Below are 112,977 nucleotides of genomic sequence, written 5' to 3'. Positions count from 1 at the left end.
CGATGGCGCGCACCATGATGCCGTCGTCCAGGAACATCACGTGCATCTGCGGGCGGTCCTTGTTGGCCTGCGCCTTGGCCAGGATGTCCGACGAGGTGCCCGGCACCACCACCACCTTCGCGCCGTACAGCTTCTCGAAGGCCGGGAACACGTACTGCGTGTACGCCTTCTCCATGGTGCCGCCGTTCATGCCGATGTAGAGCGTCTTGGTCTGTGCGCTGGCCATGCCGGCCGCCGCGAGCAAGGACGCCGCCGCCGCCCCGAGCAGGGTCCGGCGAAGGGAGAAGGTCTTCTGGGTACGGGACATGGTGGGTGCCTTTCAGGGGAGGGTGGGGACGGAAGCGGGGGTGGGAGTGGGAGTGGAGAGGGCTTGTTCTTCATCCGCTGCTTCTCCCTCTTCTTCGGGGAAGGAGCGGTCGACCGCGAACGCATCGATGGGTGTGCTGCTGTGGCCGTCGCGCACCAGCTCGGCCAGCACCTCGCCAGCAGCCGGGCCGATCTGGAAGCCCGCGCCCGAGAAACCGAAGCCATGGAAGAGGCCGGGCGTCGTGCGGCTGGGCCCGAGCACCGGCTGGCGGTCGGGCATGTTGCCTTCGGTGCCGCTCCAGGTGCGGATGAAATGCGCATGGCGCAGCGCGGGCAGCAACTCGATGGCCTGCACGGCGAGCGTGGCGATGGCGTCGCGATCGACGCGGGCGCGATCGGCGTCGAGCGCATAGCCCCGGCCGCCGCCGAGCACGAGGTTGCCGCGCGCCACCTGCCGGCCGTAGATGCCGCCGCCCTCGACGCCCAGGCTCCAGTCCATGAAGTGCGGCAACGGCTCGGTCACCACCATCACGGGGTGGCTCGCGCGCAGCGGCACCGCCTCGCCGAATTGGGCGGCGAAAGGCGCGGCCCATGCGCCCGCGCAATTCAGCAGCACTGGCGCATGCACTTCGAGCGCGTTGCCCGAGCGCAGCATGAACATCGCGCCGTCGTGCGCCACTTCGTCGACCGCGTGGCGCTCGAAGATCTGCGCGCCCGCGCGTTGCGCCGCAAGCGCGAAGGCGGGCGACACCAGCCGCGGGTTGGCCTGCCCGTCTTCCACGCACAGCGAGCCGCCGACCGCGCGCGGGCCGAGCCACGGGCAGCGCTCGCGCAGGCGCGCGGCGGAGATCAGCTCCAGCCCGAGGTCGAAATCCAGGCTCTGCGCGCGGTAGCGCTCGAGCGAGGCCATGTCCGATTCGCTGCGCGCGATCTTGAAATGGCCCGAGCGCAGGTACTCGCCGTCGGTGCCGATCAGCGAGGGCAAGCGCCCCCATATCTGGTGTGCGCGCTGCGCGAGCGGCAGCTGGCTCATCGGCCGCCCCTGGCGCCGCACGCCGCCGAAATTCACGCCGCTGGAGCGCGAGCCGCAGAGGTCGCGCTCCAGCAGCGCGACGCCGATGCCCATCTGCCGGAGCGCCAGCGCGGCCGACGAACCGACGATGCCGCCACCGACGATGGCCACGTCGGTGCGCAGGGTCCTGATCGCGCTCATGCGCCGGCTCCTTCGGCAGAGGCGTGCGAGACGAGGTGGATCGGAATCGGCTTGATCGGCGCCTGCCCGCGCAGCCGGCCCACTTGCTGCAGCGGCTGGCCCGTCGCGTGCGCGAGGATTTCTGCTGCCGCCACGCCGCACATGCGCCCCTGGCAGCGGCCCATGCCGACGCGGGACAGCGCCTTCAGGCGGTTCATCTCGTCGGCGCCGTTGGCGGCGACGGTCTGGCGCAGCGTGCCGGCGGTGACGTTCTCGCAGCGGCAGACGACGAGATCGTCGGGTGCGTTCGCGGCCCAGTCGCTCGGCAGCGGAAAGGCGCGCTCCAGTCCGCGCCTGAAACCCGTGAGCGCTTCGAGCTTGCGTTCGAGCGCTGTGGCACGCGTGGCATCGACGGCCACGCCGCGGTCCGCGAGCAGCGCGAGCGCGGCGCGTTCGCCGGCCCACTCGGCCGCATCGGCGCCCATGATGCCGGCGCCATCGCCCGCGAGGTACACGCCGTCGACGCTGGCGCGGCCCGCTGCATCGCGCACCGGCAGGTGGGCGCGGTGCATCGGCGCGAATTCGAAGCAGCAGCCGAGCAGGTCGGCCAGTTGCGTCTCGGAGCGCAGCGCGTAGCCGAAGCCGACGGCGTCGCAGTCGAGCGTGCGCTCCGCGCGGCCGTCGTGCCACGCGACGCCGGTGACGCGGCGCGCTTCGGCATCGCCGATCACGCGCAGCGGACGCACGCCGCCGTGCAGCGGCACGCCGTGCGCGCGCAGCCACGCAACGAAGTACACGCCTTTCGCGAACACGGCGGGTTGGCGCAGCATCGCGGGCGTCGCGGCGATCTGGTCGGCGAGCCGCGCGGTGTCGAGCACCGCCGCGACCTTCGCGCCGGCCTTCGCATACTGGTACGCCACGAGGTACAGCAACGGCCCCGTGCCCATGAACACCACGCGCTCGCCGATGGCGCAGCCCTGGAACTTGAGTGCCACCTGCGCGCCGCCGAGCGTGTAGACGCCGGGCAATGTCCACCCCGGCATGGGCAGCACGCGGTCGGTCGCGCCGGTCGCGACGATCAGCGCGCCGTGCGGCACGCGCGTCGTGGTGCGCGTCGGGTTGTGCAGCACGTCGAGCACGCCGGCTTGCGCGTTCCACACGAGGCTGTCGGGGCGGTAGTCGATGCGATCGCGCAGTGCGTCGAAGGCGGCGTGAACCGCATTCGCGCGCGATGCCTCGAAGCCGTAGAGCGTGGCCGCCGTGCGCTGGACGAAGTTGGTGGGCGGGCGGCGATAGATCTGTCCGCCGGCGCGCGCGGCCTCGTCGATCACGAGGGGGCGCAGGCCGTGCGCGACCAGCGCCTCTGCAGCACGCACGCCCGCCGGCCCGGCGCCGACGATCACGGGTTGGAGCTCGGCATCCGTCATGCGCCGCTCCGCCCGGTGACCAGCGCCATGCCCGGCGCGATGAAGGTGGAGCAGGCGCGCAGGCGCTCGCCTTCGGCGGTGGCGATCCAGCAGTCCTGGCAGGCGCCCATCATGCAGAAGCCGGCGCGCGGCGTGTCGCTGAATTCGTTGCGGCGAAGTTGACCGGCCTGCGTGAGCACCGCCGTGAGCACCGTGTCGCCGGCGAGTGCCGAAGCGGGCGCGCCATCGAGCGTGAAAGCCACGGCGGCACGGCCGGTCTCGGCCACGCGGTGCAGCAATGCGTGGTGTGCAGAGGAGGAGGAGGACGCCATCTACTTGCGCCCCACCAGCACGCGGTCCAGCCCGTAGAGCCGGTCCAGGATCACCATCGCGATGGCGGTCACCGCCACCATCAGCGCCGAGACCGCCGCCATCAGCGGATCGATCGATTCGGTCGCATACATGTACATGCGCACCGGCAGCGTCACCGTGCTGGGCGAGGTGACGAAGATCGACATCGTCACTTCGTCGAAGCTGTTGATGAAGGCCAGCATCCAGCCGCCCGTGACGCCCGGCAGGATCATCGGCAGCGTGATGCGCCGGAACACCGTGGCCTGGCTCGCGCCGAGCGAGAGCGCGGCCTGCTCGGCGCTGCGGTCGAAGCCTACGAGCGCGGCCACCACGAGGCGCAGCGTGTAGGGCGTGACGATGAGCGCATGCGCCATCACCAACCAGCCGAAGCTGCCCGTGCCGCCCACCAGCGCGAACAGGCGCAGCAGCGCCACGCCCAGCACCAGGTGCGGAACGATCAGCGGCGAGAGGAAGAGGGCGTTGAGAAAGTCGCGCCCCGGAAACTCATAGCGCGTGATCGCCATGCCGGCCGGCACCGCGAGCAGCGTGGCGATGGTGGCCGAGGCCAGCGCGAGCCACAAGCTGTTCCAGAACGACTGCATGAAGTCCGGATGCGCGAACACCGCGGCGAACCAGCGCAGCGAGAAGCTGGTGGTCGGAATGGTCAGCGTGTTCTCGGGCGTGAACGCGACGATGCACACCACCAGCAGCGGCGCCAGCATGAAGGTGATGACGAGCGCGTTGAACGCGAGGGCGAAGGGGCCGTTCTTGCTCATCGCTTCAGCCCAGCGCTTTCTTGTAGCGGCCTTCTACGAGGCGGTTGTAGCTCAGCATGACGATGAGGTTGGCGGCGAGCAGCGTGAGCGCGATGGCGGCGCCGAGCGGCCAATTCAGCTCGCTCAGGTACTCGTCGTAGACCACCGTCGCGACCATCTTCAACCGGCGACCGCCGAGCAGCCCTGGGATCGCGAACGAACTCGCGGCCAGGCCGAACACGATCAGGCTGCCCGAGAGAATGCCGGGCATCACCTGCGGCAGCACGATGCGGCGCAGCGTGGTGAACGGCGAGGCCTTGAGCGAGAGCGCGGCGTTCTCCACACCCGGGTCCAGCTTCTGCAGCGATGTCCACACCGGGATCACCATGAACGGCAGCATCACGTGGACCAGCGCCACGATCACCGCGATCTCGGTGTAGAGCATCTTCACCGGCCCGATGCCCACGAGGCCCAGCAGCGAATTGACCGCGCCCTCGGGCCCGAGCAGCATGCTCCAGCCGAAGGCGCGCACCACCACCGACACCAGCAGCGGCGCGAGTACCACCAGCAAGAGGATCGAGCGCCACGGGTTGCGCATGCGGCTGAGCACATAGGCCTCGGGCGCGCCGATGACCACGCAGATCAACGTGACCAGCGCCGAGATCCAGAAGGTGCGCCAGAAGATGCCGTGGTAGTACGAGTCGGTGAACACCTGCGCGTAGTGCGCGAGCGTGAATTCGCCCGCCTTCGGCCCGGTGGCCGGGTCGTACACGTTGAAAGACAGCACCGCGGTGAGCAGCAGCGGCACCAGCAGCAGCGCGGTGAACAGCAGCAGGGCGGGCCCCGAGAGCCACCACGGCGCGGCCTTGTTCTTGATGCCGCTCATGCCGCGACCGCCTCCTCGGCCGGCAGCAGGCGCGTGCAGTGCGCCGGCCAGTCGATGCCGACCGCGTTGCCTTCGTCCAGCGCATCGCGGCCGTCATTGGGGCTGAGCACCATCAGGTCGCCGGCGGGCGTGGCGATGCGGTAGAGCCACTGGCTGCCGAGGAAGAAACGCTCCTGCACCGTGCCGTCGAGCCGGCCGCGGCCGGCCGTGACCAGCTGGAGCTTTTCGGGCCGCACGCTCATGAGCACCGCGGCGCCGGCCTTGAAGCCGTCTTCGTCGACCCGCACCGCGAGCGGACCGACCTCGACGTTGCAGCTGCCGGTGCTGCAGGTGGTGACGCGCCCGTTCAGCAGGTTCGCCTTGCCCACGAAGGTGGAGATGAAGCGCGTGCTCGGGTGCTCGTACACGCGGTGCGGATGGTCGATCTGCGTGGCGCAGCCGCCTTCCATCACCACCACGCGGTCGCTGATCGACATGGCCTCGCTCTGGTCGTGGGTGACCATCACCGTGGTGGTGCCGACCTTGCGCTGGATCTGGCGCAGCTCGAACTGCATTTCCTCGCGCAGCTTGGCGTCCAGGTTGGAGAGCGGCTCATCGAGCAGCAGCACCGGCGGCTCGATCACCAGCGCGCGGGCGAGCGCCACGCGCTGCCGCTGGCCGCCCGAGAGTTCGCGCGGGTAGCGCGTGGCGTGCGGCTCCAGATGCACCAGCGCGAGCGCCTGCTTCACCCGTTCGGCGCGCTCGGCCTTGGGCATCTTGCGCATTTCGAGGCCGAAGCTCACGTTGTCGGCCACCGTCATGTGCGGAAAGAGCGCGTAGCTCTGGAACACGATCCCCAGGCCCCGCGTGTTGGCCTTGGCGTTCGTGATGTCCTTGCCCGCGAGATCGATGCGGCCGCTGCTGACGGCCTCGAAGCCCGCGATCATCTGCAGCGTCGTCGTCTTGCCGCAGCCCGAGGGGCCGAGCAGCGAGACGAATTCGCCCTTTTCGACGGTGAGGTTCATGGCCGACACCGCGCGGGTGCTGCCGTAGAACTTGGTCACGTCGGTAAGCCGTAGGAATGACATGGAAGCGCCTTTCGTGGGGGCAGGAAGATGGCGTGCGACACCTTGGTGCAGGCCATGGACCGCTGAGTACTTTCAATTCACTCTATTGCAACGATTGCGCCAGAACGCCTCGGGTATTCCATTAATCAGAATCTTTCTCTGATTTATTCCATTCATTGGAATATCAATCCTAAAATCGCCTCAGAAAATTCCACAGGAGCAAGGTATGGAAACCCCTTCGGAGGCCGCTTCGGCATCGACCGCATCCAGCGGCGGTGTGCCGCGCGTCTTTTCGGTGATCCGCGCGCTCGGCGCGGTGCAGGCCGAAGGTGGCCGCGTGACCCAGATCGCACGGTCCGTGGGCTTGACGCAAGCCACCACGCACCGTTTGCTGCAGGCGCTGATGGCCGAGGGCATGGTCGAGCAGGACGAGCGCACCAAGCTCTACCGCCTGGGCATCGATTTCTTCGCGCTCGCAGCCAACGCCGGCAACCCCGGCGACCTGCGCGCGATCTGCCGGCCGGTGCTGCTGCGCCTGTGCGCGAGCCTGGGCGACAGCATCTTCCTTTTGGTGCGCAGCGGCTTCGACGCGGTGTGCCTGGACCGCAGCGAAGGGCCGTTTCCCATTCGCTCGTTCACCGGCGACATCGGCGGGCGCATCGCGCTGGGCGTGGGGCAGGGCGCGCTGGCGATCCTGGCCTTCCTGCCGGAAGCCGAGCGCGAAGAGGTGATTCGCTTCAATCTCTCGCGCGTGCGCGAGTACGGCGTGTACGACGAGGTTTATCTGCGCACCGAGATCGAGCGCGTGCGGCAGGCCGGCTACGCGGGGCGCAACACCGGGCTGCTCGAAGGCATGGCGGGCGTGGCGGTGCCGATCCTCGATCGCGAAGGGCGCGCGGTGGCCGCGCTGAGCGTGGGCACGATCGCCGACCGGCTCAATGCGGACCGCATGCCGACGGTGGTCGAACTGCTCAAGCGCGAGGCGGCGGCCATCGGGCCGAAGATCAATCCGTTCGATGCGACGCTGAGACGGCCGGCGCAGAGTCTTGCGGGGTCGCCGGCGGGGCAGCGCATCAGCCTGCCCGACGCGCCCAAGCCCACGTAGGCCGGCCGCGCCAGAGGGCGCAGTTCATTCCCCAAACGCATCAAGTCCTTCCTTTTTTTCACTAGGCAACCCAGCGGGATTCGCAGATATTGGCCGGGTTTCCCGCCCCTCTCGGTTGCCTTTCTTCTTCCTCCTTTCCGGAGCGCGCCCATGCCTGAAGCCCAAGCCCCCCAATCCCTCCCCACCGAAGTCGAACAGCTGCTGCAGCGCCTGGGCGTGCCCCGCACCGCCCATACCGGCGGCGAGCTGACGGTGCGCTCGCCGGTCAGCGGCGAGGTGATCGCACAGGTGCCGCAGACCACGGCCGTGGAGGCCACCGGTGCCATCGGCCGCGCGCATGAAGCCTTCAAGGCCTGGCGCAACGTGCCGGCGCCGCGCCGCGGCGAACTGGTGCGGCTGCTCGGCGAAGAGCTGCGCGCCGCCAAGCGCGACCTGGGCCGCCTCGTCACGCTGGAGGCGGGCAAGATTCCGTCCGAGGGCGCGGGCGAGGTGCAGGAAATGATCGACATCTGCGATTTCGCGGTCGGCCTCTCGCGCCAGCTCTACGGCCTCACGCTGGCCACCGAGCGCGCCGAGCACCGGATGATGGAAACGTGGCATCCGCTGGGCGTGTGCGGCGTGATCTCGGCCTTCAATTTTCCCGTGGCCGTGTGGTCGTGGAACGCGGCGCTCGCGCTGGTGTGCGGCGACTCGGTGGTGTGGAAGCCGTCCGAAAAAACACCGCTGACCGCGCTGGCCGTGCATGCCATCGCGCAGCGCGCCATCGAACGTTTCGGCGACGCACCCGAAGGCCTGCTCGGCTTGCTGCTCGGCCAGCGCGACATCGGCGAAGTGCTGGTGGACGACCACCGCGTGCCGATCCTCTCGGCCACCGGCTCCACGGCGATGGGCCGGCAGGTCGGGCCGAAGCTGGCTGCGCGCTTTGCCCGCGCGATCCTCGAACTGGGCGGCAACAACGCGGCCATCGTCACGTCCTCGGCCGACCTGGACCTCACGCTGCGCGGCATCGCGTTCTCGGCCATGGGCACGGCCGGCCAGCGCTGCACGACGCTGCGGCGCCTGTTCGTGCACGACAGCGTGTACGACCAGCTGGTGCCCAAGCTCGCGAAGGTCTACGGCAACGTGCAGGTGGGCGATCCGCGCGAGGCCGGCACGCTGGTCGGTCCGCTGATCGACCGCGCGGCCTTCGACGGCATGCAGAAGGCCTTGGGCGAAAGCCGCGAGCTCGGCGCCAAGGTGCATGGCGGCCAACGCGTCGACGGCATCGGCACGCAGGACGCCTACTACGTGCGCCCCGCGCTGGTAGAGCTGAAGTCGCACGACGGCCCGGTGCTGCGCGAGACCTTCGCGCCCATCCTCTATGTGGTGCGCTACAGCACGCTGGACGAGGCCATCGAATGGCACAACGCGGTGGGCGCGGGGCTGTCGTCGTCGATCTTCACGCTCAACGTGCGCGAAGCCGAGCGCTTCATGTCCAGCGCCGGTTCGGACTGCGGCATCGCCAACGTCAACATCGGCCCGAGCGGCGCTGAAATCGGCGGCGCCTTCGGTGGCGAGAAGGAAACCGGCGGCGGGCGCGAAGCGGGCTCGGACAGCTGGAAGGCATACATGCGCCGCGCGACCAACACCATCAATTACTCGACGGCATTGCCCCTCGCCCAGGGCGTGACCTTCGACATCGGAGATTGAGGCTCGCCCCCAGGCTCCGCGCACTTCGTGTCGCTTCTCCAACCCCCTACCGGGGGCGACATCTGCAGCCCGGCGAAGCCGGTTCCGCGATGCCCCACGAAAAATCATGCCGCGCCGGCAGGGCGTGCCGCGCCCTTTCAAAGAAAAACTACCAGGAGACAGAGAAGATGAAAAAGCAACTGAAGACCCTCGCCACCGCAGCGCTGCTCGCGCTCGCATTCGGCAGCGCCACCGCGCAGCAGGCCCCCGCGGGCGGCACGCTCGACAAGATCAAGACGAGCGGCAAGGTCGTGCTCGGCGTGCGCGAAGCCTCGCCGCCCATGGCCTACATGCTGGGCGCGGGCGAGAAGTACGTGGGCTACCACGTCGAACTCTGCGAGCGCGTGCTCAAGGACATCACGCCCAACGCCAAGCTCGAATACATGGCGGTGACCGCGCAGAACACCATCCCGCTGGTGCAGAACGGCACGCTGGACATCGGCTGCGGCCCCACCACCAACAACACCGCGCGCCAGCAGCAGGTGGCCTTCGCGCTCACCACGTATGTGAGCGAAGTGCGCATGGCGACCAAGGTCGATTCGGGCATCGCCACGCTGGACCAGCTCGCGGGCCGCAACGTGTCGGCATCGACCGGCACCACCGCCGTGCAACTCTTGCGCAAGCGCGAGCGCGCGCAGAACGTCTCGTACAACACGATGCTCGGCAAGGACCACCTGGAGAGCTTCCTCCTCATGGAGTCGGGCCGCGCCGATGCCTTCGTGCTCGACGACAACCTGCTCGCCGGCATCATCGCGAACTCCAAGAACCCGGCGGCCTACCGCATCGTGGGCGATGCGCTGGGCTCGGAGCCGATCGCGCTCCTGTTCCGCAAGGACGACCCGGCCTTCAAGACCGCGGTGGACGAGTCGCTGCGCAAGCTCATGAAGAGCGGCGAGCTCGAGAAGATCTACACCAAGTGGTTCGTGGCCGCGATTCCGCCGAAGAACACCAGCCTCAACCTGCCGATGAGCCCCGCGCTCAAGCAGCTCCTGCTCGAACCCAACGACAAGCCATTGGAAGCCTACGCGAAGTGACAGACGCCGCCGTGTTCTCGCCGGCGCAACGTGTGCGCGCCCTCAACGTCTCGGAGATCCTGCGCATCACTGACCATGCGCAGGCGCTCAAGCGCGCCGGCCGGCCGGTGATCGTGCTGGGCGCGGGCGAGCCCGACTTCGACACGCCCGAGAACATCCGGCATGCGGCCTCGCAGGCCATTGCGCGCGGCGACACGCGCTACACGGTGCTCGACGGCAGCCCGGCGATGAAGGCGGCGGTGCAGCTGAAGTTCAAGCGCGACAACGCGCTCGATTTCGCGCTCGATGAAATCAGCGTGAGCGCGGGCGCCAAGCAGGTGATCTTCAACGCGCTGATGGCGAGCCTGAATCCGGGCGACGAAGTGATCCTGCCCGCGCCGTACTGGACTTCGTATGCGGACATCGTGCAGATCTGCGGCGGCGTGCCGGTGTCGGTGGCGTGCGGCGAGGACAACGGCTTTCGCCTGACCGCGGCGCAGCTGCAAGCGGCCATCACGCCGCGCACGCGCTGGCTCTTTTTGAACTCGCCGTCGAACCCGAGCGGCGCGGCCTACAGCGCCGCGCAACTCAAGCCGATCACCGACGTGCTGCTCGATCACCCGGGCGTCTGGGTGCTGGCGGACGACATCTACGAACACATCCTCTACGACGGCCTGGCCTTCGCGACACCGGTGGCCGTCGAGCCGCAGCTGCGCGCGCGCACGCTCACGGTGAACGGTGTGTCCAAGGCCTATGCGATGACCGGCTGGCGCGTCGGCTACGGCGTGGGGCCGCGCGCGCTGATCGCCGCGATGGCCGTGGTGCAGAGCCAATCGACCTCGTGCCCGTCGTCGGTGAGCCAGGCCGCCGCGATCGAGGCGCTCACCGGACCGCAGGGCATCGTGGCCGAGCGCTGCGCTTCGTTTCAACAGCGCCGCGACTTCGTCGTGGCCGCGCTCAACCGCACGCCGGGCCTGCATTGCCGCGTGCCCGAGGGTGCCTTCTACACATTCGCGAGCTGCGCCGGCGTGCTCGGCAAGCGCACTGCCGCCGGCGCGCTGCTGCAGACCGACAGCGACTTCTGCCGCTACCTGCTGCAGGACTTCGACGTGGCGGTGGTGCCGGGCAGCGTGTTCGGGCTCGCACCGTACTTCCGCATCTCGTATGCGACGTCGATGGCGCAGCTCCAGGAGGCGTGCGCGCGCATCGCCGCCGCCTGCGCCGCGCTCTCCTGAACATCTTCATTCCACGGGAACCCTCATGACTTCCTCCCGCACCGGCGGCCAGATCCTGGTCGACCAGCTCATCACCCACGGCGTCAAGCAGCTCTTCTGCGTGCCCGGCGAAAGCTTCCTGGCCGTGCTCGACGCGCTGCACGATGCATCGATCGACGTGACGGTGTGCCGGCAGGAGGGCGGCGCCACGATGATGGCGGAGGCGCAGGGCAAGCTCACGGGCAAGCCCGGCATCTGCTTCGTCACGCGCGGTCCGGGCGCGACCAACGCGGCGGCGGGCGTGCACATCGCGCACCAGGACTCGACGCCGCTCCTGCTGTTCGTCGGCCAGGTCGCGCGCGATGCGCTGGGCCGCGAGGCCTTCCAGGAGCTGGACTACGGCGCGGTCTTCGGCACGATGGCCAAGTGGGTGGTGCAGATCGACGACCCGGCGCGCGTGCCCGAGCTGGTGTCGCGCGCTTTCCATGTCGCGACCTCGGGGCGGCCCGGTCCGGTGGTGATCGCGCTGCCCGAAGACATGCTGACCGAAGCCGCCGTGGTGGCCGATGCGCTGCCGTATGCAGTGACCGAAACCCATCCAGGCGCGGCGCAACTCGCAGAGCTGCAGCAGCGTTTGTCGCAAGCGCAGCGGCCCGTGGTCATTCTTGGTGGCAGCCGCTGGTCGGAAGCCGCGACGCAGCAGTTCGCAAAGTTCGCCGAGGCGTATTCGCTGCCCGTGTACTGCTCGTTCCGCCGCCAGATGCTGATGTCCGCCGAGCACCCCTGCTATGCGGGCGACCTGGGGCTCGGCGCGAACCCGCGCATGCTGGAGCGCATCCGCAATGCGGACCTCGTGCTGCTGGTGGGCGGACGTTTGTCGGAAGTGCCGTCGCAAGGCTACGAGCTGTTCGCGATCCCGCAGCCCAAGCAGGCGCTGGTGCATGTGCACGCCGATGCCGACGAGCTCGGCAAGCTCTATCGCCCGGCGCAGGGCATCCACGCGACGCCGCAGGCGTTTGCCGAAGCAGTGTCCACGCTGCGCCCGGCGTCCCCGCCCGCCTGGCAGGCCGAGACCCAGACCGCGCACGAAGAGTTCCTGCGCTGGAGCGACCCGGCTCCCATCCGCATCCCCGGCCCGCTGCAGATGGGCGAGGTCATGCAGCACCTGCGCGAGGTGCTGCCGGCCGACACCATCTTCTGCAACGGCGCGGGCAACTTCGCGACCTGGGTGCACCGCTTCTGGCCATTCCGCGCATTCGCGAGCCAGCTCGCGCCGACCAGCGGATCGATGGGCTACGGCCTGCCGGCCGGCGTCGGCGCCAAGCGGCTGTGGCCGGAGCGCGAGGTGGTCGTGTTCGCGGGCGACGGCGACTTCATGATGCATGGCCAGGAATTCGCGACCGCCGTGCAGTACGGCCTGCCGATCCTCGTGGTGCTGCTCGACAACGGCATGTACGGCACGATCCGCATGCACCAGGAGAAGCACTACCCCGGCCGCATCAGTGCCACGCAGTTGAAGAACCCCGACTTCCGCGGCTATGCCGAGGTGTTCGGCGGGCACGGCGAGCGCGTGACCACGACGGACGAGTTCGGCCCCGCACTCGCGCGTGCACGGGCCAGCGGCAAGCCGGCGATCCTGCACTGCCTGCTGGACCCCGAGGCGATCACGCCGGCCAGCACGCTGCAGTCGATCCGCAAGGCCGCGCTGGCGGCGAACTGAAGCATTGCTCAGAGCGGTCGTTATCGGCCGCTCATTGGCAGCGCCCACCAGTGCGCAGGGCATCGGGTGCTCCCCGCAGCGAAATCAAGGGGGAGGCCGCAGGCCGGAGGACATTCGCGGAGGGGAGCACCCGGTGCCCTGCGCACCCGTCCTGAACGCGACCTCAAAGCGTCAGCGCAATCCACCCACGTAGCGAGGCGGCGGCGAAGGCGGCGTCCCGTCGGGTTGCCGCGCCGCCAGCCGCGCAGCGCGCGCCAGCGGCTCCATCGCCTGCTCGAGCCGCGTCGCCAGCTGGTCGAGTTCCTCGTCCTGGGTCTCGGCGGCATGCAGGCGCGTCATGCGCACGATCTCCGCGGCGTACTCGGCATTGGTGGCCATCCATTCGGTGTCGGTCACGCGCCCGTGCTTTCGCCGCAAAGCCACGTGAAGACGGGCTGCAAGCGCGATGCGTTCGCTTTCGGACATGGATGGCATGGCGTCTCCCTCGGTGGTCAGGCTCCCAGGTGTTCACGATGCTGAGCAAGATCGAGGCCCAGCTGTTCGCTTTCGGGATCGACGCGCAATCCGACCAGCACGTGCACCAGGAACAGCACGATCGCCGTTCCCGCCGCGCTGTAGATCGCCACGCTGCCCACGGCGATGGCCTGCGTCAGCACATTGCCCGTCGCGCCCGAGATGCGTGCATCGGCGAACACGCCCGTGAGCAGCGCGCCCACGATGCCGCCGATGCCGTGCACGCCGAACACGTCCAGCGAATCGTCCGCGCCGAGCATGTGCTTCAGGCCCGTGGCGCCCCAGTAGCAGGCCAGGCCGGCGATGGCGCCGATGGCCAGCGCCGAGAGCGGCGTGACGAAACCCGCAGCAGGCGTGATCGCCACCAGCCCGGCCACCAGGCCCGAGCAGAGCCCCAGCAAAGAGGGGCTGCGGCGCACGATCCACTCGCCGATCATCCAGCTCATCGCACCGGCGGCCGCCGCGATGTGCGTGACCAGCATCGCGAGGCCCGCGCGCCCATCGGCCGCTACCGCAGAGCCCGCATTGAAGCCGAACCAGCCCACCCACAGGAGGCCCGCGCCCATCATCGTCATTGCCAGGCTGTAGGGCTCGAAGGCCTCGCGCCCGTAGCCCTTGCGCGGGCCGAGCGCATAGGCGCACACCAGCCCCGCGATGCCCGCGTTGACGTGCACCACCGAGCCGCCCGCGAAGTCGAGCGCCCCCATCTGCGCGAGCCAGCCGCCCGGCTCCCACACCCAGTGCGCGATGGGCGCATAGACCAGCACGCTCCACAGCAGCGCGAACCACAGCACGGCCGAGAAGCGCATGCGCTCGACGAAGGCGCCCAGCACCAGCGCGGTGGTGATGATCGCGAAGGTGAGCTGGAACATCGCGTAGACCGATTCGGGCACGTTCGGCGCGACGTGGCTCACCGCGACCTGCCCGGCCTCCTTCAGGTACTCGAAGCCCGAGAACCAGAAGCGCCCGGTGCCCCCGAGCCAGGGCCAGCCGGCGGTGAAGGCCAGCGAATAGCCCAGCGCGAACCAGGTGAGCGAGACCGCCGCGGCGATCGCCACGACGGCCGCCATGGTGGCCAGCACGTTCTTGCGCCGCACCATGCCGGCATAGAAGAGCGCGATGCCGGGCAGCGTCATGAGCAGCACCAGCGCGGTCGACGTCATCATCCAGGCGGTGTCGGCCGCGTTGATGGAGGCTTGCGGGACCAAGGCCATGGCAGTGCGCTTCTTCGAGTTGTCGGATGTGGCGCTACGTGCACGAGTCGTGCCACATCGTTAACTACCAGAAACACTTTGGTTTGCGAATCGGCTGTCCGTAGTAAGGCAAAGCGGGTAATTCCCAATGCACTGGTGCGGTGCAGCACATAAAGTCTGCGCACTCGCGAACGGGCCCTGCTCGTGCTGCCGAGGGTCCGAGGAGACAACTTCCCCTTCAAAAAGAAAAATCCTTCAAGGCATCCGCACGAGATGCCAGCTTGAACTTGAAAGGCGCCGCTGGTCGGCGCCTTTTTTATGCCTGCGCGACGGGCGTCGGCAGATCTTTTTTACCCAATCGAATCCCCGGGTTGCCCGCGTGCTGCGGTCCTTTGAAGCTATCTTTTCAGTAGCGTCTTGGGTGAGGTAATCCCGCCGTGGAATGCGGGTGGCGATGGGCGGCTCGCCGCTCGCGGAATTTGTCGATTCGATCGTCGCGCAGGCGGCTCGATCCTGGTGCCGGGGCCGTTTGCCGTCTTTCCGGGCGCACCACCAGCGGCGCTGCCGGGCACCAACAAGAGTGCGTCGATATGGGGCGCGCCCATCGCCGCGGCGTTGCTGAAATGAACAAGCCCCTGCGCTTTCGTGCAGGGGCTTGTTCCGGGAGCGCCGGGGCCGGGCTTACTCTTCGACGAAGGCCTCTTCGCGCTTGGCCTTGATCGACGGCAGCAGCACGATGCACAAGAGCGCCGCCGCAGCCACCAGCAGCCCGGCCGACAGCGGCCGCGTGACGAACACGCTCCAAGCGCCGCGCGACAGCAGCAGCGCGCGCCGGAGGTTCTCTTCCATCATCGGCCCGAGGATGAAGCCCAGCAGCAGCGGGGCCGGCTCGGTCTTGAGCTTGAGGAACAGGTACCCGATGAAGCCGAAGATCGCCACCATCCACACGTCGAAGGTGTTGTTGTTGGTCGAGTACACCCCGATCGCGCAGAACAGCACGATGGCGGGGAACAGGAACTTGTAGGGCACCGTCAGGAGCTTGATCCACATGCCGATCAGCGGCAGGTTCAGGATGATCAGCATCGCGTTGCCGATCCACATCGAGGCGATCAGGCCCCAGAAGAGCTCGGGGTTGCTGGTCATCACCTGCGGGCCGGGCTGGATGTTGTGGATGGTCATCGCGCCCACCATCAGCGCCATCACGGCGTTGGGCGGGATGCCCAGCGTCAGGAGCGGGATGAAGGAGGTCTGCGCGCCGGCGTTGTTGGCCGACTCCGGCGATGCCACGCCGCGGATGTTGCCCTTGCCGAAGGGCACTTCGCCGGGGCGCATCTTGATCTTCTTCTCCAGCGCATAGGCCGCGAAGGCCGCCAGCAGCGCGCCGCCACCGGGCAGGATGCCCAGGGCAGAGCCGAGCGCCGTGCCGCGCAGCACCGCGGGCGTCATGCGCTTGAAGTCGTCCTTCGTGGGCCACAGGCCCTTGACCTTGTGCGTGAACACTTCGCGCTCGTCGTCGGGCTGCGAGAGGTTGCCGATGATTTCGCCGTAGCCGAACACGCCCATGGCGATCACCACGAAGCCGATGCCATCGGTGAGCTCGGGGATGTCGAAGCTGAAGCGCGCGACGCCCGAATTGACGTCGGTGCCCACGATGCCCAGCAGCAGGCCCAGCACGATCATCGCCACCGCCTTCAGGAGCGATCCCGAAGCCAGCACCACGGCGCCGATCAAGCCCAGGGTCATCAGCGAGAAGTACTCGGCCGGGCCGAACTTGAAGGCCAATTCGGTCAGCGGCGGCGCGAAGGCGGCCAGGATCAGCGTGCCGACGCAGCCCGCGAAGAACGAGCCCAGGCCCGCAGCCGCGAGCGCTGGGCCTGCGCGGCCCTGCCTTGCCATCTGGTAGCCGTCGATGCAGGTGACCACCGAGGACGACTCCCCGGGCAGGTTCACCAGGATGGCGGTGGTCGAGCCGCCGTACTGCGCGCCGTAATAGATACCGGCCAGCATGATCAGCGCCGACACGGGCGGCAGCGCATAGGTGGCGGGCAGCAGCATCGCGATGGTCGCGACCGGGCCGATGCCCGGCAGCACGCCGATCAGCGTGCCCAGGATGCAGCCCAGGAGGCAATACAACAGATTGGTGAAGGTAAAGGCAACGCCGAAACCGATGGAAAGGTTGTGGATCAGGTCCATGGTGCGTGCTCCTCAGCCCGAGATGAAAGTGGGCCAGACCTGGATCTGGAGCTTGAGCGCCCAGATGAAGGCCACATAGCTGCCGGCCGCCAGGATGGTGGAGAGCACCAGCACGTCGCGCAGCTTGAACTGCGTGCCTGCCAGGCTGGAGATGATCGTGAGCGCGTAGATCGCGATGATCATCCCCATCGCCGGCAGGCCGATGCTCGGCAGGCCCCCGAGGAGGATGCCGAACGCGAGGTTGGCGCCGAGCACGAAGGCCAGCGGCCTCCAGGCCCATTTGCCGATCTTGTCGCCGTCGGTGGTCTCCACCACCATGGCCTGGAACATGATGACCACCCCCAGGATGGCCAGCAGGATGCCCAGCATGAGCGGGAAGTAACCGGGGCCCATGCGCGCGCCGTTGCCGACGGTGTAGGTGGTGGCGCCTATCGCGAAGGCGCCCCCCACGGTGGTGAACATGACCCCTGAAAAGAAGTCCGCCTGACTCTTGATCTTCATTGCCTCGACCCTCTGTTTTGGAGAGGTGAGGGTCGTCGTGCGCGGCTGACCGTTGGCTGACCGCTCCGGTAAGGACAAATGCTTAGGCCAGGATTAGGGTTCTCCCCGGAGCAACGTTTTTTTGCCTGTGAAGGTGGTCCCTCGGTGTTCCTGGAACAGAGGAAAAAGAAGGGCCGGAAACGAAAAAAGCTCCCGAAGGAGCTTTTCATTCATTCAGGGAGCCGAGGCTCCCCGAGTGTGGATGAGGGCTTAGTAGCCGCCGCGACCACCGCCGCCGCCGCCGTAACCGCCGCCGCCACCGCCGCTACGGCCACCGCCGCCGCCGCCGTAACCGCCGCCGCCGCCACCACCACCGTAGCCGCCGCCACCACCAGCGCCGCCGCCGTAGCCGCCACCACCGCCGGTGCGGGGAGGACGTGCTTCCATCGGACGGGCTTCGTTCACCGTCAGGGCGCGGCCCTGGAGCGAATGGCCGTTCATGGCTTCGATGGCTGCGAGTGCTTCAGCATCCGAACCCATTTCGACGAAGCCGAAGCCCTTCGAACGGCCGGTGTCGCGTTCCATCATGACCTTGGCGCTGACGATCGAGCCGAACTCGCCGAAAGCTTGTTCCAGGTCGTTGTCACGCACGGAGTAGGCGAGGTTGCCTACGTAGAGTTTCTTGCCCATGGAGGGACTCCTAATTCAAACCAACAAAACAAAGCGATGGAGTCCCAGAATCACAACAAACAAGTGCGCTGTGGCGCGAAACTGACCGATCACCGAATTACGTGCACGGGAGACAAGCTCACAGACACGTGGACCGAATTATCCCGATCCTTGGCAAAAAAGCGTGGGAAATCGTGTGTTATTGAGAAACATCCCGGCGCGACGGGCGGTTTCGCAACGGTTTCAGGAGGTCCGAGAGCCCGTTGTGGTCTATTTCATGCATCAAATGGAGCAGCCGGCCGATTTCTCCCGAGGGAAAACCCTCGCGTGCGAACCAGGTCAGGTAATTTCCGGGCAAATCGGCGATCAGCGTGCCCTTGTGTTTGCCAAAAGGCATCTCCAGGGTGACGAGGCGCTGCAGGTCTTCAGGTTTCATGGGTTGCTTTCAGCCTCCGGCGCGCTTGACGGTATGGCCCTGCTTCACGAGGGCCGCGATCACCAGTTCGCGGTGATCGCCCTGGATCTCGATGATCCCGTCCTTCACCGTGCCGCCCGAGCCGCAGGCCGTTTTCAGCTGCTTGCCCACCGCCGCGAGCGCCGCGGCGTCCAGGGCGATGCCCTTGATGACCGTCACGCCCTTGCCTTTGCGGCCCTTGGTCTCGTGCGATACACGCACAATGCCGTCAGTGGCCGGCGCGCGCGCCTTCAGTTCCTTGCAGCGGCATTGCGCCATCGGCGCACGGCAATCGGGGCACATGCGGCCGCCCGCCTCGGTGGAATACACCAGCGCGCTGGCCTGATTGCTTTTCGTCGTCGCCATTCGATCCATCTCTTCTCTGTCCGGGTTTCTCTCTCTGTCTGCTCACATGCCATTCGACTCACTGGGCCTGGCCCCCGCGCTCGTGCGGGCTGCCGCCGAAAGCGGCTATGCCGCGCCGACCGCCATCCAGGCCGCGGCCATCCCCGCGATTTTGCAGGGCCGCGACGTGCGGGGCTCGGCGCAGACCGGCTCCGGCAAGACCGCCGCATTCTCCCTGCCGCTGCTGCAGCGCCTGGCCGCCGAGCCCGCCCAGTCGCCGCGCCGCGTTCGCGCCTTGGTGCTCGTGCCCACGCGCGAACTCGCAGCCCAGGTCGGCGAGACCATGCGCAGCCTCGCGCAGCACCTGCCCGAACGCCTGAAGATCGCCATCGCCTTCGGCGGCGTCTCGATCAACCCGCAGATGATGAGCCTGCGCGGCGGCGCCGACATCGTCGTCGCCACGCCCGGCCGGCTGATCGACCTGGTCGAGCACAACGCGCTCAAGCTGGGCGCGGTCTCGATGCTGGTGCTCGACGAGGCCGACCGCCTGTTCGACCTCGGCTTTGCCGAAGAACTCGGCCGCATCCTCGCGCTGCTGCCTGCACAACGCCAGAACCTGCTCTTCTCGGCCACCTTCCCGCCGGCGATCCAGTCGCTGGCCGATGGCATGCTGCGCGACCCCGCGGTCATCGACGTGCAGGGCGAGCCGGGCACCGAGCCGAACATCGTGCAGCGCGTGATCGAGGTCGATGCGAACCGCCGCACACAGCTCTTGCGCCACCTTCTGAAAGAGAACGAATGGGAGCGCGTGCTGGTGTTCGTCGCCACCCAGCATTCGGCACAGACCGTGGCCGAGAAGCTCTACAAGAACGGTGTCTACGCGGTGCCCTTCCACGGCGACATCGCGCAGGGCACGCGTACCGGCATCCTCGCGCAGTTCAAGGAGAGCCGATGGGACGTGGTGATCGCCACCGACCTGGCGGCGCGCGGCATCGACATCGCGCAACTGCCCGTGGTCATCAACTACGACCTGCCGCGCTCGCCCACCGACTACATCCACCGCATCGGCCGCACCGGCCGCGCGGGCGAAAGCGGCCTGGCGATCAGCTTCGTGAGCGCGTCGACCGAGGCGCACTTCCGCGTGATCGAAAAGCGCCAGGGCCTGAGCCTGCCGCGCGAGCGCATCGAAGGGTTCGAGCCGACCGAGGTGGCCGTGCCGCTGGTCGATGCATCGGGCACCGGCGGCATCAAGGGCAAGCGGCCGAGCAAGAAGGACAAGCTGCGCGCCGCGGCGCAGCAGGGCAAGGGCGAGGCCGGCGAGGAGCGCTGAAGCTAGCTGTTGTGAAACGACGCCGGCGGATGCTTCGCCAGCTCGCACAGCAGCAGCGTCCACGCCCGCGCACCTTGCTGGATCGACGCCAGTCTGAAAAACTCGTTCGGCGCATGCACGTCTTCATCGGGCAGGTTGAAGCCGAACATCAGCGTGTCGATGCCCAGCATCTCCTTGAAGATCGAGGTGATCGGCACGCTCGCGCCGAGCCGCACGTGGATGGCCTGGCGGCCGGTTTCGCGTTCGAGCACGGCCTCGGCGGCGCGCACCAGCGGATGGTCGGGAGCCAGGGTCGATGCGGGCGAGCCGTCGTTCATCGCCACCACGTCCAGCGCACAGCCTGCGGGGCACTGCGCCTGCAGATGGCGCAGCACCGCGCGGATGATCGAAGCCGGGTCCTGCCCCGCGACCACGCGCGTCGTGAGCTTGGCCGTCGCCTCGCAAGGCACGATGGTCTTGCCGCCGTCGCCGGTGTAGCCGCCCCACAGCCCGTTGACATCGAGGGCCGGGCGCAGCGTGACGCGCTCGCGCGCGGTGTACCCGGGCTCGCCGTGCGCGCTGCCGCCGACGTCTGAAAAGAACGCCGCCTCGTCATAGGGAAACGCCGCGGTGTCGGCGCGCTGTCTCGCACCGGGTGGCATCGCGCCCTCGCAGAAGCCTTCCACCGCCACGCTGCCGTCGGCGTGGTGCAGCGATGCGACCAGCCGCGCCATCTCGTGCAGCGCATTGCGCACGCTGCCGCCGTAGCGGCCCGAATGCAGGTCCTTGCCGGCTGTCCGCAGGCGCACTTCGAGTTGCGCGTTGCCGCGCGCACCGGTGTTGATCGTCGGCACGCTGGCGCTCGCGCGGCCGCCGTCGGCCGACAGCACCGCATCGGCCTGCAGCAGGTCGCGATGGCGCTGGACGAGCGTTCTGAGCGACGGGCTGCCCGTCTCCTCTTCGCCTTCGAGGAACACCTTGATGTTGACGGGGCATCCGCCCTGCACCGCGAGGAAGGCGGCGACCACTTCGAGCGCGATGGTCGTGGAGCCCTTCACGTCCGAGGTGCCGCGCCCGTAGAGCCGGCCATCCACCTCCGTCGGTTCGAAGGGCGGCGTGCGCCACTGGTCGATGGGGTCGGCGGGCTGCACGTCGTAGTGGCCGTAGACCATCAGCGTGGGCTTGCCCGGTGCACCGCGCCATTCGCCATACACGGCGGGCTCGCCGCCGCCGTCCAGCAGGCGCACGTCGGCAAGGCCGATCTGCTGCAGCCTCTGGACCAGGAAGCTGCGCGCCTCATGCATGTTCGCTGCGAACGACGCGTCCGCGCTGACGCTCGGAATGCGCAGGAAGCGCTTGAGCCACGCCACGACGTCTTCCTGGCGGGATGCGAGGTGATCGATGACAGTCTGTGATTCGTTCATGGGATGCCGTCGTGTCTCGTCTCAGTACTGCGCGGGGAACACGTCCGGTCCCCACAGCGTGTCGCACCTGTGCGTGTGCTCGAACGCGTTGCTCGATGTCTTGATCGCGGGGTAGGTGAAATCGATCAGGGCGCGGTCGGCCGCTCCCATGAAGCGCGGCCAGCGCGTCGCGATGTTGCGGCCGTCGCCGTTCGGATCGCCGTTCTTCGCGAAGTTGAGCAGGTATGTGAGCATCTGCGCCGCAAGCGCTTTTCGCTGCGAGGTCGTGTCCGCATCGGGCGTCGTGCCCGCCTGGTCGAAGTAGGGATAGGTGCCGAGCGTGTCGGTCGTGCCGGTCAGGTAGAAGCTGTCCATGCCGTGCGCGGTGCCGTAGTAGAAGGACGCCGCGTTCGCGGGAAACGACAGCTGCGGATCGGTCAGCTCCCAGCCGTACACCGGCACCCACGCCGACAGCGCATCGCGGCGCGCGCTGTTGCCGCAGGCGTACATCGCATCGCCGATGGCCCGCGCCACGCCTTGCGCGGGCACCGCGTAGTTGGAGATCGGATACGCCGCTTCGATCGCGCGGGTGTCGAAGCCGGCCGGTGCCAGCCCGCGCAGGTAGAACGGATAGACCGCTGCGTCCAGCTTGGTGTCCACGAAGAGCGTGCCCTCGTCGTAGACGCCCCCGATCATCACCGGCACCTGGTTGAAGTTGCCGGTGAGGAACGCGCGCGAGGGCACCTGCGTGAGGACCTGCGCGTCGACCGTGGGCCGCCACTTCAGTCCGCCCTGCGCGAGCAGCGCCGAGACCGGCAGCGCGCGCAGGCAGGCGACCAGGTCGGCCGCGTTGCCGCATCCCCAGTTCGCCACGGCGGTATCGCCCACGGCGAGCGCGTTTTCCATGCTCGGGTTCGAATACTCCGCGCCGCCGCCGCTTTGCATCACGGCCCGGTGGAACAGCCCCTTGGCCTTGGGCGACTGCAGCAGCGAGAAGCTCTGCGTCGCGCCCGCCGAAGTGCCCCAGAGCGTGACGCTGCCGGCATCGCCGCCGAAGGCCGCGATGTTCCGCTGCACCCAGCCGAGCGCGGCAAGCTGGTCCATCACCGCGAAGTTGCCCAGGCTGCCGTCCTTGTTCGCGGCGCGCAGCGCCTTGTTCGCGAGATAGCCGAGCGCGCCGAGCCGGTAGTTGAAGCTCACGACCACCACGCCCTGCTTCGCAAGCGGGCTAGGGCCCATGGCGCCCGAGCCGAGCGTGAAGGCGCCGCCGTGGATGTAGAAGACCACCGGCAGCCTGTCGCCGGGCTTGGCGCCCGCGGGCTTCCACACGTTCAGGTAGAGGCAGTCTTCGGACGACGAAGGCTCCGCGCCGGGCGCCTGCGCGCAGGCACTGCCGAACGCGGTGGCCTTCAGCGTGTCGGCGTGCGCCACCGGCGCCTGCGGCGGCGCCCACCGCAATGCGCCCACCGGCGGCTGCGCGTACGGAATGCCGAGGAAGGAGACGACATCGGCCGCGGCATTGCCCGCGACCTTGCCTTCGGTCGTCGTCGCGATGGCGGGGTCCGGCGCCGAGGGCGGCGGCGCTGCGGGCGCGGGGCCTGCGGCCGCGGGGCCTGCGGCCGGCGGCGGCAACGGCGTGAAGCCCGGACCACCGCCACCACCGCCGCCGCAGGCGGACAGCGACAGGGCGATGAGCAGGGCGAGGCAATGTTTCGTCGATGGCGTTGTCATGGATGCACCTCTTGTCGGGATCGGATGGCGGTTCACTGCGACTCGTAGCCGATGGACTTGACGAGTTCGCGGTAGCGGGCGGCTTCGGCCGCGTAGAACTTCTCTCCCGCTTCGAGGCTCATCGGCTCGAACACGGTCTTGGCCTGCGACTCGAGCTGCGCACGCGCATGGGGATTCCTGAGCGAAGCGGCAATGGCCGCGTTGAGCTTTTCGGCGATCGGCCGCGGCGTGCCCTTGCGGACCATGTACGAGGTCCAGATGCCGAAGTCGAAGCCCTTCATCGTCTCGCTGTCGGCGCTCGACTGCACGGCCTCGAACGGCGGTGGCAGGTTGTTCTTGCCGGACAGCGCGCCGACGACCCGCAGCCGGCCCTGCCGCGCGTAGTCCGCGTAGAAGGCCTGGTAGGGCATGAAGGCGAAATCGATCTGCCCGCCGAGCAGGTCCTGCAGCAGCGGCGCGCCGCCCTTGTAGGGCACATGCGTCGCCGGGGCGCCGATGCGCCTGGAAAACAGCTCGCCCAGCAGGTGGTACAGCGTGCCGGGGCCCGTCGAACCATAGGTGAGCGGCGCCTCCTTGCGCGAACGCGCGAGCTCGACCAGTTCGTCCAGCGAATGAACCGGCAGCTTGCTGCTGACCACCACCACCAGCGGCGAGGTGGCCACCGGTGCGATCCACTGGAAGTCTTCCGGCTTGTACCGGACGGCCTTGTTGACCAGCCCCGAGAGGATCAGCTCGCTGGGCGAGCCCTGGAACAGGAAGTGGCCGTCGGCCGGCGCCGCCAGCACCTTGCCGGCGGCGATCGCACCGCTTGCGCCGCCGAGGTTTTCCACGATCACCTGTCCGCCGAGCTCCTTGCCGATCAGGTCGTTGAGCGCCCGTGCGGTGAAGTCGCTGGCCGCGCCCGCGGGGTAGGGGACCATCATCGAAATCACCTTCGACGGGTAGGGCGCCTCTGCCATCGCGGCCGTGCAGCAGCCGAAGAAAACCGCCCCTGCAAAGCCTGCACAGAGCCATTGACCGAATCGATTCATGGGATGTCCTGGGTCCAAAGTAGTACGCGATGGATGCTAGGAATCAGGGTTTCATCTGTCCAATGCATTGTTTTTGTAATTACCATGAGGTCAGCTCATGAATCTTCAACAACTCGACCATCTGCTGGCACTCGCCGAAACCGGCTCGTTCAGCCGCGCATCCGAGAAGGTGCACCTCACGCAGCCGGCGCTCAGCCGCAGCATCCAGATGCTCGAACAGGAGCTGGGCATGCAGCTGGTCGACCGCGTCGGCAAGCGCAACGAGCTCACGCCCTTCGGCGCGATGGTGCTGGCGCGTGCCAAGCGCATCTCGGCGGAGGCGCATGAACTCAAGCGCGCCGCGGCGCTGCTCGCCGAGGGGCAGGCCGGTTCGGTGCGGCTGGGTTTCGGCGCGGCGCCGAGCGCGTTGTTCTCGGCGCCGCTCCTGATCCACATGCTGCGCAACCACCCGCGCGTGGGCGTGCAGTTGCACGGCGGCGGGCCGGAGCTTCAACTCGCCGCGCTGCGCGCGCGGGCCATCGACGCCGTGGTGCTCACCTACCGCGCCGTGTCGCCGAGGGAAGACCTGCACATCGACGTGCTGCCGACGATGCGCTCGGGCTTCGTCTGCCGGCGCGGGCATCCGTTGCTGCAGCAGGGGGCATCGGCGGTGCGCTTCGGCGACCTCACGCGGTATCCGGTGATCTCGACGATGGTGAGCGACGACGTGGCGCGCCTGCTCGTCGAGCGCTACGGCAGCGAGGCGAGCCCGCAGCGATGGCTGCATGTGTCGTCGGAAGAAATCGGCGCGCTGATCGAGGCCGTGCGCAACACCGATGCGATCTTCCTCGGCGTGCTCGCGGCCACGCGTGCATTGCTCGACAGCGGCGAGCTGGTGGAGCTGAAGGTCGATCCGGCCGCGGGCCTGAACGCCCAGTTCGCCTTCGTCACGCTCGAAGGCCGGACCGAAGCACCGGCACTGCAGCTCGTGCGTTCGTTCTGCGTCGATCTCGCACGGGCCGAGTCGGAGGCAGCCCGCGGCTAGCGGCTCACTCCGTCGCGTAGTCCACCTGGTGCCGCGCGACCCGCAGGTCGCCCAACTCTTCGCGGACCCGCAGGTGCGCGGGGTGCGTGGCATAGCCGTCCAGCGATGCCTGGCTGTCGAACTCGCTGTAGAGCACCACGTCGCAGGCGTAGGCGATGCGGCTCGAATCCAGGCCCACCTCCAGGTGCAGCAGCCCGGGGATCTGGCCGCGCAGCGATTCGAACTTGCGCTTGAGCAACTGCGAGGCCTCTGCCTTTTCTTCGGGCGATTCGCCGCGCAGGTCCCACATCACGATGTGCTTGAACATGGAATGGCGCTCGATCACTCGGCAGGCGGAAAGCCGGCCTTCTGCGGCCACAGGTTCGTGAAGGGCAGCACCGAGCTCGATGCGTAGACGCCGGCGCGCGTGAAGGGCTCGTCGGCCTGCCATTCCTCTGCCGCTTCGCGGCCCGCGAAGTCGATGGCCAGCAGGCTGCCGATCATGGTCTTCCCATCGTCGGACAGCAGCGGCCCGGCGAAGGCCATGCGGTCGGCCACCAAGGCCAGGTAGGCCTTGTGCGCGGGGCGGATCGTGTTGCGAAGCGCGGCGGAATCGGGCTTGTCGAGGAGGTGGAAAACAAAGATCACGGCGGCTCCGGCTTCATGCGGTGAAGGGGCGCCGCAAAGCGGCCCCCGGCGTGCGGCGATGGTAAGCACGCGCCGCACGAAAGGCCATGCCTTGCGCGCCTCGCCGATGGAGAACAGTTTTCCGCTGGAGGAAAGACGAGCGCTGCCGCGGGAACTGCGAGAACCGCGAGGACTGCGAGTACCTCTACAACCAGCCCAGCTGCCGCGCCGCCAGCTCCTTCATGATTTCCTCGGCGCCGCCGCCGATCATCATCACCTTGACCTCGCGGTAGATGCGTTCGCTCACGGTGCCGCGCATGAAGCCCATGCCGCCGAGGATCTGCACCGCCTGGTCGGCGCAGAACTGCAGGGTCTGCGTCGCGTGGTTCTTGAGCATGCAGACCTGCGCCACCCATTCGGGTGCGTTGATGCGGCCCGCCGCCTCGTGCGCGTCGCCTTCGGCGGACACGGCTTCGAGCCACGCCTCGGTGGACGCGATGCGCATCCGCATGTCCACCAGCTTGTGCCGCACCGCCTGGTGTTCGATGAGCGCCGCGCCGAAGGTCCTGCGCTCGCGCGACCAGGCCAGCGCCTCGTCCAGGCACGCCTGTGCGAAGCCGAGCGCGCCGGCCGCCAGGCCGATGCGCTCGCCGTTGAAGTTGCCCATGACCATGCGGAAGCCCGCGCCTTCGTTCCCCAGGAGGTAGCGCGCCGGCACGCGCACGTCGGCGAAGTGCAGCGCCGCGGTGTCCGAACACCACCAGCCCATCTTCGTGAGGCGCGTGCGCGTGAGGCCGATCGCATCGCCGGGCACCAGCAGCATCGAGATGCCGCCCGCGCCGCGTCCTTCGCCGGTGCGCACGGCCACCGTGATCCAGTCGGCGCGCATGCCGGAGGTGATGAAGGTCTTCTCGCCGTTCAGCACGTAGTGATCGCCGTCGCGCCTTGCTGTCGTGCGCAGTGCCGCGACGTCGGAGCCGCCGCCGGGTTCGGTGATCGCGAGCGCTGCGATCTTCTCGCCGCGCAGCACGCAGGGAACGACCTCGTTGCGCACGGCGTCGCTCGCGTGCAGCACCACGGGCGGCAGGCCGATGTTGTGCGAGAACAGGCTGGCGAGCACGCCGCCGCTTTGGCCGTGGCGCGCGAGCGCGATCCATGCGGGGAGCTTCAACGCATATGAGGCCGGCGTGCCGCCCAATGCTTCGGGATAGCCCAGGCCCAGCAGCCCGAGTTCCGCGGCGCGTGTGTAGAGCGCGCGCGGAAACTCGCCCGCGTCGTCCCAGGCCTGGACATGCGGCGCGATCTCGCTCTCGGCAAAGCGCCGCACCGTGTCGGCGAGCGCCGCGCGGTCGGCTTGCAGTTCGGCGTCCATGCGTGTGTCAGCCGCGCGGCGGCCGCTTGGCGATGCCCATGGTCTTGGCGAGGATGCCCAGCATCACTTCGTCCGCACCGCCGCCGATCGAGCCCAGGCGCCCATCGCGGTACAGGCGCGAGACGCGGTTCTCCAGCGTGAAGCCCATGCCGCCCCAGAACTGCAGGCACGTGTCGGACACCTGCCGCGTGAGCCGCCCGGTCTTCAGCTTGGCCATCGACGCGAGTTCGAGCACGTCCTCGCCCTGCACATGCAGGTCGCAGGCGCGGTAGGTGAGGGCGCGCAGCGCTTCGACTTCGGTCTTCAATTCGGCCAGCTTGAACTGCACCCATTGCTGGTCGGCCAGCGTGCCGCCGAACATGTGGCGCTGCTGCGCCCATTCGATGGTCTGCGCGATGCAGTCTTCCATCGGTTCGAGCGAACTGGCCGCGGCCCAGAGGCGCTCTTCCTGGAACTGCTGCATCTGGTAGATGAAGCCCTGGCCCTCCTCGCCGATGCGGTAGCGCTGCGGCACGCGCACGTTGTCGAAATAGATGAGCCCGGTGTCGCTGGAGTTCATGCCGATCTTGCGGATCTTCTTTGCCTTCTCGATGCCGGGGCTGTCCATCGGCACCATGACCAGCGACTTGTTGCGGTGCACGGGGCCGTCGCTGGTGTTGACCAGCATGCACATCCAGTCGGCCTGCAGGCTGTTGGTGATCCACATCTTCTGCCCGCTGATGAGGTAGTCGTCGCCGTCCTTGCGCGCGTGGCTCTTCAGGCCCGCCACGTCGCTGCCGGCGCCGGGCTCGCTCACGCCGATGCAGCCGACCATGTCGCCCGCGATGGCGGGCGCAAGGAACTCGCGGCGCAGCTCGTCGCTGCCGAAGCGCGCGAGCGCGGGGGTGCACATGTCGGTCTGCACGCCGATGGCCATCGGCACGCCGCCGCAGCTCACGTGGCCGAGCGCCTCGGCCATGGCCATCGCATACGAGTAGTCCAGGCCGCCACCGCCGAAGGCCTCGGGCTTGTTCAGGCCGAGCAGCCCGAGGTTGCCGAGCTTCTTGAAGACCTCGTGCGCGGGAAAGATCTCGGCTTCTTCCCATTCGTCGACGCGCGGATTGATTTCCTCGTCGATGAAGCGGCGCAGCGTCTTCTGGATCTCGAGGTGTTCGTGGGTGTACTGCATGTCACTGGTCTCCGGTCAGTCGTTCGTTTCTTTGTCCTGGAACACGCGCGGCGTCTGTGCGAGATGAAAGCCGTCGAAGGGCCGCACCGCGGGGCGCTGCTGCGCCGCTGCATCGGGCAGCGCCATCGGCCAGCCCATGCGTACCTGCGGCCGCGCGCCGTCCACGCGCAGCACGCTGCCGCTGATGAAGCTCGCCGCGGGGCTCAGCAAAAAGGCGATGGCCGCGGAGGTCTCGGCCTCGTTGCCGAAGCGGCCCGCGGGCACGGTCTTGCGCATGGCGCGCAGCATGTCGCCGGCCTCGGGCGGGTAGTGGTCCATGCCGCTCGATGCGATGTAGCCCGGTGCCACGGCGTTCACGCGCACGCCGCTCGCGGCCCATTCGAGGGCGGCGGTCTCGGTGAAGCTCACCATGCCCGCGCGCGCCGCGCCGCTGTGGCCCATGTTGGGCATCGAGCCCCACATGTCGGCCACGATGTTGACGATGGCGCCACCGTTCGCCTGCATGCTCTGCACGAAGCATTCGCGCGCGACGAGAAAGCCGCCGGTGAGGTTGGTGTGGATCACCGCCTCCCAGCCCTTGGCCGAGATGGCGGCGAGCGGCGTGATGTATTGGCCGCCGGCGTTGTTGACGAGGCCGTCGATGCGCCCGTGTGCCGCGACGACCTCGGCGATCGCGGCACGCACGGCTTCTTCTTGCCGGATGTCGAAGGCCTGCGTGCCGGCCTTGCCGCCGGCCGTGGCGATCTCGGCCTGCACCTGCTGCAGCTTCTCGGTATTGCGGCCGACGAGCACGACGTGCGCGCCGAGCGATGCGAGTTCGTGCGCGGTGCAGCGGCCGATGCCCGAGCCGCCACCCGTGACGACGATCACCTGCCCATCGAACAGGCCGGGCGAGAACACGGAGCGGTAGCGGGAGGGGGCGTTCATGCGAATGGCTTTCGGAAAATCGGGAAGAGCGTGGCGGGCCGCGTCATGCGTCGGCAATCTCCGCCACGACGTGGCGCGCGGCCACCTGCGCGCCCACCGCGACGTGCAGTGCGGCCACGCGGCCGGCGCGCGGTGCGCAATGCACGTGTTCCATCTTCATCGCTTCGAGCGTGACGAGGGGCTGGCCGGCGGCGACCGTGTCGCCCTCGGCCGCCAGCAGTGCGATGACGCGGCCATTCATCGAGGCGCGCAGCAGGCCGTCGCCGCTCGTGGCGCCGACTCGGGGTACTGCCACGTGCGTGAGATCTTCGAGTTCGAAAGCCTGGCCGCGGAAGTGAATCCACAGGTGATTGGCGGATTCGCGCACTGACATGGCCTGCTCGGAAACACCGTCGCATGAGAAGCGCACGATGCCGTCGCCGGGCAGCGCAAGCAGTTCGATCCGCTCGGGCGCGGTGGCATCGAGTGCGACATCGAAACGACCCCCGCCCCGCGGCGTCACACGGGCCGCGTGCACCATGCCGTTGAGCGAGAAGCGCAGGGCGTTGGGCAGCGTGTGCGCGAGCGGCGAGGGCCAGCCGCGTTCGCCGAGTTGAAGCAGCAGCGCGGCCAGCAATGCGGCGTGGCCTTGCGTGGCGGCGTCCGGCGCAAGCAGTGTATCGGCATGCTCGGCGATGAACGCCGTCGTCGCCGCGCCTTCGGCAAACACCGGGTGCGACAGCGCGCGCTGCAGAAACTGCTGGTTGGTCGCGATGCCGAGCGCCACGGTGTCCTGCAGGCCTGCAACCAGACGCTGCCTCGCTTCGTCGCGGGTGCGGCCATGCGACACGAGCTTGGCGATCATCGAATCGTAGAACGTCGGCACTGCTGCGCCATCGCGCAATGCGTGCTCGGTGCGCAGCGCCGGCGACGGCCGCCATGCAGCCAGCGTGCCGCTTTGCGGCATGAAGCCCTGCTGCGGGTCTTCGGCACACAGGCGCACTTCGATCGCGTGACCGCGCATGTGCACGTCCTGCTGCGTGAGCGGCAGTGGTTCGCCGGCCGCTACGCGCAACTGAAGCTCGACCAGGTCGAGCCCCGTCACCGCCTCGGTCACGGGGTGCTCCACCTGCAGCCGCGTGTTCATTTCCATGAACCAGTACCGACCCTCTGCATCGAGCAGGAATTCGAGCGTGCCCGCACCTTCGTAAGCGATCGCCTTCGCCGCCGCGACGGCGGTCGCGCCCATGCGTTCGCGCAACTCGGCGGACACGGCCGGCGAGGGCGACTCCTCGATCACCTTCTGGTGCCGCCGCTGCACCGAGCAGTCGCGCTCGCCGAGGTGGATGGCGTTGCCGTGCCGGTCGGCGAACACCTGGATCTCGATGTGGCGCGGCGCGACGATGGCGCGCTCCAGGATCACGGTCGCGTCGCCGAAAGCGTTGAGCGCCTCGGACTGCGCGCTCTGCAGCAAATCGGCAAAGGCTGCAGCCGAAGGCACGAGCCGCATGCCGCGCCCGCCACCGCCTGCGGTCGCCTTGATCATCACGGGCCAGCCGATGCGCGCGGCTTCGGCCGCGAGCGTGGCCGCGCCCTGGTCTTCGCCCTGGTAGCCGGGAATGCACGGCACGCCCGCGGCCTGCATCAGCCGCTTGGCGCCGGCCTTGTCGCCCATCGCGCGAATGGCTTCGGGCGAGGGGCCGATGAAGACCAGGCCCGCATCGCGGCAAGCCTCTGCGAACCCGGCGTTCTCGGCGAGAAAACCGTAGCCCGGATGCACGGCCTGCGCGCCGCTCGAACGCGCGGCGTCGATGATCGCGGCGATGTTCAGGTAGCTCTGCGCGGGCAGCGATTCGCCGATCCACATGGCCTGGTCGGCTTGCCGCACGTGCTCCGCATCGGCGTCGGCGCTCGAATACACGGCCACCGTGCGATAGCCCATGGCGCGTGCGGTGCGCATCACGCGGACCGCGATTTCTCCGCGGTTGGCGACGAGGATCTTGTGGAAGCGACTCATGGCCGTGCCACCGAGAACTGCATCGCCTGCGGCGTGCGCGCATCGGCATCGCGGCAAATGGACAGCACTTCGGCCAGCACCGCGCGCGTGTCGCGCGGGTCGATCACACCGTCGTCCAGCAGCATCGCGCTGGTGGTGAACACGCTCATCTGCCGGTCGAAGCGCTCGACGATCTGCTGCTGCATCGCGTCGATCTTCGCGTGGTCGACTTCGCCCTTGCGCGCCATGCCGGCCTCCATCACGATGGCCATGGTCCTGGCTGCCTGCTCGCCGCCCATCACCGCGGTGCGCGCGTTGGGCCACGAGAAGCAGAAGCGCGGTGCGAAGCCGCGGCCGCACATGCCGTAGTTGCCCGCGCCGTAGGAGGCGCCGCAGTACAGCGTGATCTGCGGCACGGTCGCGTTGGTCACGGCCTGGATCATCTTGGCGCCGTGCTTGATGATGCCGGCCTCCTCGTGCGCGCGGCCCACCATGTAGCCCGTGATGTTCTGCAGGTAGACGATGGGCGTGCGCGACTGGCAGCAGGCCTGGATGAAGTGCGTGGCCTTGGTCGCGCCGTCGGAATCGATGGGGCCGTTGTTGGTGACGATGCCCACCGCATGCCCTTCGAGCCGGATGTGGCCGCAGACGGTGGCGCTGCCGTAGTGCGCGCTGAATTCGAGGAACTCGGAGCCGTCGGCGATGCGTGCGATGACTTCGCGCATGTCCACCGGCCGCCGGCCGTCGCTGGGCATGATGCCCAGCAGGTCCTCGGCGTCGTAGCGCGGCGGCGCGAAGGCGCGCGGTGCTTCGTCGCGGGGCCAGTCGATGCCGCCGAGGATCGCGCGCGCGATGCGGATGGCGTCGCGGTCGTCTTCGGCCAGGTAGTCGCCCAGGCCCGAGATGTGGGTGTGCATCACGGCGCCGCCCAGTTCTTCCTCGGTCGCGATCTCGCCGGTGGCGGCTTTCAGCAGGGGCGGTCCGGCGAGGAAGGCGCGCGTGCGGTCGCGCACCATCACGATGTAGTCCGACAGGCCCGTCTGGTAGGCGCCGCCCGCGGTCGAGGAGCCGTGCGTCACGGTCACCACCGGCAGCCCCGCGGCCGAGAGGCGCGCGAGGTTGCGAAAGATGCTGCCGCCGCGCACGAAGTCCTGCACGCGGTACTGCATGAGGTTGGCGCCGGCGCTTTCGACCAGCTGCACGTAGGGCAGCTTGTTCTCCAGCGCGATCTCCTGCACGCGCAGCTGCTTGTCCAGGCCCATGGGCTGCAGCGCGCCGGCATCGATGCCGGAATCGGAGGCGCTCACCATGCAGCGCACGCCCGCGACCTGGCCGATGCCGGAGATCAGGCCGCCGCCGGGCACGCTCCTGGAGAGATCGGGGTTGTCATGGCCCAGCCCCGCGAGCGAGGCCAGCGGAAGAAAGGGCGCACCGGTGTCCAGCAACAGCGCGATGCGTTCGCGCGGCAGCAGCTGGCCGCGTTTGGCGAATCGCTCGGCCGAGGCGCCCGAGGCGGCCGCGGCGCGGGCCTCGTGCGCGCGGACCTGGTCCAGCAGCGCGAGCATGCCGGTGCGGTTGGCCTGGAAGGTGTCGCTGGCCGATGGCAGCCGGGATTCGATGACGGGCATGGGGTCTGTGCAGGTCGCTGGTTTTTCGCTCTGCACAGACTGTAGGGGGCGGGCTTTCCGCCCGCTTGCGCCAACTAGCTGGTGCGGGCGCGATGCGGCGCCGTGGGGGCATCCAGGCTGCTGCCGGTGACCACCCAGTAGATGAAGATCAGCACCGCGCCGGCCGTGCCGAAAACCGACAGGCCCATGTAGCTGCCACCGATGGCGAGCGCGTCGGTCGGCGCCGCGGCCGTGCAGATCATGCTGGCGGCGCTCATGCCCACGTAGTGCATCGTGCAGACGGCCACGCCCATCACCGCGGCGGCGGCGATCTGGTGGCTGAGCTTGCGCAGGTTGAACGCCAGCCACAGGGCGGCCGCGGCGGCGGTGATGGCGATCACCACCGACAGCGCGACGGTGCCCAGGTCGAACTCCATCGAGGCGCGCATGTTCATCGCGAACATGCCCATGTAGTGCATCACGCACACGCCGAGCCCGGCCAGGAGGCTGCCGGCCAGCCAGCCGGGCTTGCTGAACTTGCTCCGGCCGCCGGCCAGGTAGAGGGCGATGCCGGAGATCAGGATGGCCGCCACCAGCGACACGATCGTCAGCGGCATGTTGTACGAGATGCCCACCGGGAGCCGGTAGGCCAGCATGCCGATGAAATGCATCGACCAGATGCCGATGCCGCCCAGCGCCACCGCGGCGCAGGCCACGACGGCCAGGTTGGGCTTGCCGTCCGCGCCGACCATGCGCCCCGCGCAGATCAACGCCACCAGCGATCCCGCGAACGAGATGAGGAATGAAAGCGCCACCAGCCCCAAGGAGTACTCGGGCGACAGCAACTGGCCTACGACGAGGGGAGTCATGCGTTTTTTCCTTTCAGAGAAACGCCCGGCAACCCTCGAAAACCGGATGTGATCGGGGCACCTTGCGGCGTCCCGGCCAGTTTGTAATATTTGTTTTTAAAAGTAAATCGAAATCTGTACTTATCGTTACCCTACCTTACAGGGCGAATTCGATATATCGCATTGTTGCGGTCGGCGCTCACGTAAACGGTGCCGTCGCGGCCCACGGCCACGCCCGTGACCACGTAGGGCGGCGGCAGGCCGGGCCCGGGCGCGAGACCGATCGGCAGGTTGTCGGCGATGGTGCGGCGGGTTCCGCTGGCCGGATCGATCTCCACCAGCCGCCGCGCCGCGCTCTCGGCCACGACGAAAGTGCCCCACGGCGTTTGCGCCACGCCCTCGGGCAGCGCGAGGCCCTCGACGATGGTGCGCAGCGGCGCGCTGGCGTCCAGCGGAATGCGCAGCAGCTTGCCGGCGGCCTCGGTGACGTAGAGCGCACCGTCCTGGCCGATGACCATCTGCACCGGGCCATTCAGGCCGCTAGCAAGCACTGACTTTTCTGCAAACTTCGGCCCGCTGGCGCGCGTGATGCTGCCGGTGGCGAGCTCGGCGTAGATCACGCTGCCGTCGGGCATCGGGATCGCGTCGAACGGGGCCTTCAGGCCGTGGATGGTTTCCACGGTCTTGAGCGTCTGCCGGTCGACCAGCTGGACCGTGCCGGTGAACCACGAGGCCAGCGCGAAGAGTCGGGGCGACAGGCCGACCGAGAAGGGATAGTCGAGCTCGGGCTCCCGCTGCATGCGGAACACGTCGCGCACTTCGCCGGTGCGCACATCCACCCGCCGGAAGCCGAAGACGTCGGCCACCCAGAGGTCGTTGCCGTCGATCTTCAGGCCCGCGGGCACCGCCACCTTGCCGCTGGTGAGGGTGCGCAGGTCGCCGGTGGCGGGGTTGAAGGCCTGCACCTCGTTGTTCGCCATGTTCGACACGTAGATCGTGCCGTCCGGCGCGATGGCCAAGTTGTCGAGCGAGGGCCGGAGCTGCTTGGCGACGGTCTTGTGACCGGTCGCCAACTCCACCCGCACCAGTTCGCCGCTGCGCGCATCGACCACCCAGAGGTTGCCCTTGCCGTCCAGATTGGCCGCGGCCGGGATCTTGAAGCCGTCCGCGATCACGGTCATGTGGCCGTTCGCCGGATCGATCTTCACGACCTGGCCCTTGAACCACAGCGGCCCGTAGAGCATGCCGTCGGGCCCGACCTCGAAGCCGTTGAAGCCGCCCATGTCCTTCTTGATGAGCCGCGGCGGCTTCTGGCCGGTGCGGTCGATTTCCCAGAGTGCATCGCCCAGGAACACCTGCGAGGCGTAGAGCTTGCCGCTCTGGCGGTCGAAGTCGAGCGAGTTCAGGCCGGGCAGGTCCTTGGCGAGCACGCGCATCGGCGCGGCGTCGCTCTCGCGGTAGCGCAGCACGCCCATGAGGTAGTTGGTCCAGGCCAGTTCGCCCTGTGGACCGACCGCGATGTCGTCGGCCTGGCCTTCGGGGGCGTCGATCAGCACCTTGGCCGCGCCGGTGGTGCGGTCGACCTCCCACAGCGTGTTGCCGAGCACCGAGCCCGCGAGCAGCCGGCCCTTGGCATCGATGGCCAGGCCGTGCACGCCCGAGAACGACGACGGCGGCACCAGCGCCTCGGGCGCGGCCCAAGAGGCCGGCCGGGTGGTGAGGGGCGGAAGCGCCGCTGCGGGTGCCGGCGAGGGCGCAGGCACGGGCGTGGGCGCAGGCGGTGCGACCGTGCTGCAGGCACCCAGCAGGGCGAGCGTGGCGATCAGCGCGGCTGCGGCGCGGAACGGGCGACGGGGCATGTCTTCTTCTCCTTCTTGTGAATGCGCGCGCAGTCTAGAAGGAGGAAGGGGTGGCGGCGCGGTCTTTCCCGGGACATGCGGACTTTTGTCCGCTGCGGATTACCCGCGCAGCAACTGGGTGACGGTGTGGATCAGGAGACCCACGAGCCCCCCCACCAGCGTGCCGTTGATGCGGATGAACTGCAGGTCGCGCCCGATGTGGCGTTCGAGCTCATTGGTCATCTCCTGGGCGTTCCACTCGCCCACGCGCTCCTCGATGTAGCGGCGGATGTCCTCGCGGTAGCGCTCGATGGCCAGCGGCGCGGCGGCCTCGATCTGTTCGTTGATCCAGTGGCGGATGGCCTCGTCGGCCTGCAGCCGCGTACCCAGCGCGCCGGCCATCGACGCGATGCGCTGGCGGATCGTCGAATCGCTGCGGCGCAGGTCGCCGTCCAGCCACGCGAGCAGTTCGCCCCAGAGCCCGTGCAGGTAGTCGCCCAGCGCCGGATGCGCCATCAGCTCGGCGCGGATCTGCTCGCCGCGCTGCTGGAACTCGGGGTCGAGTTTCAGCCGCACCACGAAGTCGTCGACGAAGTGGTCGAAGCGCTTGCGCATCGGGTGGTCCGGCTCGGCCGCGAGCTCGCCGATGGTGTGCGCGACCGCCGCGACGATCTTGCGCGTGGCGAGCTTGGCCGCCACCTGGTCCAGGCCCACGTAGCGCAGCGTCTTGATCTCGCGCGCGATCGCTTCGGTGATGTGCGCCTGCACCTCGTCGCCTTCCAGGAGACCCGCCACCTGCTGCAGCACGTCGTCCAGCAGCGCCTGGTGGCGGCCGCCCGCGGTGAGCGCATCGAGCGCCTGGCCGGTCAGGCGCGAGAGGTCGATCTTGGCGAGACCCGCCGCGGCGGCGCGGCCCATGAAGTCGCGCACCCGGTCGTCGTCGAAGGCGGTGAGCCCGTAGCGCGTGGCCGCCACGCCCCATTCGCCCAGCTTCTGGCCGCTCGCCGGCCGCGCGAGCCAGTCGGCGATGCGGCTTGCGGTGTCGAACTCGCGCAGCTTGGCGAGCACCTGTTCGGTGCTCAGGAAGTTGTTGCAGATGAAGCCCGCGAGCTTGGCGCCGATGCGGTCCTTGTTGCTCGGGATGATCGCGGTGTGCGGAATCGGCAGGCCCAGCGGATGGCGGAACAGCGCCACCACCGCGAACCAGTCGGCAATCGCGCCGACCATCGCGGCCTCGGCGAAAGCGGCCACGTAGCCCCAGGCCGGATGCTGCGCATGCAGCGCACTGGCCACCGCATAGAGCAGTGCCGCCGCGCACAGCAGGCCGAGCGCGACGCGCTTCATGCGCTGCAGCGCGATGCTGCTCTGGTCTTCAGCCAATGGTGTGCGAAGTGGCGAGGCGCTCCATGAACAGCTCGCAGCGCGCGAGTTGTTCGAGGCTCACGAACTCGTCGGGCTGGTGCGCCTGCTCGATGCTGCCGGGGCCGCACACCACCGTGGGGATGCCGGCGTTCTTGAACAGGCCCGCTTCGGTGCCGAAGGCCACCAAGGTGGTGCGGTCCTCGCCCGCCAGGCGCTGCGCGAGCAGCGTGACCGGATCGCCGGCCGCGCCGAGGAAGCTGGGGATCTCGCAGATGGTTTCGAACCTGAAGCCCGCATCGGGCGCCACCTTCTTCATCGCGGGCTCGATGCTCGCGGCATAGGCCAGCACGTCGGACTGCATGCGCTTGGCGTCGGCCGTGGGCAGGTCGCGGAATTCGTAGCGGAACTCCGCGTCGCGCGGCACCACGTTGTCGGCGATGCCGCCGTGGAACTGGCCCACGCTCGCGGTGCTGAAGGGCACGTCGAAGCCTTCGTAGTGGGGCTCGCTGCGCTCGAAGTCCTCTGCCATGTCGCGCACCTTGCCGATCACGCGCGCGGCCATCTCGATGGCATTGACCGACTTGGGCGTGAGCGACGAATGCGCTTCCTTGCCGCGCACGCAGCACTTGTAGCGGTACACGCCCTTGTGGGCGATGGCCGGCACCATGCTGGTGGGCTCGCCCACGATGCAGGCGAGCGGCTTGATGCCTGCGTCGCGCATGTCGGTGATGAGTTCCTTCACGCCGAAGCAGCCGATTTCTTCCTCGTAGCTGAAGGCGAAGTGCACCGCGAAGGGCGAGTCGCTTTCAAGAAACCGCCTGGCGTTGGAGAGCGCGATGGCAATGAAGCTCTTCATGTCGGCCGAGCCGCGGCCGTAGAGGCGTTCGTTCTGCACGGTGGCGGAGAGCGGGTCGACGCTCCAGTCCTGCCCGTCCCAGGGCACCGTATCGGTGTGCCCCGAAATGATCACGCCGGCCGGCTTGCCTTCGCCCAGCGTGGCGAACAGGTTCGCTTTGGTGCGCTCGGCGTTGTAGGTGATGCGGCTCTTCACGCCGAGGGCGGCGAGATGGCTTTGCGCGAGGTCGATCAGCTGCAGGTTGCTGTTCTCGCTGACGGTGTTCATGCGCACCAGCGACTGGGCCAGCGCGAGGCTTTGGGGGGAAAGCGTATGGGGCATGCAACAGATTGTCCAAGAAGTCGATGCCCCGCGTCCGCGGTTGCTCCGACTGTCATGCGGAGCGGGTACCCTGCGCCTCTTTTGGATGGAAAAAAAGACCATGCGCACTCTTCAGATCGCCCTCACCGCGACCGCCGCCCTGTGCGTTGCGGCCTGCAGCAACACCGGCCCGGCCGCCCCCTCCAACAAGCTGCTGACGCTGGACGGCAACCCGCCGCTGGTCATCGCGCACCGCGGTGCATCGGGCTATCTGCCCGAGGAAACGCTGGAGGCCTACACGCGCGCCATCGAGCTCGGCGCCGACGTGATCGAGATGGACCTGGTCTCCACCAAGGACGGCGTGCTCATCGCCCGCCACGACCCCAACCTGGCCATCAGCACCGACGTGGCCAAACACGCCCGCTTCGCCTCGCGCAAGAAGACCATCAAGGTCGACGGTGAAACCCAGACCGGCTGGTTCAGCAACGACTTCACGCTGGCCGAGATCAAGACGCTGGGCGGCATCTCGACCGATGCCGAGCGCGCGCAGGAATACAACGGCAAGTTCAAGATCCCGACCTTCCAGGAGATCATCGATTTCGCCAAGGCCAAGTCCAAGGAAACCGGCCGCACCATCGCGATCTATCCCGAGTCGAAGAACCCGACCTACTTCCGCGAGCTCGGCCTGCCGCTGGAAGACAAGATGATCGCCGCCATCACGGCCGCCGGCTGGAACAGCAAGACCGCGCCCATCTACGTGCAGTCCTTCGAGCCCGGCAGCCTGAAGTACATGAAAAGCAAGGGCCTGAACACGAAGATCATCCAGCTGATCGACGGCGACAGTGTCGACCTGAAGACCGGCATCGTGACCTTCGCCGTGCCGAGCGATCGCCCCTACGACTGGACCAAGGCCGGCGACAAGCGCAACTTCGACGCCATGGTCACGCCCGCGGGCCTGGCCGAGATCAAGACCTACGCCGACGGCATCGGCCCGTGGAAGCGCTACATCGTGAGCATCAAGGGCAGCATCGGCCCCGATGGCAAGCCCATCGACGTGAACAAGGACGGCAAGATCAACGACGCCGACGCCACCTCGGTCTCGCCCACCACGCTGATCGCCGACGCGCACAAGGCGGGCCTGTTCGTGCACCCCTTCACCTTCCGCAACGAGTCGCGCCGCCTGGCGGCCGACTACAACAAGGACGGCAAGAACGAGTACGCGATCTATTACAAGCTCGGCGTGGACGGCGTGTTCACCGACTTCACCGACACGGCGCTGGCCGCGCGCGCCGATTATCTGAAGAGCCTCGGCCGCTGAGGGTTTGCCCGGCACGGTCTTTGCGGCGCATTCCGCAAAGCCTAGACTGTGTCCTATGAAACTCATCGATTCGCTCGTCACGCAGGCGGCCGGCATCGCCGCCGTCCGGCGTGACCTCCACGCCCACCCTGAACTCTGCTTCCAGGAAGTCCGCACCGCCGACGTGGTGGCAGGCAAGCTCACCGAATGGGGCATTCCCATCCACCGGGGCCTGGGCACCACCGGCGTCGTGGGCATCGTCAAGAACGGCACCAGCAACCGCGCCGTGGGCCTTCGCGCCGACATGGACGCACTGCCCGTCACCGAGCTCAACACCTTCGAACACGCCAGCAAGCACCACGGCAAGATGCACGCCTGCGGCCACGACGGCCACACCGCGATGCTGCTCGCAGCCGCCCAGCACCTGTCCAAGAACCGCAATTTCGACGGCACCGTCTACCTGATCTTCCAGCCGGCCGAAGAGGGCGGCGGCGGCGCCCGCGAAATGATCAAGGAAGGGCTGTTCGAGCAGTTCCCCATGGACGCCGTCTTCGGCATGCACAACTGGCCCGGCATGAAGGCCGGCCAGTTCGCCGTGAGCCCCGGCCCGGTGATGGCCTCGGGCAACAAGTTCCACGTCAACGTGATCGGCAAGGGCGGCCACGCCGCGCTCCCGCAGACGGGCATCGACCCGGTGCCGATCGCCTGCGAGATCGTGCAGGCCTTCCAGACCATCCTCACCCGCAAGATGAAGCCGACCGATTCGGCCGTGATCTCGGTCACCACCATCCATGCGGGCGAAACCAACAACGTGATTCCCGACAACTGCGAGCTGTCGGGCACGGTGCGCACCTTCTCGCTCGAGGTGCTCGACATGATCGAGGCCAAGATGAAGCAGGTCGCCGAGCACATCTGCGCCGCGCACGACGCCACCTGCGACTTCCGCTTCGATCGCTACTACCCGCCCACCGTCAACACCGAGGCCGAAGCCAACTTCGCGCGCGGCGTGATGGGCGGCATCGTCGGCCCCGAGAACGTGTTGAAGCAGGAGGCCGCCATGACTTCGGAAGACTTCGCCTTCATGCTGCAGGCCAAGCCCGGCGCCTACGCCTTCATCGGCAACGGCGACGGCGCGCACCGCGACGTGCACCACGGCGAAGGCCCGTGCACGCTGCACAACGCGAGCTACGACTTCAACGACGACCTGATCCCGCTGGGCGCCACCTGCTGGGTGCAGATCGCCGAGCAGTTCCTGAACAAGCCCGGCGGCAACGTCTCATGATCGGCATCGGCGAGGCCTTTTCGCCGCGCTATGCCCAGGCGCGCCAGAAATTCCTGCAAGGCTGTGTGAGCGCGGGCCTCACCGTGCAGCCGCATGCGCATCCGCTCAAGGGCCGCGACGGCGAAGACCTCTCGATGGACGTGGCGCTCGACGGCGATGCGAACGCCGAGCGCCTGCTGGTCGTCTCCAGCGCCTGCCACGGCGTCGAGGGCCATTGCGGCAGCGGCGTGCAGGTGTTTGCGCTGCACGATGCCGAGTGGCGCGACAAGGCCAAGGCGCAGGGCGTGGCGGTGCTCTACGTGCATGCGCTCAACCCGCACGGTTTTTCGTACGGCCGGCGCGTGACGCACGAGAACGTCGACCTGAACCGCAACTTCATCGATTTCTCGCAGCCGGCACCGGTCAACGAGCCCTACGCCAAGCTGCACCCGCTGCTGCTGCCCGACACCTGGCCGCCCACGCCCGAGAACCAGGCGGCCGTTGAGAAGTGGATCGAGAAACACGGCGCCACCGCCTACCAGGCGGCCGTCACCAGCGGCCAGTACCAGTTCGACGACGGCCTCTTCTTCGGCGGCAAGGCGCCCACCTGGAGCAACAAGACCATCCGCGGCGTGTTGCGCCGCCATGCGGGCAGCGCCAGGCGCATCGCCTGGATCGACCTGCACACGGGGCTCGGCCCGAACGGTCTCGGCGAGCGCATCTATGCAGGCAAGGACGACAAGGTCGCCTATGCCCGCGCGAACGCCTGGTGGGGCACGCCGGCGGCGCCCGTCACCTCGATCTACGACGGGTCATCGACTTCGGCGCTGCTGCGCGGGCTGATGTGGGACTCGGTGTACGAAGAATGCCCGCAGGCCGAATACACCGGCATCGCGCTCGAATACGGCACGCTGCCGATCCTGGAAGTGACCGGTGCCCTGCGCGCCGACCACTGGCTGCACAAGCACCCGGACGCGCCGGCCGACCTGGCCGATGGCATCCGTGCGCGGATGGTCGAGGCGTTCTATACGGACACCGATGCCTGGCGCGGGCAGATCGTCAGCCAGGCGCGGCAGGCGATGTTCCAGGCCGTGGACGGGCTGAGCGGCTGAAGCGGCTGTCCAGGGCAACGATCGCGCCGACGGGGTGCCTTGCTCCGCGAATGTCCCCCGGCCTGCGGCCTCCTCCTTTATTTCGCTGCGCAAGGCACCCCATCGGCGCGATCGTTTCAGCGCGGTGGCTGATCGCCCGGTGCCCTGCGCACGCGCCCTGAACAAGAGCGCCCAAAACTAGGTCCGGACCCGTCCGTCGCCCGTCAGCATCGACAACTCGACGAACTTCGACCCCACGTGGTTCTTCGCCGAGAACGACACCTCGAAGCCCCCGAACTGCTGTCGGTCGATGCTCTCCAGCCCTGCGACCAGGCTGTCGCGCGTGATCTTGCCCGACGCCTTGCGCAGCCCCTCGGTCAGCACCTTCGCGGCGAGATAGCCCTCCATGCTCGAGAAGTTCGCGCTGGCTCCGCCGCCGGCCTTGCGCACCGCATCGACGAATTCGCGCGTGATCGCGTTGGCAGGGTTATAGGGCGAGGGCACCACCTGCGTCACCATCACGCCCGCGGCTTCCTTGCCGAGTTCGTCCGCCAGCGCCTGGGTGCCGACGAAGGACAGGTTGATGAACGTGCCGCCGTAGCTCGCCTTGCGCGCCTCGCGGATGAACGCCGCGCAGGCCTTGTACGCGCCCACCTGCACCACCGCGTCGGGCCGCGCGCCCACGATGGCCTTCACCGCCTGCGCCACGTCGGCCGAATTGCGCTCCACCGTGGCCATGGCGACCGGCTTGAGGTCCAGCTGCGACAGCGCCAGCGTCACGCCGTCCAGGCCGGCCTTGCCGTAGGCGTCGTTCTGGTAGAAGACCGCGATCTTCTTCAGGCCCAGGTGGGTGAGCTGCTTGACCATCAGCGCCGTCTCGTCGTTGTACGAGGCGCGCAGGTGGAACACGTTCTTGTGGAAAGGCTCCCGCAGCGACATCGCCCCCGTGAACGGCGCGATGAACGGCACCTTGTCCTTCACCGCCAGCGGCAGCGCGGCCAGGCTGGTCGGCGTGCCGATGTAGCCGAAGAGGGCGAACACCTCCTCCTCGATCAGTTTTTGCGTGTTGGCGGCGCAGCGGTCGGGCTCGTAGCCATCGTCCAGGTTCTTGATCACCACGTTGCGGCGGCCGGGCTGCGCGTTGTAGGAGTCCAGGAACACCTTGGCGCCCTGATGGAACTGGATGCCCAGCTGCGCGGCCGGGCCGGTGAAAGGCGCGGACTGGCCCAGCACCAGGGGCGCTTCGGTCTGCGCCTGCGCGATCCGGAAGCTACCCAGCGTGGCGGCGGCGCCGACGGTCAAAGAAAAATGCCTGCGATTCACCATTGTGAAATTCCCCCTCTGCGCCCGCTGCGCGTTTTCCCGCACTCAAATTAGACTTGCCCGATGCCCCACGCACCGGACTCCCTGGAAGCAACGACTTCCGCTCCACCGACCACCCCGACCACCACCGTGCTGGGCGCCTGCCCGCACGATTGCCCCGACACCTGCGCGCTGGTCACCACCGTCCGCGACGGCGTGGCCGTGAAGCTGCAGGGCAATGCCGCCCATTCGCACACCGGCGGCGTGCTCTGCACCAAGGTGTCGCGCTACATCGAACGCAACGACCATGCCGAACGGCTGGTGCAGCCCATGAAGCGCGTCGGCCCCAAGGGCAGCGGCCAGTTCGAGCCGGTGTCGTGGGAAGCCGCACTGGACGACATCGCCGCCCATCTTCGGTCATTGCGGGGCGATCCGGAAACAATTCTCCCCTACAGTTATGCGGGCACCATGGGCCTGGTGCAGGGCGAGTCGATGGACCGGCGCTTCTTTCACAAGCTGGGCGCGTCGCTGCTGGATCGCACCATCTGCTCGATGGCCGGCGGCGAGGCGATGGTCCACACGCTCGGCGGCAAGGTCGGCATGCGGATCGAGTTCTTCGCCGAGGCCAAGCTGATCCTCATCTGGGGCAGCAACTCGATTGCCAGCAACCTGCATTTCTGGCGCCACGCCCAGGCGGCCAAGCGCGCGGGCGCGCGGCTGGTGTGCATCGACCCGCGCAAGACCGAGACCGCGGACAAGTGCGACGAGCACATCGCGCTCCTGCCCGGCACCGACGCGGCGCTGGCCCTGGCGCTGATGCACGAGCTGATCGTGCATGACTGGCTCGACCACGACTACATCGCCAACCACACGCTGGGCTGGGAGCAATTGCGCGAGCGCGCGCTGCAATGGCCGCCCTCGCGCGCGGCCGAAGTCTGCGGCATCCCCGAAGCGCAGATCGTGGCGCTGGCCGAGGCCTACGGCACCACGAAGCCCGCGGCCATCCGCCTGAACTACGGCATGCAGCGCGTGCGCGGCGGCGGCAACGCGGCCCGCGCGGTCGCCTGCCTGCCGGCGCTCGTGGGCGCGTGGCGCGACCGGGCCGGCGGGGTGCTGCTGAGCAGTTCGGGCCACTTTCCGGTCGATCGCGCCGCGCTGCAGCGCCCCGACCTGCTCGAAGGCCGCCGGCCGCGCACCATCAACATGAGCACCATCGGCGATGCGCTGCTCGACGAAGCCAGGCCGGTGAAGGCCATCGTGGTCTACAACAGCAACCCCGTGGCGGTGGCGCCCGATTCGGCCAAGGTGGTCGCGGGCTTCGCGCGCGAAGACCTCTTCACCGTGGTGCTGGAGCAGTTCCGCACCGACACCGCCGACTACGCCGACTACCTCCTGCCCGCCACCACGCAGCTGGAGCACTGGGACATCCACTGCAGCTACGGCCACACCGACGTGCTGCTGAACCGCCCCGCGGTCGCGCCGCGCGGCGAGGCCCGCAGCAACGCCTGGGTGTTCCGTGAGTTGGCGCGCCGCATGGGCTTCGAGGAGCCCTGCTTCTCGGAAGACGACCAGGCGCTGTGCCGTACCGCCTTCGCCGAGAACGCCATCGACTACGCACAGATGCTGACCCAGGGCTTCACGACCGTGAAGCTGCCCGAGGCACCTTTTGCCGAAGGCAAATTCCCCACGCCTTCGGGCCGCTGCGAATTCTTCAGCTCGCGCCTGCAGGCCATGGGCATGGACGGCCTGCCCGACCACGTGCCCAACTGGGAGCCGGCCGGCAGCTCGAGCGAATTCCCGCTCGCGATGATCTCGCCGCCCGCGCGCAATTTCCTGAACTCGACGTTCGTCAACGTGACCAGCCTGCGCGCCATCGAGGTCGAGCCGCTGCTGGAAATCCACGCGGCCGACGCCGCCGCGCGCGGCATCGAGGACGGCGCGATGGTGCGCGTGTTCAACCAGCGCGGCGAGCACCGCTGCCGCGCCGAGGTCTCGCGCCGCGCGCGCCAGGGCGTGGTGCATGGCATGGGCATCTGGTGGCGCAAGTTCGGCGGCGACGGCACCAACGTCAACCAGCTCACGAGCCAGCGGCTGACCGACATCGGCCGCGGCCCCACCTTCTACGACTGCCTCGTCGAAGTCGAACGCTTGTGAGGGCGCTCCCGGTACTGACACTGGCCGGCGCCCTGTGCCTCACGGGCTGCGCGGACCTGGGCTACTACTGGCAATCCGCCAGGGGCCACATCGGCATCATGCAGGCCGCCAAGCCCGTGCCCGAATGGCTCGCGGACCCGGCCACCTCGGCGCCGCTGAAGGCCAAGCTCGAACTCACCCAGCGCATCCGCCGCTTCGCCTCGGCCGAGCTCGGCCTGCCCGACAACGCCAGCTACAAGTCGTACGCCGACCTGCACCGCCCCGCGGCCGTGTGGAACGTGGTGGCCGCGCCGCCGTATTCGCTCACGCTCAAGAGCTGGTGCTTCCCGGTGGCCGGCTGCGTGGGCTACCGCGGCTACTACAGCGAGGACGCGGCCAAGGCTGAAGCCGAGGCGCAGCGCGCGCTCGACCTCGAAGTGGCCGTGTACCCCGTGCCCGCGTACTCCACGCTCGGCTGGATGAACTGGGCCGGCGGCGATCCACTGCTCTCCACCTTCATCGGCTATCCCGAGGGCGAACTCGCGCGCATCGTTTTCCATGAACTCGCGCACCAGGTGCTGTACGTGCCGGGCGACACGGTGTTCAACGAGTCGTATGCCACCGCGGTCGAGCGCATCGGCGGCGGGATGTGGCTGCAGAGCGAAGCCGGCGAGACCGCGCGCCGCGAGTACGCGCAGTTCGACGGCCAGCGCCAGGAATTCCGCGCGCTCGCCCTCAACACGCGCCGCGCGCTCACGCAGGTGTACGAGTCGCCCGAGGCCAAGGCCAAGGACTGGCCCGCGGTCGAGGCGATGAAGAAGGCCGCGATGGCCGACTTCCGCGCGCGCTATGCCGAGCTGAAGAAAGGCTGGCCCGGCCCGCGCCAGGGCGCCTACGATGGCTGGGTGGCGCGCGCCAACAACGCGGCCTTCGGTGCGCAGGGTGCCTACGACGACCTGGTGCCGGCTTTCGAGGCGCTGTTCGCGCACGAGGGCCGCGACTGGCCGCGCTTCTACACTGAGGTCCGGCGCATCGCCGCGCTGCCGACCATGGAAGAACGCCGGAGTGCCTTGCAGGCCGCCACGGGCATCCTGCAAACCCATTCCAGCGACAACAACAACGGAGATCACGGTGCCTGACATCCATATCGAGAGAAACCACACGCTGGGCATTGCCGGCGCCCGCGAAGTCGCGCGCCAATGGGTGCAGCAGGTCGAAGAGGACTACGGCCTGGAGTGCACCTACACCGAAGGCAAGACCTGCGACGTCGCGCAGTTCAGCCGCCCCGGCATCGGCGGCACGGTCGAGGTGACCGCCGATACCTTCAAGCTCGAAGCCACGCTGGGCTTTTTGTTCAGCAGCTTCAGCGAGCAGATCGAGCAGAAGATCTCGCGCAACCTCGATGCGCTGCTCGATTCTCCGAACGGCGGCACGCGCTTCGCCTGAACCCGGGGCGGCTCACACGATCGTGTAGCCCCCGTCGACCGGCAGCGCCACGCCGCTGACCATCGACGCACCATCGGACAGCAGGAAGAGGATCGGTGAGACCACCTCCTGGACCTCTGCAAACCGTCCCATCGGAATGTTCCTCAAGGCCGCTGCGCTCTTGGCCGGATCGGCCCAGGCCGCTTCGGCCATCGGCGTGAGCGTGACGGTGGGGTTCACGCTGTTCACGCGAATGCCGTGCGGCCCGAATTCGAGGCACAACGAGCGCGTGATCGCGTCCATCGCGGCCTTCGATGCGCAGTAGCAAAGATGCGCATCGAGCGCGACCAGCGCGGCCTGGCTCGACACGTTGACGATGCTGCCGCGCAGGCCGGCCGCGATCATCGCCTTGCCGCAGCGCGAAGCGACCAGCGCCGCGGCGCGCGCGTTGACGGCCATCACGGCATCGAAGCTCTCGGCCTGCAGGTCGAGCGCGGATTCGAGCAACGCGATGCCGGCGCAGTTCACCACCAGGTCGAACGCTGGCAGTGGTGCGAGCGCGCGTTCCAACGCAGTTGCGTCGCCTACGTCGATCATGAGCGGCGTGCAGCCGGCCTCTGCCTGCAGTGCATCGAGCGCCGCCGCGTTGCGCCCGACGGCCGTCACCGACGCGCCCGATTGCGCGAGCCGCACCGCCACCGCGCGGCCGATGCCGCTGCTTGCGCCGGTCACGAATGCGCGCCGGCCGGAGAAGTCGAAGGAGGTCGTCATGTCAGTCGGTGCATCGCGTCGCGCAATGCGGGGTAGAGGGATTTGTAGATGTCGAAACGCTCGCGATACACCGCCTGCGCCGCGGGCTCGGGCCGCGCGCGTTCCACCAGCGTGACCCAGCCGCGCTCCGCCGTCGCCGCATCGACCAGCCCCGCGCCGAGCGCCGCGAGCATCGCCGCACCGAGGGCGGCCTCGACCTCTTCCTGGATGGTGAACACCGGGTAGCCCGTGATGTCCGCGACGATCTGCATCCAGAGGTCCGAATGCGCAGCGCCGCCGACCACGATGAGGCGGTCGTCCAGCGGCTGGCCGCTTTGCCGGCCGGCCTCGATGTTGTGCTGCAGCGCGAAGCTCACGCCTTCGAGCACCGCGCGGTAGAGGTGCGCGCGGCTGTGCGCGAGCGAGAGGCCGATGAACGCGCCTTTGGCCTGGGCGTCCCAGATGGGGCTGCGCTCGCCCATCAGGTAGGGCAGGAAGACCAGGCCCTCGGCGCCGGGCGGCACGTCGACGGCGTTGCGCTCGATCAGCGCATGCGCGTCTTCGCCGGTGCGCGCGGCCTCGGCCACTTCGGCCTGGCAGAAGGTGTCGCGAAACCAGGTGATGGCCGCGCCCGCGGTGATCGCGCCGCCGAACACATAGCTTCGGTCCGCGCCGCGGTAGACGTGCGGCATCGTGATGAGCTGGTGGCGCGCGTCCACCGTCGGGCTCACGAAGCCCCAGCACATGCTGGTGCCGATCATCGCGACGTGGTCGCCGCTGCCGGTGACGCCCGCGCAGAACGTGGCCACCGCCGCATCGACGCCGCCAGCCATCAGCGGCATGCCCTCGGCGAGGCCGAGCTTCGCGGCCCATTCGGCACCAAGGCCGCCGACCACGTCGCTCGATTCGACCAGGCGCGGCGGCATCATGCGCGCCGGAATGCCCAGCATGCCGAGCGCTTCGAACGACCAGCGGCGCTGCGCCGCGTCGTACACGCCGCCGATGTTGCCGGCCGAGCTGTGATCGACCGCGAGCTCGCCGGTCAGCCGCCAGTTGATGTAGCTGTTGGGCGGCAGGAACCAGCGCGTCTTCGCCCACACCTCGGGCAGGTGCTCGCGAATCCACAGCATCTTGGTGAAGCCGTAGTAGCTGTCCACGCCGTTGCCGGTGATCGCCTGCAGCCGCGCCACGTCGACCGTCGCGTTCACCGCATCGACCTCGGCGGTGGCGCGGCGGTCCATCCAGATGAGGCACGGGTGCAGCGGCTGCATGGCCTCGTCGACCGGGATGCCTGCACCGCCGTAGAGGCTGCTCACGCACATCGCGGCGATGTCCGCGGGCGCGATGCCGCTCTTGGCCACGCAGGCGCGCACGCTCTCGCACACCGCATCGAACCACACCGTGCAATCCTGCTGCGCCCACAGCGGTTTCGGCGTCTCGGGCTGGTATGCCACGCTGCTGTGCGCATGCACCTTGCCGTCGATGCCGACCAGCAGGCACTTGGTGCTCTGCGTGCCGATGTCGACGCCGATGACGTACTTCATGACGCCGCGTTCCGCGACGGGGGCTGCGGCCTGAGCAGCACCTTGATCGAGTCGAGCGAGTTGGCCAGCGCGAACGCGCACTCCCATTCGGTGAGCGGAAAGTCGTGCGTCACGATGCCCTTGGAGGTGACGAGCCCGCGCGCCAGCAGGTCGATCGCGATCGGGTAGCAGTACGGCCCCAGGTGCGCGCCGCGCACGTCGAGCTCCTTGCGGTCGCCGATGATCGACCAGTCCGCGCTCGTCTCCGATCCGAACACGCTGAACTCGACGAAGCGGCCGAGCTTGCGGATCATCTCCAGCCCCTGTGTCACGCCGATGGGCGCGCCGGTGGTCTCGATGTACACGTCGCAGCCGTAGCCCTCGGTCAGGCCCTTGACGATGGCATCGGCGTTCTCGGTCTTCGGGTTGATCGTCACGTCCGCGCCGAACTGCTTGGCAAGCGCGAGGCGCTCGGGCACGAGGTCGATCACGACGAGCTTCTTCGGTGTTTTCAGGCGCGCAGCCTGCACCATCATCAGGCCCAGCGGGCCGGCGCCCGCGATCACCACCACATCATCGAACTGGATGTCGCCGCGGTTCACCGTGTGGATCGCGCACGAGAGCGGCTCGATGATGGCCGCGTCTTCCAGCGAGATGCCGTCGGGGATCTTGTGCACGCGCGAGGTCGGCGGCAGCCGCATGTAGTCGGCCATGCCGCCATCGGCCACGATGCGCTGGAAGCCGAAGATGTTGTGCACCTCGCACATCCAGTATTTGCCGGAGGTGCAGAAGCGGCACTTGCCGCAGGGCACGATCTGCTCGGCGATCACGCGATCGCCTTTCTCCACGCCGAAGTGTTCGGCCGCGCCTTCGCCGAGCGCCTCGACGTAGCCGAAGAATTCATGGCCCGGAATCACGGGCGCCTTCACCCACGAGGGCTGGCCGTCGCCGCCCCAGAACATCTTCGCACCCGAGTGGCACTTGCAGTCGGAGGCGCAGATGCCGCAGGCGGCGATGGAGATCAGCAGTTCGTTCCGGCCGATGACGGGCATGGCGACAGTTTCGAGCCGGTAGTCCTTCGGGCCGTGGCACACGACGGCCTGCATGGCGGCGAGTTCACCGATGGCGCCCGATGCGCCGGGCTGGAGCTTTTGATAAGACATGGGTTCCTTGTGGTCAGAGAGGGTGTTGGGTTTGGTTTTGGTTTCTCTCCCTCCCCCTCTGGGGGAGGGCAGGGGGTGGGGGCAAGCGGCGTATCCACTGGGCACGCTCTGCCTGCCCCCATCCCAGCCTTCCCCCAGAGGGGGAAGGAGCGATGCAAGGCGTCAGCGTTTGGCTTCGCGGCTGATGAAGATCGCAAGGAGCACGATGCCGCCCTTGATGATCAATTGCAGATACGGCGACACGCCGATCATGTTGAGACCGTTGTTCAGCACGCCGAGCAGCAGCGCACCGACCAGCGTGCCGACGATCGCGCCGCGACCGCCGGCGATGGACGTGCCGCCCATCACCACCGCCGCGATCGCATCGAGCTCGAAGCCCACGCCCACGCCGGGTTGCCCGCTCGTGACGCGCGCCGCCTGCACGATGCCTGCGATGGCTGCAGTAAGACCGCTCAGCGCATAGACGAGCAGCTTGTAGCGCGACACGCGCACGCCGGACAGGCGCGTCGCTTCTTCATTGCCGCCGATGGCATACACGTAGCGGCCGAACGGCGCCATGTTCAGCAACACGTACGCCACGAGATACGTCGCCAGCATGATGAGGATCGGCACCTTGATCCCGGCCAGGACGCCACCGCCGAGGAAGGCGAACGAATCGGGCAAGCCGTCGATCGGATAGCCGCCCGTGTAGATCAGCGCAATGCCGCGCGCGATGCCCATGGTGGCCAGCGTCACGATGATCGGCGGCATGCGCAGGTACGCCACGCAGTAGCCGTTGAAGAGGCCGATCACCACGCCCACCGCGAGCCCGAGCGGCACGGCGAGCATCGGCGGCAGCCCGAACTGCACCATCATCCCCGAGGCCAGCGTGCCCGACAGCGCCACCACCGCGCCCACCGAGAGGTCGATGCCGCCGGTGAGGATCGCCGCCGTCATGCCCACCGCGATGATCGCGTTGATCGACGACTGCAGCGCGATGTTCTGCAGGTTGCTCCAGGAAAGAAAGTTGTCGGTCGCCACGATCATGAAGACCGAGATCGCGATCAGCCCGACCAGCGGCAGGAAGGCCGTCGAGCGGCGCAGCTGGGTGAAGAATCCGCCCGTGGGAACCGGCGGCGTGGGATGGCTGGCGGTGGCATTCATTGCGAACCCCCTGTGGTTGCGTGGCGCATGATGTCGCCCGAGTTGATGGAGTCGCCCTCCAGCGTCGCCACGATGGTGCCGCCCGAGAACACGGCGACGCGGTCGCACATGCCGACGATCTCGGGCAGCTCGCTCGAAATCATCACGATGGCTTTGCCCTGGCGCGTGAGTTCGCGCATCAGGCCGTAGATCTCGGCCTTGGCGCCCACGTCGATGCCGCGCGTGGGCTCGTCGAAGATCAGCACCTCGCTCGCATGCCCGAGCCAGCGCGCGATCACCACCTTCTGCTGGTTGCCGCCCGAGAGCGTGGCCACGCGCGTCTCGATGCTGGGCGCCTTCACGCCGACCCGCCTGGCGAGTTCGCCGGCCGAGTGCTTTTCCGATTTCTGGCTCACGAGCCCTGCGCGCTTGTGCTTGCCCAGGTTGTTCATCGAGATGTTGAAGCGGATCGTGAAGTCGGTGATCAGCCCCTCGACCTTGCGGCTCTCGGGCAGGAGGCCGATGCCGTTCGCGAGCGCCTCGGTCGGGTCGTTCAGGCGCACGGGCTTGCCGTTGCGCAGCACGGTCTTGCGGTGCACGCGGTCGGCGCCCATCATCCCGAGCGCGAGCTCGGTGCGGCCCGAGCCCACGAGTCCCGCGAAGCCGAGGATCTCGCCTTCGTGCAACTCGAAGCTGTTGACCGGGCCGCCCTTGGCCAACTGGATCTCGGGCACTTCGAGCACCTTGCGTCCGCGCGGCGCGGGCTGCGGCTTCGGCGGAAAGTTGTGCTCGATCTTGCGGCCCACCATCATCTCGACCAGCGCATCCACGTCGGTCGCGCCCACGTCGGCATGCCCGGCATTGGCGCCATCGCGCAGCACGCTGATGCGGTCGCACACCTCGAAGATCTCGTCCAGGTGGTGCGAGATGAAGATCATCGCCACGCCCTTCGCACGCAGCTCGCGCATGATCCTGAAGAGGTGCCCGGCCTCGTTCGGCGTGAGCGTGGCGGTCGGCTCGTCGAGCACCAGCAAGCGCGCCTTCAGCGACAGCGCCTTGCCGATCTCCACGAACTGCTGCTGCGCCACCGAGAGCCGGCAGATCGGCACGCCGAGGTCGATCTGCACGCCCAGCTCGTCGAAGAGCTGTTGCGCCGAGCGCTTCATCGCCGCCTTGTCCATCAGCCCGAGGCGGTTCTTCAGGTAGCGGCCGAGGAAGATGTTTTCCACCGCGTTCAGGTACGGAATGAGGCTGAACTCCTGGAAGATGATGCCGATGCCCGCCGCGATCGCGTCGCTGTAGCCCGCGAACTGGCGCTCGCTGCCGTCGATGAAGATGCGGCCCTCGTCGGCCTGGTAGATACCGCCCAGGATCTTCATCAGCGTCGACTTGCCCGCGCCGTTCTCGCCGAGCAGCGCGTGCACCTCGCCCTTGCGGATCGAGAGATCGATGCCCGAGAGTGCCTTCACGCCCGGAAAGCGCTTGGACACGCCTTCCAGCCGGAGCATTTCGTCGCCTTCTGCGGAGGTCATGACCTGGTCCGGTTACCAGGTGAAGGTCTTCGCGCCCTCGGCGTCGATCAGCTTCACGTCGACCGGCACGGCGGCGGGCACGTTGGCGCCCCACTTCTTGGCGAGCGCGATGCCGATGGCCAGGCGGATCTGGTCGCGCGGGTACTGCGCGGTGGTGGCGATGAATTTCGATCCCTGCTTCTGCATCGCCTTGATGGCTTCGGGCGCGCCGTCCACGCTGGTGAGCTTCACGTCCTTGCCGCTGGCGTCGATGGCCGCGAGCGCGCCCATCGAGCCGCCGTCGTTCACGCTGAAGATGCCCTTCAGGTTCTTGTTGGCCTGCAGAATGTTCTCGGTCACGGTGAGCGCGGTGGCGCGCTCCTGCTTGCCGTTCTGCGTGCTCACCACCTTGATGCCGGGGTACTTGGCGAGCGCTTCGCGGCAGCCCTTCACGCGCTCCAGGATCGGCACGACCGGAATGCCGTCCAGGATCGCCACGTCGCCTTTTTCGCCGATGCTCTTGGCGAGGTACTCGCAGGCCAGGCGGCCGGCGTCGGTGTTCTTGGAGCCGACGAAGGAGTCGACCGGGCCCTGTGCATTCGCATCGACCGCCACCACGACGAGCCCCGCCTTCTTGGCCGAGCGCACCGCCGACTGCACGCCGGCCGAGTCGGTCGGGTTCAGCAGCAGGATGTCGACCTTCTTCTGGATCATGTCTTCCACGTCGCCGATCTGCTTGGCCACGTCGTGCCGCGCGTCGGTGGTGACCACGGTCGCGCCGATGGTGGCGGCGGCCTCTTCGAGCGCCTGCTTCATCGTCACGAAGTAGGGGTTGTTCAGTTCCTGGAAGGTCATGCCGATGCGCAGCGGCTGCTTGGGCGCCTGCGCCTGTGCAGCGGTGGCGCCGCAGGCGAGGGCGGCGGTGAGGGCAGTGGCTTTGAGAAGGTTCTTCATGGTTGCGGTCTCCTTGGGTGTTGGACTGACTGACTGACTGGCTGGCAAGAAACGCGGACAAAGGCGTGCCCCACGCGGCGCCCGGTGCGCCGCGCCGGTAACGACGCGGGGAACGAAAAGCGAACGCCGGCTACGGCGCGCTGGCGGCACGCGAGGCCGCGGCCTGCATGCGATGGAAGTTGCGGAACTTGGTCGGCGGCATGCGCTTGTGCAAGAGGAACTGCCGGTTGAAGTTCGAGACGTTGTTGAAGCCCACGTCCATGCAGACGTCCAGCACCGGCTTCTCGCTGCTGGTGAGCAGCTCGCAGGCGCGGCTGATGCGCAGCCGGTTCACATAGCGCACGAACGACTGGCCCGTGTGCTTGCGGAACGACCGCGAGAACGCGCTCGGGCTCTGGCCCACCAGCTCGGCCAGCATGGGTTCGCGCAGCTCGTCGCCGAGGTTGGCTGCGATGTGCGCGAGCACGTTGTTGATGGCGTGCGACATGAAGGCCTTCGGGTCGGGCTTGAACGCGGGGCTCGCCAGGCGCTGCCGGTCGCTGCTGTCGACCAGCAGTTCGAGCAGCGAGAGCAGCAGGATCACGCGGCGCAGCCCGCGCGCTTCGAGCAGCGACTCCATGATCGGCTTGGCCGCGATGGCGGTCTCGGCAGAGAACAGGAGGCCCGAGCCCGATTCGGCCAGGAGCGGCGCGATGCGCCCGAACTCGGGGAAGGCCGCGCCCATGTTCCTCGCGAGCTCGGCCGGAAACTGGATCACGATGCCGCGCCGCTCCACGCTCTGGCCCGCGGGCACGTCGCTGATCCAATTGTGCGGCAGGTCGGGGCCCATCAGCACCAGGTTGCCGGGCTCGAAGTGGCCGACGTGGTCGCCGACGAAGTACACGCCCCGCGTCTCCACGATCAGCTGGATCTCGTACTCGGGATGGAAGTGCCAGCGCACCGTGCGATACGGATAGCCGTGCGCCCAGGCGGTGAACGATTCGTCCCCGCGGACTTCGACGATTTCCAGATCAGGCTGCATGTGCGGGTCCTATTCCTTTGTCTCTTGTTGTGGTTGGCGGCATGCGACAACGTGGGGCGGACTTTACGAATCGCCCAGGACGTCAACAACCAGAGATAGGGTCCGAAGTTGATACTTTTTTAACCTTCGCGCAAGCCGGTGGGCAAGGGCATTGCATTGCAGCAAAGGCGTTTCTCCTCGGGGGAGAGGGGCGATTGGCGGGCGATTGCTGCACCGCAGAACCGACCCGAATTGCCGTGTCAAGAATTCATAGGTGTTTTCCCGCCCCGCAAGGCGCATGCCGCGGCACGGCACACTCTGGCGCCATGACGAACACCGCTTCTTCCCATGCCACGCCAACCGCCGCGGGACCGCTGGCCGGCCTCAAGGTCATCGAGCTCGGACAACTGATTGCCGGCCCTTTTGCCGCGCGCACGCTGGCCGATTTCGGCGCGGAGGTGGTGAAGATCGAGCCGCCCGGTGCGGGCGATCCGCTGCGCACCTGGCGGCTGCTCAAGGACGGCACTTCGGTCTGGTGGCAGGTGCAGTCGCGCAACAAGCGCTCGCTGGCGCTGGACCTGCGCGAGCCCGAGGCGCAGGCCATCGTGCGGCAGCTCGCGGCCGAGGCCGACGTGCTCATCGAGAACTTCCGCCCCGGCGCGATGGAGGGCTGGGGCCTCGGCCCCGATGAATTGCTGGCCGCCAACCCGGGCCTGGTGATGCTGCGCATCAGCGGCTACGGCCAGACCGGCCCCTACCGCGACCGCCCGGGCTTCGGCGTGGTGGCCGAGGCAATGGGCGGGCTGCGCCACCTCACCGGCGAGCCCGGCCGTGTGCCGGTGCGCGTGGGCGTGTCGATCGGCGACACGCTGGCCTCATTGCACGGCGTGATCGGCGTGCTGATGGCGATGCAGCACCGCCATGCGACGGTGAGCGCCGAATTCCCGAAAGGCAGGGGTCAGGTGATCGACGTGGCGCTCTACGAGGCGGTCTTCAACTGCATGGAGAGTCTCTTGCCCGAATACGGCGCGTTCGGTGCGGTGCGGGAGGCGGCGGGCAGTGCGCTGCCCGGCATTGCGCCGACCAATGCCTACCGCTGCGCGGACGGCGGCTACGCGATCGTGGCGGGCAATGGCGACAGCATCTTTCGCCGGTTGATGGCGTGCATCGGCCGGCCGGACCTCGCGGCCGATCCGGCGCTGGTGGGCAACGCGGGGCGCGTGGCGCAGGTCGAAATGCTCGATGCCGCCATCGGCGACTGGGCGGCCGCGCGCACCGTGGACGAGGTGCTCGCCGCACTCGATGCCGCCCACGTGCCGGCCGGCCGCATCTACACCATCGCCGACATCGCGGCCGACCCGCACTACGCCGCGCGCGGCATGCTGCAGCAGGTGCAAATGCCCGACGGCAGCGCGCTCGCGGTGCCCGGCTTCGTGCCCAAGCTCTCGCTCACGCCGGCGAGCCACCGGCACAACGCGCCGGCGCTGGGGGCGGACACGGATGCGGTGCTGAGGGAGATCGGCCTGAGCGCCGAGCAGATCGCCGCGCTGCATGCGCGCGGAATCGTGGGTTGAAAAGGCAAATCCGTTCGCGCTGAGCTTGTCGAAGCGTCGCGCAAGGCTTCGACAAGCTCGGCCCGAACGGTTCCTGGCGCGGGCTCAGGCGCGCAGCGATTCGATGAGGTCGATGTACTTCTGCTTGGCCTCGTCGGCGCTCGCGCCCTTTTGGGCGGTCCATGCATCCCACTTGGCACGCGCGACGATGTCGCTGAAACTGGGCTTCTTGGCCGTGTTGTCGCCTTCGGTGGCCTGCTTGAAGAGGCCGTAGATTTTCAGCAGCGTCGGGTTGTCGGGGCGATCGGCCAAGAGCTTGGAGTTGGCCTGGGCGGCTTCGAATTGGGCGTTGAGGTCGGACATGGCGGGTGGGGAGAAGATGAGTCGAAACGGCCATCTTAATAACCGCGAGCGCAAGGGACATTCATGAAGAAGACATCCGCACCCTGGTGTGCCGCGCTGCTGCAGGTCCTGCTGCAACTCCTGCTGCTGGCCGCCACGGGCGCCCATGGCGCGTTGCGCGAGGAGCAGCTCGACGTGCCGGTGCAGGTCAGCGACATCTACGGCAAGCGGGTCGAGCAGTCCATCCGGGTGACGGTCTTCTCGGACGACGCGAACCCGGTGCCTGCCCCGCTGATCGTCCTCAACCACGGCCGGGCGGCAGAGGCTGCGGAGCGCGCGGCCATGGGGCGCGCGCGCTATTCGGTGGCGTCGCGCTTCTTCGTGGCGCAGGGCTTCGTCGTCGCCGTGCCGACCCGCATCGGCTACGGCGTGACCGGCGGCGACGACGTCGAAGCCAGCGGCCAGTGCGGCGCGAGGCGCTACGGGCCGGCCTACGAGGCGGGGCTGGCGCAGACGCTGCGGGTGCTGCAGCTGATGCGCGCGCGGCCCGATGTCGATCCGGCGCGCGCGGTCATCGTCGGGCAGTCGTTCGGCGGAACCATCGCCATCGCGGCGGCCGCCCAGAATCCTGCGGGCGTGGTGGCGGCCATCAACTTCGCGGGCGGCGGTGGCGGCAATCCGAAGACCCAGCCGCAGCGCCCGTGTTCGCCGCAGGCCATGGAGCGCCTGTTCGGCCAGTACGGCAAGACGGCGCACATGCCCACGCTGTGGATCTACACCGAGAACGACCAGTACTTCGGGCCCAACTATCCGCAGGAGTGGTTCAAGGCCTTCAGGGATGCGGGGGGCAAGGGCGAATTCACGCAGTTCCCGCCATACGGCGAGGACGGGCATGCGCTGTTCTCGCGCTATCCCGAGGTGTGGCAGCCGCGGGTGCGGGCTTTCCTGGACCAGGTCGGATTGATTCGCCAGCGGCGGTGACGCGCAACGGTCAGTCCGCCAGCCCCGCCCGCGCCAGTTCCACGTCCAGCCGCTCCCGCGCATCCGCCGGCTTCAGCGCCGCGGCCTTTTCGTAGAGCTGGGTGGCTTCGCCCATGCGCGAATCGCCGTGCAGCATCAGGAGGGCGCGGGCGTATTCCATCATTCCCGCGGCCGACTGCGGATGCAGCTCGAGGCCGCGCTCGAACAGCTCCACCGAGGTCTCGGCGCGCACGCCGTAGGTCATGCGCCCGACCAGCGCGCCCACCTTGTCGATCACCTCGGCGTGGAACGCGGCCAGCGCGAGGTGCGCGTCGGCATGCGCCGGCTGCAGCGCGATCACATGCTCCAGCGCCCCCTTGAGCTTGCTGCCCAAACCCTGCGCCAGCGCCCGCGCCACGCTGATGCCCTGGCTGTAGCGGCCCAGCGCGTAGGCCTGCCAGTAGAGGGCCTGGCAGTTGTCGGGCTCGGCGGCGGCCTGCGCGCCGGCGCGCTCGATCACCTGGCGGAACATCGCGAGCCGGGTGGCCTCGCGCGGCTCCAGGTAGTTGGCGTAGATGGCGGTGGCCTGGTTGGCGAGCACCAGGCCTTCGGAGCCGTGCAAGAGGCCGAGGGTGGCGGCGCGTTCGAATTCGCCGCTGTGGTACAGCGCCCAGCCCTCGGCCAGGGGCGCATCGGCGTCTGGCGGCGGCAGGTGGTGGCCGGCATGCAGGCGCGGCCAGTGCGGCAGCACGCTGCGGGCGTCGAAGCGCGGCACGTCGGCATACGGCAGGGGCGTCCAGGGTTCCGCGCTGGCGGCAACCGGGCCGGCGGACATCAGCGAGAGCGGTTTGAAGTCGGGGTGGGGCATGGTTCGAACAGGCCCTAGGCCGCCATGTCGACAGGGGGAGCCACGTTGTGCGTGGCATCTTCGCCGTTGTAGGCATTGCTGAGTGTCAGCAGATGCCGCCGTTGTTCGCGCCCGAGGTAAGGCGCGAGCAGGTGCAGGGTGTGGTGGCCGCCGCGCATCAGCGCGCCCTGGGCATGCGCCGGCTCCAGCGCCTCGCGCGGGTTGCGCACGTATTCGTAGCTCAGCCAGTAGGTCAGCACCACGACCATGCTCTGGGCCAGCGGATCGACCTCGTGCGCGTCGATGTCCAGGTGGCCGGCGCGGCCGAGGCCGGCGATCAGCTGGCGAATGGCGCGTGCCTTGTTTTTCAGCACCAGCTGGAACTGGGTTTCCAGGTGCCGGTTCTTGCTCAGCAGGTCGTTCAGGTCGCGGTAGAGAAAGCGGTAGCGCCAGATCAGCTCGAAGAGCGTGTGCATGAAGAACCACGCGTCCTCCACGTCGTGCACGCCTTCGCTCGCGTGCAGCAGCTCGTTGAGCTCGGCCTCGTAGCCCTGGTAGAGCTTGTTGATGAGCTCTTCCTTGGCGGGGTAGTGGTAGTAGAGATTGCCCGGGCTGATGTTGAGCTCGCCCGCGATCAGCGTGGTCGAGACGTTCGGTTCCCCGAAGCGGTTGAACAGGTCCAATGCGGCTTCGAGGATGCGTTGCGCTGTGCGGCGTGGCGCCTTCTTTGCCATGTCGGTGCCCCCGGTGTGTCTCTTGGTCTTGGGAACACTCTAGCGTATGTGCACTGCACCATGACCGGTGCGGGACATGTTTTGCGGCGCTTGTTTTTTGTGCAGTGCCGCAATTCGGGCGAGCTCAGCCGGCCTTGGTGCGGCGCAGTGTCTTCTTCGCGGCCGTCGGTGCCGCGGTCTTGCGCGCGGTGGTCTTGCGGGTGGCCGCTGCCGCCTTCGCACTGCCCTTCAATTGCGCTTCGAGGGCCTCGACGCGCGCCTGCAGCGCGGCCATGTCGGCGGCCGAAGGGGCGCCGAGTTTTTCGAGGGCGCGCGCCACGCGCTCTTCGAAGATGTTCTCCAGCTTGCCCCACTGGCCCGCGGCCTTGGTGCCGAACTCGCTGGCGAAGCCGGCCATGCGCTGCTGCGCCTGGGCGAGGGTCTCTTCAGCGGCCGTCTGGGTCTTCTTCTGCATGCCGGCGCCGTCCTTGACCAGCGCCTCGAAGGCCTTGCTGCCTTCCTGCTGCATCTTGGCGAAGGCGCCGAGGCCGGCGAGCCAGATCTGCTGGGCGGAGTCCTTGATGCGGTCGGAGGATTTGCCGCCGTTGCCGCCGTTGCTGTCGTCGTCTTGAGTCGCCATGCGAAGTAGTCCTTTGAAAACAATCGCCTGACTCTAGCCGCTGGACATCGCTCCCGTTAGAGCTTCGCCTCTACGGTGACTGCTACGGCGCGGCACCGGCCGCGCGGCTCGCGTCGAGATGCGCCTTCGCGCGCTCGGCCAAAGCCATTTCGCCGGGCGTGCCGGGCACGAAGGCTTCCACCGGGAGCGGCCGGCCGTGCGAGTCGACCGAGACGAAGACGATCAGGCACTCGGTGGTCTTTTCCATCATGCCGCCCTTCATGTCGCCGCTGCGCACCTCCACCGAGATGTTCATGCTGGTGGTGCCGGTGTAGGCCAGGCGGGCTTCGACCTCGACGAGGTCGCCGATCATGATCGGCCGGTGAAAGCGGATGCTGCCGATGAAGGCGGTGACGCAATAGCGCTTGGCCCAGCTGGTCGCGCAGGCGTAGCCGGCCTCGTCGATCCACTTCATGACCGTGCCGCCGTGGACCTTGCCGCCGAAGTTGACGGTGCTGGGCTCGGCCAGAAAACGCAGGGTGATCGAAGACATGGGGCGCCGCCTTTGTTGGATGGGCTGTGGTGGGGAGCCGCGATTATGCGAGCGGGCGCCCGCCGTCAGCCGCGCCGCCCGTCGCCCGGGCATGCACGCTCAGCTGCCGCTGAAGAGCTGGGCCAGCGTGCGCCGCAGCCACGCGTTGCCCGGGTCGGCGTGGAAGCGCTCGTGCCAGTGCTGCTTGACCGCGTAGTCCGGCAGCGCGAAGGGCAGCTCCAGGAGCTTCACCGGCTCCTGCGTGGCCAGCACCTTGCCCAGGATGCGCGGCACCACCACGAGCAGCTCGGTGTGCGCCACGATCCGCGCCACGCTCAGGAAGCTCGACAGCCGCACCACCACGTCGCGCCGGAGACCGAGCCGCGCGATGGTCGTGTCGACGATGGCATGTCCCGTGCCGGACGTGGACACCACCGCGTGCGCCTGCGCCTCGAAGCGCTTGCGCGTGAGCCTGGCGCCGATGCGCGGATGGTTCTGCGCGGCCAGGCACACGAAGTTCTGCATGAACAGCGTCTGCTGGTAGAAGCCCGCGTCCAGCTGCGGCATGAAGCCCACGGCCAGGTCGACCTCGCCGTCCTGCAGGCGGCGGCCGCTGTTGGTGGAGATGATCTCGGTCTCGATGTGCACCCCCGGCGCCACGTGCCGCAGGTGGTCCAGCAGGCCGGGCAGCAGCACCACCTCGCTGATGTCGGTCATGCAGATGCGAAAGCGCCGCTGCGCCTCGGCGGGCTCGAAGCTGCTGCGGTTGCCTCGGGCCTGCGCCAACTGGGCCAGCACCTCGCGCAGGTTCGGGTAGATGCGCTCGGCGTGCGGCGTGGGCTGCATGCCCTGCGCGGTGCGGGTGAACAGGCGATCGTCGAAGTGCGCGCGCAGCTTGTTGAGCGCGGTGCTGGCCGCGGCCTGCGCGATGCCCAGCCGCTCGGCGGCCTTGGAGACGTTGCCGGTCTTGTAGACCTCGTCGAACACGGCGAGCCATTCGAGATCGAGCTTGGACATGGTGTTTGGGGGTTTTCCGGGCTGCTTTGCTTAGGGCGAAAGACACCATTATCGAAATTTCCAATTCCGTGTATTGGCCACCGGTCTTGAGGAAATAGTGGGGCGGCTCAACAATGCCGCAACGGAGACAACCACGCATGAACCCCGCTTCCCAAGGCAGCGCAAAAAGCGCCACGAACGGCGCCCCGGCCAATGCCGCCGAACGCCGCGACTACTACGCCCGCATCCGCCCCCTGAACCTCACCCCGCTGTGGGAATCGCTGCACGCCCTGGTGCCGCGCGAGCCGCAGACGCCGTGCGTGCCGGCCCTCTGGCGCTACGACGAGATCCGCCCGCTGCTGATGGAGTCGGCCGACCTCATCACCGCCGAGGAGGCCGTGCGCCGCGTGCTGGTGCTGGAGAACCCGGCGCTGCCCGGCAACTCGTCGATCACGCAATCGATCTATGCAGGCCTGCAACTCATCATGCCGGGCGAGGTGGCGCCTTCGCACCGCCATGTGCAGTCGGCGCTGCGCTTCATCGTCGATGGCAAGGGTGCCTACACCACGGTGGGCGGCGAGCGCACCACCATGTACCCGGGCGACTTCATCATCACGCCCTCGTGGGCCTGGCACGACCATGGCAACGAGGGCATCGCGGGCGTGAGCGAGCCGGTGGTGTGGCTCGATGGGCTCGACATTCCGATGCTGCGCTTCTTCGACGCCGGCTTTGCCGAGAACGACGATGCCAAGGTGCAGCACGTCGCGCGCCCCGAGGGCCACAGCCTTGCGCGCTTCGGCCACAACATGGTGCCGGCGCGCCACGACCATGTATCGGCCACCTCGCCGATCTTCAACTACCCGTATGCGCGCAGCCGCGAAGCGCTCGCGCAGTTGCAAAAGCAGGAAGCGCCCGACGCATGGCTGGGCCACAAGCTGCGCTACATCAACCCGCTGACGGGCGGCTCGCCGATGCCGACGATCTCGACCAACCTGCAACTGCTGCCCAAGGGCTTCGCGGGCAGGACGCACCGCGCGACCGATGGCGCCGTCTACAGCGTGGTCGAAGGCCACGGCATCGCCGAGATCGCGGGCCAGCGCCTGGAGTTCGGACCGCGCGACACCTTCGTCGTGCCGTCGTGGGCGCCGCTGCGGCTGCTCTCGCCCATCGCCGACGTGGTGCTCTTCAGCTTCTCCGACCGCCCCGTGCAGCAGGCCATGGGCATCCTGCGCGAGGCTTTTCTCGAAGACGCTTGAACGGCGGCCGACCTCTTTTCATTTCATCGTTTGACCGTGTGCCGCTTCGTGCGGCAGGAGCCTTCCATGTCCTTCGTTTTCGCACCCCCTTCCATCGTCGGCCTGCCCATCGTCGATTCCGACAAGCTGTTCCCCGTGCGCCGCGTCTACTGCGTCGGCCGCAACTACGCGGCGCATGCCCGCGAGATGGGGTTCGATCCCGACCGCGAACCGCCTTTCTTCTTCTGCAAGCCCAACGACGACGCCTCGGTGGTGCCCGTGGCCGAAGGCCAGGTCGGCGCCATTGCGTACCCGCCGCTCACGAGCAACTACCACTACGAGGCCGAGCTCGTGGTCGCCATCGGCAAGGGCGGCCGTGACATTCCGGTCGACCAGGCTTCGGGCCACATCCACAGCTACGCCGTAGGCCTGGACATGACGCGCCGTGACCTGCAGATGAAGATGCGCGAGCAGGGCCGCCCGTGGGAAATCGGCAAGGCCTTCGACTTCTCGGCGCCCATCGCGCCGCTGCGCACGCTGGCCGATGTGGGCGAGATCAACGCGGGCGCGATCACGCTCACGGTCGATGGCGAAGTGCGCCAGAACAGCGACATCACGCACCTGATCTGGTCGGTGAACGAGGTGATCGCCAATCTCTCGACGCTCTTCACGCTGCAGCCCGGCGACCTGATCTTCACCGGCACGCCCGAAGGCGTGGGCGCGGTGAAGGCGGGGCAGACGATCAAGGTGAGCATCGAGCGGCTGCCCTCGCTCACCGTTCGCATCGACTGATTTCCACCGAAGCGCAAAGGCCACGCGATGAGCACATCCCCCACCAAAAATACGCCCACCGTGCTGCTCGTCGGCGGCGGCATCGGCGGCATGGCCGCGGCGCTCGCACTCGCACGCCTCGGTGTGGCCATCGACCTGCTCGAGCAGAGCGCGGCCATCGGTGAGATCGGCGCCGGCCTGCAGCTGGGCCCCAACGCTTTCGCCGCGCTCGACGCGCTGGGCGTGGGCGAGGCGGTGCGCCGGGGCTCGGTCTTCACCGACCGGCTGGTGATGATGGACGCGGTCGATTGCAGCGAAGTCGCCTCGGTGCCCGTGGGCGAAGCCTTCCGCGCGCGCTTCAGAAATCCGTATGCGGTGAGCCATCGCGCCGACCTGCACGGCGCGATCCACGAGGCGGTCAGGCAACACCCGCTGATCCGCTTCCACACCTCGGCGCAGGTCGAGTCCATCGACACCGGCGCGCACGGGGTCACAGCGGTCACGCGTGACGGCCGCCGTTTCCAGGCCGATGCCATCGTGGGCTGCGACGGCGTGAAGTCGGTGGTGCGCGCCAAGCTCATCGGCGACGCGCCGCGCGTCTCGGGCCACGTCGTGTACCGCGCGGTCGTGCCCGCGGACTGCATGCCGGCGGACCTGCGATGGAACGCGCCCGTCGTCTGGGCCGGCCCCAACTGCCACCTGGTGCACTACCCGCTGCGCCATGGCGAGCAATACAACCTGGTCGTCACCTTCCACAGCCGAAAGGAAGAAGAGTGGGGCGTCACCGACGGCAGCAAGGAAGAAGTGCTCTCGTACTTCGAGGGCGTGCACGCGCGCCCGCGCCAGCTGCTCGACCGCCCCACCTCGTGGCGCCGCTGGAGCACCGCCGACTGCGACCCGGTCGACCGCTGGAGCGAGGGCCCGGCCACGCTGCTGGGCGATGCGGCGCATCCGATGATGCAGTACCTCGCGCAGGGCGCCTGCATGGCGCTCGAAGACGCGGTGACGCTGGGCGCCGCGGTGAAGGCCTGCGATTTCGACATGACCGCCGCGTTCAAGCTGTACGAAGCGGCGCGCGTCGCCCGCACGGCGCGCGTGGTGCTGTCGGTGCGCGAGATGGGGCGCCTGTATCACGCGAAGGGCGTCGAGCGGCTGGTGCGCAACAGCCTCTGGGTGGGGCGCACGCCGGAGCGCTTCTACGATGCCGTCGAGTGGCTCTATGCGTGGCGGCCCGAGCACTGCCTGGACGACGCGCCGGCATCGCTGCAGCCTGCCGCGGCCGGGCGCACAGTCGATGCAGCGGCGGCCGCGCTTTCGTCGCACTGAAACGAGTTTCTTCCATCATCCCCATTCGAGGCCGAAGGCCCAGGAGACAAGCACCATGAATTTCTCGCGCGCATTGCTGACGGGCGTTCTCGCCCTCACCGCCACCATCGCCACCAGCGGCGCGCTGGCGCAGGCCGGCGACTTTCCGAACAGGCCCGTGACGCTGGTCACGCCCTTCGCCGCCGGCAGCGGCCCCGACGCGGTGCTGCGCCTGGTGTCCGACAAGCTCTCGCGCCTGTGGAACCAGCGCGTGGTGATCGACAACAAGCCCGGCGGCGGCGGCTTCATCGCCATCGACCAGGCGCGCCGCGCCGCGCCCGATGGCTACACGCTGCTGCAGCTGGACAGCGAGCACGTCGCCGCGCTGCCGCACCTGTACAAGTCGAAGAACTTCGTGACGCTGCAGCACTTCGACCCGGTGGCCTCGCTGTTCCGCACGCCCTTCTTCGTGGCGGTGGGCAGCGATTCGAAGTGGAAGACCATGGGCGACCTGATCGCCGCCGCCAAGGCCGAGCCCGAAGGCGTGGTGTACGGCTCGTGGGGCGTCGGCAGCCCCGGCCACCTGGGCGCGCAGCAACTGGAGGCGCTCACCGGCATCCGCATGCGGCACGCGCCGTACCGCGAGGTGTCGCAGCTGTATTCCAACGTCGGCACGGGCGAGGTGCCGTGGGCCTTCGCAAGCATTCCGTCGAGCCAGGGCATCTACAAGGCCGGCAAGCTCCGCTACATCGCGGTCGCTGCGCCCAAGCGCATTCCGCAGATGCCCGACGTGCCGACCATGGCCGAGGCGGGCGGGCCGGCTTCGCTGGAAGTCAACTCCTTCGTCTCGCTGCTCGCGCCCAAGGGCGTGCCGGCGGCCGTGAAGGCAAAGATCAACGCCGACGTGGCCAAGGTCATCGCCGACCCCGAGATCCGCGCCCGCTTCGACACCTTCGCTTTCGAGCCGCTGGCGTGGTCGCCGGAAGAGATCCAGCGCAACGCCGAGGCGAAGTCGAAGGTGTACGGCGAATTGGTGCGCAGGGGCAACATCAGCCTCGAATAGGCGAGCGCGTTTCTTGCCCCGTATTCCCCTCGGCAGTTAAGCTGGCCTTCTTTGGTTTTTGTTAACTTTCTCACTTCTTTTCGCCATGCACGCCAAAAAGAGAGCCCTTTTGATCGCTTGCGGCCTGGCAGCCGCCACCTTGCTGCCGCTCGCCGCGAGTGCACAGAACAACGCCTGGCCGACCAAGCCCATCCGCCTGCTGGTGGGCTTTCCGGGCGGCTCCACCCCCGACATCGCGGCGCGCACCATTGCCGAGCCGCTGGGCAAGGCGCTGGGCCAGCCGATCATCGTGGACAACAAGGCCGGCGCCTCGGGCAACATCGCGGCCGACCAGGTGGCCAAGGCCACCGACGACCACACGCTGGGCATCGTCATCAACGGCAATCTCACCTCGTCGAAGATGCTGTACCCCAAGCTGCCTTATGACCCGGTCAAGGACTTCACGTACCTCTCGCTGATCGCGACCGCGCCGCTCGTGCTGGTGGCGCAGAACAACCTGCCCACGGGCACCGCCTTCTTCGATGCCGCGCGCAAGGCCGGCGACAAGTGGAACTACGGCTCGGTGGGCATCGGCTCGGTCGGCCACCTGGGCATGGAGCTGCTCAAGAGCCGCGTCGCCGGCTTCAAGCCCGAGCACGTGCCCTACCAGGGCAACCCGCAGGTCATCACCGGCATGCTGGGCGACCAGGTGCAGATGGGCCTGATCCCGCCGGGCGTGGCCATGCCGCAGATCAAGGCCGGCAAGCTCAAGGCCGTGGGCCTCACCGGCGGGCGCAGCGCGCTGGTGCCCGAGATCCCGCCGCTGTCCGAAGCCGGCGTGAAGGACTTCAGCCTCGAGGTGTGGGTGGCGCTGCTGGGGCCCGCCAACCTGTCGAAGGCCGCGCAGGTGCGCATCGGCCGCGAACTCGAAATCGTCATGAAGGACCCGGAGGTTCGCCGCAAGCTCTTCGAGCAGGGCTGGCAGGCGGTGGGCACCTCGCCGGACGGCATGCGCTCGCGCGTCACCGAAGAGGCCGCGATCATGACCAAGATCATTTCCACCCGTGGGATCAAGTTGCAGTAATGACAGTCCAGCCAAAGACCCTGACGGAACCGGCACGCGAGCTGCCGGTCTTCGGTGAATACGACGTGGTGGTGGTCGGCGGCGGCCCCGCCGGCATCGCTGCCGCCGTGAGCGCTGCGCGCCATGGCGCCAACACGCTGCTGGTGGAACGCTACGGCTTCCTCGGCGGCATGGGCACCGCGGGCGGCGTGACCAACTTCGCGGGCCTCTACGGCAAGCGCAACGGCGAGATGACGTTGCTGGTGCGCGGCGTGGCCGACGACCTGCTGGATCGCATCGGTGCGCTCGGCGGCCTGAACAAGCCGCAGGACGGCATGCAGGGCCGCATCCGCGTGCGCTCCTACGACACCTCGGCCTACAAGATCGCGGCGGACCAACTGTTGCTCGATGCGGGCGTGAACCTCCTGTTCCACGCGTGGGCGGCGGCGGTGATCCGCGACGGCGACCGCATCGCGGCGCTCGTGGTCGAGACCAAGTCGGGCCGCCAGGCGATCCGCGCCAACGCCTTCATCGATGCCAGCGGCGACGCCGACGTGGCCGCCTTCGCGGGCGTGCCGTTCGAGGTGGGCGACGGGCACGGCAGCGGCCTCTTTCCGACCACCATGTTCCGCGTCGGCCAGGTCGATGCCGAGCCCGCGCTCGCGGCGGTGGGCGAGTTCAAGGCCATCAACGACCTGATGGCCAAGGTGCAGCAGCAGAAACCCGGCACCTACAGGTTCCCGCGCGAAGGCGCGATCCTCAGGCCCAACATCGATCCGCGCGAATGGCGCGCCAACGTCACGCAGATCCGCAACGCGGCCGGCCGCGCGATGAACGGCGTCGATGCGCGCGAACTCACCGAGGGCGAGCTGGAAGGCCGCCGCCAGATCGCCGAGTATTTCAAGTTCATGAAGGCCGAGGTGCCGGGCTTCGCGCACTCGGCCATCGTGGAGATCGCGCCGCAGGTCGGCATCCGCGAAACGCGCCGCATCGAGGGCCTCTACGCGCTCGCGGGCGAGGACATCCTCTCGTCGGCCAGGTTCGACGACAGCATCGGCATCAACGCCTGGCCGATGGAGATGCACGCCGACGGCCGCATCGAATGGGCCTTTCCGCGCGACGACAACCGCACCTACAACCAGCTGCCCTGGCGCATGCTGGTGCCGCGAAAGGTCGACAACCTGCTGGTGGCGGGCCGCTGCGCCGCGATGACGCACGAAGGCCAGTCGGCCGCGCGCGCGAGCGGCGGTTGCTTTGTCATGGGGCAGGCCGCGGGCACCGCGGCGGCCGCGCTGGGCAGCGCGAATTTCGCGGATGTCGATGTGCCGGCGCTGCAGAAGAAGCTGGTTGCCGACGGCGCCGACATCGACCGTTGAACGCTCAGAACGCAGGTATGGCGCTAGAGTCCGGGGCTTGATGAACTCCAACCCCGGACGAAAAGTGCACTTCCTTTCGTTGTCGACCACCGCGCGTCGCATCCTCCTCGCCCTTTCCTGCGCCGCGCTCGGCCTGATGCAGTGGGGCTGCGCGAGCACCCCCGAAGGCGAGCCCGTCCACGGCAAGGACCAGGTGGTGAGCTTCCTGGCCGCCAAGGACGGCCGCAAGGTCGTCATCGCCGCGGAGAACTACCACTACGTGTTCGACGGCGACCCGTCCGTGGCGGCGCTGCTGCGCTGGAGCGGGCGCGCCAAGGTCACGCCCAGCCTCAACGGCGAGCTCAAGGTGGCCCGCGACCAGAGCTTCGAAGGCTCCTACGTGCTGATGGCCTTCGACGCCGACCTGGCGCCCGAAGACCGGGCCTTCCTGATCCAGACCGGCTTTGCGAAGACCGAGGTGAAGTACGGCGACCGCACCGGGCCGGCGCTGCGCTACTTCGGCACCGTCTATGGCACGCGCTACGCGGCCGCGCCGCTCAAGCCGGCCGACACGCTCGACTTCTCCCGGGCGAACCACGTCAACTACGTCGAGCAGGAAACCGCCACCGGCCCCGCCGCCAAACCCGCGCGCACGCCGCTGATCTACGACGACGACGGCAAACTGCTGGTGGGCGGCGTGCCCATGTTCATCGTGCAAGGCGGCACGGACTACCGCTGCCGGGCGCGCTTCATGGACATCTGCTTCTACAAATAGCAGCGCCCCGCTGACCGGGCCGCGACAGCTCGCCGGCCCGTCCTTTGCTATGGTCCAAGGCTGCTTCTTTTTCTTGCACCGACCGCCCTTTGCCGATGACCACCGATTCCGCCACCGCCGCCCGCCTCGTCGACGAACTCGTCGCCCTCATGCAGCTCGAACCGCTCGGCGGCGACCGCTTTCTCGCCCAGAGCGAAGACATCGGAACCCCCGCCGTGTTCGGCGGCCAGGTGCTCGGCCAATCACTGGCCGCCGCGAGCCTCACGGTCGGCGCCGACCGGCCGGTGCATTCGATGCACGCCTACTTCCTCCTGCCGGGCGAGCACGCGCCCATCGAGTACAGCGTCGACCGCGTGCGCGACGGCCGCAGCTTCACCACCCGGCACGTGGTGGCGCGCCAGCAGGAGCGCATCATTTTTGAAATGTCGGCGTCGTTCCAGACGGTGGACGAGGGCGTCGAACACCAGCTCGCGATGCCCGCCGTCGAAGGGCCCGACGGCTTGGTCAGCGAACTCGACCAGCGCCTGGCCCTGGGCGACCGCCTGCCCGAGCGCTGGCGCATCAAGGGCCTGGAGCCGCACGGCATCGAGTACCGCCGCGTCGAGGCCGACGACCTGCTCACGCCCATCGTGCGGCCTTCGGAAAGCGCCATCTGGATGCGCGCCATCGCGCCGCTGCCCGATGACCCGGTCGTGCACCGCGCGCTGCTGGCCTATGCCTCCGACCATGGCCTCTTGCGCGCCGCGATGCTGCCGCACGGCCTGAGCTTCATGAGCGGCCAGGTGCGCCCCGCGAGCCTGGACCACGCGATGTGGTTCCACCGCGATTTCCGCATGGACGACTGGCTGCTCTACGTGCTCGACTCGCCCAGCGCGAGCGGTGCGCGGGGCCTCTGCCGCGGCAGCCTGTTCACGCGCGACGGGCGGCTCGTGGCCTCGACCGCCCAGGAGGGCATGCTGCGGATCGTCACGCGCTGAAAACAACCGAGGACATACCCAATGAAGATCTTCCACTCGTCCGCTTCGCCGTTCGTGCGCAAGTGCATGGTCGTCGCGCACGAACTCGGCATTGCCGACCGCATCGAGAAGCTGCCCAGCGCAGCCGGCCCGGTCAAGCGCGACGCCACCATCCTCCCGAAGAACCCGCTCGGCCAGGTGCCGACTTTCCTGTGCAACGACGGGCAGGTCCTGTACGACAGCCGCGTGATCTGCGAGTACCTCGACGCCACGCATTCGGGTGCGCTGTTCCCTGCCGATGGCACCGAACGCTGGGCCCGCCTCACCGAACTCGCGCTGGCCGACGGCATGACCGCGGCCGCATTGCTCGCGCGCTACGAAACCATGCTGCGGCCCGAGCCGCTGCGCTGGAACGACTGGACCGAGGGCCAGCTCGCCAAGGTGCGCACCGGTCTCGAATGGCTCGAAACGGCGGCGCCGTCGTTCGGCGATCGCGTCGACATCGGCACGATCGCCTTCGGCTGCGCGCTGGGCTACCTGGACTTCCGGTTTCCTTCGGTCGGCTGGCGTGCCGATGCGCCGAATACGGCGAAATGGTTCGAGGTGTTCAACCAGCGCGCGTCGATGCAGGCGACGCTGCCAGCTGTCGCCTGAGTCCGTTCAGGGCGGCACTCCCGCCGACGGTGGGCTCTGTTTCGCGAATGTCCTCCGGCCTGCGGCCTCCCCCTTGATTTCGCGAAACAGGGCCCACCATCAGCGGGAGCGCTTCAGAGCAGTCGTTGATCGCCGATCACTCACAGCGTGCCCAAGTGCGCAGGCCATCGGGTGCTCCCCGCAGCGAAATTAAGGAGGAGGGCGAAGCCCGGGGGACATTCGCGGAGGGGAGTACCCGGTGGCCTGTGCACCCGCCCTGAAAATCTTCAGAGCGGCGCCCGCGAAGTGACGAACTGATTCACGCCAATGGCCGCCCGTTCGCGAATGGCATCGAACGTGGTGTTCGAAACGATGCGCCCGTTCTCGAACACCGTCTGCAGCAGATCGACCTGCCCATCCGCAAGCGCTTCTTCGCGCACCGTCTGCACTTCACCGCGCGCATTCCGCACCAGAGAAAGTCGCCCCTTCTTCGACGCCTTGCTCGCATCGCCCACCGGCGACTTGTAGACATCGCGCCACTCGCCGTTCACCTGCATTGCCGAGCACTTCATTGCCCATTGCATGGTGTCGCGGTTGACCTGCTGCAGCAATCCGCCGCCCATGCCGAAGGAGATGTTCTCCGTCGAGAAACCGTTGTGGAAGAAGTTCGACAGGCACAGCCGCAGCGAATCGAGGTTCACGCCGTCGCCCTGGATGATCCGCACGTTGTTCAGCACGCGAAAGCCCTTGGCGTTCGTCGTGGTGCCGAAACGGTCGGCCAGGATCTGCGCCACCTTGAGCGTGGTCTCGGCCGGGTCGCCCGAGTCGGGCCGCACCACCAGCGTCGCGCCCGAGGCCACCACCTTGGCCTTGAGCTCGTCGCCCCAGATGCGCGCGCAGGCATGGAAGATGTCGTAGCTGTCGCTCACCACCGCGAAGGTCGCGCCGGGCTTGCCGAACTGGTCGACCATGTTGCTGTACGCATCCGATTCATGGTCGCGGCCCCAGCCCGTGATGGTGCTGTGCTCGGCCGCGGGGATCGAGAAGCCCGCCACGTCGCAGTCGTAGTAACGGCGCGCCGCCACCAAGGCGGCCAGCGTGTCGGTGCCCATGAAGTTGACCAGGTGCGCCATGCCGCCGAGCGCCGCCGATTCGAGGCTGGACACGCCGCGCGCGCCGAAGTCGTGCAGCCTGAAGGCGATCTGGCCCTGCGGGTCGTCGCAGGTCGCTTCGAGGTACCGCAGCAGCGTCGTGCGCGCGGCCGCGGAGAGCGTGGCCACCGTGGTCGGATACCAGATGGCGCGCAGCAATTCGGTCTCCAGAAAACTCGTGACCCAGAAGAACTCGGGGTCGGTGTTCTCGATGGTCGCGAGCACGTTGTGCACCGGCAGCACGCTGCCTTCGGGCACGGCACGGATGCGCACCGGCATCAGCCCGCCGTGCTTCTCGATCAGCCGCAGCCACCCTTGGCGGTTGAAGGGCTCGCCGTGCCCGGCCATCATCGCTTCGGCTTCGTCGACATCTGCGAGCGTCACCGGCGTCTGCAGGTACTCGCGCAGATACGCCTGCAGGCCGAAGAAGAGCGAGTGGCTGAAGAGCCCGCCGCGCGATTCGATGTAGCTGTGGACGGTCTGCGTGCCGGGCGGGTACTGCATCCAGTGCGACACCTTGTAGGAGTCGGTGCGCAGCAGCAGGTTGTTGCCTAGCGGCGAGGAGATGAGGTTGCGGTTCATGTGAAAGCTCCTTTCACGTGGGCCCCGTCAACCGGAGCCCGTTCTTGCTGACAAAGCCTGGTCGTTCAATTCTTGCCCAGGCCACCCAAAAAATGATTCGCGATGAAGAAGTGGTCTTCGTAGATGCGGTCCTGTATGTCGAGGAACTCGGCAATCGGCACCCAGCGCACCTCGGCCGCGTCGTCATCGGCGCGCACGTCCGACAGGCCCGCCCACTGGTTGTGCGCGAGCTCGAAGAAAAAGCCGTGCGTGATCGTGCGGCCGCGCTGCGAGCGATCGGGCGCGTCGAACACGTGGCTCGCCTTCATGCTGCCGTTGAGCACGGGCACGGGCACCTTCAGGCGCGTTTCTTCCTTCAGCTCGCGGATGGCCGCGTCCTGCAGCCGCTCTTGCTGGCCGACGAAGCCGCCGGGCAGCGCCCAGGTGCCCTTGCCGGGATGGAACTTCCGCTGCACCAGGAGGATGTGTCCGGCCTCGACCACGATGGCATCGACCGTGGTGTAGATCGGTGGAAAGTCGCTGCCCGCATAGCGGTACTTGTCGCGGTAGTCGACGAGGAAGGCGCGCTCCTCGCAGAGCTCGGCGTAGTCGGCGGTGCCGGTGAACCTGTCGAGAAAGGCCGCGGTGCCGTCGGGCAGGTCGGCCGGTGCGAGCTGGCCGCGGTTCTCGGGGTCGAAGTAGAGGCTGCGCACGTCGGTGGCGTTCAGGCTCTCCACGCTGTGCTGACCGACGAACTCCCAGTGCGGGAAGAGCTTCAGGTAGTAGCTCGAGGCGTCCTTCAGGTGCCCCACCAGCGCGACCTTGGCCTGCGCGGGCACGTGGCCGTCCTGCTGGATCAGCCGCTCGACGGCCGACTGGATCGAGGCGATCCAGATCTGGTCGTTGTAGGGCGAGTCGCCCACGCCGACGACGCTCACGCGCATCTGCTCGGTGCCGCGCAAACAGGCGCGCACCATGCGTTCGCGTTCGTCGAAGGTGAAGGGGTTTTTGACGCTCCTGGGCTTGCGGTCGGAGCCGACCACCACGATGACCCGATCGGCGGCGCGCAGGCCCTCTTCGATGAGTCTTTGGTGACCGAAATGAACGGGCTGGAAACGCCCGATGACGATGGCGTACTGGTATTTGCGAGTGCTCACTTGGGAATCCCCCAAAATTGGCGCAATCAACTTGCGCTTGCGTTCAGGATAGCATCGGTGCCGCACACTGATCAACCCCCTGATGACCACCGAGCCCTCCACCTCCCCCCATGCGCCCGTGCGCCTCAACAAGCGCATGGCCGAGCTGAAGATGTGCTCGCGCCGCGAGGCCGACGAGTGGATCGCCAACGGCTGGGTGAAGGTGAACGGCAAGCCCGCCGAGATGGGCGTGAAGGTCACGCCGTCGGACCGCATCGAGATCGACAAGGCCGCCAAGGGCCAGCAGGCGAACCAGGTCACCATTCTCATCAACAAGCCCATCGGCTACGTGAGCGGGCAGGCCGAAGACGGCCACGAACCCGCGGTCACGCTGTTCACGCCGCAGAACCGTTGGGCGGACGACAACGCGCGCTTCTTCTTCAGCCCTCAGCAGCTGCGCGGCCTCGCGCCATGCGGCCGGCTCGACATCGATTCCATCGGCCTCCTGGTGATGACGCAGGACGGCCGCATCGCGCGCCAACTGATCGGCGAAGACTCGGTGATGGAGAAGGAGTACTTGGTGCGCGTGGCCTACCACGGCCTGGGCCAGCCCGCGCCGACGGGGCAGCTCATCCGCATGGACGACGACGATCCCGTCACGCAGAACGTGCAGGCGGTCTTTCCGCCGGCGATGCTCGCGAAGCTGCGGCATGGCCTGAGCCTGGACGGGCAGGCGCTCAAGCCGGCGCGGGTCGAATGGCAGAACCCCGAGCAGCTGCGCTTCGTGCTCACCGAGGGCAAGAAGCGCCAGATCCGCCGCATGTGCGAGCTGGTCGGCCTGAAGGTCGTGGGCCTCAAGCGCGTGCGTATCGGCAAGGTGATGCTCGGCAACCTGCCGGTGGGGCAGTGGCGCTACCTCGGGCCGCACGAGAAGTTCTGAGCGTTCGCCGATGGCCGCCCTGCTGAGCCAGCGCGCGCTGAACCGGGCCACGCTGGCGCGGCAGATGCTGCTGGCGCGGCGCAAGGCGACGGTCGCACAGGCCATCCAGAAGCTGGCCGGGCTGCAGGCGCAGGCGCCGAACCCGCCCTACATCGGCCTCTGGAGCCGGCTCGAAGGCTTTCGCCGCGAGCAGCTGACCGACGCGCTGAAAAAGCGCCGCATCGTGCGCATGTCGACGTTGCGCGCGACCCTGCACCTGATGGCCGCATCCGATGCGCTGGCGTGGCGACCGCTGCTCGAACCCGTGCATCAGCGCGGACTGTCGGGCGAGCACGCGCGGGCCCTCGAAGGCATCGATCGTGCCGCCGTGGTGAAGGCCGGGTGGGCGTTGCTGCAAGAAGGCCCGCTCACCGGTACCGAACTCGGGCAGGCGCTCGCGATGCGCTGGAAAGACCGGGCGCCCGCCTCGCTCGCCGCGCTCATCCGCAACAACGTGCCGCTGGTGCACCTGCCACCCGCGGGCAGCTGGAACTCGCACCAGAACGCACGGCTGCAGCCCATCGGGCAATGGCTCGGCGAATCGGCAGCCGATATCGCCGCGGCCTCGCAGGACGATCTTTTGCTGCGCTACCTCGCCGCTTTCGGCCCCGCGACGCTCGCCGATGCCGGCGCATGGTCGGGCCTCACTGGCTGGAAGGCCGTGGCCGAGCGCCTGCGGCCACAGCTGCGCGTGTTCATTGGCGAGCAGGGCCAGGAGCTTTTCGACCTGCCGCGCGCCCCGCGCCCCGACCCCGACACGCCCGCGCCGCCGCGCCTGGTCGCCGAATGGGACAACCTGCTGCTCTCGCACGCCGACCGCAGCCGCGTGATGAACGAGGCGCATCGCGCCCGCGTGTTCACCATCAACGGCATCGTTCGCGGCACGGTGCTGCTCGACGGTTTCGTCGCGGGAACCTGGAAGATCGAGCGGGCGAAGAATGCGGCCACGGTGGTGCTGGAGCCCTTCGCGCGATGGTCGAAGACGGACCGGCTCGGCGCGGAAGAAGAGGCGATGGGCCTGCTGGCCTTTGCGGCTGGCGGCGAGGGCGAGCGGCCCGACGTCCGCGTGCTGTGACCCTGTCGCCCGCACGGCGGCTAAGGCACGCTTAAGACTTCGCCCCTACGCTGCGCCGCGGCGCAGGGCACTACCGATCATCCCGATCACGTGCTACCTTGCGGCCCAAGGAGTCGTTGCAATGCGCGTGCTTTTGGTGGAAGACGACGAAATGATCGGGCGCAGCCTGAAACAGGCGCTCGAGGGCGCGGGATGGTCCGCCGACTGGGTGCGCGACGGCGAGCTCGCGCAGAGCGCATTGGGCGACGGCGGCTACACCTGCGTGCTGCTCGACCTGGGACTGCCCAAGCAGGACGGCACCGACGTGCTGCGGCGCGCCCGCGAACGCGGCGACGCGACACCGGTGCTGGTGCTCACCGCACGCGACGGCCTGGACGACCGCATCAACAGCCTGGACCTGGGCGCAGACGACTACCTGCTCAAGCCCTTCGAGTTCCGCGAGCTGCTCGCGCGCATGCGGGCCATCGTGCGGCGCCGCGACGGCGCGGCGCATTCGCTGGTGGGCAGCGGCGTCCTGCAGCTGGACCTCACCACGCGCGAGGTGCTGGTGAACGGCGCGCGCGAGGCGCTCACTGCGCGCGAATTCGCGCTGCTGCATGCGCTGCTGGAGCGGCCCGGCGCGATCCTCTCGCGCGAGCAGCTGGAGAACCGCATCTACGGCTGGGGCGAGGAAGTGACGAGCAACGCGATCGACGTGCTGATCCACGGCATGCGCCGCAAGCTGGGCGCCGAGTCCATCCGCAATGTGCGCGGGCTGGGCTGGCGCGTCGCTGCATGAGGCTCGCCCCCAGGCTGCGCGCGCTTCGTGCCGCTTCGCCAATCCCCTGCCGGGGGCTACACCCGAGGCCCGGAAAAGCCGGTTCCTCGCTGTCTCCCAAACCGCGTTCCGCCCGGTCTTGACCATGACCGACGTCGCGCGCACCAACGGCCGCTGGTGGCGTCCGCGCTCGCTGCGCAGGCAGCTCCTGCTGTGGCTGATCACGCTGCACTTGGTCGGGGCGGTCGCGACGGCGTGGTTCTCTTTTCTTGCGTACGGCAACCTGGTCCACAACGCGCTGGACGACCAGATGCAGCTGGTGGCCGAGTCGTACACGGGCAACGATCCGCCCAAGGCGCCCCGCGCGGTCGATGGCGAGGCCGCGTTCTCGCGCGGGGCCTTCGTCGTGCAGATCTGGAGTGCCGACGGCACGACGCTGCGCGCGAGCTCATGGCCCGCGCTGTCGGTGCCGCTGCAGTCCGGCGGGGGCTTTCGCAACGTGGACACGGGCGCCCATGCGCATTCCAGTTGGCGCGTCTTCACCGCCGAGCCTGGTCCGCGCGCCGACCAGCCGCGCGTGCAGGTGCTGCAGAACGAGGACTACCGCCGCCGGCGCGCATTGCGCCGCGCCCTGCTCGAGGGCCTGCCGATCGCGCTGCTGCTGCCGGCGGCGCTGCTGATCCTGTGGCTCATCGTCTCGGCGGCCTCGCGCTCGCTGCGTGGGGTGGCGCGCGACGTGGCCTCGCAGGACGAGCGCAGCCCCACCGAACTCTCGCTCGCGCGCGTGCCCGACGAGATCGCGCCGCTGGTGGGCGCCTTCAACAACCTGCTCTCGCGCGTGCGCAGCGCCTTCGCCACGCAGCGGCGCTTCGTGCAGGACGCGGCACACGAGCTGCGCACGCCGATGGCCGCCATCGGGCTGCAGATCGAGAACCTGCGCGCGCACGTGCCGGCCGGTGAAGCCACCGATCGCTTCAACCAACTCGAAGCGGGCGTGACGCGCGCGCAGCATCTCATCGAGCAATTGCTGAGCCTTTCGCGGCAGGACGCGCCGCAGCGCGCGATGGTGCGCGAGGCCATCGACATCGAGGTGCTGCTGCGCGAGAGCGTGAGCCAGCTGATGGTGCTGGCCGATGCGCGGCGCGTGGACGTGGGATTCGAAGGCAGCATCGCGCCGGTGGTGTCCGCGCCCGCCGCCGAGCTGCGCAGCGTGTTCGACAACCTGATCGACAACGCGCTGCGCTATGCGCCCGAAGGCGGCGTGGTCGATGTGCGGCTGCATGCGGTCGACGGCCATGCGGTGGTCGATGTGCTGGACAACGGGCCGGGCATTCCGGAGGTCGCCATGGGGCGTGTGTTCGACCGCTTCTTTCGCGTGCCGGGCTCGGCGGCCGGCGGAAGCGGGCTCGGATTGGCGATTGCGCGAACCGCCGCGGAGCGCAACGCGATGCGCATCGAACTGCACAACCGCGACGACGGCCCGGGACTCATGGCACGCGTGCATCTGCCGTCATCGCCCGCATAAGGCCTGTTCAGGCCCTAAGCCGCAACTAACTCTTCGCTCACCCTCACCTCAGTCTGACTGCCTAGAGTGCGTTCAGGTCCTGCCACGCGCAGTTCGCGCGATGGCTCGAGACCGGAGACAACCTGCCCTCAGGAGAACACACCATGCGCACTTCCTTCAAGCTTCTCGCCATCGGTTCCTTCGCCGCGCTCGCAGCGTTGGGCACCGTCAATGCATCGGCCGAAACGACCGATGGCTCCGACTTCCATCCGCTGCAGATGAACTCGGCCGAAAAGCCCGAGGTGCAGGCCGGCGCGATTGCCGCCGCGCACCCGAGCGGCACCGAGTCCACCGGCCAGTCGACCAGCGCGCCCGCGATGCTGTCGAAGATCTCGGACACCGAAGTGCAGGCCGGCGCCTATGCCGCGTCGCACCCCGCCGGCACCGAGTCGATCGGCCAGTCGACCGCGCTGCCGCTGGTGAAGTCGGCCAACGGCAGCTGACCCCGGCCGACGGGGACGGCGACGACGGCGCTCAGTCGTCGTTGCCGTTGCTGAGCAAGGCGCGGTAGATCACCGCGCCGATGATCGCGCCCACGATGGGCGCGACCCAGAAGAGCCACAGTTCCGACACCGCATACGACGGCCCGAAGAGGGCCGGGCCGGTGCTGCGCGCCGGGTTCACCGAGGTGTTGGTCACCGGGATCGAGATCAGGTGGATCAACGTGAGGCACAGGCCGATGGCCATGCCCGCAAAGCCGCCGGCTGCGCGCTTGGCCGTCGAGCCCAGGATCACGATCAGGAACACGGCCGTCATCACCACTTCGCACAGCGCCGCGGCGTACAGGCCGTACTTGCCGGGCGAATGCTCGCCGTAGCCGTTGGTGGCGAAGCCGCCGATGTCCGCGCCCGGCTTGCCCGTGGCGATGAGATAGAGAATGCCGGCCGCCGCAATCGCGCCGAGCACCTGCGACACGATGTAGCCCGCCAGTTGCGAGGCCTTGAAGCGGCCTGCGGCCGCCAGGCCGATCGATACCGCCGGATTGAAGTGGCCGCCCGAGATCGGTCCCAGCGCATAGGCCCCCGTCACCACCGTGAGACCGAAGGCCAGCGAGACCCCGAGCAAGCCGATGCCGACACCCGGAAAGGCCGCGGCCAGAACTGCGCTTCCGCAGCCTCCGAGCGTGAGCCAGAAAGTACCAATGAACTCGGCCGACCATTTTTTGTAGGTACTGTGTTCCATAACGCTCCATCCTGAAGTTGAGAAAGCGCGCAGGGTTCAGGCCCAGGCGCGGGCGCATTCTGAAACGAGAAATGAGGGGCGTCGAGCACCGCGTTGCGATGAACGGAATCTCTTCACGGATCGCGCAATTTTTGTACGCTGCCGCAACTGCGTTGCATGTGAACGGAAGGCCTCAATACCTCAGAGCGTGATGACGATCTTCCCGAATGCGCCGCGTTCCAGGTGATCGAGCGCGGCGGGCAGCGCATCGAAACCATACTGCGCCGCGATCACCGGCTTGAGCGCGTTGACGTCGATGGCGCGCACCAGATCTTCGAGCGCGCGCCGATGACCGACGCCGATGCCCTGCACCGTCACGCGGCCGAGCACCATCGCATAGAACGATGCGCTCAGCGTCTCGCCGCCGAGCATGCCGATGATCGACACGCGCCCGCCCTGTCTGGCGGCCTGCAGCGAGCGATCCAGGTTCGGGCCGCTTGCTAGTTCGAGCACGTGGTCCGCACCGCGTCCGTGGGTAAGCCGGCGCACTTCTGCGGGCCAGTCGCTGTCGCGCAGCAGCACGTGCGAGGCGCCGAGCGCGAGCGCCTGTTCGCGCTTGTCGTGGCTGCCCGTCACCACGATGACCTGCGCGCCATGCAGCCGCGCGAGTTGCAGTCCGAACAACGCGACGCCGCCGGTGCCGTGGACGAGCACCGTCTCGCCCGCACGCAGCGCGCCGGTCTCGGCGAGCGCGAACCATGCGGTGAGGCCCGCGCAGGGCAGCGTGCTGGCTTCGGCCAGGCTCAGCGTGGCGGGCGCGGCCACGGCCCACGTCGCGTCGATCAACACATGCGATGCGAGCATGCCCGGCCCGGGGCCGCCGGCGAGCACGGCTTCGCTGTGCCAGTGGCTGTCGATCCATCCGCCCCAGAAGGTGTTGAGGATGCGGTCGCCCGTGGCGAAGCGCTTCACTCCGGGGCCGGCAGCGATCACCGTGCCCGCCATGTCGGAGCCGGGCGTGAAGGGCACCTCGAGCGTCATGCCCATGCCGTCGCGAATCATCAGCAGGTCGCGGTAGTTGAGCGATACCGCGCCGACCCGCACGAGGATCTGGCCCGCGCCCGGCGTGGGGAGCGGCGCCTCGGCCTGTGCGAGATGGGCGCGGCCGAACTGGGGAAGCTGCCAGCGACGCAGCGTGTGCGGCGTGTGCAGTGGGTTGTTGGGTTCTTGCATTGAAGGCTCCGCAGAAAAACAAGGAGGCCTCGATGCTATTGACGATAAAAACTACCCGGTGGTGGATAATTTTCCTTTTCTTGGTGCTTGAAAGTATCCAATGAGCCAGCGCCTGCAAGGCATCGAGGAGTTCGTCGCGGCGGTGGAGGCAGGCAGCTTTGCGCTCGCGGCACAGCGGCTGCACGTCACGCGCTCCGCCGTTGCCAAGAGCATCGCGCGGCTCGAGGCGCGGCTGGACACGCGGCTGTTCCTGCGCACCACGCGCAGCCAGAGCCTCACCGAGGAAGGCCACGGCTACTACGAGCGCTGCCGCCGCGTGCTGGCCGAACTGGACGCGGCCGAAGCCGTGACCGACGTGGCGCGCAGCACCGCGACGGGCCTCGTGCGCCTCAGCATGCCGGCGATGCTGGGCCGGCTCAAGGTCGGGCCGCTGCTGCTGGCGCTGGCGCGGCGGCATCCGCAGCTGTCGCTCGAACTCGCGTTCAGCGACCGGCGCGTGGACCTGGTCGAAGAGGGGCTCGACCTCGCGATCCGCAGCGGCGAACTCGCCGACACGTCCGAGCTGATCGCGCGGCCGGTCGGGGTGCAGTGGATGGTGCTGTGCGCCGCGCCCGCGTACCTTGCCGAGCGCGGGCACCCGCGCGGCATCGATGCGCTCCAGACGCCGCACGAGGCCGTGCTCTATGCGCGCGACGGGCAGGTCTCGACCTGGCGCTTTCACGATGGGGAAGGCCGGCTCGTCGATGTGACGCTGCCTTCGCGCCTGCGCTGCGACAGCGCCGAGGTGCTGCTCGAAGCTGCCGTTGGCGGCATGGGCCTCGTGCGGCTGCCCGCGTGGCTTGCGGCCGATGCGCTGGCCGCAGGCACGCTGGTGCGCGTGTTCGAGGAGCCCAGGCCCTTCGGCTTCGAGCTGAACGTGATCCGCTCGCGCAGCCGTTACCTGCCGTTCAAGACGCGCGTGGTGATCGACTGGCTGGCCGAGCACCTGCCGCCGTTGCTGGCCGTGCCGCGATCGCCGTGATCCGCAAGGTGGGCGCTATCCTGCGCCTTCGAACCATCCACAGTCCCAACAGTCCCGAGGAGAAGCGCATGCGCACCCCTGCCATCCTGAACATCGCGGCCACCGCCACATGCGTAGGCGCCCTGGCGGCCCTGCTTCTCCTGTCGCCGCAGAACGCAGCCGCGCAGGGCACGGTCAACGCGCTGTGCAGCACCGACGCGGGCTGGTGCGAAGCGGCGGCCACGGCCTTCACGCGCGAGACCGGCATCAAGGTGCAGCAGGCGCACAAGGGCACCGGAGAGATCGGCGCGCAGCTGCGCGCCGAAGCCGCGAACCCCAAGACCGACATCTGGTGGGGCGGCACCGGCGATCCGTTCCTGCAGGCGGCCGAGCAAGGCCTGCTGGAGCCCTATCGCCCGGCCTACATCAACGACCTGCACGACTGGGCCGTGCGGCAGTACGCGCTGTCGCAGAACATGGTGGGCGGCTTCTACACGAGCGCGATCGGCTTCGGCTTCAACACCGACGTGCTCAAGAAAAAGAAGCTGCACGAACCCAGGTGCTGGGCCGATCTGGTCAAGCCCGAATACAAGGGCGAGATCGAGATCTCGCACCCCGCGTCCAGCGGCACGGCCTACACCATCATCGCGGGGCTCGTGCAGCAGATGGGCGAGGACGCGGCCTTCGATTACCTGAAGAAGCTGCACAGGAACGTCACCAGCTACACCCGCAGCGGCCAGGCGCAGGCGCCCAACGTGGCCAAGGGCGAGGTGGCCATCGGCATCAGTTTCATCTTCGGCTTCGAGCGCTGGCGGTACGACAAATTTCCCGTGAAGACCGCCGCGCCCTGCGAAGGCACCGGCTACGAGATCGGCGGCATCGCGCTGGTGAAGGGCGCGCGCAACAAGGAGAACGCCAGGCGCTACTACGACTGGCTCATGAGCCCGAAGGGCCAGGCCATCGGCGGCGAAGCGGGCAGCCTGCAGTCGCCGGCCAACAAGACCTTCAAGCCCGATGCGCGCATTCCGTCGATGGCCGAGGTGAAGCTCATCAAGTACGACTTCCAGAAGTACGGGCAGGCGGCCGAGCGCAAGCGGTTGATCGACCGCTGGACGCGCGAAGTCGAATCACAGCCGCGATAGGAAGGCTCCGCACTCTTCAAGAAACATCGCGGAACCGGCTTCGCCGGGCCGCAGGTGTTGCCCCCGGCGAGGGGGAAGGAGCAGCGACACGCAGTGCGCGAAGCCTGGGGGAGTGCCTAGCCACACACCTTGTTGTGCGCGGCGTGCATGCCCTTGGCCTTGGCGTCCGCCTCGCTCAGGTACTCGCCCTTTTTCGTCTTGCCATAGTAGCGGTCGCCCATGCAGTGGTAGACCTTGGACGTGTCGTTCGCCCACACCTTGCCCGCGCCACCGCCGGGTGCGGCGGCCATCGTGGCGAGGTCGGGCGAGCCGGGTGTCCTGGTCGCGGTGCCGGTGCTCGGTGCGACGCCGGTCTTGCTGACTGCGGCCGACTGGGTTTCGACCGCGGGTGCCGCAGCAGGTGCGGGCGCCGCGGCGGCGGCGGCGGCCGGCGTGTCCGCCGTCTTTCCGAACCATGTCTTGATGCCCTTGTGGCCCCTGCACGCGCCCGACCTGGCGTCGGGCGAGGCATAGCTGCCGTCCTTGCACTGCACGGTGGTGCCGGCCGGCGCATCGGCGGGCACCTGGGCCTGGGCGACCAGGGCGCTCAGGCCCAGGCAGGCTGCGATCAGCAGCATCGTGTGGCGGTTCATCGTCATGGGGGGCTCCCGGTTGGTGGAGCGCGCAGCTTCGGCGCCCGATCCCAGCGGCAGCTGACCAGCCGCAGGTCAGGGCGTGCTGGCCGTGAACGTGACCACGCCGCTGTAGTTGCCGGCGGTGCGACTTGCCGAGTTGGCATAGGAGAAGGTCCAGTTCGCCTGCTGGAGCGTCACGAGGTTGGTGAAACCCGTGCCCGTGACATTCACCGCGGTGCCCGGCCCGGTCGCGGGAATCAGCGGCGCGGGCAGGCCGGTGTTGCTGGAGGCGATGGTGATTTCCGACATCGGAATCGTGTTCGTGCCGCTCGAAAGCGGCGTGGTCGCCTCGGCGCGGAGGGTGATCTGCCCGGCATTGCTGCGCACCTCGACGGGCAGCATGTTGTTGGAAGCCGCGACGGAAAAGGCCGGTGCGCCGCCGCTCCAGTTGACCGCTGTGTTGTTGCCTGCGGCCGGCGCGGTGGGGCCGCCGGGAATCGACGGCGTGAGCGCGAAGCTCACGGTGCTCACGGCATTGCTCTGCGTCGGCCAAGGGCTGTTGCCGACGCCGAAGAACAGGAACTTCTGGATCGACAGGGTGAAGTCCAGGCTGGCCGTTGTGCTGCGGGGCACGTTGACCGAGGAGCTCGATGTACTCGAATCGGCATGCACGTGCGGCACGGCCGCGGCCGTGCCCGCCAGGCACAGGGCAGCGGCGGCCTTGCGCATGGCGACGCGCAGCGTCACTTGAGCTCCGCGTCCACCTTGAAGCTGCCCTTGTCCCAGTCCAGCGTGCCATGGGTTTTTACCGGATAGACCGGCTCCGGTGCGGATTGGCCGCTTTCGGCCTTGGGCACCAGCGCCAGCGTGCGGGTCTGGCCCGGCAGGATCGGCGTGCCCTCGGGCACCAGCTCGAAGGCGCGGCCCTTGCTGTCGGTCGCGTCCAGGCTGCCTTCCAGGCGGCCGTGCGCGTCGCCGGTGTTCGTCACGGTCACGATGGTGCGGCGCTTGCCGTCGGCCTGGCTGCTGGCGATCTGCTTCATTTCAAGCTTGGGCTCGGCGCCGTCGAGCATGACGTACACCGCCACCGCGATGCGCCCCGTCACCGGCAGGCTCAGGCTGGCGCCGCCGCCCTGGATGAGGGTCTGCTGCGCGGGCTCGGTGCCTTCGATGGCGATCATGAAGCGGCACTCGCCGCGCGGCGAACCCGCCGGCGGATCGATCTGGAAGCGGAACGACTTCTTGCCGCGCGCGGGCACCGTCACGCTGCGCCGCTCCAGCGCGACCCACGGCCTGCAACTGCCCGGCTGCAGGTCGTCGTGGTAGGTGATGTTGCCGTCGGCCGAGTAGCTCCAGTCGATGGTGCGCACCGACACCTCGGTGGCGGCCGATGCCAGGTTGTGGATGTCCAGCGACTGGCCCAGGCGCACGCCGCTCTTGCCCGACACCTCGAAGCGCGAGGGGGAAACGGCGATCTCGAACGGCGCGGCCGTTGCGGCGCTGGCGCAGGCCAGGAGCAGCAAGAAAGAAGAGGCGCGCAGCCATTGCGGCAGCGCGCGGGTGCGAAGAAGAAGCTTGTTCATGGAAGTGTCTCGATTTCGAAGATCGATTCGAAGCTCAGGGATGCGCCCGAGGGCAGGCGCAGTTCGCGCGGATCGATGCGCAGCGTCAGGTCGAAGGTTTCGTTCATCCAGGCGGCGGCGATGGTGCCGTTCCAGACCGGCACGCGGTCGCCCGGGCGGCCTGTGCCGCTCGCGAAGGCGCCGTTGCCGCGCCATTGCACCTGCAGGCCAGCGGGTGAGCGCAGGCCCGGGATGCCCACGGGAATCACGTAGAAGATGCGCGCGCGCCGGCCGATGTAGGGCGCGGTGGCCAGCCGGTATTCGATGCGCCCGAACGGCAGGTTGAAGCTGGTGCCATCGATGGGCTGCGCGTTGCGAAAATCGGTGTTGACCTGGGCGCGCGGCGAGGTGGAGTCGTCCAGCCGCGCCACCAGCGCGCCGGCGGGCAGCGCCAGGCACAGCAACAGGCCTGCGCAGGCGGCAGTTCTCCAGATGGCGTGCATGCGCGTCTTACTCCATGGACGCCGTGAAGCGCACGGTGCCCTTGTAGTTGCCGGCCGGATACACGACGTCGTTGTCGTAGGTGAACTGCATGCGCGTTGCGTTCATCGCGTTCGACTGGTAGGTGTAGCCCAGGCAAAGGATGATGAGCAGGATCGAGCAGAAGGTCGCGTTGGCATTGAAGCTCGCGATCTGCTGGTTGGCGGTGCCGTTGAAGCGCCCGTTCTGGATGTCGCCCGTGCCGCTGGCACTGTTCAGGCTGGCCACCCAACTGATCTCGTTGAACGGAATGATCGTGGTGCCGCAGCCTCCCGACTGGCAGGGCAGGCCCGCCAGCGAATCGACCTTGAGCGTTACCGGCCGCGCCGTGCCCGACGAATTCGCGGGCCGGATCGGCGTGACCGAGACGTCGATGGTCTGCGAGCCGGTCACCGCCGCGGGCGTGAGGCCCACGTTGTTGCCGGTCACGCTGAATGCCACGGTATCGATGCCGCTCAGGGAGCCGACACGCAGCGAGATGGCGTAGACGCCGCCGGAGTCCGCCACCGTCGTGATGACCGCGCCGGCGGGCATGGCGGCACCCGCCGCCAGCACCGCGATCGCGAGCAGGCCGCACCGGCGGCTCCGTGCCTCGCGGCCGGCCCCCTCGACGTGCGCTGCTCGCAAATGCATCAGATGCCTTGGGCGGTGTAGGTGATGGTGTTGGTGTACGTGTTGGCGCGCCAGCTGGCCGGCGTGCCGGCCAGGGCGTACGTCCAGGTGCCCGTCGCCACGACGTTGGAAGGGAAGGCGGTCGAGGCGCAGGCGCCCAGGTTTGCGCCCGGATGGGGCAGCGTGCCGGTGGTCGCCACGGTGAAGTCGGCATTGGCCGGACCGCCGGTAAGGATGTTCCATGCACCCATGGCGCAGTTGATGGTGCCCGCGCCGGCGTTGGTCCAGGCGTACACGGTGAGCGCGCCGGCGGCCGTGGCGGTGGTCACGGTCGGGGCTGCGCCGCTCCAGTCCACGGGGGTGTTGGCGGCCGTGCCCAGGGCGTTCGTGGGAACGCCGGGGATGCTCAGGGTCGAGGTCCAGGCCACCGTGTCCTGCGTGGTGTTGGTCGCGCCCACGCGCAGCAGGATGAGCTTGGGCACGACCACGCTCAGCTTGACGTTGGCCTGCGCCGTGATGGTGCCGGTGCCCGCGCCGTACTGGCTCTCGGCCATGGCGGCGCCGCCGAAGAGGGAGAGGGCTGCCACGGAAATGGCGAGCATGCGATGGGCGATGGAACTGCGGATCATGAAATTGCCTTGGTTGAGAAAGATGAAAGGAGACACACAAGAAAGACCGGGGAAAACACGTCGCTCATTCGCCCACCTTGACCACGGGGATCTCGGCGGTGGCCTGGCCACGCAAGGGAACATTGACGCTCACGCCGCTGTCGCCGGCCGCGCCCCAGGGGAGCGGCACGCTGTCCAGGGTGAGCGTCAGTTGATGGCGACCGGTCGTCACCAGCGGGAATTCGAAACGGCCGTCGCGGTCGGTCGTGGTGCGGTAGCGGCCGTCCAGCTGCACCTCGACGTTGGCGGCGCCGCCTTCGCCGGACTGCTGCGTGCCGTCGCGGTTGGCGTCGAAGAACACGCGCCCGGCCACGCTGCCGCCACCCGCGCCCGCACCGTTCCCGCGCACGCCGGCGGTCTGGAAGGCGGCGCCCGCGCTGCCCTCCCAGCGCAGGTAGATGTAGGCAGTCTTGTCGTTGCTGCGGTAAAGCTGCGGGCCCGAGATGGACGTGGGCACCACGGCGGCGCGCGCCTGGTTGAAGTTGGCCGCGAAGCCCACGCGCCAGCCCTTGGCGAGTTCCTTCTCGGCGGTGAGCGAGCCCGACAGGCCCCGGCTCGTGTAGAGGCCGCCGCTTTGCGAGGTGTAGCGCAGGTTGCCGGCGATGTTGAAGCCACTGTCCAGCCAGTAGCGGAACTGCACGCCGGCCGTGGGGTAGTCGCGCGCCACGCCGCCGCTCTTGTCGTGCGCGTAGCCCAGGGTGGTGGTGAGTTCGGGGCGCATGTTCTCGTAGCGCCCGCCGATCCAGTCCTGCTCCCACTGCACTTCCTGGCCGGTGGCGGCCTGGTCGCCCAGCACGATCAGCTCGTTGCGCCGCACCGTCAGGCTCAGGCGGCTGCGCGGCAGGTCGAAGAAGCGCGTCTGGTAGAAGGCGTTGCCGTAGAGGCTGCGCGAGTCCGCGACGCTGCTTGCCGATGTGTCCGCCGTCTTTTCATAGCGCGTCCGGTAGACGCTCACGCTGCCGCCGGCGGAGGTGTTGCGGTCGAACAGGTACTGGAAGTTGCCGTTCGCGCCGGTGCGGCTGTAGCCCGTGAGATTGAAGTTGGCATCGGGCTGCGCGCGCTCGTAGTCCAGCCCGCCGCCCCAGCTCATGCGGCTCGTGTTGCGGTCCACGCGCCAGTAGGCGCCGCGCGTGCCGGTGGCCACGGCGTAGTCCCCGAAGTAGAGGTTCGGCCTTGCCGCGTAGGCGCCGAACTCGTGGCGATAGAGGCCGGTGCGCGCGCTCGCCTCGACGAAGAGCCCCTGCGAATCGCCGGTGGCAACGCCCGGCGTCTGCGACTGGATGCGGCTGCCGATCAGCGTGGCGCGGGCCTTGAAGTCGCCGTCGCGCGCCACCTCGCGGCCATAGCCCAGCGACGTGGCCCAGCTCGTGACGCTCTTGGAGCCGAAGCCCTGCCCGGTGAGCGGGTCGGTGTAGTACGCCGGGATGTCGCGCGCCTGGTCCACCTGCGCCGCGGCGAACCACTTGTCGCCCAGGCGCTGCGTGAGGCCGAGCCAGCCCAGCGTGCCCTGGTTCTTCTCGAAACCCGGGTAGGGGCCGCCGGTCAGGGCGCCGCGTTCGCCAAAGCCTGCGCGCAGGTCGATGCCGTCGCTGAAGATGCGCGTGGACGCGCCACGCACCGTGGTGCCGCCGAGCGACAGGCGGTAGTTGCGGCCGAGCCCCTCGGTCAGCTCGCTGTAGATGTCGCCCACCGCGCTGTCGGCGAAGGTTTGCGCAGTGACCGGAAAGCCGAGGTTGCGCAGCGTGACGCGGCCGCTGCTCGCATCCCGCGCATAGCCCAGCGAACCGATGCTGCCGCCGCTGGCCAGGTTGTCGCCGCTCAGGTGGCGGCCGTCGGCCTGCAGCACGAACTCGCCGTAGTTGAGCGTCTCGCGGCGGTATTCCAGGCGCTGGCCGAACTCGGTCGCGCGCTGCCGGCCATAGCCCGAGGCCTTCGAATCGCCGAAGCCGATGCGGCTCTCGACCAGCCAGGCGCGAAAGCCCTGCGGCTCTTCGGCCTCCTGGGCGTCGGCATCGGCGGATGCGGCGCCGGCTTCCGGCGCGCCCATGAAATTGTCCTGGTAGGCCTTGGGCGCGGCCTCGATGAGCGCCCTCAGGCGCGCCTGCTCCGCCTGGGCGCGGTCCATCGGCTGGATGCGGGCGTCAGCCGCGACGAGTGGCATGGCTGCCGCCTTTGCGGGGCTGGTCTGCGCCTGCGCCAGACAGGCCAGCGCCGCCGTGCAGGCGGCGCCCAGCCGGGCGAAGACGAGCCGCCACGACATCCCGGCCGGGCCGGCGGCAGTCGACAGGGCCACACTCGTCATCCAACAACATCTCCGTTCCTTCGGGCATCGCGGCCCTGATCAATCAACAGGGAGCGGAGAGTAATTCACAAATGTTAATTTCAGTAACTTTTATGATACAAAAGTATTCATTTTGAGTATCGCTGCCAAATTGTTCCGTCCGAAACGTGAAAAGTGCCCCGTTTACGACCCCAATCGTTGTTTTTGGAACACCACGCCTCACCTCAAGAAGTTCGCGCCGCGTCGTCTTTCGGTCGCCGGGGCGCCTTAGAATTTTTTCGATCCGATCTCTCTTTTTCCCATGGCTGATTCCTCCAATACCAAACTCCCGTTCCAGGCCGAAGTCGCGCAACTGCTGCACCTCGTCACGCATGCGCTCTACTCCAACAAGGAAATCTTCCTGCGCGAGCTGATCTCCAACGCGTCCGACGCGTGCGACAAGCTGCGTTTCGAAGCCCTCGACCATCCCGAGCTCTACGAAGACCAGCCCGACCTGGACGTGCGCCTGACCTTCGACAAGGCCGCGCGCACCCTCACCATCACGGACAAGGGCATCGGCCTGTCGCGCCAGGAGGCCATCGACAACCTGGGCACGATCGCCAAGAGCGGCACCAAGGACTTCATGAGCAAGTTGAGCGGGGACCAGAAGGCCAAAACTTCGGAGCTCGGGCAACTCATCGGCCAGTTCGGCGTGGGCTTCTATTCGGGCTTCATCGTGGCCGACAAGATCAGCGTCGAATCGCGCCGCGCCGGTCTTCCGGCCGGCGAGGGCGTGCGCTGGGTGAGCGGCGGCGCGGGCGACTTCGAGGTGGCCGACATCACCCGCGCCGAGCGCGGCACCAGCATCACGCTGCACCTGCGCGACGATGCGGATGAATACCTCAACGCCTGGAAGCTGAAGCAGATCGTCGGCAAGTACTCCGACCACATCTCGCTCCCGATCCTCATGGAAAAGGAAGAGTGGAAGGAAGGCGAGAACGACCAGCCCGGCGACATGGTGAAGACCGGCGAGTGGGAAACCGTCAACAAGGCCAACGCCCTCTGGAGCCGCCCCAAGAAAGACATCACGCCCGAGCAGTACGAGGAGTTCTACAAGAGCATCAGCCACGACTACGAGGCGCCGCTCGCCTGGAGCCACAACCGCGTGGAGGGCAGCACCGAGTACACGCAGCTGCTCTACATCCCCGCCAAGGCCCCGTTCGACCTCTGGAACCGCGACAAGAGCGCGGGCGTGAAGCTCTACGTCAAGCGCGTCTTCATCATGGACGACGCCGAGGCGCTGCTGCCCAGCTACCTGCGCTTCGTGAAGGGCGTGATCGACTCGGCCGACCTGCCGCTGAACGTGAGCCGCGAGCTGCTGCAGGAAAGCCGCGACGTGAAGGCCATCCGCGAAGGCAGCACCAAGCGCGTGCTCTCGATGCTCGAGGACCTGGCCAGGAAGCAGAAGACCGCGCCGGAGAGCGGCGAGGGCAAGATCGACGTGGGTTCGGGCGAATCGGTGCCGGCCCCCGAGCCGACCGAAGCGCTGAACGACATCAGCGACGTGGTCGACAAGAACGCGCCCACCGCCGCTGAAGCCGCCGCTGCTGCGGCCGACGAATCGGGCCGGTACGCCAAGTTCTACGCCGAGTTCGGCGCGGTGCTCAAAGAGGGCCTGGGCGAAGACATGGGCAACCGCGACCGCATCGCCAAGCTGCTGCGCTTCGCATCGAGCACCAGCGACGCCGTGACCGTGAGCCTGGCCGACTACAAGGCGCGCATGAAGGAAGGCCAGGACGCGATCTACTACATCACGGCCGACACCTTGGCCGGCGCGAAGAACAGTCCGCAGCTGGAGGTCTTCAAGAAGAAGGGCATCGAGGTGCTGCTCATGACCGACCGCGTGGACGAGTGGGCGCTCAACTACCTCACCGAGTTCGACGCTACGCCGCTGCAGAGCGTGGCCAAGGGCGCGGTCGACCTGGGCAAGCTGCAGGACGAGGCCGAGAAGAAGGCCGCCGAGGAGGCCGCCGAATCCTTCAAGCCGCTGCTCGAACGCCTGAAGGAAGCGCTCAAGGACAAGGCCGACGACGTGCGCGTGACCACCCGCCTGGTCGACTCGCCCGCTTGCCTCGTGGTGCAGGACGGCGGCATGAGCACGCAACTGGCGCGCATGTTGAAGCAAGCCGGCCAGCCCGCGCCCGACCTGAAGCCGGTGCTCGAAGTCAACGCCGAGCACCCGCTCGTGAAGAAGCTGGAGAGCTCCGAGCACTTCGACGACCTCGCCAACATCCTGTTCGACCAGGCGCTGCTCGCAGAAGGTGGCCTCCCGGCCGACCCTGCCGCCTACGTGAGGCGCGTCAACGCGCTCCTGGTGTGAACGCCCGGCCGCGCACCCTTCGTGCAGCAGCCGCCGTTCCGGCGGCGCTGCTGATGCTCCTGGTGAGCGGCTGTTCGCACTATCACATCGGCATTCCGCTGGTGCCCGGGCTTTCGCTCGGGCTCGGCGCCACCAGGGATGGCAATTTCTCCATGGGCCTGAACACCGGCTGGGGGCCACTCGGCGCGGGCGTCTCGGTCAACAACACCGGCGTAGTGGCTGGCACGGCAGGCGTGGGTGTGGGCGTCGGCATCGGGCCGATCGGCACCGGCGTGGGCGTCGGCAAGAGCGTGGTGCTGCACGATCCCAACGCAGGGAAAGCCGGGTACGCGCCTGCGGGCGGTGCCGCGCCGGTCATCACGGCGGCGGTGGGGGCCACGGTGCCGGTTTCCGGTACGTCCGGCGTCACCGGCGTGGCGCCCGTGGCGATGATTCCAACGGCCGCGACTACAGCGCCGGTCAGGGTCACCAAGGGCGGCGTGACCCGGCCGGTCGCCGCCTCCACGCCGCAGCCATCGCCTGCGGTGCGTGTTTCCTACAGCTCACCGGCCCCTGCCGCCATTCCGGCCGGCAGCCTCGGCACGCCGGGCAATCCCGTCGCGCCTTGATGGCCGCGTCTTTCCATTCATCCGCGCCGCGGACCGGCGCGAGGGTGCCCCGATGACTCTCAGCACAGAAGCCGTCCTGGCGCTCGCGCCCGACGATGCGTCGGCCAAGGCCGCCAAGGGCCTGCTCGCACCGGCCAAGTGGCCCACGCTCGGGTTTTCCGACGAGGCCGTCTGGGGCGAATGCCAGGGCAGCGGCAGCAAGCCGTACCAGACGCAGGTCGACCTTGCGGGCCCGGTGTTCCGCTGCTCGTGCCCGAGCCGCAAGTTCCCCTGCAAGCACGGCCTCGCGCTGATGCTGCTGCGCGCGCAGAGCGGCGCCAGCTTCACCGCCGCCGCGCCGCCGCCATGGGTGGCCGAATGGATCGCCTCGCGCCGCGACAAGGCCGAGAAAAAAGAAGCGCGCGCCGCCGAACCCGTGGCCGCGCCCGATCCCGCCGCGGCCGCCAAGCGCGATGCGCAGCGCTGGAAGCGCATCGAGGCCGGCGTGCAGGAGCTCGCGCGCTGGCTCGACGACCAGACCCAGCGCGGCCTCGCCGCGCTCGGCAGCGAGCAGCAGCAGGCCTGGGGCGCGATGGCCGCGCGCATGGTCGATGCGCAGGCGCCGGGGCTCGGCCAGCGCCTCACGCAGGCGGCCGAGCTCATCGGCGTGGGCGAAGGCTGGCCGGCGCGACTGCTCGACCGGCTGGGTCGGCTTCAACTGATCGTGGATGCGGTGCCGCGCCGCGAATCCCTCTCGCCCGCCACGCTGGCCGACCTGCGCATCGCGCTCGGCTGGCCGCAGGACCGCGAAGGCCTGCTCGCGGACGGCGAACTCATCGGCGACCACTGGCTCGTGCTGGGCCAGTGCACCGACGAGCGCGACGCGAAACTGGTCGAGCGCCATGTGTGGCTGCAAGGCCGCGCGAGCGGGCGGCGTGCGCTGTTGCTCGATTACTCGCATGGCGGCCGCGGTTTCGAAACCGGCTGGGTCAGCGGCAGCGAGCGCGCCGCGGTGTTGTGCTTCTATCCCGGCCATGCCTCGCAGCGCGCGCTGGTGGCCGAACTGCTGGCGGATGCGCCGGCATCGACGCAGCCTGCAACCGAGCCCCCCGACGAATGGCACCGCATGGCGCAACAGATCGCCGCCAATCCCTGGCAGCCGTTGCTGCCGATGGTGTGGGCCGAAGCGATCCCCACGCGGCACGGCGACCAATGGTGGCTGCGCCTCGATGCCGCGCCGCAGGCCTTGCCGATGCAACTGGCCACGCAGGAAGCCTGGCAGCTGATGGCGCACTCGGGCGGCGCGCCGCTGCGCGTCTTCGGCGAATGGGACGGCGAGCAGTTCGCACCGCTCACCGCTTGGGCTTCGGGCGCCGCAGCGGGCAGCGCGCCGGTCTGGACCTTGGCCGGGGTGCGCGCATGAGCCGCCGGGCCGCTCCCAAGGCGAATACCGCAGCGCGCAGCACGGAGGTCATCGAATGAGCCACTGGCACACGCTGCTGCAGACCGCGCTGGTCGGCACGGCCCGCCAACCCGTGCCGGCCGCCGAAGGAATGGCGGGCGAATTCGGCGGATTGCTGCAAGCGATCCAGGCCGGTGAAGCGCAAGGCCAGTTGCTGCGCGTCGCAGGCGCCGTGGCCATCGGCCGCCGCGCCGGCTTCGTGGCGCCGGGCCTCTCGCCTTCCGACGCACCGGTTGCCACTGCCGACGAGCGCCCCGTGCTGAACGATCCCGCACTGCAAGCGGCCATCGCCGATGCACTCGCGAGCGGTCCGCTGCGGCTGCAGCACGAAGGCCTCGCCGCAGTGACTGCCGCCGGCCTGCGCCTGCCCCACAACCTCTTGCCCATTGCACTCGACGCCGGCCGCCGCGCGATCGACCTGCGGCCCGCCGTGATCCCGGCGCTCGGCGAGCGCGGCCTCTGGCTCGCTGCGCGCAACGACGACTGGCGCTACGCCGTCGGCGCTAGCGAGCAGGCCGATGCGCAGACGCGTTGGGACGAAGGCAGTCTCGAACAGCGCCGCGCGGTGCTCGCCGAACAACGCCGCAGCGCCCCCGCCGCCGCACGCGAGCGCCTCGCCGCGGAGTTGACGCAACTGGCCGCCAAGGAGCGCGCCGCGCTGCTGGGCGCGCTGGCCGAGAACATCGGCCCCGACGACGAAGCGCTCCTCGACGCGCAACTGAAGGACCGCGCCCGCGACGTGCGCCAGGCCGCGGTCGAGCTGCTGCAGCGCCTGCCTGCCAGCGCCCATGTGCAGCGCATCGAAGCCTTCCTCGCGCCGCTGCTGTCGCAGGTGGGCGGCGCCTGGCAGATGAACGCCCCCGAGACGCCCGACCCGCGCTGGAAGGACGACGCCATCGATCCCGCGCGCCCCACCCACGACAGCCTCGGCGAGCGCGCTTGGTGGCTCTATCAACTCGTGCGGCAAACGCCGCTCTCGTGGTGGACCACGCGCACCGGCATGACACCCGCCGCGCTGCTCGGCTGGGCCGAGAAGATCGATTGGAAAGACGCCTTGTTCCGCGGCTGGAACGAAGCCATCCTCGCCGTGTCCGATGTCGACTGGGGCGACGCGATGCTGGACCACCATCACACCCAATACAGCCAGCGCGCCTGGGTCGGCCAGTTGCTGGCGCTGCTGCCCCGCGAACGGCGCGAGCGCCACTGGGTGATCGAACTCGGCTTGGCGGGCAGCGGCGTGCAGAACGTGATCGCCTTCGCCGACCAGGCCTGTGCGCCCGGCGAAACGCCATCGGCCGAACTCTCGCTCCAGCTCGCGGCCGCGCTGCGTACCCGCGTGGAGCGCGGCGACCTCGTCAACGACTACGTGCTGCGCCAGGTGCTCGGCAACGCGGCTGCGCTGCTGCACGCCGATGCGCTGCACCTGCTGGCCGAGCTGCCGCGCGCTGCCGAGGAAAGCCCTGGCCTTGCGAGCGCCCTGAGCGACGCCGCGCGCATCGTGCGCGCGCGCCAGCTGTTTTCAACCCTTCGTCTTTCGTCCACCTCTTCTTCATCCCAAGGCCATCCATGAGCAATGTCCTGCGCCAGCATGCCGAACAGCAATTCGCCGAAGAGCTCGATGCGCTCCAGAAGGTCGACGACCGCCAGCGCCCGGGCAACTGGAAACTCTCGCCCTGGGCCGTGCTCACCTACCTGATGGGCGGCAAGCTCGCCAACGGCTTCGAGGTCAGCCCCAAGTACATCGGCAATTCGCGGCTCATAGAGATCGCCGTCTCCACGCTCGCGACCGACCGCGCGCTGCTGCTGTACGGCGTGCCGGGCACCGCCAAGTCGTGGGTGTCCGAGCACCTGGCCGCGGCCGTGAGCGGCGACTCGACGATGCTGATCCAGGGCACCGCCGGCACCAGCGAGGAGCAGCTGCGCTACGGCTGGAACTACGCCGAGCTGCTGGCCCACGGCCCTTCGGAAAAGGCGCTGGTGCCGAGCCCGCTGGTGCACGCGATGCGCCTCGGAAAGATCGCTCGCGTGGAAGAACTCACCCGCATCCCGGCCGACGTGCAGGACACGCTGATCACCGTGCTGTCTGAAAAGACGCTGCCCATTCCCGAACTCGGCAGCGAAGTGCAGGCCGTGCGCGGCTTCTCGGTGATCGCCACCGCGAACAACCGCGACAAGGGCGTGAACGAACTCTCCAGCGCGCTCAAGCGCCGCTTCAACACCGTCGTGCTGCCGGTGCCCGCGAGCGAAGCCGAGGAGGTGCAGATCGTGGTCAAGCGCGTGTCCGAGCTGGGCCGCGCGCTGGCGCTGCCGGCAGAGCCGCCCGCGCTGCAGGAAGTGCGCCGCGTGGTGCAGATCTTCCGCGAGCTGCGCAACGGCCAGACCGAGGACGGCAAGACGCGCATCAAGTCGCCGAGCTCCACGCTCTCGACGGCCGAGGCCATCTCCGTCATCAACAGCGGCATGGCGCTGGCGGGCCATTTCGGCGACGGCGTGCTGCGCTCGGCCGACGTGGCTTCGGGGCTGATCGGCGCGGTCATCAAGGACCCGGTGCAGGACCACGTGGTGTGGAAGGAATACCTGGAGACCGTGGTGAAGGAGCGCACCGACTGGAAGGACCTGTACCGCGCCTGCCGCGAACAACTTTGATGAACTCCCCCAGTCTTCGCGCACTTCGTGTCGCTTCGCCAACCCCCTCGCCGGGGGCAACGCCAGCGGCCCGGCAGAGCCGGTTCCGCGGCGTTCCACGAAAAGGCGACGTCGCTTCTGCTTGTGCGCAGTGAAAGCATCGATATGAATTCGGGCACACCGCCTTCACCGCTGCACTACTTCGGCATTCGCCACCACGGCCCCGGCTGCGCGCGCAGCCTGCTGCGCGCCTTCGAATCGCTGCAGCCCGACTGCATCCTGGTGGAAGGCCCGCCCGAGGCCGAGGGCCTGCTCTCCTTCATGGCGCATGCCGACCTGCGCCCGCCGGTCGCGATGCTGGTGCATGCGAACGACGACACGCGCCTGGCCGCCTTCTATCCGTTCGCGGAGTTCTCACCCGAGTGGCAGGCGCTGCAATGGGGCGTGAAGCACGCGCTGCCCACGCGCTTCATCGACCTGCCGCAGGCGCATCGCATGGCCATCGAGCAGGCAGCACACGCGGCCGATGAGGCCAAGGCCGAAGCGCCAGTCGAGACACCGCTCGACGATGACGAGACCGACACGGTGCCCGTGACTGAAACAGTCGAAGAGCCGGTCGAAGAGACCATCGCCAACGCACTGCCCGACGACCCCTTCGACTGGCTTGCCCATGCCGCCGGCTACGCCGACGGCGAAAGCTGGTGGAACCACATGGTCGAGGAGCGCGGCGACGGCGAGGACCTGTTCGGCGCCATCGCCGAAGCCATGACCGCCGTGCGCGCCGAAACGCCCGAAGACCGCCGCGGCCAGCGCGCCATGGAACGCGAGCAACTGCGCGAAGCCTTCATGCGCCAGTCGATTCGCGAGGCCGTCAAGGCCGGCCACCAGCGCATCGCCGTCGTCTGCGGCGCGTGGCACGTGCCGGCGCTGCAGGGCACGGTCACCGCCAAGGCCGACGCCGCATTGCTCAAGGGACTGCCCAAGCTCAAGGTGCTCGCGACCTGGGTGCCGTGGACGTACCGGCATCTGACGAGCGCGAGCGGCTACGGCGCCGGCATCGATTCGCCCGGCTGGTACGAGCACCTGTGGCAGCAAGGCCAGCAGGTCGCGGGCCGCACGACCGGCTGGCTCGCGCGCGTCGCGCGGCTGCTGCGCGCGCACGACCTCGATTGCTCCTCGGCCCACCTGATCGAGGCCACGCGCCTGGCCGAAACGCTCGCCGCGCTGCGCGAACGCCCCGCGCCCGGCCTGCCCGAACTCGACGAGGCCGTGCGCAGCGTGATCTGCATGGGCGAGCAGGCGCCGCTCACGCTGATCCGCGAACGCCTCACCGTCGGCGACCGCATGGGCCAGGTGCCCGCCGAAGTGCCGACCGTGCCGCTGCAGCGCGACATCGAGCAGGCACAAAAAAGCCTGCGCCTCAAACCCGAGGCGACCGCGAAAACGCTCGACCTTGACCTGCGCCAGCCCAACGACCTCGCGCGCAGCCACCTGCTGCACCGCTTGCGGCTGCTCGACCTGCCGTGGGGCGAAATCACTGCCGGCCAGCGCGCGAGCCGCGGCACTTTCCATGAAGTGTGGCAACTGCAATGGCAGCCCGAGTTCGCGCTGCGCATCATCGAAGCCAGCCGCTTCGGCGCGACGGTGGCGCATGCCGCGAGCGCGCGCGTGATGCAAGAGCTGGCGGCGGAGACATCGCTCACCGCCCTGGCCGAGCAGGTCGACATCGTGCTGCTCGCCGACCTGCCGGTCGCCGTGCAGGCCGTGACCCGCGCGCTCGAAGACCGCGCCGCGCTCACCGGCGACGCGGTGCAGCTCATCGGCGCGGTGCCGCCGCTGGCCAACGTGTTCCGCTACGGCAGCGTGCGCCAGACCGACAGCGCGCTGCTCTCGCACGTGCTCGACAGCCTGATCGTGCGCGGCGCCATCGGCCTGCCGATCGCCTGCGGCGCGCTCGATGCCGAGGCCGCCGAGGCGCTGCGCACCCGGCTCATCGCCACGCACGACGCGGTGCGCCTGCGCGACGGCGAAGAAACCACCGCCGCCTGGCGCACGGCGTTGAAGTCCATCGCCTTCGGCGAAACCGGCGCCCCGCTGCTGCGCGGCGTGAGCTGCCGGCTGCTGCTGGACGATGCGCAGATCGACAGCGACGGCGCCTCGCAGCAGCTCGGCCGCAACCTCTCGGCCGGCGCACCGCCGACCGAGGCAGCCGCGTGGCTCGAAGGTTTTCTCAACCGCAACGCGATGGTGCTGCTGCACGACGAGGCCGTCTGGTCGCTGGTGGACCGCTGGCTTTCGGGGCTCGGCGAAGCGCACTTCGTGCAGGTGCTGCCGCTGGTGCGCCGCAGCTTCGCGGACTTTTCGGCTTCGGACCGGCGCGCGCTGGGCGAGCGTGCGAAGCGTGGCGCGGTCGGCGGCACGCTGCCAGCCGCCGTGGCCGCCACCGACTGGGACGAAACACGCGCGGTGCTCGCGCTGCCGCTGCTGCGGGAACTGCTGGGAGTGAAAGCATGAGCGCCGCGCCGGGCCGCCCCAAGCAAGCTCGCACCGCAGTGCGAAGCACGAAGGTATTTCAATGAGCGCCGCGCCGGGCCGCCCCAAGCAAGCTCGCACCGCAGTGCGAAGCACGGAGGTATTTCAATGACCGCGAATCTTCAGGACCCCGCCGACACCGAAGAAGAAGTATTGCCGCCGACCGGCCGCCTGCAGCGCTGGCGCCTCGTGCTCGGCAGCGAGGCCAACGCCAGCTGCGGCGCCGTCGAGGGCCGCGTGCGCGAGATCGACCAGGCGCTCGCCGCGCTCTACGAAGCCGATGGCCGGCGCGGCCTCGGCCAGGGCGGGCAGCGCGGCGGCCGCGGCGATTCGGCGCCCAGCGTGGCGCGCTGGCTCGGCGACATCCGCAAGTACTTCCCGAGCCAGGTGGTGCAGGTGATGCAGCGCGATGCGATGGAGCGCCTGAACCTGCGCCAGATGCTGCTGCAGCCCGAGATGCTGGAGAACGCGCAGCCCGACGTGCACCTGGTCGCCAACCTCGTGGCGCTGTCCAGCGTGATCCCGGCCGGCACCAAGGACACCGCGCGCGCCGTGGTGCGCAAGGTGGTCGACGAGCTCATGAAGAAGCTCGAGGAGCCGATGCGCAGCGCCGTGAGCGGCGCGCTCAATCGCAGCCAGCGCAACCGCCGCCCGCGCCATTCGGAGATCGACTGGAACCGCACCATCCGCGCCAACCTGCGCCACTGGCAACCCGAATACCGCACCGTGGTGCCGCAGACGCTGGTCGGCTACGGCCGCAAGGCCCGCCAGCCGCAGCGCGAGGTGATCCTGTGCATCGACCAGAGCGGATCGATGGCGGCCTCGGTCGTCTACTCGAGCATCTTCGGCGCGGTGATGGCGAGCCTGCCCGCGGTGGCGACCAAGCTCGTGGTGTTCGACACCGCCGTGGTCGACATGACCGAGCAGCTGCAGGACCCGGTGGACCTGCTGTTCGGCGTGCAGCTGGGCGGCGGCACCGACATCAACGGCGCCGTCGGCTACTGCCAGAGCCTGGTGCGCGAGCCGCGCAACACCATCCTCATCCTGATCTCCGACCTGTACGAGGGCGGCGTGGAAGCCAACCTGCTGCGCCGCGCCAACGAGCTGGTCGAGGCCGGCGTGCAGTTCATCGCGCTGCTCGCGCTCAGCGACGAGGGCGCGCCAGCCTACGACCGCGATCTCGCCGCCAAGCTGGCCGCGCTCGGCGTGCCCTCGTTCGCGTGCACGCCCGATGCGTTCCCGGGGCTCATGGCTGCCGCCATCAAGCGCGAAGACGTCGCGACCTGGGCCGCCGGCCAGGGCCTCAAGACCAGCCGCGCCGCGTGAGCTGATGCCTGGCCTGTCCCGACGCAAGCTTGCGGCACTGGCCCTCGCGCTCGTGTCGGGCAGGGCAGCGCACGCGCAGCGCGAATTCCCGGCCCGGCCGATCCGCTGGATCGTGCCGTACCCCGCCGGCACCATCGCCGACATCGTCGCGCGCACCATCGGCACCCAACTGGCCATCGACACGGGCCAGCCGGTGCAGATCGAGAACCGCGCCGGCGGCAACACCGCGCTCGGCGCCATCGAGGCGGCACGCGCGCCGGCCGATGGCTACACCGTGCTCTCGGCCGACAACGGCACGCTGGTGTTCAACCCGGCGCTGTACCGCAACCTCAGCTACAACCCGGCGCGCGACTTCGCGCCGGTCACGCTGCTCGCCCGGCTGCCGATGGTGCTGTTGGTCGGCCCCGCCAGCGGCGTGAAGGACGCGCGCGCCTTCATCGCGGATGCGCAGGCCTTTCCCGGCAAGGTCAGCTTCGCCTCCGCCGGCACCGGCACGCCGCAGCACCTGGCGATGGAATTGCTCCAGCGCGAGGCCGGGCTGCGCATGGTGCACGTGCCCTACCGCGGCGCCGCGCCCGCGCTGGCCGATCTCGCGGGCGGCCAGTTGCCCGTGATGATGAGCGACCTGGCCGCGGCCAACCGTTTCATCCAGAGCGGCAAGGCGCGCGCCCTGGCGGTCGCCAATGCCACGCGCCTGCTTCAGTTGCCCGCGGTGCCCACCTTCGCGGAGCTCGGCATGCCGCGCGTCGAGGCGGCCGCGCTCATGGGCCTGGCGGTGCCCGCAGGCACGCCGCCCGAGCTGGTGGCGCGGCTGCAGCAGTCGATGGCCAGCGCGATCCACAACCCGGCGGTGCTGCGCAAGCTCGCCGAGTCCGGCGTCGAGCCGGTGGGCAGCACGCCGGCCCGGTTCGAGGCGCTCATCGGCGAGGAGACGGCGCGCTGGCATCCGCTGATCAAGAGCCTCAACCTGTCGCTCGATTGATTAAAAAAGAGGCAATGTTTCAGCCCGCTTTACGGGGCCTTTGCACGAACTTTGCGCGGGCGGACCGCCGTTCTCACTCTGAACTAAGAGTGGCTGCCTAGATTGGCGCATCGCACATGGAAGGTCGCGCGGGCGGGTTGCACAAGGCAGGCCGGCTCGCACCCAGTCAATGACAACCCGCCGGTTCAATCACGTCATCTTCGCGGACGATTTCTTTCGGTCCGCCGCCAACGGTCTTCAGTACCACGCCGCGAACCGGCGATTCCTGCGGGGCTTCTTCGATTCCACGCTCGGCCGCCTGGGCCTGCCGGTGCGCGAGGTGGCGCCGCTGTCCGAAGGCGGCCGCATCGACGTGGCGCGCCTCATGGCCCGGCTCGACCTGCCCGCGACGCCCGCCGGCTGGGCCCGCGCCTGCATCGCCGACCTGCTGCCCGTGCATGGCCGGGACGGCATGCCGGCCTTCGATCCCGGGTGCCTGGTGATCGGCTGGGGCCTCACGCCGGCGCTGCAGCACTGCATTGCGCGCAGCGGCGCGAGCTACCTGGACGTGGAGATCGATCCGCGCCGCTTCACCGAGCACCTGCATTTCTGCGCGCGCACGAACGACCCGGTCATCGCCGCCGCGCTGCAGGCGCGCCGTGTCGATGAGGAGGTGTTCTGGAACCACGCGGCCGCGCTCAAGGGCCATTTCGCGCGGCACGGCGCGCCGGCGCTGTTCGATCCGCGGCTTCGCATCGGGCTCTTCTTCGGCCAGAGCCTGGTCGACCTGTCGCTGGTGAGCGGCGGGCGCACCATGCACCCCGCGAGCGTGGTCGCGCCGCTGCGCGAACTGGCGCGCAGCGTCGACCTGCTGGTGATCAAGCCGCATCCCTACGAGCCCGCGCTGCACGATCTCGCGCCGGTCGCGCGGGCCATTCCCAACGTGGCGTGGACCGAGGAGAACACCTATGCGCTGCTGTCGGCGGCCAACGTGCACTTCGCGGCCAGCCTGTCGTCCAGCGTGCTCACCGAGGCGCGCTATTTCCGCAAGCCCGCGCATGCGCTGATCCGTGCCGACCGCAACGCGGCGGGGCAACTGCCGGTGGCGTGCTCGGAGTGGATTCCCGTCGGGCCCGAACTCGGCGCAATGGATTTCATGACCGCCATCAGCGGCGTCGGCGATGCGGCGCCACGCCACTTCGCCGCGTGGCCCGCCACGGCCATCGACCGGGCCTTCATGACCCGCTGGGGCTTCGACGACCAGAGCGGCGGCCTGCACGACGTGGCCGAACTCCAGCTGAGTCGCCCCTCCCTGTTCCCCCCCGGCAGCCCCGCCACGGGCTGGCTGAGCCAGGGCTGGGCGCCGCCCGATGCCGAGGGCGCCAGGAGCGTCGGCGAGCTTGCGTGCCTGGTGATCCCGCTGCCGTCGCTGTCGGACTCGCTCTCGCACCAGCAGCCGCACCGCCTCGAAGTTCGCGTCGACTTGCGCAGCAACCTCAAGGCCACGAGCGTGCACGCGATGTTCGATGGCGTGGTGCTGCCCGGCTCCTGCACCACGGGCGCGAAGCGGCGCAGCCTTGTGTTCGAGGTGCAACCGACAGCCGGCAGGAAGTGCCTGGTGCTGCAGTTCGTCGTGGCCGATGCGGGTCGCGGCAGCGGACGCCGCGCGGTCGCGAAGCCGGGCTTCATGCTCAGGAAAATGCAGATATCGCTGCGCACGGCGCGGGGCGTGGTCTCGATGCCGCCCCCGGCGTCGTCGGTGCAGTGGTCCGAGATGCGGCCGGTGCGCGCGCTGGCCCGGGTGTTCCGCGCGCTGCGAGATTCGGCGCGCGGCGCTACCGGTTAGGTTTCGCGGACGCGAGGCCGTAGAGCAGCACCGTCCAGTGCTGCAGGCGGGCGATGGCGGCCTCGCGGCCCTTCTGCGCCGCTTGCGGGCCGTTGCCGTTGTCGGCCAGCGCGAGCAGCTCGCTCGCCGCCGTCGTCACGGCCCGTGCGAAATCTCCGGTGCGGCCTTGCCACACCACGGTGCGGTGGTGCAGGCCCAGCTGCGCGGCGCGCTGCGCATTGATCGCCTGCTCGGGCTGGTCGGTCAGGAGCAGCAGGATGGGCTTGCGGTACACCGCCGCGATCGACAGCGCTGCCATGCCGGGTGCCGAGACGATGAAGGCGCTGCGCGCGGCCATCTCGATCCAGTGCTCGTCCTGCGCGTGCCAGCCCGCGCGTTGCGCATAGCCTTCGCCGACGAGGTGCGCCGGCACGCGCGCATCGGCCAGGCCGCGCTCCAGGCCCTCGGCCAGCGCGGCTTCTTCGAAATGCGGATTGAGATAGACCGCGGCCTGCGGCGCGAGGTCGTCGTGCGCTTCGGTGTCGGCGCCCATCACCGCCACCGGCGTGGCGAGTTGGTGACCGCCGCGGCCGTCGGCCTGCGGCTCGCCGTAGGCGAAGTCGTGCGCAATGCGGGCGCGGCTGCGGTCGATCTGCCACGCGACGATGCGGCCGAAGATGCCTGCCATCCACGCCGGCATGCGCCCGCTGAAATTGGTCTCCAGTGCATGCCGCAGGCTCGCGCCGTACACATGCACCACCTTGCGCCGCCAGCCCGGCATCCAGCCCATGAACAGCAGCGCCGGGTGGAAGGAGTCGTTCACCACCAGGTCCGCATCGCGGAACCACGCGCGCAGCCGCACGATGTCGCGCAGCATGCGTCCCGGGCGGAACATGTAGTGCGCCACGTTGCGGTCGGTCTCGCGGCGCAGCATGTTCTGCTCGCGGTCGAACTGCACCGCGTAGTGGCGCGAGAGCACTGGCGCCTCGATGCCGAAGCCCGCGAGAAAGCGTGCGCCCTCCTCGGAGGTGGTGAGCACCTGCACGCTGGCGCCCGCGGCGCGCAGCGAATGCGCGATGAGCTGCGCGCGCATCAGGTGGCCGCGCGCGTCCGCGGTCGCCAGGTAGACGATGCGCGGCGGCATCGATCGACTCAGGCGACCGCCGGCCGTGCGCTGCCGGGGCGCAGGCGCAGGGCCAGGCCGGCCGCGTACATGCCCAGCGCGCCGGTGATGCCGAAGCCGCGCTCGGTGTCGCGCACCTCGTGCATCAACTGCGCGAGCCTGGCTTCTTCATGCGGCGCCACGCAGCGCTGCAGCGTGTGGCTGCAGAGGCGAATGTGGCGGTCTTCGTCGGCGAGCACGCGCGTGAGCAACGGGTGCAGCGCATGCTGCGGACCGATCAGCGCGCAGTGGCGTTGCAGGATGCGCGAGGCCATCTGCTCGGCGGCCAGGCCGATTGCATAGGCCGGCACCAAGCCGCCGTGCGCGAAGTGCGGCGCATGGCGCTGGATGAGGCGCTGCCAGCGCGCGAGCTTGCGCTGGCTCAGCCAGTCGGGCTGCGGTGCTTCTTCGGGCGATGCAGCCGCTTGCGCGGTGCCGCCGCGCTCGACGATGGCATCGGCGAAGAGCCGCGCATGCAACTGCTCGTCGGCCAGGTGCTGGTCGAGCTGGCGCGTGAGCCACTCGGGGGCGCTCGCGCGCAGCTCGCGCTGCAGCGCCTGCTCGGACGATTCCTCGCCGACCAGGTAGAGGCGCAGCAGCATCACTTCACCGGCGCGGCTCGCATGCATCTGGCGCAAGGCGGCGCGCTTGATGCGGTGCACCAGCCGTGCCTGCAGGGCCGGCCAGCCGCGCAGTTGCGGCGGCGCGAGGCAGTCGAATGCCGCGTTCGCCGGGGCGGTGTCAGCGTCCATCGGCCTTTGCCACCGGGGGCTGCGGCTGCTGTTGCTGCCAACCGAGCACGAGGCCGATGAAGCTGTCCTGCAGGAACGCGCGCGCCGATGCATCGGCGCCGGCGAACTCGCGCTGCTGGCCGTCGTAGCGCACGTAGCCCTTGCCGCCCGCGGCACCGAGCACCAGCTTCTCGTTCTTCCTGAAGCCGCGCTGCACCAACGGCTGCAACAGCGACTGCGATTCGAGGCCATAGAGGAACAGGTCGCGCTGCACTACCTGGCGCGGGATCTGCCCGCTCAGCGCCTGCAGTTCGAGCGACCAGTTGCCTTGCCGCATCGCCTCGGAGAGCTCGCCGCCCTTGGCCGAAGGTGCGCGGAAACGCGCGCGCGCCACCGACTTGGAGGCGCGGCTCAGGCCCAGCCCGACGGTGATGTCCGCATCCGTGGCGCCGCCCGTCCGGTTGTCCTGCACCTGCACGATCTCGTTGGCGAGCCGCGCGGCGATCGATGGCTTGGAGAGCGTCTCGCCGATCTGCGTCGGCGTGAACACCACGCGCTCGGCGCTGCCCTGGATCACCACGACCTGGTACGGATCGATCTTGATGTCGCTGAACTCTCCGCCGATGGGCGAGTGCGCATGGCTGCTCACCGACCACTCGTTGCCCGAGCGGCTCAGCAGTGCGTGGAAGGTGAGCGGCACGCGCTGGCCGCTGTTGCGCGACTGGCCGGAGCCTTGCAGCAGCACATCGCCCACGATGGTCTTCTCGCCGTAGATGCGCGGGTTGGCAAAGCGGATGGTGTGCGCCGCGCTGTCGAGCGCGGCGCGCGTGTCGGCATCGTCCAGCGCGAGGCGGTTGCATTCGTTGGCGGGGCCCGCGAGTGCGGAGAAGGGGCAGCCGCTGTCGGACTTGAAGTTGAAGACGCCACGGCCGGTGAAGTCGGCGGCGCCGGCGGTGACGCATGCGCCGGCCAGCACGAGGAGGCTGAAGATGTTTTTCTTGTTCATGTCGGGCGGTGGTAGGAAAGCGCCTGGGCATCCGCGTTCGTGCGGCCCGTCGTGTGCAGGCCGATGCCGCGTGCGAACGCGCCCAGCATGTCGATGGCCGAGAAGCCCACGATCAACGCCACGCCCGCGAGCCATCGCAGGCCGCGCAGGGGCGGCAGGTCCTGGTGATTGAGCGCGCGCACGCTGAAACGCAGCCGCGTGAACAGCACGCACAGCGGACCGATCGGCCCGCTCCTGGCAAGCCACTGCCAGCGCGCCGACACGTAGCTGCGCAAGAGGTGCGGCGTGAGCGAATAAGTGTCCTGCCCGCGCATCCAGCGCAGCTTGAGCGCCTCGGCGCGCGTGTCGGGCAGGCGATGCTCGGTGTGGGCCGCGGCCGCGTAGTGGATGGGCACGTTGGCGGCCTTCAGGCGCATGCCCAGCACCTGGCAGTGCGCGCGGTACACGCCATCGAGCGCCTGGTAGCTGTGCTGCTCGAACACATCGCGGCGGAAGGCGACGTTGTTCGCGTAGAAGTTGCTCGTGGCGCCTGCGTGGTCGGCGTTGGGGAAGTACATGAAGTCGATGGTCGTGAGCGCGGTGCCCACGATGTTGGCCGCATAGCTCGTGCGGCCGGCCACCACCGCGGGCGCGTCGGCGCCGCGCGTGAACGGCGTGAGCATCTGCAGCAGCCAGTCGTCGGCGGGGAGGCAGTCGGCATCGGCGAACACCACGTGGTCGCAGCGCGCCGCATCGGTGGCCGCGAAGCCGACGTTCTTGGCGTCGTAGTAGCCGGTGGCGGCATCGATGCGAACGAAGTCGATGGGGCGGCCTGCCAGCGCGGTGACGGCGTCGCAGGATGCGGCGCTCAGGCCGTCATGGGTGATGACCACTTGCGCGAGCGCCGTGAGCGGCACCCGCTGCTTCGCCAGCAGGGCGACCAGGCGCTGCAGGCTGGTGCTGGCAGCGGCTTCGGCATCCGCTCCGCCGCGCAGGTTGTTGGTCTCCAGGACCAGCGCGCACCGCGCGGCAACTTGATCGGGCATCATCGAATTTTCCTGTCCGGACATTGTTTTGAAGGCTTGCATCCTGCTTTTATCTCACAACCGCCGCCGCTGCCAGTGCCTTAGGGAAGGGGTACGGCAAGGGGTTTCCGCATGAAGCTGGCCATCTTCGGCGCCGGTTATGTGGGCCTCACCTTCGCCGCCTGCCTGGCCGAAGCCGGGCACGAGGTGCTGTGCGCGGACGCCGATGCGCGCCGCATCGAGGGGCTGCGGCAGGGCCGGATGCCGTTGCACGAGCCGGGGCTGGAGGCGCTGGTGGCCGCGGGCCTCGCCGCAGGAACGCTGCAATTCACGGCCGACGAGCGCGCGGCCAGCCTGCATGGCGAGGTTCTCTTCATCGTGGTCAACACGCCGGCCGATGCAGAAGGCGATGTCGATCTGCGGCATGTGATGGCCGTGGCCCGCAGCATCGGGCAGCACCGCGATCGCGATGCCGTGGTCGTCTGCAAGTCCACCGCGCCGGTAGGCACCGCGGAGCAGGTCGAGGCCGTGCTGCAGGCGGCGCTTTCGCAACGCGGTGCGGCACATCGCATCGCGGTGGCCGTGAACCCCGAGTTCCTGCGCGAAGGCTCGGCCGTGCGCGATTGCCGGCAGCCCGACCGTGTGGTGATCGGTGCCGACGACCCCGCGGCCATCGACCTGCTGAGGCGGCTCTACGAGCCCTTCGTGCGCGACCCCGCCAGGCAACTGCTGGTGATGGACCGGCGCTCGGCCGAGCTCACCAAGTACGCCGCCAACGCGATGCTCGCGACCCGCATCAGCTTCATGAACGAGATGGCGCGCGTGGCCGAGCATGCGGGCGCCGACATCGAAATGGTGCGCCGCGGCATCGGCTCGGACCGGCGCATCGGCCCCGACTTCCTGCAGGCGGGCGCGGGCTATGGCGGCTCCTGTTTGGCGAAGGACGTGCGGGCGCTGCGGCATGCGGCCGATCGCGAGGGGCAGCCGCTGCGCATCCTCGCGGCCGTCGAGGCTGCGAACCACGAGCAGAAGGGGCGCCTCTTCGACCTGATGACGCACCACTTCGAAGGCGACATCGCGAACAAGACCATCGCCCTCTGGGGCCTGGCCTTCAAGCCCGACACCGACGACATGCGCGATGCGCCGAGCCTCGTGTTGCTGGAGCGCTTGTGGGCGGCAGGGGCGCGCGTGCAGGTGCATGACCCGGCGGCGATGCCGAATGCGCGCGCCATCGTGGGCGAGCGCGGCGATGTGCGCTGGTGCGACACGCCCGAAGAAGCGTTGCAGGGCGCCGACGTGCTGGCGCTCGTGACCGAATGGCCCGTGTTCCGCCGCCCCGATTTCGCGCGCATCGCGGGCTCGCTGAAGACGCCCGCGATCTTCGATGGCCGCAACATCTACGACGCCGCCGAAGTCGAAGCCGCCGGCATTGCGTACTACGGCATCGGGCGCGGCCGTTCAGTGCTGCGCTGAATCGTCGACAGGCAGGAACGCACTGCCCGGCGTCAGCGGTGCATGGCGATAGCTCGCCGGCGTGCGGCTCAGCTTCACCGGTGCGCCGATGCCTCGGTAGCCGCCGGGCATCTCCACCACCATCTCGCGGTGCAGTGTGTGCGGGTGCTGCAGCGCATCGGCCACGGGCAGCACGGGTGCAGCGGGCACGCCGGCGGCCATCAACTGGTCGACCAATGCGCGCCCATCGAAAGCTGCCATCGCCGCCTCGAGCCGCTCCTTGAGCCCGTCGCGGTGCACCGAGCGTGCGCCGGCCGTGCGGTAGAGCGGATCGTCCGCCAGTTCCGGCAGGCCGATGCAGCGGCACAGGCTCGCGAACTGCCGGTCGTTGCCCACCGCGACGAACACCGGGTCGGTGCCCGTGGCCAGCGCGTCGTAGGGGTAGATGTTGGGATGCGCGTTGCCCGTGCGGCGCGGCGCCGTGCCGTCCATGAACCAGTTGGCCGCATGCGGATGCAGCAGCGAGAGCCCGCTGTCGTACAGCGCCGCTTCCACGAACTGCCCGCGCCCGCTGCGGTTGCGCTCCTGCAGCGCGAGCAGCACGCCGATCACCGCGTTCAGCCCCGTCACCATGTCGACGACGGGCAGGCCCACGCGCAGCGGACCGCCTTCTGCTTCGCCGTTGACGCTCATGATGCCGGTCATGGCCTGCACCGCGGCGTCGTAGCCGGGCAGCGCGCCCAGCGGACCGTCGGCGCCGAAGCCCGAGACCCGGCACCACACGAGGCGCGGAAAGCGCTGCGACAGCGCCTCGTAGCCGATGCCCCAGCGCTCCATCGTGCCGGTCTTGAAGTTCTCGATCAGCACGTCGGCCTCGGCCACCAGCGCGAGCAGCGCCTGGCGGCCTTCATCGGTCGAGAAGTCCAGGTGCTGCACGCGCTTGTTGCGGTTCAGGCCGTGGTAGTACGAGGCCACGCCTTCCTTGAAGGGCGGGCCCCAGGTGCGCGTGTCGTCGCCCTGCGGCGGCTCGACCTTGAGCACATCGGCCCCATGGTCGCCCAGGATCTGGCCGCAGTACGGGCCGCCGAGGATGCGCGAGATGTCCAGGACGCGGATGCCCGCGAGGGCGCCTTGGGGTGATGTCATGCCGGTGTGCTCCGTGCGTTCGCGATCAATCGAGCTGCGCGCCGGACTTCTTCACGACGTCCTTCCACTTGGCCGATTCGCTCACGATGAACTGGCCGAGCTTCTGCGGTGAGGTATCGGCCGAGGCTTCGAGCCCTTGCGCGGCGAACATCTGCTTGACCTTGGGCGAGTTCAGCACTTCGGCGAAGGCGTGGTTGAGCTTGGCGACGCGGTCCGCGGGCGTGCCGGCCGGCGCGACGATGCCGAAGAACACGCTCACGTCGTAACCCTTGTAGCCCTGCTCCGAGATCGTCGGCACCTCGGGCAGCGCCTGCGAGCGCGCGAGCGTGGCCACGCCCAGCGCGCGCAGCTTGCCGGCCTTCACATAAGGCAGCGCGGTGAGGATGTCGGTGAAGGTCATGCTGACCTGGTTGCCCAGGAGGTCGTTGAGCGCCGGGCCCGTGCCCTTGTAGGGAATGTGCTGCAGGTCGGTGCCGGCCACCGAGTTGAACAGCACGCCCGCCAGGTGCGACGAGGCGCCGTTGCCCGACGACGCATAGCTCAGCTTGCCGGGGTTGGCCTTGGCGTAGGCGACGAGTTCGGGCACGGTCTTCACCGGCAGCGCCGGGTTCACCACCAGGATGTTGGGCAGGTAGCCGACCTGGATCACCGGCGCGTAGCTCTTGACCGGGTCGTAGTTGATCTTGCGGTAGAGGCTCGCGTTGATGGCCAGCGGCCCCGAGGTGCCGAACAGCAGCGTGTGGCCGTCGGCTTCGGCGCGCGCCACGTACTCGGCACCGATGTTGCCGCCCGCGCCCGCGCGGTTCTCCACGATCATGGGCTGGCCGAGGCGGTCTTTCATCTCGGCGGCGAGCGTGCGGGCCATGGCGTCGGTGGGGCCACCAGGCGGGAAGGGCACGACCAGCGTGAGGGGCCTGGAAGGGAAAGGGCCTTGGGCTTGTGCGGCGGGGGCTGCGCTCAGCAGCGTGGCGCAGGCAGTGACCGCGGCAAAGAGGTGAGTGAGGTGTCGCAAGAGAATGTCTCCGTTTTTATGAATCAGGCAATGGTTTCTGCGGCGAGCGCCGCGGCGCTGTTCCAGTCCGCGGGCATCGCATCGGGCGCGAGCGGGTCGCGCGGCAGCACGCGGTGCAGCAGCACCAGCTGGGCCCAGCGCAGGCGCGCGGCTGAGTGGCTGTGACTGGCTTCCCAGGCCATCGCGATGCTGCTCGTGCAGTGGTAGAGCGCCGATGCGGCCTGGCGCGCGAGCACATCGCCGCCTTCGCGCGCGGCGGTCTCGGCCAGCGCTGCGGCGCGTGCCAGCGCATCGCGCAAGGCTTTCGCAAACGCGGGTGCGAGCGCCGCGTCGCCCAGCAACTTCTCGCAGTGCGCGCGCAGCACGGGCAGCGAGCCCTCGCGCTTGACCGCGCGGATCACGTCCAGCGCCACGATGTTGCTCGTGCCTTCCCAGATCGAGCCCAGGTGCGCATCGCGCACGAGGCGCGGATCGCTCCACTCCTCGATGTAGCCGCAGCCGCCGCGCACTTCCATCGCATCGCCGGTCACCTTGCGCGCATCGCGGCAGGCGCGGAACTTGATGAGCGGCGTGAGGATGCGCAGAAGCGCGTAGGCATCGGACTCCGCGGCGTCGGAGCGCGCGAGCGCGAGCGCGGTCTGGCACACCATCGTGCGCGCCTGCTCGGCGGGCAGGCGCAGCTTGTCGAGCTGGCGCTGCATCAGCGGCATCTGGTCGAGCGTGCGGCCGAAGGCGCGGCGCTCGGCGGCGATGTATTCGGCCTCGGCCACCGCGCGGCGCATGAGGCCCGCGGCGCGCACGCCGTTGGACAGGCGCGAGTTGTTGACCATGTCTGCCATCTGCACGAAGCCGCGGCCCTCTTCGCCCACGAGGTAGGCGACCGCGCCTTCGAGCCGGATCTCGCCGCTGGCCATCGAGCGCGTGCCCAGCTTGTCCTTCAGGCGAATGATCCGGTAGTGGTTCAGGCTGCCGTCCTCCAGCCGCCGCGGCAGCAGGAAGAGCGACACGCCCTTCATGCCCGCCGCGCCATCCTCGGCGCGCGCGAGCACCATCGCGAAATCGGCGTCGGGGTTCGAGCAGAACCACTTGTCGCCGGTGATGCGCCAGCTGCCGTCGGCCTCGCGCCGAGCCAGCGTCGCGGTGGCCGCGATGTCCGAGCCGGCGGCCTGCTCGGTCATGAACATCGCGCCCTGCGCAAGCTCGTCGAAGTCGAGCGAGGTGAGGCGCGGCAGGAAGCGCGCGACCAGGTCGGGTTCGCCGAATTTCTTCAGCGTGCGGGTGAGCGAATCGGTCATCGAGACCGGGCAGCACAGCCCGAACTCGGCCTGCACGAAGAGGTAGGTCAGCACGTACTTGACCAGTGGCGGCATCTTGCCCTTCCAGCCCAGCGTTTCGTCGCGGTGCGAGATCGCGGCCAGGCCGAATTCGCTGAGCGCGAGGCGCTCCATCTCCACGTAGGCCGGGTGCTTGACGACCTTCTGCTCGTCCAGGCCCGTGCGGGTGCGTTGCTTCAACGTGGGCGGGTTGCGGTCGGCGGTGCCGGCCAGCTCATCGAGCAGGCCGCCCGCAAGGCCGCCCAGGCGCTCGAAATGCGGCTGCATGTGGGCGCGGAGATCGCCGGGCAGGTAGAGCGCGAGCAGGGCGTGCAGCTCGGCGTCGGCGGTGAACAGGTTCTGGCCGTGGCGGTCGGGAATCGGATGGGCGTGCGCGGTGGGCGGCGCGGCGTGTGCGGCGTTTTCGGACATGCGTCTTGTCTCCTGGGTTCGCCGCATTGTTGAAGCTGCGACGATCCGTGTCTAATATCGAATTGGTCTTGTTCGATTCGATTTGCCTATTCATGGAACTGCGACACCTGCGCTATTTCTCCGTGCTGGCCGAGGAGTTGCATTTCGGGCGCGCGGCGCGGCGCCTGTCGATTTCGCAGCCGCCCTTGTCGGTCGCGATCCGCCAGCTCGAGGACTCGGTGGGCGCGCGGCTGTTCGAGCGCAACAGCAAGGAGGTGCGGCTCACGCACGCGGGCGAGGCGCTGCGCATCTCGGCGCGGCGCTTGCTGCAGCAGGCGCAGGAGGCAGCGACGCAAGCGCGCGACGTGGCGACCGGCTCGGCGGGCCGGCTGCGCATCGGCTTTGTCGGCGCGATGCTCTATCGCGGATTGCCGCCCGCCCTGCGCGCGTTCCAGGCGAAGCACCCGGCGGTGCGCATCACGCTGAATGAATTGAACTCGGGCGTGCAGATCGCCGAGCTGCTGCACGACCGGCTCGACCTGGGCTTCGTCCACACGAGCCGCATGCCCACCGAGCTGCATCACCGCTTGCTGCTGTCCGAGCCCTTCGTGTGCTGCCTGCCCGCAAGGCATCCGCTCGCGCGCAAGAAGGTGGTGGCCCCGGCCGATCTGCGCGACCAGCCTTTCGTGCTGTTCTCGCGCGAGGCCTCGCCCGACTATCACGAGCGCATCCTGTCGATCTGTGCCGACGCGGGCTTCCTGCCCGAGGTGCGGCATGAAGTGCGCCACTGGCTCGCCGTCGTCTCGCTCGTGTCGCAGGGCATGGGCGTCGCGCTGGTGCCGCAGGCGATGCGGCACTCGGCCCTGCGCGGCGCGGTGTTCCGCCCGCTCGACCGCGCGGTGGCGCAGTCGGAGGCTTACGGCGTGTGGCGGACGGGGCCGCCGAATGTGCTGGTCGAACGGCTGTTGCAGGGCGTCGCCAACGCGCAGCCGGCCACCGCCGGGCCGCCCCAAGGTGGCCGGGCCTCCCCCATGGGGGGTGGCGAATCACACGCAGCGAAGCGAAGTGAAAAGCCGGGGGGCTGACATTTTTTAGGCGTAGAGCGGTTCTTCGGCCATCTGCTCGCACTGGTCTTCCAGCACGAGGATCTGCCCCTTCCAGTAGTCGCTCGAGCCGAACCACGGGAAGTTGATCGGGAAGATCGGGTCTTCCCAGCGGCGCGCGAGCCACGCGCTGTAGTGGATGAGCCGCAGCGTGCGCAGCGGCTCGATGAGCGCGAGTTCGCGGCGATCGAATTCGCGGAACTGCTCGTAGCCGTCCAGCAGGCCCGAGAGCTGCGAGGTGCGCTGCGCGCGGTCGCCCGAGAGCAGCATCCACAGGTCCTGCACCGCGAAGCCCGTGCGCGCGTCGTCCAGGTCGACGAAGTGCGGGCCACCGTTCGGGCGATCGGTCGGCGTCCAGAGGATGTTGCCGGGGTGCACGTCGCCGTGCAGGCGCAGCTTGCGCGGCTTGAAATCGGAGGCCGGCGGCTGCAGCGCGAGGGCGGTCGCGCGCACCATGTCCAGCGCCTCGTTGCACATCTTTTCCCAGTCGCGCTGCATGTCGAGCGGGATCTTGTCGTTCTCCAGCAGCCAGTCGCGCGAATCGAGGCCGAAGGTCTGCAGGTCGAGCGCGGGGCGGGCCTCGAAAGGCTTGGCGCTGCCCACGGTGTGGATGCGCGCCAGGAACCGGCCGACCCATTCGAGCACCTCGAAGTTGTCCAGTTCGGGCGCGCGGCCGCCCCGGTAGGGGCTCACGCTGAAGGCGAAGCCGGCGTGGTGGTGCAGCGTCTTGCCATCGAAAGCCAGCGGCGGCACGGCGGGCACTTCGCCG

The 112,977-nt window shown here is 68.7% G+C and carries 103 protein-coding genes and 1 pseudogene (2 of these 104 cut by a window edge); 43 read left to right on the top strand and 61 right to left on the bottom strand.

Annotated features, from left to right (window positions below):
* The 7 genes in view from BM133_RS26870 to BM133_RS26840 are tightly spaced (at most 12 nt apart) and all read right to left on the bottom strand, a layout consistent with a single transcriptional unit that may run on beyond the window.
* Positions 1-307, bottom strand: the beginning of a protein-coding gene (locus BM133_RS26870; RefSeq protein WP_093440768.1) for an ABC transporter substrate-binding protein. Its footprint begins 761 nt before the window's first position; the window shows 307 of its 1,068 coding nt (coding positions 1-307); the start codon lies at positions 305-307; its stop codon lies beyond the left edge, outside the window.
* 12 nt (positions 308-319) lie between these two features.
* Entirely contained in the window at positions 320-1,519 is a 1,200-nt protein-coding gene (locus tag BM133_RS26865) for an NAD(P)/FAD-dependent oxidoreductase (protein ID WP_093440766.1), read from the bottom strand.
* A complete protein-coding gene (locus BM133_RS26860) occupies positions 1,516-2,925 on the bottom strand; it encodes an NAD(P)/FAD-dependent oxidoreductase (RefSeq protein WP_093440763.1) in 1,410 nt (469 codons plus the stop codon). The genes BM133_RS26865 and BM133_RS26860 overlap by 4 nt, the downstream gene beginning before the upstream one ends.
* The gene (locus BM133_RS26855) at positions 2,922-3,236 is read right to left on the bottom strand and encodes a (2Fe-2S)-binding protein (RefSeq protein ID WP_093440760.1); all 315 of its coding nucleotides are present in this window, start codon (positions 3,234-3,236) and stop codon (positions 2,922-2,924) included. The genes BM133_RS26860 and BM133_RS26855 overlap by 4 nt, the downstream gene beginning before the upstream one ends.
* Positions 3,237-4,031, bottom strand: a complete 795-nt coding sequence (locus tag BM133_RS26850; protein ID WP_093440758.1) for an ABC transporter permease — start codon at positions 4,029-4,031, stop codon at positions 3,237-3,239. It abuts the gene before it with no gap.
* Between the two features lie 4 nt (positions 4,032-4,035).
* Positions 4,036-4,896 (bottom strand): ABC transporter permease, encoded by an 861-nt coding sequence (locus BM133_RS26845; RefSeq protein ID WP_093440754.1) that lies wholly within the window; start codon positions 4,894-4,896, stop codon positions 4,036-4,038.
* A complete protein-coding gene (locus tag BM133_RS26840) occupies positions 4,893-5,963 on the bottom strand; it encodes an ABC transporter ATP-binding protein (protein WP_093440752.1) in 1,071 nt (356 codons plus the stop codon). Before BM133_RS26840 ends, BM133_RS26845 begins: the two co-directional genes overlap by 4 nt.
* A 205-nt stretch (positions 5,964-6,168) precedes the next feature.
* On the opposite strand from BM133_RS26840, the gene BM133_RS26835 reads away from it, so the two are divergent.
* The 5 genes from BM133_RS26835 (at position 6,169) to BM133_RS26815 (ending at position 12,722) form a co-directional block, all read left to right on the top strand.
* Entirely contained in the window at positions 6,169-7,047 is an 879-nt protein-coding gene (locus BM133_RS26835; RefSeq protein ID WP_093440749.1) for an IclR family transcriptional regulator, read from the top strand.
* Between the two features lie 150 nt (positions 7,048-7,197).
* Positions 7,198-8,736: an L-piperidine-6-carboxylate dehydrogenase gene (locus BM133_RS26830; protein WP_093440745.1), complete on the top strand. Its 1,539-nt coding sequence runs from the start codon at positions 7,198-7,200 to the stop codon at positions 8,734-8,736.
* Positions 8,737-8,903: 167 nt separating this feature from the next.
* Positions 8,904-9,809 (top strand): amino acid ABC transporter substrate-binding protein, encoded by a 906-nt coding sequence (locus BM133_RS26825; RefSeq protein ID WP_093440742.1) that lies wholly within the window; start codon positions 8,904-8,906, stop codon positions 9,807-9,809.
* Complete coding sequence (locus tag BM133_RS26820) at positions 9,806-11,023, top strand: pyridoxal phosphate-dependent aminotransferase (protein ID WP_093440740.1); 1,218 nt, start codon at positions 9,806-9,808, stop codon at positions 11,021-11,023. The genes BM133_RS26825 and BM133_RS26820 overlap by 4 nt, the downstream gene beginning before the upstream one ends.
* A 25-nt stretch (positions 11,024-11,048) precedes the next feature.
* Positions 11,049-12,722, top strand: coding sequence for a thiamine pyrophosphate-binding protein (locus tag BM133_RS26815; RefSeq protein ID WP_093440738.1), 1,674 nt, complete (start codon positions 11,049-11,051; stop codon positions 12,720-12,722).
* Positions 12,723-12,893: 171 nt separating this feature from the next.
* Here the strand turns inward: BM133_RS26815 and BM133_RS26810 are convergent, their stop codons facing one another.
* Entirely contained in the window at positions 12,894-13,196 is a 303-nt protein-coding gene (locus BM133_RS26810; RefSeq protein ID WP_093440736.1) for a hypothetical protein, read from the bottom strand.
* 17 nt (positions 13,197-13,213) lie between these two features.
* The gene (locus BM133_RS26805; protein WP_093440734.1) at positions 13,214-14,449 is read right to left on the bottom strand and encodes an ammonium transporter; all 1,236 of its coding nucleotides are present in this window, start codon (positions 14,447-14,449) and stop codon (positions 13,214-13,216) included.
* Positions 14,450-14,870: 421 nt separating this feature from the next.
* Between BM133_RS26805 and BM133_RS35600 the strand changes: the two are divergent.
* A pseudogene (locus BM133_RS35600) lies at positions 14,871-15,037 on the top strand (sulfite exporter TauE/SafE family protein); the annotation flags it as partial.
* A gap of 72 nt (positions 15,038-15,109) precedes the next feature.
* On the opposite strand, the gene BM133_RS26795 reads toward BM133_RS35600, so the two are convergent.
* The 5 genes from BM133_RS26795 to BM133_RS26775 all read right to left on the bottom strand — a co-directional run bounded on the left by BM133_RS26795 (position 15,110) and on the right by BM133_RS26775 (position 18,590).
* A complete protein-coding gene (locus tag BM133_RS26795; RefSeq protein ID WP_013538814.1) occupies positions 15,110-16,621 on the bottom strand; it encodes a tripartite tricarboxylate transporter permease in 1,512 nt (503 codons plus the stop codon).
* 12 nt (positions 16,622-16,633) lie between these two features.
* Entirely contained in the window at positions 16,634-17,122 is a 489-nt protein-coding gene (locus BM133_RS26790) for a tripartite tricarboxylate transporter TctB family protein (RefSeq protein ID WP_093440729.1), read from the bottom strand.
* Positions 17,123-17,371: 249 nt separating this feature from the next.
* A complete protein-coding gene (locus BM133_RS26785) occupies positions 17,372-17,791 on the bottom strand; it encodes an RNA recognition motif domain-containing protein (protein WP_093440727.1) in 420 nt (139 codons plus the stop codon).
* A 178-nt stretch (positions 17,792-17,969) separates the two neighbouring features.
* The gene (locus BM133_RS26780) at positions 17,970-18,206 is read right to left on the bottom strand and encodes a DUF3820 family protein (RefSeq protein ID WP_093053658.1); all 237 of its coding nucleotides are present in this window, start codon (positions 18,204-18,206) and stop codon (positions 17,970-17,972) included.
* 9 nt (positions 18,207-18,215) lie between these two features.
* Positions 18,216-18,590 carry a translation initiation factor Sui1 gene (locus BM133_RS26775; RefSeq protein WP_093440724.1) on the bottom strand — a complete coding sequence of 125 codons (375 nt, stop codon included), beginning with the start codon at positions 18,588-18,590 and terminating at the stop codon, positions 18,216-18,218.
* Positions 18,591-18,636: 46 nt separating this feature from the next.
* On the opposite strand from BM133_RS26775, the gene BM133_RS26770 reads away from it, so the two are divergent.
* Entirely contained in the window at positions 18,637-19,899 is a 1,263-nt protein-coding gene (locus BM133_RS26770) for a DEAD/DEAH box helicase (RefSeq protein ID WP_093440722.1), read from the top strand.
* Positions 19,900-19,901: 2 nt separating this feature from the next.
* Here the strand turns inward: BM133_RS26770 and BM133_RS26765 are convergent, their stop codons facing one another.
* The 3 genes from BM133_RS26765 to BM133_RS26755 are packed head-to-tail and all read right to left on the bottom strand — an operon-like array spanning position 19,902 to position 24,043.
* The gene (locus BM133_RS26765; protein ID WP_093440719.1) at positions 19,902-21,302 is read right to left on the bottom strand and encodes a dipeptidase; all 1,401 of its coding nucleotides are present in this window, start codon (positions 21,300-21,302) and stop codon (positions 19,902-19,904) included.
* Positions 21,303-21,323: 21 nt separating this feature from the next.
* Positions 21,324-23,012: a carboxylesterase/lipase family protein gene (locus BM133_RS26760; protein ID WP_093440716.1), complete on the bottom strand. Its 1,689-nt coding sequence runs from the start codon at positions 23,010-23,012 to the stop codon at positions 21,324-21,326.
* Between the two features lie 32 nt (positions 23,013-23,044).
* On the bottom strand, positions 23,045-24,043 hold the full coding sequence (locus BM133_RS26755) for a tripartite tricarboxylate transporter substrate binding protein (protein WP_093440714.1): 999 nt from the start codon (positions 24,041-24,043) through the stop codon (positions 23,045-23,047).
* Positions 24,044-24,140: 97 nt separating this feature from the next.
* Here BM133_RS26755 and BM133_RS26750 point away from each other — a divergent pair, with 97 nt between their 5' ends.
* Positions 24,141-25,067: a LysR family transcriptional regulator gene (locus tag BM133_RS26750; protein WP_093440711.1), complete on the top strand. Its 927-nt coding sequence runs from the start codon at positions 24,141-24,143 to the stop codon at positions 25,065-25,067.
* A gap of 4 nt (positions 25,068-25,071) precedes the next feature.
* Here the strand turns inward: BM133_RS26750 and BM133_RS26745 are convergent, their stop codons facing one another.
* The 11 genes from BM133_RS26745 to argE form a co-directional block, all read right to left on the bottom strand.
* Positions 25,072-25,374, bottom strand: a complete 303-nt coding sequence (locus BM133_RS26745; protein WP_093441246.1) for a Dabb family protein — start codon at positions 25,372-25,374, stop codon at positions 25,072-25,074.
* A 14-nt stretch (positions 25,375-25,388) separates the two neighbouring features.
* Positions 25,389-25,694, bottom strand: a complete 306-nt coding sequence (locus BM133_RS26740) for a YciI family protein (protein ID WP_093440709.1) — start codon at positions 25,692-25,694, stop codon at positions 25,389-25,391.
* A gap of 184 nt (positions 25,695-25,878) precedes the next feature.
* Positions 25,879-27,045 carry an acyl-CoA dehydrogenase family protein gene (locus tag BM133_RS26735; RefSeq protein WP_093440706.1) on the bottom strand — a complete coding sequence of 389 codons (1,167 nt, stop codon included), beginning with the start codon at positions 27,043-27,045 and terminating at the stop codon, positions 25,879-25,881.
* 7 nt (positions 27,046-27,052) lie between these two features.
* Complete coding sequence (locus tag BM133_RS26730) at positions 27,053-28,213, bottom strand: acyl-CoA dehydrogenase family protein (RefSeq protein ID WP_093440703.1); 1,161 nt, start codon at positions 28,211-28,213, stop codon at positions 27,053-27,055.
* A 15-nt stretch (positions 28,214-28,228) separates the two neighbouring features.
* Positions 28,229-29,140 (bottom strand): SDR family oxidoreductase, encoded by a 912-nt coding sequence (locus BM133_RS26725; RefSeq protein ID WP_093440701.1) that lies wholly within the window; start codon positions 29,138-29,140, stop codon positions 28,229-28,231.
* A 43-nt stretch (positions 29,141-29,183) separates the two neighbouring features.
* Entirely contained in the window at positions 29,184-31,136 is a 1,953-nt protein-coding gene (locus BM133_RS26720; protein WP_093440698.1) for an acetyl/propionyl/methylcrotonyl-CoA carboxylase subunit alpha, read from the bottom strand.
* Positions 31,133-32,743: an acyl-CoA carboxylase subunit beta gene (locus tag BM133_RS26715; RefSeq protein WP_093440696.1), complete on the bottom strand. Its 1,611-nt coding sequence runs from the start codon at positions 32,741-32,743 to the stop codon at positions 31,133-31,135. Before BM133_RS26715 ends, BM133_RS26720 begins: the two co-directional genes overlap by 4 nt.
* A 74-nt stretch (positions 32,744-32,817) precedes the next feature.
* Positions 32,818-33,591 carry an MHYT domain-containing protein gene (locus BM133_RS26710; RefSeq protein ID WP_093440693.1) on the bottom strand — a complete coding sequence of 258 codons (774 nt, stop codon included), beginning with the start codon at positions 33,589-33,591 and terminating at the stop codon, positions 32,818-32,820.
* Between the two features lie 131 nt (positions 33,592-33,722).
* Positions 33,723-35,429 carry an NHL repeat-containing protein gene (locus BM133_RS26705; protein ID WP_093440691.1) on the bottom strand — a complete coding sequence of 569 codons (1,707 nt, stop codon included), beginning with the start codon at positions 35,427-35,429 and terminating at the stop codon, positions 33,723-33,725.
* Between the two features lie 99 nt (positions 35,430-35,528).
* Positions 35,529-36,788, bottom strand: a complete 1,260-nt coding sequence (locus tag BM133_RS26700; protein WP_256219366.1) for a DUF445 domain-containing protein — start codon at positions 36,786-36,788, stop codon at positions 35,529-35,531.
* The gene (gene argE, locus BM133_RS26695; RefSeq protein WP_093440688.1) at positions 36,781-37,947 is read right to left on the bottom strand and encodes an acetylornithine deacetylase; all 1,167 of its coding nucleotides are present in this window, start codon (positions 37,945-37,947) and stop codon (positions 36,781-36,783) included. The genes BM133_RS26700 and argE overlap by 8 nt, the downstream gene beginning before the upstream one ends.
* Positions 37,948-38,047: 100 nt before the next feature.
* On the opposite strand from argE, the gene BM133_RS26690 reads away from it, so the two are divergent.
* The 3 genes from BM133_RS26690 to BM133_RS26680 are packed head-to-tail and all read left to right on the top strand — an operon-like array spanning position 38,048 to position 41,596.
* Positions 38,048-39,244: a glycerophosphodiester phosphodiesterase gene (locus BM133_RS26690; RefSeq protein WP_093441241.1), complete on the top strand. Its 1,197-nt coding sequence runs from the start codon at positions 38,048-38,050 to the stop codon at positions 39,242-39,244.
* A gap of 55 nt (positions 39,245-39,299) precedes the next feature.
* Positions 39,300-40,505 (top strand): M20 aminoacylase family protein, encoded by a 1,206-nt coding sequence (locus BM133_RS26685; RefSeq protein ID WP_093440686.1) that lies wholly within the window; start codon positions 39,300-39,302, stop codon positions 40,503-40,505.
* Positions 40,502-41,596, top strand: a complete 1,095-nt coding sequence (locus BM133_RS26680) for a M14 family metallopeptidase (RefSeq protein ID WP_093440683.1) — start codon at positions 40,502-40,504, stop codon at positions 41,594-41,596. The genes BM133_RS26685 and BM133_RS26680 overlap by 4 nt, the downstream gene beginning before the upstream one ends.
* 177 nt (positions 41,597-41,773) lie before the next feature.
* Here the strand turns inward: BM133_RS26680 and BM133_RS26675 are convergent, their stop codons facing one another.
* Positions 41,774-42,901: an ABC transporter substrate-binding protein gene (locus tag BM133_RS26675; protein WP_093440681.1), complete on the bottom strand. Its 1,128-nt coding sequence runs from the start codon at positions 42,899-42,901 to the stop codon at positions 41,774-41,776.
* 60 nt (positions 42,902-42,961) lie between these two features.
* Here BM133_RS26675 and BM133_RS26670 point away from each other — a divergent pair, with 60 nt between their 5' ends.
* From BM133_RS26670 to BM133_RS26660, 3 genes are read left to right on the top strand one after another with little or no spacing between them, the layout of a single operon-like run.
* Complete coding sequence (locus BM133_RS26670; protein WP_093440678.1) at positions 42,962-45,031, top strand: molybdopterin-containing oxidoreductase family protein; 2,070 nt, start codon at positions 42,962-42,964, stop codon at positions 45,029-45,031.
* A complete protein-coding gene (locus BM133_RS26665; protein WP_093440674.1) occupies positions 45,028-46,149 on the top strand; it encodes an aminopeptidase in 1,122 nt (373 codons plus the stop codon). Before BM133_RS26670 ends, BM133_RS26665 begins: the two co-directional genes overlap by 4 nt.
* On the top strand, positions 46,142-46,456 hold the full coding sequence (locus BM133_RS26660) for a polyhydroxyalkanoic acid system family protein (protein WP_093440672.1): 315 nt from the start codon (positions 46,142-46,144) through the stop codon (positions 46,454-46,456). Before BM133_RS26665 ends, BM133_RS26660 begins: the two co-directional genes overlap by 8 nt.
* A gap of 12 nt (positions 46,457-46,468) precedes the next feature.
* Here BM133_RS26660 and BM133_RS26655 read toward each other — a convergent pair whose 3' ends face one another.
* From BM133_RS26655 to BM133_RS26625, 7 genes are all read right to left on the bottom strand, one after another.
* Positions 46,469-47,206, bottom strand: a complete 738-nt coding sequence (locus BM133_RS26655) for an SDR family oxidoreductase (RefSeq protein WP_093440669.1) — start codon at positions 47,204-47,206, stop codon at positions 46,469-46,471.
* Positions 47,203-48,729: an FGGY-family carbohydrate kinase gene (locus BM133_RS26650; protein ID WP_093440667.1), complete on the bottom strand. Its 1,527-nt coding sequence runs from the start codon at positions 48,727-48,729 to the stop codon at positions 47,203-47,205. The genes BM133_RS26655 and BM133_RS26650 overlap by 4 nt, the downstream gene beginning before the upstream one ends.
* On the bottom strand, positions 48,726-49,871 hold the full coding sequence (locus BM133_RS26645; protein WP_093440664.1) for an alcohol dehydrogenase catalytic domain-containing protein: 1,146 nt from the start codon (positions 49,869-49,871) through the stop codon (positions 48,726-48,728). Before BM133_RS26645 ends, BM133_RS26650 begins: the two co-directional genes overlap by 4 nt.
* Before the next feature lie 162 nt (positions 49,872-50,033).
* On the bottom strand, positions 50,034-51,014 hold the full coding sequence (locus BM133_RS26640; RefSeq protein ID WP_093440662.1) for an ABC transporter permease: 981 nt from the start codon (positions 51,012-51,014) through the stop codon (positions 50,034-50,036).
* Positions 51,011-52,525: a sugar ABC transporter ATP-binding protein gene (locus tag BM133_RS26635; RefSeq protein WP_093440660.1), complete on the bottom strand. Its 1,515-nt coding sequence runs from the start codon at positions 52,523-52,525 to the stop codon at positions 51,011-51,013. Before BM133_RS26635 ends, BM133_RS26640 begins: the two co-directional genes overlap by 4 nt.
* A 12-nt stretch (positions 52,526-52,537) precedes the next feature.
* The gene (locus BM133_RS26630; RefSeq protein ID WP_093440657.1) at positions 52,538-53,458 is read right to left on the bottom strand and encodes an ABC transporter substrate-binding protein; all 921 of its coding nucleotides are present in this window, start codon (positions 53,456-53,458) and stop codon (positions 52,538-52,540) included.
* A 130-nt stretch (positions 53,459-53,588) separates the two neighbouring features.
* Positions 53,589-54,479: a helix-turn-helix domain-containing protein gene (locus BM133_RS26625; protein WP_093440655.1), complete on the bottom strand. Its 891-nt coding sequence runs from the start codon at positions 54,477-54,479 to the stop codon at positions 53,589-53,591.
* Positions 54,480-54,784: 305 nt separating this feature from the next.
* On the opposite strand from BM133_RS26625, the gene BM133_RS26620 reads away from it, so the two are divergent.
* Positions 54,785-56,032: a CaiB/BaiF CoA transferase family protein gene (locus tag BM133_RS26620; protein ID WP_093440652.1), complete on the top strand. Its 1,248-nt coding sequence runs from the start codon at positions 54,785-54,787 to the stop codon at positions 56,030-56,032.
* Between the two features lie 84 nt (positions 56,033-56,116).
* On the opposite strand, the gene BM133_RS26615 is transcribed toward BM133_RS26620, so the two are convergent.
* Positions 56,117-56,374, bottom strand: coding sequence for an acyl-CoA-binding protein (locus BM133_RS26615; RefSeq protein ID WP_093440649.1), 258 nt, complete (start codon positions 56,372-56,374; stop codon positions 56,117-56,119).
* Between the two features lie 63 nt (positions 56,375-56,437).
* On the opposite strand from BM133_RS26615, the gene BM133_RS26610 reads away from it, so the two are divergent.
* The gene (locus BM133_RS26610) at positions 56,438-57,334 is read left to right on the top strand and encodes a dienelactone hydrolase family protein (protein ID WP_093440647.1); all 897 of its coding nucleotides are present in this window, start codon (positions 56,438-56,440) and stop codon (positions 57,332-57,334) included.
* 10 nt (positions 57,335-57,344) lie between these two features.
* Here the strand turns inward: BM133_RS26610 and BM133_RS26605 are convergent, their stop codons facing one another.
* The 5 genes from BM133_RS26605 to BM133_RS26585 form a co-directional block, all read right to left on the bottom strand.
* Positions 57,345-58,181 carry a tetratricopeptide repeat protein gene (locus tag BM133_RS26605; protein WP_177224951.1) on the bottom strand — a complete coding sequence of 279 codons (837 nt, stop codon included), beginning with the start codon at positions 58,179-58,181 and terminating at the stop codon, positions 57,345-57,347.
* 14 nt (positions 58,182-58,195) lie between these two features.
* Positions 58,196-58,894: a TetR/AcrR family transcriptional regulator gene (locus BM133_RS26600; RefSeq protein ID WP_093440644.1), complete on the bottom strand. Its 699-nt coding sequence runs from the start codon at positions 58,892-58,894 to the stop codon at positions 58,196-58,198.
* 124 nt (positions 58,895-59,018) lie between these two features.
* A complete protein-coding gene (locus tag BM133_RS26595) occupies positions 59,019-59,513 on the bottom strand; it encodes a phasin family protein (protein WP_093440642.1) in 495 nt (164 codons plus the stop codon).
* Positions 59,514-59,595: 82 nt separating this feature from the next.
* On the bottom strand, positions 59,596-60,045 hold the full coding sequence (locus tag BM133_RS26590; RefSeq protein ID WP_093440639.1) for an acyl-CoA thioesterase: 450 nt from the start codon (positions 60,043-60,045) through the stop codon (positions 59,596-59,598).
* Between the two features lie 99 nt (positions 60,046-60,144).
* A complete protein-coding gene (locus tag BM133_RS26585; RefSeq protein WP_093440636.1) occupies positions 60,145-61,041 on the bottom strand; it encodes a LysR family transcriptional regulator in 897 nt (298 codons plus the stop codon).
* A gap of 137 nt (positions 61,042-61,178) precedes the next feature.
* Between BM133_RS26585 and gtdA the strand changes: the two genes are divergently transcribed.
* From gtdA to BM133_RS26540, 9 genes are all read left to right on the top strand, one after another.
* Positions 61,179-62,276, top strand: a complete 1,098-nt coding sequence (gene gtdA, locus BM133_RS26580; protein WP_093440634.1) for a gentisate 1,2-dioxygenase — start codon at positions 61,179-61,181, stop codon at positions 62,274-62,276.
* Positions 62,277-62,342: 66 nt separating this feature from the next.
* A complete protein-coding gene (locus BM133_RS26575) occupies positions 62,343-63,047 on the top strand; it encodes a fumarylacetoacetate hydrolase family protein (protein ID WP_093441236.1) in 705 nt (234 codons plus the stop codon).
* 27 nt (positions 63,048-63,074) lie between these two features.
* On the top strand, positions 63,075-64,352 hold the full coding sequence (locus BM133_RS26570) for a 3-hydroxybenzoate 6-monooxygenase (protein WP_093440631.1): 1,278 nt from the start codon (positions 63,075-63,077) through the stop codon (positions 64,350-64,352).
* Positions 64,353-64,407: 55 nt separating this feature from the next.
* Positions 64,408-65,394: a Bug family tripartite tricarboxylate transporter substrate binding protein gene (locus tag BM133_RS26565; protein ID WP_093440629.1), complete on the top strand. Its 987-nt coding sequence runs from the start codon at positions 64,408-64,410 to the stop codon at positions 65,392-65,394.
* A gap of 85 nt (positions 65,395-65,479) precedes the next feature.
* Entirely contained in the window at positions 65,480-66,457 is a 978-nt protein-coding gene (locus tag BM133_RS26560; RefSeq protein ID WP_093440626.1) for a Bug family tripartite tricarboxylate transporter substrate binding protein, read from the top strand.
* On the top strand, positions 66,457-67,812 hold the full coding sequence (locus BM133_RS26555; protein ID WP_093440623.1) for an FAD-dependent oxidoreductase: 1,356 nt from the start codon (positions 66,457-66,459) through the stop codon (positions 67,810-67,812). Before BM133_RS26560 ends, BM133_RS26555 begins: the two co-directional genes overlap by 1 nt.
* 40 nt (positions 67,813-67,852) lie before the next feature.
* Complete coding sequence (locus tag BM133_RS26550; RefSeq protein ID WP_256219365.1) at positions 67,853-68,566, top strand: hypothetical protein; 714 nt, start codon at positions 67,853-67,855, stop codon at positions 68,564-68,566.
* A gap of 95 nt (positions 68,567-68,661) precedes the next feature.
* A complete protein-coding gene (locus BM133_RS26545; protein WP_093440621.1) occupies positions 68,662-69,543 on the top strand; it encodes an acyl-CoA thioesterase in 882 nt (293 codons plus the stop codon).
* Between the two features lie 21 nt (positions 69,544-69,564).
* Positions 69,565-70,176, top strand: coding sequence for a glutathione S-transferase (locus tag BM133_RS26540; protein ID WP_093440618.1), 612 nt, complete (start codon positions 69,565-69,567; stop codon positions 70,174-70,176).
* Between the two features lie 266 nt (positions 70,177-70,442).
* On the opposite strand, the gene BM133_RS26535 is transcribed toward BM133_RS26540, so the two are convergent.
* Together BM133_RS26535 and BM133_RS26530 are read right to left on the bottom strand one after the other, a co-directional pair.
* On the bottom strand, positions 70,443-71,888 hold the full coding sequence (locus BM133_RS26535; protein WP_093440616.1) for a nicotinate phosphoribosyltransferase: 1,446 nt from the start codon (positions 71,886-71,888) through the stop codon (positions 70,443-70,445).
* Between the two features lie 65 nt (positions 71,889-71,953).
* Positions 71,954-73,024 (bottom strand): bifunctional nicotinamide-nucleotide adenylyltransferase/Nudix hydroxylase, encoded by a 1,071-nt coding sequence (locus BM133_RS26530; RefSeq protein WP_093440613.1) that lies wholly within the window; start codon positions 73,022-73,024, stop codon positions 71,954-71,956.
* An 82-nt stretch (positions 73,025-73,106) separates the two neighbouring features.
* Between BM133_RS26530 and BM133_RS26525 the strand changes: the two genes are divergently transcribed.
* The 5 genes from BM133_RS26525 to BM133_RS26505 all read left to right on the top strand — a co-directional run bounded on the left by BM133_RS26525 (position 73,107) and on the right by BM133_RS26505 (position 77,821).
* On the top strand, positions 73,107-73,943 hold the full coding sequence (locus BM133_RS26525; protein WP_093440611.1) for a pseudouridine synthase: 837 nt from the start codon (positions 73,107-73,109) through the stop codon (positions 73,941-73,943).
* A gap of 10 nt (positions 73,944-73,953) precedes the next feature.
* Positions 73,954-75,057 (top strand): winged helix DNA-binding domain-containing protein, encoded by a 1,104-nt coding sequence (locus BM133_RS26520; protein ID WP_093440608.1) that lies wholly within the window; start codon positions 73,954-73,956, stop codon positions 75,055-75,057.
* Between the two features lie 121 nt (positions 75,058-75,178).
* On the top strand, positions 75,179-75,835 hold the full coding sequence (locus tag BM133_RS26515; RefSeq protein ID WP_013544025.1) for a response regulator: 657 nt from the start codon (positions 75,179-75,181) through the stop codon (positions 75,833-75,835).
* Positions 75,836-75,959: 124 nt separating this feature from the next.
* Positions 75,960-77,339, top strand: a complete 1,380-nt coding sequence (locus tag BM133_RS26510) for a sensor histidine kinase (RefSeq protein WP_093440606.1) — start codon at positions 75,960-75,962, stop codon at positions 77,337-77,339.
* Between the two features lie 143 nt (positions 77,340-77,482).
* Positions 77,483-77,821 (top strand): hypothetical protein, encoded by a 339-nt coding sequence (locus BM133_RS26505; protein WP_093440603.1) that lies wholly within the window; start codon positions 77,483-77,485, stop codon positions 77,819-77,821.
* A gap of 31 nt (positions 77,822-77,852) precedes the next feature.
* Here BM133_RS26505 and aqpZ read toward each other — a convergent pair whose 3' ends face one another.
* Together aqpZ and BM133_RS26495 are read right to left on the bottom strand one after the other, a co-directional pair.
* Entirely contained in the window at positions 77,853-78,560 is a 708-nt protein-coding gene (gene aqpZ, locus BM133_RS26500) for an aquaporin Z (protein ID WP_093440601.1), read from the bottom strand.
* A 180-nt stretch (positions 78,561-78,740) separates the two neighbouring features.
* On the bottom strand, positions 78,741-79,772 hold the full coding sequence (locus tag BM133_RS26495; RefSeq protein WP_093440598.1) for a zinc-dependent alcohol dehydrogenase family protein: 1,032 nt from the start codon (positions 79,770-79,772) through the stop codon (positions 78,741-78,743).
* A 100-nt stretch (positions 79,773-79,872) separates the two neighbouring features.
* Between BM133_RS26495 and BM133_RS26490 the strand changes: the two genes are divergently transcribed.
* The gene (locus BM133_RS26490) at positions 79,873-80,793 is read left to right on the top strand and encodes a LysR substrate-binding domain-containing protein (protein ID WP_093440596.1); all 921 of its coding nucleotides are present in this window, start codon (positions 79,873-79,875) and stop codon (positions 80,791-80,793) included.
* 68 nt (positions 80,794-80,861) lie between these two features.
* A complete protein-coding gene (locus tag BM133_RS26485; protein ID WP_093440594.1) occupies positions 80,862-81,914 on the top strand; it encodes an ABC transporter substrate-binding protein in 1,053 nt (350 codons plus the stop codon).
* 116 nt (positions 81,915-82,030) lie between these two features.
* Here the strand turns inward: BM133_RS26485 and BM133_RS26480 are convergent, their stop codons facing one another.
* The 7 genes from BM133_RS26480 to BM133_RS26450 form a co-directional block, all read right to left on the bottom strand.
* A complete protein-coding gene (locus BM133_RS26480; RefSeq protein WP_093441231.1) occupies positions 82,031-82,546 on the bottom strand; it encodes a DUF3761 domain-containing protein in 516 nt (171 codons plus the stop codon).
* Positions 82,547-82,621: 75 nt separating this feature from the next.
* Positions 82,622-83,275, bottom strand: a complete 654-nt coding sequence (locus tag BM133_RS26475; protein WP_256219364.1) for a hypothetical protein — start codon at positions 83,273-83,275, stop codon at positions 82,622-82,624.
* Complete coding sequence (locus BM133_RS26470; RefSeq protein WP_256219363.1) at positions 83,272-84,111, bottom strand: COG1470 family protein; 840 nt, start codon at positions 84,109-84,111, stop codon at positions 83,272-83,274. The genes BM133_RS26475 and BM133_RS26470 overlap by 4 nt, the downstream gene beginning before the upstream one ends.
* Entirely contained in the window at positions 84,108-84,593 is a 486-nt protein-coding gene (locus tag BM133_RS26465; protein WP_093440591.1) for a hypothetical protein, read from the bottom strand. Before BM133_RS26465 ends, BM133_RS26470 begins: the two co-directional genes overlap by 4 nt.
* A 7-nt stretch (positions 84,594-84,600) precedes the next feature.
* The gene (locus BM133_RS26460) at positions 84,601-85,263 is read right to left on the bottom strand and encodes a hypothetical protein (RefSeq protein ID WP_256219362.1); all 663 of its coding nucleotides are present in this window, start codon (positions 85,261-85,263) and stop codon (positions 84,601-84,603) included.
* Positions 85,263-85,871 (bottom strand): hypothetical protein, encoded by a 609-nt coding sequence (locus BM133_RS26455; protein WP_093441220.1) that lies wholly within the window; start codon positions 85,869-85,871, stop codon positions 85,263-85,265. The genes BM133_RS26460 and BM133_RS26455 overlap by 1 nt, the downstream gene beginning before the upstream one ends.
* Positions 85,872-85,935: 64 nt before the next feature.
* Positions 85,936-88,212: an SdrD B-like domain-containing protein gene (locus BM133_RS26450; protein ID WP_093440589.1), complete on the bottom strand. Its 2,277-nt coding sequence runs from the start codon at positions 88,210-88,212 to the stop codon at positions 85,936-85,938.
* Between the two features lie 280 nt (positions 88,213-88,492).
* On the opposite strand from BM133_RS26450, the gene htpG reads away from it, so the two are divergent.
* The 9 genes from htpG to BM133_RS26405 all read left to right on the top strand — a co-directional run bounded on the left by htpG (position 88,493) and on the right by BM133_RS26405 (position 101,889).
* The gene (gene htpG, locus BM133_RS26445; protein WP_093440587.1) at positions 88,493-90,550 is read left to right on the top strand and encodes a molecular chaperone HtpG; all 2,058 of its coding nucleotides are present in this window, start codon (positions 88,493-88,495) and stop codon (positions 90,548-90,550) included.
* The gene (locus BM133_RS26440; RefSeq protein ID WP_093440584.1) at positions 90,547-91,158 is read left to right on the top strand and encodes a hypothetical protein; all 612 of its coding nucleotides are present in this window, start codon (positions 90,547-90,549) and stop codon (positions 91,156-91,158) included. Before htpG ends, BM133_RS26440 begins: the two co-directional genes overlap by 4 nt.
* A gap of 52 nt (positions 91,159-91,210) precedes the next feature.
* On the top strand, positions 91,211-92,560 hold the full coding sequence (locus tag BM133_RS26435) for an SWIM zinc finger family protein (RefSeq protein ID WP_093440582.1): 1,350 nt from the start codon (positions 91,211-91,213) through the stop codon (positions 92,558-92,560).
* Between the two features lie 55 nt (positions 92,561-92,615).
* A complete protein-coding gene (locus BM133_RS26430) occupies positions 92,616-94,169 on the top strand; it encodes a DUF5691 domain-containing protein (RefSeq protein WP_093440579.1) in 1,554 nt (517 codons plus the stop codon).
* Positions 94,166-95,245: an ATP-binding protein gene (locus BM133_RS26425; RefSeq protein WP_093440577.1), complete on the top strand. Its 1,080-nt coding sequence runs from the start codon at positions 94,166-94,168 to the stop codon at positions 95,243-95,245. Before BM133_RS26430 ends, BM133_RS26425 begins: the two co-directional genes overlap by 4 nt.
* A gap of 144 nt (positions 95,246-95,389) precedes the next feature.
* Entirely contained in the window at positions 95,390-97,738 is a 2,349-nt protein-coding gene (locus tag BM133_RS26420; RefSeq protein WP_093440574.1) for a DUF5682 family protein, read from the top strand.
* Between the two features lie 126 nt (positions 97,739-97,864).
* Positions 97,865-99,082 carry a VWA domain-containing protein gene (locus BM133_RS26415; protein WP_093440571.1) on the top strand — a complete coding sequence of 406 codons (1,218 nt, stop codon included), beginning with the start codon at positions 97,865-97,867 and terminating at the stop codon, positions 99,080-99,082.
* Between the two features lie 4 nt (positions 99,083-99,086).
* The gene (locus BM133_RS26410) at positions 99,087-100,064 is read left to right on the top strand and encodes a Bug family tripartite tricarboxylate transporter substrate binding protein (protein WP_093440569.1); all 978 of its coding nucleotides are present in this window, start codon (positions 99,087-99,089) and stop codon (positions 100,062-100,064) included.
* Between the two features lie 169 nt (positions 100,065-100,233).
* On the top strand, positions 100,234-101,889 hold the full coding sequence (locus tag BM133_RS26405) for a hypothetical protein (protein WP_093440566.1): 1,656 nt from the start codon (positions 100,234-100,236) through the stop codon (positions 101,887-101,889).
* On the opposite strand, the gene BM133_RS26400 is transcribed toward BM133_RS26405, so the two are convergent.
* Genes BM133_RS26400 through BM133_RS26385 form a run of 4 tightly spaced genes read right to left on the bottom strand, consistent with a single transcriptional unit; the run spans position 101,879 to position 105,795 of the window.
* The gene (locus BM133_RS26400) at positions 101,879-103,012 is read right to left on the bottom strand and encodes a glycosyltransferase family protein (RefSeq protein ID WP_093440564.1); all 1,134 of its coding nucleotides are present in this window, start codon (positions 103,010-103,012) and stop codon (positions 101,879-101,881) included. The genes BM133_RS26405 and BM133_RS26400 overlap by 11 nt on opposite strands.
* An 8-nt stretch (positions 103,013-103,020) precedes the next feature.
* Positions 103,021-103,782, bottom strand: a complete 762-nt coding sequence (locus BM133_RS26395) for a hypothetical protein (RefSeq protein ID WP_093440561.1) — start codon at positions 103,780-103,782, stop codon at positions 103,021-103,023.
* The gene (locus BM133_RS26390) at positions 103,772-104,767 is read right to left on the bottom strand and encodes a hypothetical protein (protein ID WP_093440559.1); all 996 of its coding nucleotides are present in this window, start codon (positions 104,765-104,767) and stop codon (positions 103,772-103,774) included. The genes BM133_RS26395 and BM133_RS26390 overlap by 11 nt, the downstream gene beginning before the upstream one ends.
* On the bottom strand, positions 104,764-105,795 hold the full coding sequence (locus BM133_RS26385; RefSeq protein ID WP_093440556.1) for a glycosyltransferase family 2 protein: 1,032 nt from the start codon (positions 105,793-105,795) through the stop codon (positions 104,764-104,766). The genes BM133_RS26390 and BM133_RS26385 overlap by 4 nt, the downstream gene beginning before the upstream one ends.
* Before the next feature lie 108 nt (positions 105,796-105,903).
* Between BM133_RS26385 and BM133_RS26380 the strand changes: the two genes are divergently transcribed.
* Positions 105,904-107,244 (top strand): UDP-glucose dehydrogenase family protein, encoded by a 1,341-nt coding sequence (locus BM133_RS26380; RefSeq protein ID WP_093440555.1) that lies wholly within the window; start codon positions 105,904-105,906, stop codon positions 107,242-107,244.
* On the opposite strand, the gene BM133_RS26375 is transcribed toward BM133_RS26380, so the two are convergent.
* The 3 genes from BM133_RS26375 to BM133_RS26365 are packed head-to-tail and all read right to left on the bottom strand — an operon-like array spanning position 107,230 to position 111,126.
* On the bottom strand, positions 107,230-108,369 hold the full coding sequence (locus tag BM133_RS26375) for a CaiB/BaiF CoA transferase family protein (RefSeq protein ID WP_093440552.1): 1,140 nt from the start codon (positions 108,367-108,369) through the stop codon (positions 107,230-107,232). The two genes, BM133_RS26380 and BM133_RS26375, sit on opposite strands and share 15 nt — an antisense overlap.
* Before the next feature lie 25 nt (positions 108,370-108,394).
* Positions 108,395-109,381: a Bug family tripartite tricarboxylate transporter substrate binding protein gene (locus tag BM133_RS26370; RefSeq protein WP_093440550.1), complete on the bottom strand. Its 987-nt coding sequence runs from the start codon at positions 109,379-109,381 to the stop codon at positions 108,395-108,397.
* Positions 109,382-109,404: 23 nt separating this feature from the next.
* Complete coding sequence (locus BM133_RS26365; protein ID WP_093440547.1) at positions 109,405-111,126, bottom strand: acyl-CoA dehydrogenase family protein; 1,722 nt, start codon at positions 111,124-111,126, stop codon at positions 109,405-109,407.
* A 92-nt stretch (positions 111,127-111,218) separates the two neighbouring features.
* On the opposite strand from BM133_RS26365, the gene BM133_RS26360 reads away from it, so the two are divergent.
* On the top strand, positions 111,219-112,190 hold the full coding sequence (locus BM133_RS26360) for a LysR family transcriptional regulator (protein WP_093440545.1): 972 nt from the start codon (positions 111,219-111,221) through the stop codon (positions 112,188-112,190).
* A 6-nt stretch (positions 112,191-112,196) separates the two neighbouring features.
* Here the strand turns inward: BM133_RS26360 and BM133_RS26355 are convergent, their stop codons facing one another.
* Positions 112,197-112,977: the 3' portion of a serine/threonine protein kinase gene (locus BM133_RS26355; RefSeq protein ID WP_093440542.1), read on the bottom strand. It continues 263 nt past the right edge of the window; the window shows 781 of its 1,044 coding nt (coding positions 264-1,044); its start codon lies off the right edge, out of view; its stop codon occupies positions 112,197-112,199.

It is taken from the genome of Variovorax sp. 770b2, from assembly GCF_900115685.1.
Classification (GTDB): Bacteria; Pseudomonadota; Gammaproteobacteria; order Burkholderiales; family Burkholderiaceae_C; genus Variovorax.
Note: the sequence above shows the minus strand (reverse complement) of the source record. Positions and strands in the feature narration are given on the sequence as shown.

Coding starts and splice junctions, on each gene's coding strand:
- BM133_RS26865 (WP_093440766.1), bottom strand. CDS start 1,519: ATGAGCGCGATCAGGACCCTGCGCACCGACGTGGCCATCGTCGGTGGC.
- BM133_RS26860 (WP_093440763.1), bottom strand. CDS start 2,925: ATGACGGATGCCGAGCTCCAACCCGTGATCGTCGGCGCCGGGCCGGCG.
- BM133_RS26855 (WP_093440760.1), bottom strand. CDS start 3,236: ATGGCGTCCTCCTCCTCCTCTGCACACCACGCATTGCTGCACCGCGTG.
- BM133_RS26850 (WP_093440758.1), bottom strand. CDS start 4,031: ATGAGCAAGAACGGCCCCTTCGCCCTCGCGTTCAACGCGCTCGTCATC.
- BM133_RS26845 (WP_093440754.1), bottom strand. CDS start 4,896: ATGAGCGGCATCAAGAACAAGGCCGCGCCGTGGTGGCTCTCGGGGCCC.
- BM133_RS26840 (WP_093440752.1), bottom strand. CDS start 5,963: ATGTCATTCCTACGGCTTACCGACGTGACCAAGTTCTACGGCAGCACC.
- BM133_RS26835 (WP_093440749.1), top strand. CDS start 6,169: ATGGAAACCCCTTCGGAGGCCGCTTCGGCATCGACCGCATCCAGCGGC.
- BM133_RS26830 (WP_093440745.1), top strand. CDS start 7,198: ATGCCTGAAGCCCAAGCCCCCCAATCCCTCCCCACCGAAGTCGAACAG.
- BM133_RS26825 (WP_093440742.1), top strand. CDS start 8,904: ATGAAAAAGCAACTGAAGACCCTCGCCACCGCAGCGCTGCTCGCGCTC.
- BM133_RS26815 (WP_093440738.1), top strand. CDS start 11,049: ATGACTTCCTCCCGCACCGGCGGCCAGATCCTGGTCGACCAGCTCATC.
- BM133_RS26810 (WP_093440736.1), bottom strand. CDS start 13,196: ATGCCATCCATGTCCGAAAGCGAACGCATCGCGCTTGCAGCCCGTCTT.
- BM133_RS26805 (WP_093440734.1), bottom strand. CDS start 14,449: ATGGCCTTGGTCCCGCAAGCCTCCATCAACGCGGCCGACACCGCCTGG.
- BM133_RS26795 (WP_013538814.1), bottom strand. CDS start 16,621: ATGGACCTGATCCACAACCTTTCCATCGGTTTCGGCGTTGCCTTTACC.
- BM133_RS26790 (WP_093440729.1), bottom strand. CDS start 17,122: ATGAAGATCAAGAGTCAGGCGGACTTCTTTTCAGGGGTCATGTTCACC.
- BM133_RS26785 (WP_093440727.1), bottom strand. CDS start 17,791: ATGGGCAAGAAACTCTACGTAGGCAACCTCGCCTACTCCGTGCGTGAC.
- BM133_RS26780 (WP_093053658.1), bottom strand. CDS start 18,206: ATGAAACCTGAAGACCTGCAGCGCCTCGTCACCCTGGAGATGCCTTTT.
- BM133_RS26775 (WP_093440724.1), bottom strand. CDS start 18,590: ATGGCGACGACGAAAAGCAATCAGGCCAGCGCGCTGGTGTATTCCACC.
- BM133_RS26770 (WP_093440722.1), top strand. CDS start 18,637: ATGCCATTCGACTCACTGGGCCTGGCCCCCGCGCTCGTGCGGGCTGCC.
- BM133_RS26765 (WP_093440719.1), bottom strand. CDS start 21,302: ATGAACGAATCACAGACTGTCATCGATCACCTCGCATCCCGCCAGGAA.
- BM133_RS26760 (WP_093440716.1), bottom strand. CDS start 23,012: ATGACAACGCCATCGACGAAACATTGCCTCGCCCTGCTCATCGCCCTG.
- BM133_RS26755 (WP_093440714.1), bottom strand. CDS start 24,043: ATGAATCGATTCGGTCAATGGCTCTGTGCAGGCTTTGCAGGGGCGGTT.
- BM133_RS26750 (WP_093440711.1), top strand. CDS start 24,141: ATGAATCTTCAACAACTCGACCATCTGCTGGCACTCGCCGAAACCGGC.
- BM133_RS26745 (WP_093441246.1), bottom strand. CDS start 25,374: ATGTTCAAGCACATCGTGATGTGGGACCTGCGCGGCGAATCGCCCGAA.
- BM133_RS26735 (WP_093440706.1), bottom strand. CDS start 27,045: ATGGACGCCGAACTGCAAGCCGACCGCGCGGCGCTCGCCGACACGGTG.
- BM133_RS26730 (WP_093440703.1), bottom strand. CDS start 28,213: ATGCAGTACACCCACGAACACCTCGAGATCCAGAAGACGCTGCGCCGC.
- BM133_RS26725 (WP_093440701.1), bottom strand. CDS start 29,140: ATGAACGCCCCCTCCCGCTACCGCTCCGTGTTCTCGCCCGGCCTGTTC.
- BM133_RS26720 (WP_093440698.1), bottom strand. CDS start 31,136: ATGAGTCGCTTCCACAAGATCCTCGTCGCCAACCGCGGAGAAATCGCG.
- BM133_RS26715 (WP_093440696.1), bottom strand. CDS start 32,743: ATGCCCGTCATCGAATCCCGGCTGCCATCGGCCAGCGACACCTTCCAG.
- BM133_RS26710 (WP_093440693.1), bottom strand. CDS start 33,591: ATGACTCCCCTCGTCGTAGGCCAGTTGCTGTCGCCCGAGTACTCCTTG.
- BM133_RS26705 (WP_093440691.1), bottom strand. CDS start 35,429: ATGCCCCGTCGCCCGTTCCGCGCCGCAGCCGCGCTGATCGCCACGCTC.
- argE (WP_093440688.1), bottom strand. CDS start 37,947: ATGCCCCATACGCTTTCCCCCCAAAGCCTCGCGCTGGCCCAGTCGCTG.
- BM133_RS26690 (WP_093441241.1), top strand. CDS start 38,048: ATGCGCACTCTTCAGATCGCCCTCACCGCGACCGCCGCCCTGTGCGTT.
- BM133_RS26685 (WP_093440686.1), top strand. CDS start 39,300: ATGAAACTCATCGATTCGCTCGTCACGCAGGCGGCCGGCATCGCCGCC.
- BM133_RS26680 (WP_093440683.1), top strand. CDS start 40,502: ATGATCGGCATCGGCGAGGCCTTTTCGCCGCGCTATGCCCAGGCGCGC.
- BM133_RS26675 (WP_093440681.1), bottom strand. CDS start 42,901: ATGGTGAATCGCAGGCATTTTTCTTTGACCGTCGGCGCCGCCGCCACG.
- BM133_RS26670 (WP_093440678.1), top strand. CDS start 42,962: ATGCCCCACGCACCGGACTCCCTGGAAGCAACGACTTCCGCTCCACCG.
- BM133_RS26655 (WP_093440669.1), bottom strand. CDS start 47,206: ATGACGACCTCCTTCGACTTCTCCGGCCGGCGCGCATTCGTGACCGGC.
- BM133_RS26650 (WP_093440667.1), bottom strand. CDS start 48,729: ATGAAGTACGTCATCGGCGTCGACATCGGCACGCAGAGCACCAAGTGC.
- BM133_RS26645 (WP_093440664.1), bottom strand. CDS start 49,871: ATGTCTTATCAAAAGCTCCAGCCCGGCGCATCGGGCGCCATCGGTGAA.
- BM133_RS26640 (WP_093440662.1), bottom strand. CDS start 51,014: ATGAATGCCACCGCCAGCCATCCCACGCCGCCGGTTCCCACGGGCGGA.
- BM133_RS26635 (WP_093440660.1), bottom strand. CDS start 52,525: ATGACCTCCGCAGAAGGCGACGAAATGCTCCGGCTGGAAGGCGTGTCC.
- BM133_RS26630 (WP_093440657.1), bottom strand. CDS start 53,458: ATGAAGAACCTTCTCAAAGCCACTGCCCTCACCGCCGCCCTCGCCTGC.
- BM133_RS26625 (WP_093440655.1), bottom strand. CDS start 54,479: ATGCAGCCTGATCTGGAAATCGTCGAAGTCCGCGGGGACGAATCGTTC.
- BM133_RS26620 (WP_093440652.1), top strand. CDS start 54,785: ATGACGAACACCGCTTCTTCCCATGCCACGCCAACCGCCGCGGGACCG.
- BM133_RS26615 (WP_093440649.1), bottom strand. CDS start 56,374: ATGTCCGACCTCAACGCCCAATTCGAAGCCGCCCAGGCCAACTCCAAG.
- BM133_RS26610 (WP_093440647.1), top strand. CDS start 56,438: ATGAAGAAGACATCCGCACCCTGGTGTGCCGCGCTGCTGCAGGTCCTG.
- BM133_RS26605 (WP_177224951.1), bottom strand. CDS start 58,181: ATGCCCCACCCCGACTTCAAACCGCTCTCGCTGATGTCCGCCGGCCCG.
- BM133_RS26600 (WP_093440644.1), bottom strand. CDS start 58,894: ATGGCAAAGAAGGCGCCACGCCGCACAGCGCAACGCATCCTCGAAGCC.
- BM133_RS26595 (WP_093440642.1), bottom strand. CDS start 59,513: ATGGCGACTCAAGACGACGACAGCAACGGCGGCAACGGCGGCAAATCC.
- BM133_RS26590 (WP_093440639.1), bottom strand. CDS start 60,045: ATGTCTTCGATCACCCTGCGTTTTCTGGCCGAGCCCAGCACCGTCAAC.
- BM133_RS26585 (WP_093440636.1), bottom strand. CDS start 61,041: ATGTCCAAGCTCGATCTCGAATGGCTCGCCGTGTTCGACGAGGTCTAC.
- gtdA (WP_093440634.1), top strand. CDS start 61,179: ATGAACCCCGCTTCCCAAGGCAGCGCAAAAAGCGCCACGAACGGCGCC.
- BM133_RS26575 (WP_093441236.1), top strand. CDS start 62,343: ATGTCCTTCGTTTTCGCACCCCCTTCCATCGTCGGCCTGCCCATCGTC.
- BM133_RS26570 (WP_093440631.1), top strand. CDS start 63,075: ATGAGCACATCCCCCACCAAAAATACGCCCACCGTGCTGCTCGTCGGC.
- BM133_RS26565 (WP_093440629.1), top strand. CDS start 64,408: ATGAATTTCTCGCGCGCATTGCTGACGGGCGTTCTCGCCCTCACCGCC.
- BM133_RS26560 (WP_093440626.1), top strand. CDS start 65,480: ATGCACGCCAAAAAGAGAGCCCTTTTGATCGCTTGCGGCCTGGCAGCC.
- BM133_RS26555 (WP_093440623.1), top strand. CDS start 66,457: ATGACAGTCCAGCCAAAGACCCTGACGGAACCGGCACGCGAGCTGCCG.
- BM133_RS26550 (WP_256219365.1), top strand. CDS start 67,853: ATGAACTCCAACCCCGGACGAAAAGTGCACTTCCTTTCGTTGTCGACC.
- BM133_RS26545 (WP_093440621.1), top strand. CDS start 68,662: ATGACCACCGATTCCGCCACCGCCGCCCGCCTCGTCGACGAACTCGTC.
- BM133_RS26540 (WP_093440618.1), top strand. CDS start 69,565: ATGAAGATCTTCCACTCGTCCGCTTCGCCGTTCGTGCGCAAGTGCATG.
- BM133_RS26535 (WP_093440616.1), bottom strand. CDS start 71,888: ATGAACCGCAACCTCATCTCCTCGCCGCTAGGCAACAACCTGCTGCTG.
- BM133_RS26525 (WP_093440611.1), top strand. CDS start 73,107: ATGACCACCGAGCCCTCCACCTCCCCCCATGCGCCCGTGCGCCTCAAC.
- BM133_RS26520 (WP_093440608.1), top strand. CDS start 73,954: ATGGCCGCCCTGCTGAGCCAGCGCGCGCTGAACCGGGCCACGCTGGCG.
- BM133_RS26515 (WP_013544025.1), top strand. CDS start 75,179: ATGCGCGTGCTTTTGGTGGAAGACGACGAAATGATCGGGCGCAGCCTG.
- BM133_RS26510 (WP_093440606.1), top strand. CDS start 75,960: ATGACCGACGTCGCGCGCACCAACGGCCGCTGGTGGCGTCCGCGCTCG.
- BM133_RS26505 (WP_093440603.1), top strand. CDS start 77,483: ATGCGCACTTCCTTCAAGCTTCTCGCCATCGGTTCCTTCGCCGCGCTC.
- aqpZ (WP_093440601.1), bottom strand. CDS start 78,560: ATGGAACACAGTACCTACAAAAAATGGTCGGCCGAGTTCATTGGTACT.
- BM133_RS26495 (WP_093440598.1), bottom strand. CDS start 79,772: ATGCAAGAACCCAACAACCCACTGCACACGCCGCACACGCTGCGTCGC.
- BM133_RS26490 (WP_093440596.1), top strand. CDS start 79,873: ATGAGCCAGCGCCTGCAAGGCATCGAGGAGTTCGTCGCGGCGGTGGAG.
- BM133_RS26485 (WP_093440594.1), top strand. CDS start 80,862: ATGCGCACCCCTGCCATCCTGAACATCGCGGCCACCGCCACATGCGTA.
- BM133_RS26480 (WP_093441231.1), bottom strand. CDS start 82,546: ATGAACCGCCACACGATGCTGCTGATCGCAGCCTGCCTGGGCCTGAGC.
- BM133_RS26470 (WP_256219363.1), bottom strand. CDS start 84,111: ATGAACAAGCTTCTTCTTCGCACCCGCGCGCTGCCGCAATGGCTGCGC.
- BM133_RS26465 (WP_093440591.1), bottom strand. CDS start 84,593: ATGCACGCCATCTGGAGAACTGCCGCCTGCGCAGGCCTGTTGCTGTGC.
- BM133_RS26460 (WP_256219362.1), bottom strand. CDS start 85,263: ATGCATTTGCGAGCAGCGCACGTCGAGGGGGCCGGCCGCGAGGCACGG.
- BM133_RS26455 (WP_093441220.1), bottom strand. CDS start 85,871: ATGATCCGCAGTTCCATCGCCCATCGCATGCTCGCCATTTCCGTGGCA.
- BM133_RS26450 (WP_093440589.1), bottom strand. CDS start 88,212: ATGACGAGTGTGGCCCTGTCGACTGCCGCCGGCCCGGCCGGGATGTCG.
- htpG (WP_093440587.1), top strand. CDS start 88,493: ATGGCTGATTCCTCCAATACCAAACTCCCGTTCCAGGCCGAAGTCGCG.
- BM133_RS26435 (WP_093440582.1), top strand. CDS start 91,211: ATGACTCTCAGCACAGAAGCCGTCCTGGCGCTCGCGCCCGACGATGCG.
- BM133_RS26430 (WP_093440579.1), top strand. CDS start 92,616: ATGAGCCACTGGCACACGCTGCTGCAGACCGCGCTGGTCGGCACGGCC.
- BM133_RS26425 (WP_093440577.1), top strand. CDS start 94,166: ATGAGCAATGTCCTGCGCCAGCATGCCGAACAGCAATTCGCCGAAGAG.
- BM133_RS26420 (WP_093440574.1), top strand. CDS start 95,390: ATGAATTCGGGCACACCGCCTTCACCGCTGCACTACTTCGGCATTCGC.
- BM133_RS26415 (WP_093440571.1), top strand. CDS start 97,865: ATGACCGCGAATCTTCAGGACCCCGCCGACACCGAAGAAGAAGTATTG.
- BM133_RS26410 (WP_093440569.1), top strand. CDS start 99,087: ATGCCTGGCCTGTCCCGACGCAAGCTTGCGGCACTGGCCCTCGCGCTC.
- BM133_RS26405 (WP_093440566.1), top strand. CDS start 100,234: ATGACAACCCGCCGGTTCAATCACGTCATCTTCGCGGACGATTTCTTT.
- BM133_RS26400 (WP_093440564.1), bottom strand. CDS start 103,012: ATGCCGCCGCGCATCGTCTACCTGGCGACCGCGGACGCGCGCGGCCAC.
- BM133_RS26395 (WP_093440561.1), bottom strand. CDS start 103,782: ATGGACGCTGACACCGCCCCGGCGAACGCGGCATTCGACTGCCTCGCG.
- BM133_RS26390 (WP_093440559.1), bottom strand. CDS start 104,767: ATGAACAAGAAAAACATCTTCAGCCTCCTCGTGCTGGCCGGCGCATGC.
- BM133_RS26385 (WP_093440556.1), bottom strand. CDS start 105,795: ATGATGCCCGATCAAGTTGCCGCGCGGTGCGCGCTGGTCCTGGAGACC.
- BM133_RS26380 (WP_093440555.1), top strand. CDS start 105,904: ATGAAGCTGGCCATCTTCGGCGCCGGTTATGTGGGCCTCACCTTCGCC.
- BM133_RS26375 (WP_093440552.1), bottom strand. CDS start 108,369: ATGACATCACCCCAAGGCGCCCTCGCGGGCATCCGCGTCCTGGACATC.
- BM133_RS26365 (WP_093440547.1), bottom strand. CDS start 111,126: ATGTCCGAAAACGCCGCACACGCCGCGCCGCCCACCGCGCACGCCCAT.
- BM133_RS26360 (WP_093440545.1), top strand. CDS start 111,219: ATGGAACTGCGACACCTGCGCTATTTCTCCGTGCTGGCCGAGGAGTTG.